The sequence below is a fragment of the Amycolatopsis sp. ATCC 39116 genome, from assembly GCF_000231075.2.
Lineage (GTDB): Bacteria > Actinomycetota > Actinomycetes > Mycobacteriales > Pseudonocardiaceae > Amycolatopsis_E > Amycolatopsis_E tucumanensis.
In genome coordinates this window covers 1-111,579 of sequence record NZ_AFWY03000013.1, presented here as the reverse complement: position 1 = coordinate 111,579, position 111,579 = coordinate 1, and the positions used below count along the sequence as shown (strand labels likewise).

The window sequence follows — 111,579 nt, the reverse complement described above, 5'->3', positions numbered from 1 at the left end:
CGACAGCGGAGGACCTCTTCAGAGTGAAGCGGGTCTGCGCCACCCGGACGGGTTAATCCGCTGATCGGGCGAAAGGCGGGCGGGATTCCGCCGAAGCACGTAACCGGCTGTGAAGTGGCGCGGGGTGCCGTCCCTGGAAGGGGTGAGGGGCGTCAAGACGCGCAACACCGCGGCGGTGGTGGGAAAACGCTGGCCAACGGCGGTGACCGGGCAGAAATCCACATCACAGCGAAAGCCACAAGATCGGGCGGTATTAGGCCGCGCCGCCACAGCGCGTTCGCACGGTCGGTGCGGATTTTCCGATTCATCCCAGTAAACTCTGGGCTAAGTGGGTGACAGGTCCACGGTGTGGGGGTGCCCTGCCGTAACCACGCACCCCGCTTGTGCTGCCCTGACAAGGCATTTCGCGTAAACCCCTTGTCACCAGCGGTATTTCCGCAGGTCAGCACCCCCGGATTCGGCGGGCTTCGGCTGAGCCCGTTTGGTGTACGCTTCCGGGGCCACGCTGACTCGCTGTGACCGAGCGTAAACCGGTGTTGTGCGCGGCATCGTGCACACCGCATGATGCACCGGCAACGGCGCCGGGCCGGTCCGGCGGGACGGCGGGCGGCCGGGACAGCGCCGTCGGCTGGGGCTGCAGGAGAAGCGACGAAGTTCCACCCGTGATGAGGAGAGCCATGCGGTTGAGGCCACGCGGTGCCGTCGCCGTGCGCTCCGGCACGGGTCCGGCCCACCACGCACAGCAGACGCCGGACAGGGAGTCACCTTCGTGACCGTTGCAGGACAGGGCCAAGTGCCTGTGGGACAGCTCCTCGGCCAGCAACCGAAGGAGCCGTCGAAGTGGGCCACGCTCACGCGCTGGCGGGACTGGCGGCTCTCCGCCAAGCTCGCCGCCGTGTCGCTGGTGCCCATCGTGGTCGCCCTGGTGCTGGGCGGGATCACGATCGGCAACCAGGTCGAACGCTCCGGCAACTACGAGCGGATGAACCGGCTGGTCGAGCTCAACGGCACGGTCCGCACGCTCGTTGACGCGCTGCAGCAGGAGCGCACCGAGACCGCGGCGCTGCTGACGCAGGGCACGGTCGGCAGCTCCCCGCAGCTGGACGCCGCCCGCAGGCTGGTGGACGAGGCGACCGGGCCGGTCAGCAGCGCCACCGGGCACGCCGCCGACGCCGACGACGGTGTCCGCGCGCCCGGCGAAGCCGCGCAGGCCGCCGTGGGACGGCTCCCCGAGGTCCGCCGCCAGGTCGCGGAGGGCCGCCTCGACGCGGTGCAGGCGCTGGCCGCCTACAGCGAGATGACCGAGTCGCTGATCGGGCTGGACACCGCGCTGGTCGCCGGCATCGGCGACGACGCCATCGGCGGCACGCCGAGCGCGTTGCACGACGTGCTGGTGGTGAAGGAGGAGGCGTCCACCGCGCAGTCGCTGCTCGGCTACGGCATCGCGCGCGGCAACCTCACCCCGAGCCAGCTCAACGACCTGCGCACGGCGGAGCTGCGGCTGACCGACCGGCTCGCCGACTTCCGGGCCGCGGCCAGCTCCGCCCAGGAGGCCCAGTTCGACCGCTCCGTGATGGGGCAGGACTTCAACACCCGCAGCCGCCTGGTGAACGGCGTGCTCGCGGCGGAGGGCGCGTCGGTGCCCAGCGCGCTGCGCGGCATCTCGGCCCAGCAGTGGACCGCTGTGTCGGCGTCGGTGATCGCCGCGTTGAACACCGTGAGCGACAGCCTGGGCGACGAGCTCACGACCACCTCCGCGGACCTCGCGGACAGCGCGGGCACGGACGCGGGTCTGCTCGCGGTGCTGCTGTTCCTCGCGCTCGTGGTCACCGCCGCGGTCGTCATCCTCATCACCCGCCAGCTGCTGCAGTCGCTGCGGATGCTGCGCGCGGGCGCACTGGACGTCGCCGACCGGCAGCTGCCCGCCGCGGTGCAGAACATCCAGGAGGGCCGGGAGCAGAGCACCGACGTGCAGCCGTTGTCGGTCGGCACCACCGACGAGATCGGCGAGGTGGCCAAGGCCTTCGACGCGGTGCACAGCCAGGCGCTGCGCCTCGCGGTCGAGCAGGCCAACATGCGCACCGGCTACAGCAGCGTGTTCGTCAACCTCTCGCGCCGCAGCCAGAGCCTCGTGCAGCGGCAGCTGCAGCTGATCGAGCGGCTGGAGCGGGACGAGGAGGACGCCGACCAGCTGGCGACCCTGTTCCAGCTCGACCACCTCGCGACCCGCATGCGGCGCAACAACGAGAACCTGATGGTGCTCTCCGGCGCCGAGCCGGGCCGCCGCTCCGGCCAGCCGGTCACCACCTCCGACGTGCTGCGCGCCGCGGTGTCGGAGATCGAGCAGTACCAGCGCGTCGTCGTGCAGACGCCGCCGGAGGCCCGCATCGTGGGCTTCGCGGCGAGCGACCTGATGCGCCTGGTCGCGGAGCTGCTGGACAACGCGACCGCGTTCTCCGCGCCGGAGACCCAGGTGACGGTGACGACCCGCGCCGCCGACCACGGCGGCCTGGTCATCGACATCATCGACCAGGGCATCGGCATGAACGAGGCCGAGGTCGCCGAGGCCAACGCCCGGCTGACCGAGGCCGGCACGGTCGACCTTGCGACCTCGCGCCGCATGGGCCTGTTCGTGGTCGGCCGCCTCGCCGGGCGTCACGACATCGGCGTGGTCCTGCACGGCGGCAAGGACATCGTGGGTGTGCGGGCCACCGTCACGGTGCCCGCGGACCTGGTGATGGACCTGCCCGCGCCTGCCCCGGCCCGGCCGGACCCGTCGACCGCGCTGCCGCGGCGGCGCACGGTCAACGGCGCCGGGCGGCCGGAGGCGCTGGCGAACTTCGGCCAGACGCCGGGTGACGGGGCCAGCAGCCCGTCCTGGACGCAGAACGGGCACTCCGGTGTGCTGCCGCCGCGGCCGCCGTCGGACCTGGAGATCTCGGGTACCGCGTTGTTCACGCCGATTCCGGCGGAGGGGGAGGAGCCTGCGGCGCCGCCCGCACCCGCGCCCGCCCCGGCCGCCGAGGCGCCCGCCGAGCCGGAGCCGGAGCCCGCGCCGGGTGAGCTGCCCAGCGGCAAGGCGTTGTTCACGGCGAACAGCAGCCCGCTGTCGGAGTGGTGGAGCTCGGCGGCGAACGAGCCGAAGCCCGCGACGCCGCCGCCGTCGCGCCGCGAGACGACGCCGATCTTCGACGAGACCCTGTCGGCCTGGTTCCGCAGCGACGACCCGCCCGCCGCCTCCTCGAAGACGGCCGAGTCCACTTCGGACAAGGCGGGCGCTTCGGGCGACAAGGCGGCCAGCGGCTGGGACTTCGCGGTCGACGAGAACTGGCGCGCGGTCCAGGCGGCGTCCCAGGTGGAGCCGAAGACCTTCACCGATGCGGGCCTGCCGAAGCGCCGCCGTGGCGAGCAGCTGCTGCCCGGCAGCGCCGCGGCGGAGACCCCGGCGCCGAACCCGCAGCGCGAGATCCCGGTCCGCGACCCGGCGGACGTGCGGGGCAGGCTGAGCAGCTTCCAGCGCGGCGTGAACAGGGCCCGCCACGCGAAGCGCGACCAGCCCGAAGGCGCTGGGGTGCCGGAAAGCGCTGCCAGCGCGCAGAGCACCGCACCGACTACCGGGAGCGAGGCCTCGTCGGTGGCCGAGGCGTCGCCGGGTGGGCTGCCGCGCCGGCAGCCGCGCCCGGGGGCGGCTGCCCCGGATTCAGCGAAGGACCCGCGCCCCGGCGCTGCTGCCCCGGATGCGGCGGCGGAGCGGAAGCCGCGCCCGTCGGCGGAGGCTCCCCAGCTGGACAGCGGCCTGCCCCAGCGCCGCCCGAAGCCCGGCGCCGCGGACAGCGCCCAGCCCGCGGCCGCCACGCCGGAGACCGGCCTGCCCCGCCGCGAGCCGAAGGCTGCGAAGCCCACGGACGCCGGCCTGCCCCAGCGCGAGTCGAAGGCGGCGGGTTCGACGGAGGCCGGCTTGCCGCGCCGCGAGTCGAAGGCGGCCGGGCCGACGGACGCCGGCCTGCCCCAGCGGGAGCCGAAGGCCGCCGGCGGCTCGGCCACGGAAGGCGCGAAGCCCAGCCAGCCCGAAACAGCGGACAACGGCCTGCCGCGCCGCCAGCCGAAGGCCGCGGAGCCGCAGTCGGCCGGCGACTCGCCCCAGCGCGAGCCGAAGCCCGCGGTTTCGACGGAGGCTGGCCTGCCCCAGCGCGAGCCGAAGGCGGCGGGAGCGACCGACAGCGGCTTGCCGCGGCGCCAGCCGAAGGAAGCCTCGCAGGCCTCGGAGACCGAGCGCGCTCAGTCGAAGGAGCCCGCAGCCCAGGCCGAGTCCCAGCCGAAGACTGCGGAAGGGACCGAGCCGGGCCTGCCCCAGCGGCAGCCCAAGGACGCCGCCTCACGCAGCGAGGCGCAGCCGGCAAGCGGCCTGCCGCAGCGGCAGCCCAAGCCGTCCGACAGTGGCCTTCCGCAGCGGCAGCCCAAGGACGAGGCCCCCTCGCGGGGCGAGGCGCAGCCGGGAAGCGGCCTGCCGCAGCGGCAGCCCAAGCCCACCGACAGTGGCCTGTCCCAGCAGCAGCCGGTCTCGGCCCAGGGTGATGCCGCTCTGCCTCAGCGGCAGTCCGCCGAAACCGGCAGCGGTCTGCCCCAGCGGCAGCCCAAGCCCCCCGAAACCGGCCTCCCGCAGCGGCAGCCGGCTTCGGCTCAAGCGGAAACCGGCACTGGTCTGCCGCAGCGGCAGCCCAAGTCCGCCGACACTGGCCTGCCCCAGCGGCAGCTCCGCACGGACAGTGGCACCGGGCTCTTCCAGAGCGAGGGCACGGGCCTCTTCCAGCGGCCCGGCGGCACCGGCGAGAGCACCGGCCTCTTCCAGCGGCCGGGATCCGCGCCGGACACCCCGGCCGAGCCGCAGCAGCCGCACAGCCGGCAGCCACAGGGCCAGCAGGCGCAGGGCCAGCAGCCGCAAAGCGGCGACGCCGTGGCGGGCGGGGACGGCGCCTGGTCGTTCGCGTCGGACGAGAGCTGGGCCGCGGTGCAGACCGTCTCCTCGTCGCCGCCCTCGAACTTCACCGCGGCCGGGCTGCCCAAGCGGCGCCGCGGTGAGCAGTTGCTGCCCGGCAGCGCACTGGCCCCGGGGGCCCCCGCCCCGGCGCCGCGGACACGTCGTGACCCGCAGGATGTGCGTGGCAGGCTGAGCAGTTTCCAGCAAGGTGTTCAGCGTGGAAGGCACCGGACCGCTCAGTCCGCCGACCCCGATCAAGGAACCATGGAGGGTGAATGACCACGCCGCAGCCACAGAACCAGTTCGGATGGCTGGTCAATGATTTCGCCGAGCGTGTGCCTGGCGTGGCGCACGCGGTGGTCGTTTCGGCCGACGGCCTGCTGCTGACCGCTTCGAACCGGTTGCCGCTCGACCGCGCCGACCAGCTCGCCGCGGTGGCCTCCGGGCTCGTCAGCCTGACCCAGGGCGCGGCGCGGTGCTTCGAAGCCGGTGCGGTCAACGAGACCGTCGTGGAGATGGAGCTCGGGATCATGATCCTGATGTCCATCAGCGACGGCTCCTGCCTGGCGGTCCTGGCCGCCCCGAACTGCGACATCGGCCAGGTCGCCTACGAGATGACCATGCTGGTCGACCGGGTGGGCCAGATCCTCACCCCCGAACTGCGGGCTCAGCTGCAGGGGGCCGCGGGTCCCCTGATCGGTGAACCGGTGGGATGATGCCGACATGACAACGGGATCCGAGAGTGGCTCCCCGACGTCCGGCGGTGAACCGGAGCCGACGTTCGCCGACGTGATGAACAGCTTCAGCCTGGACTCCGGGCGCGGCCGCCGGAAGCGCAAGAAGCAGCGCGACCAGCAGCCCGGGAACGACACGGCCGAAGCCCCCGAAACACCACAGGCCGAGCAGGCGCCCCCCGCGCCACCGCCGACGCCACAGCCGCAGCCGGCACCCGCTCCGCCGCCCCAGCCGGAGCCCCCGGCCCGGCCGGCGAGCCTGTTCGACTCCTCGCCGGGCAGCGGGTTCTTCGAACCCGTGCAGCCCGCCCAGCCGTCGCGGCCCGTGCCGTTCCGGCGCGAGGAGCCCGAGATCCACCCCGCCGAGGAGACCGCCGTGGTGCGCCCGTACGCGCTCACCGGCGGCCGCACCAAGGCCCGGGTCGCCCTGGAACTGGAGACGCTGATCTCCGTCCAGGACGCCGTCCTCGCCCGGCTCGACGCCGGAGCGCTGACGGTGCAGTTCGAGCACCGCTCGATCATGGAAGAATGTCGGACACCGCGGTCGGTTGCGGAGATCGCAGCGCTGCTGCGGGTCCCGATCGGCGTGGCCAGAGTCCTCATCAGCGATGCCGCCGATGCCGGGCTGGTCACCGTGCACCGCACTATGTCGACCAACGACGACGCCGAGGCGCATCTCATGTTGATGGAAAGGGTGTTGAGTGGACTCCGTCGGCTTTAAGGCACCGCGGCAGACCGCGCCGCAGACCATGACCTCGGCCAAGATCGTGGTGGCCGGTGGCTTCGGTGCCGGCAAGACCACCTTCGTCGGCTCGGTCTCGGAGATCGTGCCGCTCACCACCGAGGCCATGATGACCGACGCGAGCCGCGGCATCGACAACCTCGACCAGACACCCAACAAGGCCACCACCACCGTGGCCATGGACTTCGGCCGCGTGTCCCTGGACAGCGACCTGATCCTGTACCTGTTCGGGACGCCGGGTCAGCAGCGGTTCTGGTTCATGTGGGACGACCTGGTGAAGGGCGCGATCGGCGCCGTGGTGCTCGCGGACACGCGGCGGCTGGCGGACTCGTTCGCGCCCGTCGACTTCTTCGAGGACCGCAGGCTGCCCTACATCATCGGCGTCAACACCTTCGACGGTCAGCTCCACCACGAGCTGAGCGACGTGCGCGAGGCCCTGGCGATCGACGAGAGCATCCCGATCGTGCGTTGCGACGCCCGCGACCGCGAGTCGACCAAGCAGACGCTGATCACGCTGGTCGAGTACGCGATGCGGCAGTGGATCGCGATGCGCGCCGCCGGCACGCGCTGACGCCGGCGCGGTAGCCAGGGGAAGTGCCGGGGCGGGGCCCGGCACCCGTCCGGTCGACGCAGGCTTCGTGCTGCCCGCCTACTGAATCGTTACGGTTCTGCGGTGGATGTCGCCGCGGTCACGCTTGGGTTTGCGATAGTAGGAAGTCCAAGTATTTTTGAGGCATGAACGCCTCCCTTCACCGGCCCGTGCACCCGGTGCGGTTCGTCACCGCCTCGAGTCTGTTCGACGGGCACGACGCTTCGATCAACATCATGCGGCGCATCCTGCAGTCGCAGGGTGCGGAGGTCATCCACCTCGGCCACAACCGGTCGGTGGACGAGGTCGTCACGGCCGCGATCAGCGAGGACGCCCACGGCATCGCGATCAGCGCCTACCAGGGCGGCCACGTGGAGTACTTCAGCTACCTCGTCGAGCTGCTGAACGAGCGCGGCGCCGGGCACATCAAGGTGTACGGCGGCGGTGGCGGCGTCATCGTGCGCGAGGAGATCGAGCTGCTGCACTCCCGCGGGGTCGCGCGCATCTTCTCCCCGGACGACGGCCTCCAGCTGGGCCTGCCGGGCATGGTCAACCTGATGATCAAGGAGTGCGACTACGACCTGGCGGAGGTGTCCGCCGGGTCGGACGACGACCTGCTGGCCGGTGACGTGCCGTCGCTCGCGCGGTTCATCACGCAGCTGCAGGCCGGCAGCGTCGCCGAGGACCGGCTGGCCCGCGTCACGGAGGCGGCGCGCGCCCGGGCGGTCCCGGTCTTGGGCATCACCGGCACCGGCGGCTCGGGCAAGTCGTCGCTGACCGACGAGCTGCTCCGGCGCTTCCGGCTGGACCAGGAGGACAAGCTGCGCATCGCGGTGCTGGCGGTCGACCCGACCCGGCGCCGCGGCGGCGGTGCGCTGCTGGGCGACCGGATCCGGATGAACGGCCTGGACGGCTCGCAGGTCTACTTCCGCTCGCTGGCGACCCGTCAGGCAGGCGGGGAGGTGCCGGAGGGCCTGGACGAGGCCGTGCTGGCGTGCAAGGCCGCGGGCTACGACCTGGTGATCGTCGAGACGCCCGGCATCGGGCAGGGTGACGCCGGCATCGTGGACCACGTCGACTACTCGCTGTACGTGATGACGCCGGAGTTCGGCGCCGCGTCGCAGCTGGAGAAGATCGACATGCTCGACTTCGCCGACGTGGTGGCGATCAACAAGTTCGAGCGCCGGGGCGCCGAGGACGCGCGCCGCGACGTGGCGCGTCAGATGGTGCGCAACCGGGAGGCGTTCGGCGTCGCTCCCGAGGACATGCCGGTGTTCGGCACCAGCGCCGCGCGCTTCAACGACGACGGCGTGACCGCGCTGTACCAGTACCTGCGCGACGCGCTGGCCGAGCGCGGCCTGTCGGTGTCGGCCGGTCAGCTGCCGAAGGTGGAGACCAAGGTGTCCACCGGGGCGACGGTGATCATCCCGGCGGCGAAGGAGCGCTACCTCGCCGACATCGCCGCCACCGTGCGCGGCTACCACGAGAAGACCCGGGACCAGGTCGCCGCCGTGCGCAAGGTCGACCAGCTGCGGGCCGCGAAGGACGCGCTGGCCGCCGACGGCGCGGACACCGGCCCGATCGAGGCGCTGCTGGCCAAGGCGGAGTCCGAGGTGGACCCCTCGGTGGCCGGGCTGCTGGAGCGGTGGGACGAGCTGTCCGAGTCCTACCGGCAGGAGGAGCTGGTCGTCCGCATCCGGGACAAGGAGCTGCGCACCCAGCTGTGGCGGGAAACCCTGTCCGGCAACCGGATCCCGCGGGTGGCGCTGCCGCGCTACACCGACCGCGGCGAGCTGCTGTCGTTCCTGCGCCGCGAGCACCTGCCCGGGTACTTCCCGTACACCGCGGGTGTCTTCCCGTTCAAGCGGGAGGGCGAGGACCCGGCGCGCATGTTTGCCGGCGAGGGCGACGCGTTCCGCACCAACCGCCGCTTCAAGTACCTCTCGGCCGACTCCGAGGCCAAGCGCCTGTCCACGGCGTTCGACTCGGTGACGCTGTACGGGCACGACCCGGACACGCGACCGGACATCTACGGCAAGATCGGCACCTCCGGCGTGTCCATCGCGACGCTGGACGACATGAAGGCGCTCTACGACGGCTTCGACCTGACCGCGCCGAACACGTCGGTGTCGATGACCATCAACGGTCCCGCGCCGACGATCCTGGCGTTCTTCCTGAACACCGCGATCGACCAGCGGATGGACGCCTTCCGTGCCGAGCACGGGCGCGAGCCGACGCCGTCGGAGGCCGAGGACCTGCGCGAGTGGACGCTGCGCCAGGTGCGCGGGACGGTGCAGGCCGACATCCTCAAGGAGGACCAGGGCCAGAACACCTGCATCTTCTCCACCGAGTTCAGCCTGCGCATGATGGCCGACATCCAGGAGTGGTTCATCGAGCACGGGGTGCGCAACTTCTACTCGGTGTCGATCTCCGGCTACCACATCGCCGAGGCCGGGGCGAACCCGATCTCGCAGCTGGCGTTCACGCTGGCCAACGGGTTCACCTACGTCGAGTCCTACCTCGCCCGCGGCATGCACATCGACGACTTCGCGCCGAACCTGTCGTTCTTCTTCTCCAACGGCATGGACGCCGAGTACTCGGTGCTCGGCCGGGTCGCGCGCCGCATCTGGGCGGTCGCGATGAAGGAGCGCTACGGCGCCAACGAGCGCTCGCAGAAGCTCAAGTACCACGTGCAGACCTCCGGCCGGTCGCTGCACGCGCAGGAGATGAGCTTCAACGACATCCGCACCACGCTGCAGGCGCTGTGCGCGCTGTACGACAACGCGAACTCGTTGCACACCAACGCCTACGACGAGGCGATCACCACGCCGACGGAGAACTCGGTGCGCCGCGCGATGGCCATCCAGATGATCGTCAACAAGGAGTGGGGCCTGTCGAAGAACGAGAACCCGCTGCAGGGCTCGTTCATCATCGACGAGCTGACCGACCTGGTCGAGGAGGCCGTGCTCACCGAGTTCGACCGGATCGCCGAGCGTGGCGGCGTGCTGGGCGCGATGGAGACCGGCTACCAGCGCGGCCGCATCCAGGACGAGTCGATGCTGTACGAGCGGCTCAAGCACGAGGGCACGCTGCCGATCGTCGGGGTGAACACGTTCCGCAACCCGCACCCGGAGGAGGACGAGGTCGAGGTCGAGCTGGCGCGCGCGACGGAGGAGGAGAAGCAGTCGCAGCTGACGCGGCTGGCCGACTTCCAGCAGCGGCACAGCCACGACGCCGAGCAGGCCCTCAAGGCGCTCCGCGAAGCCGCCACCCGCGGCGAGAACCTGTTCGGGGTGCTGATGGACGCCGCGCGGGTGTGCTCGCTGGGCCAGATCACGGAGGCGTTCTTCGAGGTCGGCGGCCAGTACCGGCGCAACATCTAGTCAGCTGGGCAGAACTCCCCGCCGCGGTGCCCCCGCGGCGGGGAGTTTTTTCATGCCTTGACAACCCCACTCGAAACCACATATAACCAAACAAAGCAACACGGCGACGGCAAGGAAGCCACATGTACGCAGAGGAGCGTCAGCAGCAGATCGTCGAGCGGGCCCGCAGCCTGGGCCGCGTCGACGTGTCGTGGCTCGCCGCGAACTTCGCGGTCACCACGGAGACCGTGCGGCGTGATCTGACGGTGCTGGAGCGCCAGGGGGTGCTGCGCCGGGTGCACGGCGGGGCCATCCCGGTCGAGCGGCTCGGCTTCGAGCCCGGCCTGGCCGACCGCGACGCCGTGATGACGGCCGAGAAGGAGCGCATCGCCAAGGCCGCTCTCGCCGAGGTTCCCGAGGAGGGCGCGATCCTGCTCGACGCGGGCACCACCACGGCCCGGCTCGCCGAGATCCTGCCTGCCGACCGGGAGCTGACGGTGGTGACCAACGCCGTGTCGGTCGTCCCGCAGCTGGCCCTCCGCCCGCAGCTCACCGTGCTGCTGCTGGGCGGCCGGGTCCGCGGCCGCACGCTCGCCGCGGTGGAGGACTGGACGCTGCGCGCGCTCGCCGACACCTTCGTCGACGTCGCGTTCGTCGGCACCAACGGCATCTCCGCCGAGCGCGGGCTCACCACGCCCGACATCGGGGAGGCGGCGGTCAAGCGCGCGATCATCCGCGCCGCCCGCCGCACGGTCGTGCTCGCCGACCACACCAAGGTCGGCAACGACTGCCTCGCCCGCTTCGGCGAGCTGTCCGAAGTGGACAAGTTCGTGACCGACACCGGGCTGGACGACGGCCTTGCGGAGGAGCTGCGCGCGGCGGGGCCGGAGGTGGTGCTGGCGTGATCGTCACCGTGATTCCCAGCCCCGACCTCGAGCACGCAGTCGACGCGGATGCCCTGCGGCACGGGGAAGTCCTGCGCGCCGCTCCGGCCGGCCTCGGGATGGTGGCGGCGTGATCGTCACCGTCACCCCCAATCCCAGCCTCGACCACACCGTCGAGGTGGATGCCCTGCGGCGCGGGGAAGTTCTGCGCGCCGGACCGTCCAGGCTGGACCCCGGCGGCAAGGGCGTGAACGTCGCGCGGGCGCTGGCCGCGCACGGTCGCAAGCACGCCGTCGGGATGGATTCCCCCTGGCGGGCTGAAGTCCTGCGCGCCGCTCCGTCCCACCGTCTCGCCGGGTCAGTGGAGAAGCGGCGCCCGGCCGGACTCGGGGTGGTGCCGGCGTGATCGTCACCGTCACCCCCAATCCCAGCCTCGACCACACCGTCGAGGTGGATGCCCTGCGGCGCGGGGAAGTCCTGCGCGCCGGACCGTCCAGGTTGGACCCCGGCGGCAAGGGCGTCAACGTCGCGCGGGCGCTGGCCGCGCACGGCCGCAAGACCGCGGCCGTGCTGTTCGCCGGCGGCGCCGACGGTCGGCGGCTCACCGAACTGCTCGACGAGCAGGGGGTCGCGGTCCGGCAGGTGCCCATCGGCGGCGACACCCGCACCAACATCACCCTCGCCGAGCCGGACGGCGTGGTCACCAAGCTCAACCTGCCCGGCCCGCTGTGCTCCGACGGTGACGCGGAAGCGTTGCTGCACGCGGCCCTCAGCGCGTGCGAGGACGGCACGGTCTGGCTCGCCGGTTGCGGCAGCCTCCCGCCGGGCGCGCCGCGGGACACCTACGCCCGGTTGGTCCGGCGCGGTCACGAGGCCGGGTTGCGCGTCGCGGTCGACTCGTCCGGCTCGGCGCTCGACCGGTCCCTCGCCGAGGGGCCGGACCTGGTCAAACCCAACCGGGAGGAGCTGGCCGCGTGCGCCGGGATGCCGGTGCGCACGCTCGGCGACGCCGTCGTGGCGGCCGGGGTGCTGCGGTCGCGCGGCGCCCGGACCGTCCTGGCCAGCCTCGGGCCCGACGGCGCGGTGCTCGTCGACGACGGTGCCGCCCTGCACGGGGAGGCGCCCGTGCCGGTCGCGCGCAGCACCGTCGGCGCCGGTGACGCGCTGCTCGCGGGGTTCCTCGCCGCGGGCGGCGCCGGCCGGGACGCCCTCGCCAGGGCACTGGCCTGGGGCGCCGCCGCCGCGGCGCTGCCCGGCAGCCGGATGCCCGCACCCGCCGATGTCGCCCGCATCGGCGTCACGATCCACCCTTCGGTCGACGCCGACCGAGAACTCAAGGAGTGATACCGATGGCCGAACTCATCACCGCCGATCTGGTCGACCTCGACGTCCCCGGCGCCGACCGCGCCGAGGTCACCGCCGGGCTCGCGCGACGGCTCGTCGCCGCGGGCCGGGTCACCGACCTGGACGGCTTCCTCGCCGACATCCGCAAGCGCGAGGAGCAGATGCCGACCGGCATCGAAGGCGGCATCGGCATCCCGCACGCCCGCTCGGCGTTCGTCACCGAACCGACGCTGGCCTTCGGCCGGTCCGCCGCCGGCGTCGACTTCGGCGCCTCCGACGGCCCGGCCCGCCTGATCTTCCTCATCGCCGCGCCGGAAGGCGGCGGCGAGGAGCACATGACCATCCTCGCCCAGCTCGCCCGGCGCCTCGTGCACCAGTCGTTCCGCCAGTCGCTGCTCGACGCGCCCGACGCGGACGCCGTCGTCCAGCTCGTCCGCCAGGAGGTGCTCGGACGATGAAGTTCGTGGCAGTCACGTCGTGCCCGACCGGGATCGCGCACACCTACATGGCCGCCGAGGCCCTGGAGCAGGCCGCGAAGGCCGCCGGGCACGAGATGCTCGTCGAAACCCAGGGCGCGGCCGGGTCCGCGCCGCTCGACCCCGCCCGGATCGCCGAGGCCGACGCCGTGGTCTTCGCCGCCGACGTCGACGTCCGGGACCGGGAACGGTTCGCCGGCAAGCCCACGGTCACGGCCGGGGTCAAGGCCGCCATCAACGACGGGGCCGGCTTGATCGCGCAGGCCGTCAAGGCCGCCGAGGAGGGCACGGCCCCAGCCGCGCCGTCCGCGCCCGAGCTGGCGTCCAAGGTGGACGCTTCCGCGGGGTTCGGCACCCGGTTGCGCCAGTGGCTGATGACCGGCGTGTCCTACATGATCCCCTTCGTCGCCGCGGGCGGGATCCTCATCGCACTGTCGTTCCTGATCGGCGGCCCGGAGGTGGCGGCCAAGGTCGGCGGCGGCGACTTCCAGGGCGTCACCTACCCGGGCATCGAGAACGTGTCCGACCTGATGAGCCAGGCCGGGATCGCCGGTGTGCTGTTCAAGATCGGGTCGCTGGCGTTCGAGATGCTCGTGCCGATCCTGTCCGGGTTCATCGCGTTCGGCATGGCCGACCGGCCGGGCATCGCGCCCGGCATCGTGGGCGGTCTGCTCGCCACCGCGACCGGCGCCGGGTTCCTCGGCGGTCTCGTGTCCGGTCTGCTGGCCGGCGCGGTCACGCTGGGCCTGAAGAAGCTGAAGGTGCCGCGCGGGGTGGCCGGGGTGATGCCCGTCGTGGTGATCCCGCTGGTGTCCACGCTGGTCGTCGGGTTCCTCATGGTCGTCGTGGTGGGCGAGCCGATCGCGGCCGCGCAGACCGGCCTGAGCGACTGGCTGTCCGGCCTGTCCGGCGGCAGCGCGTGGGTGCTCGGCGCCCTGCTCGGGCTGATGATGGCCTTCGACATGGGCGGCCCGGTGAACAAGGTGGCCTACACCTTCGGCCTGGCCGCGCTCGCCAGCGGCAACTACGTGATCATGGCCGCGGTGATGGCGGCAGGCATGACGCCGCCGCTGGGGCTGGCGCTGGCCACGCTGGTGCGCCGCAACCGGTTCACCCCGGCGGAGCGGCAGGCGGGCCAGGCAGGCTGGCTGCTCGGGCTGTCGTTCATCACCGAGGGCGCGATCCCGTTCGCCGCGGGCGACCCGTTCCGGATCATCCCGTCGCTGATGGTCGGCAGCGCCACCACCGGCGCGCTGGTCGCGGCCTTCGGCGCCACCTCGCCTGCCCCGCACGGCGGCATCTGGGTGGTCGGGCTCATCGGCAACCCGCTGCTGTTCCTGCTCGCCGTCGCGATCGGCACGCTCGTCACCTGCGGCTGCGTGCTGCTCGCCAAGAGCATCGGCCGCGACCGCGCGCCGGCCGCGGCCACCCCCGAAACGTCCACCCAGGCCGTCGCGGCCTGACGCCCGAGGAGAACTGCCATGCCGGAACGCCGTGTCGTCGTCGGGTCCACCGTTGGCCTGCACGCCCGTCCCGCCGCCCTGTTCGTCAAGGCCGCCGCCGCGCAGCCGGTGCCGGTGAGCATCGGCAAGGACGGCGCCGACCCCGTCGACGCCCGCAGCATCCTGTCCGTGCTCGGCCTCGGCGCCCGGGGCGGGGACGAGGTCGTGCTCAGCGCCGACGGTCCGCAGGCCGAGCAGGCGCTCGACGAGCTGGCCGCGATCGTGGCGGCGAACCACGATGGGTGAGGTCGTCCTCCGCCCGGTGACCGGGATCGGCGTCAGCCCGGGCGTCGCGCACGGCCCGGTCGCCCGGCTCGCCGAACCACCGCGGCTGCCGGAGGCGGACGCGCCGGAAGCCGACGTGCCCGCCGCCGTGGAGCGGGCGCGTGCGGCGCTGGCCGAGGTGGCCGCGTTCCTCGACGAACGCTCGGCCCAGGCCGGTGGTGCGGCCGCGGACGTCCTGCTGGCGCAGTCGATGATGGTCGCCGATCCCGCGCTGGTGGACCGGATCCGGGCGCGTCTGGAGGACGGACGCGGCTTGGCGCACGCGGTCGCCGACGCGTTCGCCGGGTTCCGCGACGCGCTCACCGCGGCCGGCGGTTACCTCGCCGAGCGGGCCGCCGACGTCGACGACCTGCGGGACCGCACCGTGGCGCGGATCCTCGGCGTCCCGATGCCCGGCGTGCCCGACCCCGGTCATCCGTTCGTCCTGGTCGCACGGGACCTCGCGCCGGCCGACACCGCGGTGCTCGACGCGGCCCAGGTGCGCGCGATCGTCACCGAGCTGGGCGGGCCCACCAGCCACACGGCGATCCTGGCGAAATCGCTGGGCATCCCCGCGGTCGTGGCTTGTGCCGGTGCGGCATCGCTGACCGACGGGACGCCGGTGCTCGTCCGCGGCGCGACGGGGGAGGTGGTCGTCGACCCGCCGGACTCGCTCGTCGAGGCGGCGGAGGCCGAGGCGGCCGAGCACGCTGCCGCGCTGGCGGCCTCCAGCGGCCCGGGCCGGACCGCGGACGGCGTTCCGGTGGCGTTGCTGGTGAACGTCGGGGCGGCCCGTGACCTCGCGGCCGCGGCAGCCGTCGACTCGGAGGGCGTGGGCCTGCTGCGCACCGAGTTCCTGTACCTGGACCGGGCCGACGAGCCGTCGGTCGAGGAGCAGCAACGGAGCTATGCCGAGGTGTTCCAGGCGTTCGGCGGCCGCAAGGTCGTGGTGCGCACGCTCGACGCGGGGGCGGACAAGCCGCTCGCGTTCGTCGACCACGGCGACGAGCCCAACCCGGCGCTCGGTGTGCGCGGCCTGCGCCTGGCCCGGCGCCACCCGCGGATGCTGGCGGACCAGCTGACCGCGATCGCCGCCGCCCGCGACGCCAGCAGGGCCGACGTGTGGGTGATGGCGCCGATGGTGTCCACACCGGCGGAGGCCGCGGAGTTCGCCGCCGCCGCCCGAGCGCACGGGCTCCCGGTCGCCGGGACGATGGTCGAGGTGCCCGCGGCCGCGCTGCGGGCAGACGCGATCCTGGGCGCCTGCGACTTCGTCAGCATCGGCACCAACGACCTCGGCCAGTACACGTTCGCCGCCGACCGGATGGCCGGTGACCTGGCCGGCCTGCTCGACCCGTGGCAGCCCGCGCTGCTGGAGCTGGTCCGGCTGACGGGTGCGGCGGGCACCGCGGCGGGCAAACCGGTCGGTGTCTGCGGTGAGGCGGCGAGCGATCCGTTGCTGGCGCTGGTGCTGGTGGGTCTCGGGGTGACGAGCCTGTCGATGGCGCCGTCCGCGCTGCCCGCCGTCCGCCTCGCCCTCGCGGCCCACACCGCCGCCGAATGCGCGGAGCTCGCGCAGCTCGCCCTGTCCGCCCCGGACGCGGCGAGCGCCCGGGAGCGGGTCGCCGCCGCGGCCGGGGCCGGGTGAGGCCCGCGGCACACGTCGCGAGCGGGAATAGCGCGCCCCGGTCCGGGAGTTACGTCGGAGCATGAAGTTCGGGATCTCGACGTTCGTCACCGACGAAGGCATCCGGCCGGGCGCGCTCGGCCGCGCGCTGGAGGAGCGCGGGTTCGATTCACTGCTGCTCGCCGAGCATTCGCACATCCCGGTCAGCCGGGAAAGCCCCTATCCGGGCGGCGGTGAGCTGCCCCGCGTCTACTACCGCACGCTGGACCCGTTCGTGGCGCTGACCGCGGCCGCGGCGGAGACCCGCGACCTGCTGCTCTTCACCGGTGTCGCCCTGCTGGTGCAGCGCGACGTCATCCACACCGCCAAGGAGGTCGCGAGCCTCGACCTGCTCTCCGGCGGCCGCGTCGCCTTCGGTGTCGGCGTGGGCTGGAACCGCGAGGAGATGCGCAACCACGGCACCGAGCCGCGCACCCGCGGCGCCCTGATCGACGAGCAGATCCAGGCGCTCAAGGCGATCTGGACGCAGGACGAGGCCGAGTTCCACGGCAAGCACGTCGACTTCGACCCGATCTGGCAGTGGCCCAAGCCGGTGCAGCGCCCGCACCCGCCGATCTACGTGGGCGGTGAGAGCGAGGCCGCGCTCACCCGGCTCCTCAACCACGCCGACGGCTGGATGCCGCGGTCGCACACCCCGCCGGAGGAGATCAAGCGCGTCCGCGCGTGGCTGGCCGAGCAGGGCCGCCCCGACGTCCCGTTCACCGTCTTCGGCGCCGGCCGCAGCGAGGAGGCGCTGGCCGGGTACGCCGAGGCCGGGGTGGAGCGCGTGACGTTCATGCTCGGCACCCGCCCCGAATCGGAGACGCTCACCAAGCTGGACGAGCTCGCCGCCCTCGCGGAGGGCTACCGGTGAAACTGGGGATTTCGACGTTCGTCACCGACGAGACCGCCCGGCCGGACGTCCTGGCGAAGGCGGTCGAGGACCGCGGGTTCGACGCCTTGTTCGTCGCGGAGCACTCGCACATCCCGGTCAGCCGGGAGACCGCGTACCCGGCCGGCGGCGAGATGGCGCGGGCCTACTACCGCGCGCTCGACCCGTTCGTCGCGCTGACCGCGGCGGCCGCCGCGACCACGACGCTCAAGCTGGGCACCGGCATCACGCTGCTGATCCAGCGGGACGTCCTGCACACCGCGAAGTCCGTGGCGAGCCTCGACCTGTTGTCCGGCGGGCGTTTCCTGTTCGGGGTGGGCGTCGGCTGGAACCGCGAGGAGATGCGCAACCACGGCACGGACCCGCGCACCCGCGGCGCGCTGCTGGACGAGCAGATCCAGGCACTCCGGACATTGTGGACGAACGACGAGGCCGAGTTCCACGGCGTGCACGTGGATTTCGACCCGGTGTTCCAGTGGCCCAAGCCCGCGCGTGCGGTGCCGGTCTACATCGGCGGCAACAGCACCGCGGCGCTGGACCGCGCGAAGCGGCTGGAAGCGGGCTGGCTGCCCAACGCCCTGCGCGATCCGGAAGCGGCCGCGGCGCAGGTGGCGCAGGCCGGATCGGTTCCGGTGACCGCGACGTCCGCGCCGCCGGACCCGGCGCTGCTCGACGCCTACGCCGAGGCCGGAGCCGAGCGCGTCACGCTGGGCCTGCCCGCCGCGTCGGAGGGCGACACCCTGCGCAGGCTGGACGCGCTGGCCGCGCTCGTGCCGCGCGTCAGCTGACCAGCGGCAGCAGGGCTGCGGTGCCGGCGGTGAGCGCCATCGGCAGGGTGCGGTAGTAGCGGGACGGCGCCGCGATCAGGACGACCACGACGTACCTGGCGTCGGCGCCGAGCAGGCCCGTCGTGTTGTACACCGCCTCCGAACCGCTGGTGCCCCAGCCCTGCTTGATCGCCCACGTCGTGCCGGGAAGCCCGTCCGGGATCCCGAAGTACTGGTCCGTGCCGTCCGAGCCGTGTTCGGAGGCGTGGTACATCGCGTCGTAGAGCAGGTCGCGGCTGGCCTGCGGCAGCTCGTCCTCGATGTAGTTGTAGACCTTGACCACGTCCGCGGCGGTGATCTTCGTCGATCCCCACTGGCCTGCCGACGACGGCGGCTCGGTGCCGGTCAGCCCGATCAGCTTGGCCATGCGGGTCACGATGCCGGTGCCGCCGTGGGCGACCCACAGGCTGCTGGCGATGCCGTCGTCGCTGGCGGTGATCATCCTGGTCAGCTGGGTCTGCGTGCTGCCCGCCGGCAGGGCCCACCCGCTCGCCCGCAGCACGTCCAGCGCGATCAGCAGCTTGACCACGGACATCGAGTAGAACTGCCGGTCGGCGTTGAGCTGCGTCAGGACGACGCCGGTCTGCCGGTCGTACACCTCGACCCCGACCTCTGCGCTCGCCACCCTCGCCTGCGCGAGGTCCTGGACCCGCCTGGCGACGGTGTCGTCCTCCGCCGGCTCCGACTCCGGCGGGATGTCCCCGGCGGGTGCCGGGTCGGCCTGGGTGGCCGGCGGCGTCGACGGCTCCGGGGTGGTCGTCGACGTCACCGGGGCGCTCACCTGCACGACCGGGCTCGCCGAGGACGCCCGCGGCTGGTGCTGGACCGTGAAGATCAGCATGGTCACGGCGCCGAACACCGCGGCCGGGAGCACGACCTTGCCGGCCGTCCTGCTTCTCATGACCACACAAACGCGGCCATGATCGCGGCTTGTTGCAGCCGGATCCCGGATTTCGGTGATCTACAGGGAATTCACAGCGGGTTGCCAGGGAGTTCCCAACTACCGCGACGGATCGCGACCGATCGGTGTCAGCGCGTGTTGTTGTCCAGCAGCAGGTGCACCGACAGCTCCAGCCGGTTGGCGACGTCGGCGGCGGACGCGCGGCGGGTGACCCACGCGACCAGGTTCGCCATCCACACGTCGGCGATGAGGTGGAAGACCGCGCGGTCGTGCTCGGTCGGCTCCTCGATGCCCATGGCGCGCGCGAACATGCTCTCCAGCAGCCTGCCGACCTGCTCGACCTCGGCGGCGGCCGTGGTGTCGGCGAACATGAACGCCCGGACCATCGCCTCGGTCAGGTGCGGGTCGCGCTGCATCAGCCGGGTGTTGCGGCTGAGCACGAAGATGAGCCGCTCGCTCGGCGTGTCGCCCGGGATGCTCGTCCGCTGCAGCTTCTCGTGCGCGCGCTCGAACTCCCTGGCCAGGCCGGAGACCAGCAGGTGGATCTTCGACGGGAAGTAGCGGTAGAGGGTGCCCAGCGCGACGTCGGCCTTCTCGGCCACGGCCCGCATCTGGACGGCGTCGTACCCGCCCTTGGACGCCAGCGCCAGGGTCGCGTCGATGATGCGCCGTCGCCGGTCCCGCTGCGCGGCGGAACCGAGCTCGTCGCTGGACAACGCGCTCATCCCGTTCTTCGGTTGGGTGGACGTCTTCGCTTTGGCGGCCATCGGCACCTGCTCCGGAACTTGTTTCAGTTTCACTCCACAGCTTACCGGCCCGCCTCCTGATCTCGCGCATCGAGTGGATCTGGCCACAAAACTGAAACACGTTCTATAGTGAGCCGCATGTCAGTCCTCACCGCGGAGCAGCGCGAGCTCGCCGGGACGATCCGCTCCGGCGCCAGGAGCCGGGACGACCTGACCGCCATCGGCGTGTTCGGCATCGGGGTGCCGGAGGACCTGGGCGGCGCGGGCGGGACGGTCGCCGACGCCGCCGTGGCCGTCGAGGAGGCCGCGGCCGCGCTCGTGCCGGGGCCGGTGCTCGGGACCGTGCTGGCGGCGCTGGTGCTGGGGCGACGCGGCGGGTCTCCGGCGGCGAAGGAGCTGCTCTCGGCGTTCGCGGACGGCTCCGCGAGCGCGGGCGTGGCGTTGTCGCCGGACGGGCCGGTGCTCGACGCGGACGCCACCCACCTGCTGGTGGCCGACGGCGACACGTGGAGCGTGCGGGAGCGGGGTGCGGAAGCCGTCGAGTCGTTCGACCTGTCCCGCTCGTTCGGGCGGGTGCCAGACGGTGACGGCACCGTGTTCGAGGGTGCCGAGCTGCGGGTTTTCGCGGCGACGCTGGCCGCGGCGGAGGCGGCCGGGATCGCGCGCTGGTGCGTGGCGACGGCGTCGGAGCACGCGAAGGTGCGCGAGCAGTTCGGCCGGCCGATCGGGTCGTTCCAGGCGGTCAAGCACCTGTGCGCGGAGATGCTGTGCCGGGCCGAGCTGGCCGGGGCGCTGGCGTGGGACGCGGCCCGGGCTGCCGGCGAGTCGCCGGAGCAGCACGAGTTCGCGGCGGCGGTGGCGGCCGCCGGGACGCTCGACGCGGCGGTGGACACCGCCAAGGACTGCATCCAGGTCCTCGGCGGGATCGGGTTCACCTGGGAGCACGACGCGCACCGGTACCTGCGGCGCGCCGTGGCGTTGCGGCAGTGGCTGGGCGGTTCGGCCGGGTGGCGCCGTTCGGCGGCTTCGCTCGCCCTGGCCGGGGTGCGGCGGGAGCTGGGGGTCGACCTGTCGGAGCACTTCGACCCGGCCGTGCGGGCGACGGTGGCGGAGATCGCCGCGCTGCCCGAGGGGGAACGTCGCGAGCGGCTGGCGACGAGTGGCTACCTGATGCCGCACTGGCCCGCGCCCTACGGGCTGGACGCGACGCCGGCGCGGCAACTGGTCATCGATGCCGAACTGGCGCGCGCGGGGGTGACGCGGCCCGATCTGGTGATCGGCGCCTGGGCGGTGCCGACCATCCTGGAGCACGGCACGGACGAGCAGCGGCAGCGGTTCGTGATGCCGACACTGCGTGGTGAGCTGACCTGGTGCCAGTTGTTCAGCGAGCCAGGGGCAGGCTCCGACCTGGCTTCGCTGCGGACGCGGGCGACCGAAGTGGACGGTGGGTTCGTGTTGTCCGGGCAGAAGGTCTGGACGTCGCTCGCGCGGGAGGCGGACTGGGCGATCTGCCTCGCGCGCACCGATCCGGACGCGCCCAAGCACAAGGGCATCACCTACTTCCTGGTCGACATGTCGTCACCCGGGATCGACGTCCGCCCGCTGCGCGAGATCACCGGGGTGGAGCGGTTCAACGAGGTCTTCCTCGACGACGTGTTCGTGCCGTCGGCGAACGTGGTCGGCGAGGTGAACGGCGGCTGGCGCCTGGCACGGACGACGCTGGCGAACGAACGCGTGGCGATGAGCGGCGGCTCGTCGGTGGGGGAGGCGGTGGAGTCGCTGCTGGCGGCGGTGCGTGAGCCGGATCCGGCGGTGCTGGAACGGCTCGGTGCGCTGGTGGCCGAGGGTTCGGCGTGCGCTCTGCTCGACCTGCGGTCGACGCTGCGGCGCCTGGCCGGGCAGGACCCGGGGGCGGAGTCGAGCGTGCGGAAGCTGATCGGCGTGCGGCACCGGCAGGCCGCGACGGAGGCGGCGCTGGAGCTGCTGGGGCCGCCGGGTGTCCTGGTGACCGACGAGACGTCGGCGGCGCAACACGAGTTCCTGCTGACGCGCTGCCTGAGCATCGCCGGCGGCACGACGCAGATCCTGCTGTCGGTGGCGGCGGAACGCCTGCTGGGGCTGCCGCGCTCCTGAAACTGTCGGTGGTCCCGCCTAGGGTGATCACCGTGGAATGGACCGAGACGACCAGGGCGATCTTCGTGCCCTCGGACCCGCCCCGGGACGGCGTGCTCGCCGTCTGGGGCGACGAGCCGGGGCCGACGCCGGTCGAGCTCGTGCTGCCCGCGGGCGCCGGGAAGTCCTTCCGCCGCGCCAAGGTGGACGCGCACGTCCTCCCGCTGGCCGACGCCATCCCGCGCCTGCTCGCCGTGACCGATGCCGGCCCATCGCTGGCTGCCTGGTCCGCCGCCGTCTCCGCGGGGGTGGACCTCGTCGAGCGCGGCCGGTTCCGATCCGCCGGGTCATCGTCCGAAGTGGACTCCTGGCGCGCCGGGCCGCTCGACGCCGCCGACGAGGACCTCCTGCGCGACCTGGCCGCCGCGTTGCCGCCCGAGGCGCACGCCCTCCCGCTGTCCGGCCTCAAACGCATCCGGCTGCACTCGCCGGAGACGCTGGTGCGCGCGCTGTGGGACGCCACCGCCGACGTGCTCGTCCGCGGTCCCGCCGACGGGCTCGGCGCGCAGCTCCAGCTCCGCGTCGAGGTGCGCGAGACCGACGACGGCTTCGCGTTCGCCGGAGTCGTCGCCCTGCGCAGTTCCGCCGACCCCAGCCTGGTCGTCGACGCGGCGTCGTTGTGGAACGCGCCAAGCGCTGTCCGGTCCCGTTTCGGCGAGCAGGTCGAGGCCCAGCTGCTCGCCGGTCTCCGGCGCGGCGCCCGCGCGTGGGCCCCGCTCGGCCGCGTGCTCGGGGCCTCCGGCGAGCTGCTCTTGGACGATGACGAAGTCGTCGAACTGCTCGACGGCGGGTCCGCGGCGCTCGCCGCCGCCGGGGTCGAGGTGCTGTGGCCGCGCGGCATGGCAGGCGAACCGGTGCGGGCCAAGGCGAGCGTCACGCCGTCCCCGGGGAGCGAGGGCGGCGGCGTGTTCCGGCTGACCGACCTGCTGCGGTTCCGCTGGCAGCTCAGCCTGGGCGGCGAAACCCTCACCGAGGCCGAGGTCGCCGCGCTGGCCGAGGCCAAGCGGCCGCTGGTGCGGCTGCGCGGGCAGTGGGTGCGCGCCGACCCGTTCCTCTCCGCCCGCCTGCGCCGGGCGAGCCGCAGCGTGACGGGCGCGCAGGCACTGGCCGCGGCCCTCACCGGCGAGCTGGAGGTCGACGACGAGCAGCTGGCCTTCGCCGCCCCGCCCGCGCTCGACGGTCTCGTGGAGCGGTTGCGTGCCCCCGCCGGTCCGGTCGAGCCGGCCACCGACCTGCAGGCCACGCTGCGGCCCTACCAGCGCGCCGGGTTGTCCTGGCTGTCCCGGATGACCGAGCTGGGGCTCGGCGGGATCCTCGCCGACGACATGGGCCTCGGCAAGACGATCCAGCTCATCGCGTTGCACCTGCACCGCCGGACGCAGCAGGCCGGGCCGACACTGGTGCTGTGCCCCACCTCGCTGCTGGGCAACTGGGAGCGCGAGTTCGCCCGGTTCGCGCCGAAGGTGCCGGTGCGGCGCTTCCACGGCGGGCGGCGGCACCTGGACGACCTGGAGCCGGACGAGGTCGTGCTCGCCACGTACGGGGTGCTGCGCCGCGACCGGGCCACGCTGTCCGAAGTGGACTGGGGGCTGGTCGCGGCGGACGAGGCGCAGCACGTCAAGAACCCCCTGTCGGCGACGGCCAGGGAACTGCGCCGGATCCCGGCCGCGGCGCGGGTCGCGCTGACCGGGACGCCGGTGGAGAACCGGCTCACCGAGCTGTGGTCCATCCTGGACTGGACGACGCCCGGCCTGCTCGGCACGCTCGACCACTTCCGCCGCACGATCGCGCGCCCGGTCGAACGTGATCGCGATCCCGACAGCGTCGAGCGCCTCGCGGCGACGGTGCGGCCGTTCCTGTTGCGGCGGCGCAAGACCGATCCGGACATCGCGCCGGAACTGCCGAGCAAGACCGAGACCGACCGGTACGTGCCGCTGACCGCCGAGCAGGCCACCCTGTACGAGGCGGTGGTGCGGGAGAACCTGGCGAAGATCCGCGAGTCGCGGGGCGTGCAGCGGCGCGGCCAGGTGCTCAAGCTGCTCACCGAGCTGAAGCAGATCTGCAACCACCCCGCGCAGTACCTCAAGGAGAGCGGGCCGGTCGCCGGGCGGTCGGGCAAGCTCGCCGCGTTCGAGGAGCTGCTGGACGTGATCCTGGATGAGGGCGAGAGCGTGCTGGTGTTCAGCCAGTACGTGCAGCTGTGCCGGCTGCTGGAAACGCGGCTGACCGAGCGGGGGCTGCCGGTGCAGCTGCTGTCCGGCGCCGACCCGGCGCGGCAGCGGGACGAGATGGTGGCGCGGTTCCAGCGCGGTGACGCGCCGGTGTTCCTGCTGTCGCTCAAGGCCGGGGGCGTGGGGCTGAACCTCACCCGCGCCACCCACGTCATCCACTACGACCGGTGGTGGAACCCGGCGGTCGAGGACCAGGCGACCGACCGCGCGCACCGGATCGGGCAGGACCGGCCGGTGCAGGTCCACCGGCTCATCGCGGAGGGCACGCTGGAGGAACGGATCGCCACGGTGCTCGCCGAGAAGCGCGGCCTGGCCGAAGCCGTGGTCGGCGCGGGGGAGGACTGGATCACCGACCTGACCGACGACGAGCTCACGGCGCTCGTGCAACTGGGACGGCCAGGATGACGGGCGAACACGGGGGAGGGGGCGCACACCAGAGGGAGCCGGAGAGCAGGTGAGCGAGGGCATGGGCTCGTCACCTGGGGCCCGCGCGAGGCGGTGGGCCGTCCACTCGCGCCGATTCGCCGTTGGCCGACGCCGGGCGAGATTTCCGCAGGCCGGGGCCTCACCCGCGCTGGTCGCGCAACCAGCGGAGGTACGTCCAGTCCAGGAAGCGCTCCACGCCGCGCACCACGTGCGCCGACCGGATCGACGGGAACACGTCGAACGCGTGCTGCGCGCCCGGCAGTTCGGCGTACGCCACCGGCTGCTCGGACGTCTCCCGCAGGCGGCGGACGAACTCCCGCGCCTCGCGGACCGGCACCAGCGAGTCGTGCGCCCCGTGGATCACGAAGAACGGCGGCGCCTTCTCGGTGATCCGGTCCAGCGGCGACGCGGCGATGTAGTCGTCCAGGAACCGCACCGGGTCCTTGCCCACCACGTACCTGGCCAGCAGCCCGTGCAGCCGCTGCTTGCTCGCCGTCGAACCGCTCGTCGCGGCGAAGTCGTACACGCCGTAGTGCGGGGCGCACGCCTGCACGGACGTGTCGGCGTCGGCGAAACCCGGCTGCAGGCCGGCGTCGTTCGGGGTCAGCGCCAGCAGCGCGGCCAGGTGACCGCCCGCCGAACCACCCGTCGCGGCCAGGAACGACGGGTCACCCCCGTAGTCATGGATGTGCTCCCGGATCCACGCCACCGCCCGCTTCACGCCGACGATGTGGTCCGGCCAGTGCGCCTTGGGCGACAGCGGGTAGTTCACCGCAACGCACACCCACCCGCGCTGCGCCATGTGCAGCATCAACGGGATGCCCTGGTGGTCCTTGCTGTCGATCATCCACGCGCCACCGTGGATCTGCAGCAGCACCGGCCGCCCCTCGACCGGCTCCCGCGGCCGGTAGATGTCCATCAGGAACCGCTTGCCGCCCGGCGCGTACGCCAGGTTGCGGTCCCGTCGCACGTCCGGGTTGCGCATCCGGAACGGCAGCACCAGCTGACCCCACGGCGTCGCCAGGTCCTTCGCGTCCGGCGGCCGCGACAGGTCCGCCACGTACTTCGGCCCGAGCGCCTCGGCCAGCGCGTCCTCGACCGCGCCCCGCGCCCGCTGCGACGTGACGATCAGCGACCCCAGCCCGGCGGCCGACGCCGCGGCCAGGCCGAGGCCGACCCGGTCTTGCACGGACCGCGCCCCGTGCCGCGCCAGGTGCGCCGCCGTGTCGGCCGCGGTCAGCGCGAGCAGGTGCGGCGCCAGCTCACTGGTCAGCCACCCCGCGAAGAACGCGGGCACCGAGGCGCGCACCCCCGGCACCGGGCGAAGGGCGTTCGCGGTCAGGGCGAGCTGGACCGCCCGGCGGGTGAGGAATCGGGGTCGCATACCCCGTGATCGTAGTCAGTTTCGCCTACCCTGGGAGGGTGCGACCGCTGTCTGGACTCGACGCCAGTTTCCTGTACCTGGAAACGTCTTCGCAGGTGCTGCACGTGTGCGGGCTGCTCACCCTGGACGGATCGACCATACCGGGCGGATATCGCTTCCCCGAGTTCAAGCGGCGGCTCGCCGAGCGCATCGCCGCGATCCCGGAGTTCCGCCGGAAACTGCACAATTCGCCGCTGAACTTCCTGCACCCGGTGTGGGTGGAGGACGAGGCGTTCGACATCGACCACCACCTGCACCGCGTCGCCGTGCCCGCGCCGGGCGACCGCGAGACGCTGGCCGAGCTGTGCGCCCACTTCGCCGGCCAGCCGCTCAACCGCGGCCGCCCGCTGTGGGAGCTGTACGTGATCGAGGGGCTGCCCGGCGACGGTGTCGCGGTGATGTTCAAGATGCACCACGCGACCGTCGACGGCGTCGGCGGCGCGAACCTGATCGCCTACCTGGCAGGCACCGAACCGGGTGAACTTCCGCCGCTGCCCGAGCCCGAACCCAACCTCGCGCCGCCCTCGCACCTCGAACTGCTCAAGACCAGCGTCGGCGAGCTGGCGCGGCGGCCGGTGGAGCTGGCGAAGCTGCTGCCCGGCCTGGCGAGCATGGCGCCCCGCTGGGTCGGCCGCGCCCTGCGCCGCCAGGGCATGCCGGTGCCGTTCACCGCGCCGCGCACCTCGTTCAACTCCACCATCTCCAGCGTCCGCGCCATCGCCTACAGCACGGTCGAGCTGGACGACGTCAAGACCGTGAAGAACGCCTTCGGGGTGAAGGTGAACGACGTCGTCCTGGCGTTGTGCGCGGGCGCGCTGCGCCGCTACCTGGACGCGCGCGGCGAGCTGCCGAAGGACCCGCTGGTGGCGACCGTCCCGGTGTCGACGCTGGACCGCACCAGCCAGGAGGGCGACAGCAACAACAAGGTGTCCGCGTTCTTCGCGACCCTGCCCACCCACCTGCCGGAGGCCGCCGCCCGGGTCTACGCGGTCGCGGAGAGCAACCGGCAGGCCAAGGAGCACCACCACGAGATCGACGCGGACATGCTGCAGGACTGGGCCCAGTTCGCCGCGCCCGGCCTGTTCGGGCTCGCGGTGCGGGCCTACGCGGCGCTGCGGCTGGCCGACAAACACCCGGTGGTGCACAACCTGGTCGTCTCCAACGTGCCCGGCCCGCCGGTGCCGCTGTACTTCGTCGGCGCGCGGGTGACGGCCTTCTACCCGCTCGGCCCGGTGTTCCACGGCGCCGGGCTGAACGTGACCGTGCTGTCCTACGCCGGCAAGGTCGACATCGGGCTCCTCGCGGCGCGAGAACTCGTTCCAGATCTTTGGGCGCTGGCCGACGCGATGCGGGACGAGATGAAGGAACTGCTGGACGCGGCCTCGGCCCTTGCCTGAACGCGGCTCCTCGGCTAAGACTAGAACAGGTTTCAGTCTTGTAGCCGAGGAGCCGGTGTGGACTTCACCCTGGACGCGACCCGGGCCGAGATCGCCGCGCTGACCGCGGACGTCCTCGCCAGGGACCCCGAGCACGCCTGGCAGGCGCTGGCGAAGGCCGGGCTGCTCGCGCTCGCCCTGCCCGAGGACCTGGGCGGGGACGGGCTCGGCCCGGCCGAGGTCGCGGTGGTGCTGACCGAGGTCGGCCGGGCGGGCGTCCAGGTGCCCGCGCTCGCCGCACTCGCGCTGGGGGTGCTGCCGCTGAACCGGATGGGCAGCCCGGAGCAGCGCGCGCGGTGGCTGCCGGAGATCGCGTCGGGCGAGGTCGTCGTCACCGCCGCGCCGCACGAGCCGTCCAGGCCGTTCGCCGCGGAGCCCTCGACCGAGGCCGTCGCCGTGGACGGCGGCTGGGCGCTGACCGGCACGAAGACCCTGGTGCCGTCGCTGGCGCAGGCCGGGTGTGTGCTCGTGCCCGCGACGCTGCCGTGGGGACCGGGCGTGTTCCTCGTCGATCCGCGGACCGAGGGCGCGGAGGTGCACGGCACGTCGTTGCGGCTGTCCGGCGTCCGGGTGGGTGAGGCGGACCTGCTGCGCGACGGCTCGCTCGCGGACCTGCGCCGGTTCGCGCTCGCCGGCGCGGTGGCGCTCGGCGACGGCGCGGTGGCCGGAGCGCTGGCGCTGACCACCGGGCACGTGCGGCAGCGCGAGCAGTTCGGCCGTCCACTTGCGACGTTCCAGGCGGTGGCGCAGCAGATCGCGGACGTCTACATCGCCTCCCGCACGCTGCACCTGGCCGCGTTGTCCGCGGTGTGGCGGCTCGCCGAGGGGCTCGACGCGGACGAGGACCTGGCGGTCGCCGCGTACTGGCTCGCCGAGGAGGCGCCCAAGGCGCTCGCGGTGTGCCACCACCTGCACGGCGGTCTCGGCGTCGACATCACCTACCCGCTGCACCGCCACTACGGGCTGGTCAAGGAGCTCGCCGCGCTGACCGGCGGCGCGAGCGAGCGGCTGGACCGGCTCGGCGACCTGGTGGAGGCCTGATGCACATCGAACTGACCGCGCCGCAACGGAAACTGCGGGATGAGCTGCGCGAGTACTTCGCCGGGCTGATCACGCCGGAGGAGCGGCAGGCGCTGCTGCGCGAGCGGCACGGCGAGGTCTACCGCCGCATCGTGCGCCGCATGGGCAGCGACGGGCGGCTCGGAGTCGGTTGGCCCGAGGAGTACGGCGGCGGCGGGTTCGGCGACCTGGAGCAGCACATCTTCGCCGACGAGGCCGCGCGCGCCGACGTGCAGCTGCCGTCGGTGACGCTGCAGACCGTCGGGCCCACCCTGCAGGAGTACGGCACGCCCGAGCAGAAGGCGTTCTTCCTGCCGAAGATCCTCGCCGGGGAGGTGCACTTCGCGATCGGCTACACCGAGCCCGACGCGGGCACCGACCTCGCGTCCCTGCGCACCACCGCGGTCCGCGACGGCGATTCCTACCTGGTCAACGGGCAGAAGATCTTCACGACCGGCGGGCACGACGCCGACTACGTCTGGCTCGCGGTGCGCACCGACCCGGACGCGCCCAAGCACAAGGGCATCTCGATCCTGATCGTCGACACCGGCGACCCCGGCTACTCGTGGACGCCGATCATCACCTGCGACGGCGCGCACCACGTCAACGCCACGTACTACTCCGATGTCCGGGTCCCGGTGTCGATGCGGGTGGGCGAGGAGAACCAGGGCTGGAAGCTGATCACCACGCAGCTCAACCACGAGCGCGTCATGCTCGGCCCGGCCGGGCGGATCGGCGGGCTCTACGACCGGGTGCGGGCCTGGGCCGCGGAGCGCGATCTGCTCGGCGAGCCCGACGTGCGGCGGGCGCTGGGCGAGACGCTCGCCGTGGTGCGGATCAACGAGCTGCTCAACTGGCAGGTCGCGGCCGCGGAGCTGGACGTCGCGGACGCCTCGGCGACCAAGGTGTTCGGCTCGGACCGCATCCAGCGGGTGGCGCGGCTGGTCGAGGAGATCGTGGCCCGGCACGGGGATCTGTCCGATCCGGGCACCGCCGCGCTCGCCGAGTGGCTGGACGTGCTGGCGCGGCGCAACATCGTGCTCACTTTCGGGGGTGGCGTGAACGAGATCCAGCGCGAGCTGATCGCGACGGCCGGACTGGGATTGCCGAGGGTGCCGCGATGAGCGTCGAGGAGGCGGCCGCCCGGATCCGCGCGCAGGGCGAGTCGGCGCGCCGCCCGGCCCGTGATCCGGTGAACCAGGCGATGATCAACAACTGGGTCGAGGCGATCGGCGACGCCAACCCGCGGTACGCCGAGGGCGTCGCGCCGCCGGCCATGGTGCAGGTGTGGACGATGAACGGCCTGCACGGGCAGCGCGCGGCGGACGACCCGCTGGGCGCGATGATGGCCGTGCTCGACGAGGCCGGCTACACGTCGGTGGTCGCGACGAACTCCGAGCAGACCTACCACCGCTACCTGCGCGTCGGCGAGCACGTGTCGGCGTCGACGGCGCTGGAGTCGGTCGTGGGGCCGAAGCGGACCGCGCTGGGCGAGGGCTGGTTCGTCACCACCCGCACGTCCTGGTACGTCGGCGACGAACTGGTCGCCGAGATGCTGTTCCGGGTGCTGAAGTTCGCCCCGCCGCCCTCCGCGCGGGGCGCGCTGCGGCCGGTGATCAGCCGGGACACCGAGTTCTTCTGGGAGGGCGCGAAGGCCGGCGAGTTGCGGATCCAGCGCTGGGGCGACGTGCTGCGGCACCCGCCGGGGCCGATGCCGCCGGACGGCGACCTGGACGCGAAGCCGGACTGGGTGGTGGCGAGCGGGCGCGGCACGGTCTACAGCTACGTGGTGCACCACCGGCCCGCGGTGCCGGGCAAGCAGCTGCCGTTCGTGATCGCGCTGGTCGAGCTGGAGGAGGGGGTGCGGATGCTGGGCGAACTGGTCGGGGCCGATCCCGCGGAGGTCCACATCGGACTGCCGGTGACCGCGGCGTTCCTGAAGGTGGACGACGATCTGACGTTGCCGGCCTGGCGGGTGGCGCGATGACCGCCGCCGGAACCGAGCTGCCCGAGCTGGTCTTCGACGTCACGCCGACGTTCGTGATCAGCACCGCGCTGGCGACGCGGGACTTTCAGGACGTGCACCACGACCGGGACGCCGCGGTCGCGCGCGGGTCGAAGGACATCTTCCTCAACATCCTCACCGACACCGGGCTGGTGCAGCGGTTCGTGACGGACTGGGCGGGGCCGGACGCGCTGGTGAAGTCGATCAAGATCAAGCTGGGCGTGCCGTGCTATGCGGGGGACCGGTTGGTGTTCACCGGGCGGGTCGCGTCGGTTGAGGGGCGGGTCGCGGTCGTCGAGGTGACCGGGACCGGGCAGCTGGGGGCGCACGTGAGCGGGACGGTGACCGTGGAGCTGGCGGCATGACACTGTCGGGCAAGGCGGCGATCGCCGGGATCGGCGCGACGGAGTTCTCGAAGGACTCGGGACGCAGCGAGCTGCGGCTGGCGGCCGAGGCGGTGCGCGCGGCACTGGACGACGCCGGGTTGCGGCCGTCCGATGTGGACGGCCTGGTGTCGTTCACGATGGACGGCAACGCCGAGATCGCGGTGGCGCGGGAGCTGGGCATCCCGGAGCTGACGTTCTTCAGCCGGGTGCACTACGGCGGCGGCGCGGCGGCGGCGACGGTCCAGCAGGCGGCGATGGCGGTCGCGACCGGGGTGGCCGAGGTGGTGGTGGCGTACCGGGCGTTCAACGAGCGGTCCGGGCACCGGTTCGGGCAGGTGTCGTCCGCGGCGGCGGGGCAGGTGAACTCCTCCGGGGTGGACAACGCGTTCCACTATCCGATGGGGCTGGCCACGCCGGCGGCCACGGTGGCGATGGTGGCGCAGCGTTACTTGCACGAGTACGGCGCGTCGACCGAGGACTTCGGCCGGGTGGCGGTGCTGGACCGCAAGCACGCGGCGACGAACCCGGCGGCGTGGTTCCACGGCAAGCCGATCACGCTGGCGGAGCACCAGGCGTCGCGGTGGATCGCCGAACCGCTGCGGTTGCTGGACTGCTGCCAGGAGTCCGACGGCGGGGTCGCGCTGGTGATCACGAGTGCCGCGCGGGCCCGCGACCTGCGCCACCCGCCCGCGCTGATCGCCGCGGCGGCGCAGGGGAGCGGGCCGGACCAGTACATCATGACCAGCTACTACCGGGACGAGCTCGCGGGCCTGCCGGAGATGGGCGTGGTCGCGCGGCAGCTGTGGGCGCAGGCCGGGGCGGGCCCGTCCGACATGGACGTCGCGGTGCTCTACGACCACTTCACGCCGTACGTGCTGATGCAGCTGGAGGAGCTGGGGTTCTGCGGCCGCGGCGAGGCGCCCGGTTTCGTGGCGTCCGGAGCGCTCGAACTGGACGGCTCGCTGCCGCTGAACCCGCACGGCGGGCAGCTCGGCGAGGCGTACATCCACGGGATGAACGGCATCGCCGAGGGGGTCCGCCAGATCCGCGGCACGTCGTGCAACCAGGTGCCGTCGGTGTCGCACGTGCTGGTGACGGCCGGTACCGGCGTGCCGACCAGCGGGCTGGTGCTGGCTCAGTCGTAGCCGCGGATGAGGTGGCTCTCGTCGTCCACCAGGTCGGTGGTGTCGAACGTGGTGTCCTCGATGACGGATTGGTCGGTGATCGGTTCGGTGGCCGGCATCGTCCTTCGTCCTTTCCTGACGTCGCCTACTCTGTGTGGTTCCCGTCACAGAGGGGCCGAAACACCGGCGATTTTCAGTACCCGGGGACCGGAATCCAGGCGGGCCACCCGTCCGGGTAGCACGTGGGCTCCAGGCCGGGTGGGAAGACGAACAGTGGGATGTTCGCGACCCAATAGAGCCAGGTGACCAGCAGGACCACCACCAGCAGCACCACCGGCGTCCACCAGCCCAGGCGCGGCCGCAGCCGGTGGTGCAGCTCGCGCAGCCCCCACACGGCGAGCACCATGACGATCCAGTCGACCAGCAACGCGGGCCCAAGAACGAGTATCACGCCGGGCATGGGATTCGAGTGGCACGCCCGCGCGTACCACCACACGGCGTTCTGCGCCGCGAAGAACCACGCGAACCCGATGAGGGCATAGAGCACCGCGCGAAGGCACCCTCCCGCGCTTCCGCGGGCCGTGTCGGCAGGCTCCACCCGGTCTCCCCCTTGCGCGACGCCCACGGGTTGCGCCGTCTCGCGGTGTGGAATTCACCTCGATGACCTCTAGCGCACCCGGCGTTCATGGGCGAACTTGAGGACGTGCAGATACCGGTCCTGGTTGCGTGGAGCCTGACGGTGGCGTTCGCGCTGCTCGCCGTGCCCAGCGTGGTCCGGCTGGTGCGCCTGGACGCCCTCACGACCACCCCGGACACCCGCCAGCAGGACGTCGCCGAGTTGCTGATGGTCCTGGCGATGCTCGCGATGGTCTCACCGCTCGGAGGGCCCATCCCGGCGGCCGGGTGGCAGGCCATCCTGGTCCTGACGGCCGGGTGGTTCCTCGTCGCCGCGTTGCGGGGGCGGCGGTGCTGCGCCGTGCACCACCTGGTGTCCGCCGCGGCGATGCTGTACATGATCACCGCGATGCCAGGCCACGGCGACGGCCCCTGGATGGCGATGACACCCGGCCAGCTCGCCTGGCCCGTGCTGGCGCTGGCCGCCATCGGCTACTTCGCCGTCGACAGCGTCCGCTCCGGCATCCTCGGCGCGCGCTGGGCCCGCACCGAAAGCCTGCGCGACCACCGCGCGGTCCGCCAGGTCTGCCGCGCCCTGATGGGCGTCGGCATGGCCTACATGCTGGTCAGCGGCTTGTGAGCAGCGCGTCCGCCAGTACCGGCGCGCCCCGCTCCACGGCCGTCGTCGTCAGCGCCAGGCCCTCGTCCGTACGCCACACCCGCGTCCGCAGCGTCTCCCCGGGCAGCACGATCCCCGCGAACCGCGCGGAGAACGAACCCACCCGCGTGACGTCGGCGTCCAGCAGGGCGTCCGTGACGGCCTTGGCGACCATCCCGTACGTGCACAACCCGTGCAGGATCGGCGCCTCGAACCCCGCCGACCGGGCGAACTCCGGGTCGATGTGCAGCGGGTTCCGGTCGCCGCACAGCCGGTAGATCAGCGCCTGCTGCGGCAAGGTCGGCGTGTCGATCACCGCGTCCGGCTCGCGCTCCGGCGGTTCCACCCGCGAAGAAGAACCCCGCGAACCGCCGAACCCGCCCTCGCCGCGGGCGAAGATGCTCGACCGCGCCGTCCACAACGGCGCCCCGTCCGTCGACACCACCGACGTCTCGTTGACGATCACCGCCGCCGTGCCCTTGTCCAGCACGTCCACGATCCGCGTCCGCGCGACCGCCTTGCCCTCGACCGGGATCGGCCGGTGCACGGCCACCGCCTGCGTCCCGTGCACCACCTTCGCCAGGTCGACCTCGATGCCCGGGAACGACACGGCGGGCGGCTCGTAGATGCGCAGGTTCGCCGCCACCGTCGCGAACGTCGGCAGCACCCGCAGGTCCCGTTCGTAGGTGTAGCGCAGCTCCCGCGGGTCGGCCGGCCGGGCGCCCGCGCCCAGGGCCAGGTGGTAGAGCAGCACGTCGGACGGCGTCCAGGCGAACGTCAGCTCGTCGAGCTCGGCACCGATGGCGACGTCGGGATCGATGGGCAACGCGGCAACTCCTACTCGTAGGTGACCGACACCTCGTCGGTCAACGGTACCGACTGGCACGCCAGCACGATGCCGTCGGCGATGTCCTCGGAATCCAGGACCTCGTTGTTCAGCATCTTCACCTCGCCGGCGACGATCCGGCACGCGCACGCGCTGCACTGGCCCTCGCGGCACGAGTACGGCGCGTCCAGCCCGCGGGCCAGCAGGAAGTCCAGCAGCTTCTCCTGCCGCGGCCAGGTGAACGAGTGCTGCGAGCCGTCCAGATCCACCGACAAGGCCGTCGTCCCGGCCTCCTGAGAAGGCACTGCGGCTGCCTCGTCTTCGGCGTCCTCGAACGGGTTCCCGCCCAGCGACACGAACCGCTCCAGGTGGATCCGCTTGCGCGGCGCCCCGAGGTCCTTCAACGCCTGCTTCCCGGCCGCCATGAACGCCTCGGGCCCGCACAGGAACGCCTCGAACTCCGCGTACGGCCGGACCAGCTCACGCAGCTGCGTCACCGACGGCAAACCCTGCACGCTTTCCAGCCAGTGCACCAGCACCAGCCGCTCCGGGTGCTCCCGTGCCAGCGCGGCCAGCTCGGACGCGAAGATCACCGACGACTCGTCGCGGTTGGCGTAGACCAGGACGATCCGACCGCCGCCGGAGGCCAGCGCGGACTTCAGGATGGACATCACCGGCGTGATGCCGCTGCCGCCGGCCATCAACAGCAGGTCGGCGTCCAGCGATTCGGGCGTGAACACCCCCGCCGGGGCCAGGACGTCCACAGTGGAACCAGCAGAGACGTTGTCACACAACCAGTTCGACCCGTACCCGCCCTCGGTGCGCTTCACCGTCACCTTGAGCCGCGAGCCCTCGTGCGGTGCGCTGGACAACGAGTAGCACCGCGCCGCCTCGCCCGCGCGCAACGTCAGGAACTGCCCCGGCCGGTACGCGAACGTCGAAGCGTGCTCGGCGGGCACGTCGAACACGATCGACGACGCCTCGGCCGTTTCCGCGATCACCTCGGCGACGGTCAGGGTGTAGCTATCCGGCATCGAGAACCCCGAACTCCCCGTCCCGCACCGCCGCGTCGATGCTGTCCACCAGCTTCGGGCAGGTGTCCAGCAGCGCGGTGTTGCGCCCCTCGGCCACCTCCTGCGCGAACACCGGGCAGCTGCCCGCGTCGGTCGTCCACTGGATGCTGGTGTGCTTGACGCTGTTCTTCTTCACCAGCACCCGCGTGCCGCACGACGCGCACGCGTGCGGCCGCAGGCCGCCGGCCAGGAACTCGGTGCGCTCGGCGGTGGTCATCCCGCGACCCCCGCCTCCTGCTGCCGGGCCAGGTTCTCGGCCACCTCCCGCGCCCACACCTCGTTGGCCTTGGTGGTGTCCACCTCGAACTCGAAGCGCCGCGTCATGTCCTCGGTGACGTCCTCGACGTCCACGTAGAACTGCTCGTACCAGCGGCGCAGCTGGTAGACCGGGCCGTCCTCCTCGCACAGCAGCGGGTTGTCGATGCGGGTCTTGTTCTTCCAGATCTCCACGTCCTGCAGGAAACCCACGCCGATGCTCTTGGCGAACTTGCCGGCGATCTTGTCCGCCTGCTCGTCCGACACGCCCGGCAGCTTCTTCACGCTGACCCCCCACTGCAGCACGAACGAGGTCGGCGTCACCGGGTAGTGGCAGTTGATCAGCACGTTCTCGATCTCGAAGCCCTTGTACGTGTTCAGCAGCGTGTTGATCATGTACGACGGCCCGAAGTACGAGGCTTCCGAGCGCAGCAGGTTGTCCTCGCCGCCGTAGTTGGACGCCATCCCGACGTCCGGCCGCCCCTTGGTGTTGAGGTACTGCGTGGCGATGTGGCCCTCGAACACGTTCTTGAAGTACGTCGGGAACGCGTAGTGGATGTAGAAGAAGTGGGCCATGTCGACCATGTTGTCGATGATCTCGCGGCAGTTGGACCCCTCGATCAGCACCGAGTCCCACGTCCAGTTGCTCCACTCGCCGCTGAAGATGCCGTCGATGCGCGGAATCACGACGTCCGGCGGCGGCGGGTTGCCCTGCGGGTCGTGCCACACGAACAGCTGCTTGTTCTCCTCCAGCGTGATCCACGACCGGGTGCGGGCACGCAGCGGAACCCGTTTGGCGTAGGGGATCGACACGCACTTGCCGTTGCCGCCCCAGCGCCAGTCGTGGAACGGGCAGGCCACCTCGTTGCCCTTGACGCTGCCCTGGCTCAGGTCCCCGCCCATGTGGCGGCAGTAGGCGTCGAGGACGTTGAGCTTGCCGTCCTCGCCCGCGAACACCACGAGCTTGGTGCCGAACGCGTTGACGGCGTGCGGTTTCCCGTCGCGGAACGTCTCGGCCAGCCCCAGGCAGTGCCAGCCGCGCGCGAACCGCGCCGGCGGCGCACCCGCGTCGATCGTGCGGACTTCAGTCATCATCGACCTCCAGTGCGATTCTGGGTGGCCAGGTGGCGTGAGGCAAGGAACCCGAAAACCATCGCCGGCCCGATCGTGGCGCCCGGCCCGGCGTAGGTGTGTCCCATGACCGCGGCGCTGGTGTTCCCGGCCGCGTACAACCCGGGGATCACCGACCCGTCCTCGCGCAGCACGCGGGCGTGGGTGTCGGTGCGCAGCCCGCCCTTCGTGCCCAGGTCACCGGGCACGATCTTGACCGCGTAGAACGGGGCCTTGTCGAGCGGGCCGAGGCTCGGGTTCGGCTTGTGGCGGGGGTCGCCGTAGTAGTGGTCGTAGGCGCTGCGCCCGCGCTGGAAGTCCTCGTCGACGCCGCGCCGGGCGAAGCCGTTGAACCGCTCGACGGTGGCTTCCAGCGCCGCGGTCGGCACCTCGATGCGGGCGGCCAGTTCCCCCAGCGTGGCCGCCTTGGCCACGATCCCGGCCTTGAACCAGCGGCCGGGCAGCTTCTGCCGCGGCCCGACGCCGGTGAACATGTACCGGTCGCGGTAGCGCTGGTCGAACACCAGCCAGGTGGGGATGTTCTCGCCGGGCCCGTCGCCCGGCCCGTACATCGCGTGCACGGCCTCGACGTAGGGCGCGGACTCGTTGACGAACCGCTCGCCGCGCGCGTTGACCAGGATGCAGCCCGGCCGGGACCGCTCGGCTAGCGCGAACCACGGCCCGCCGGTCAGCGGGATCGTCGGGCCCCACCAGGCGTCGTCCATCAGGGCCACCGACGCGCCGAGCTTGAGCCCGGCCAGGATCGCGTCGCCGGTGTTGGCCTTCGCGCCCACGGTCCACTCGGTGCCGATGGGACTGCGCTGGTACTTCGCGCGCATCTCCTCGTTGTGCTCGAACCCGCCCGCGGCGAGCACGACCCCCAGGCGCGCCCGCACGGTCTCCTCCCGCCCGTCCCGCCGGATCACCACCCCGGTGACCCGCTCGTCCTCGGTGACCAGGTCGGCCAGCGGCGTGTCCAGCCACACCGGCACGCCCGCGCGGAGCAGCCCGGCGCGCAGCCCGGCGGCCAGGGCCTGGCCCATCGACAGCAGCCGCCTGCCGCGCGCCAGCCCGGTGAGCCACCGCCCGCCGATGCGCAGGACCCGCAGCGCGCCCTTGGGGTGGCGGGCGAGCAGGCTCAGCCAGCGGTAGTCCGCCTGGGTGATCGGCACACCGAGCGGCGCGCCGCTGTAGGGCGGTTCCAGGTTGTGGAGTTCGTCGCCGAGCCGCTTGCCGTCGAACGGCTTCGGCTCGACCGACCGGCCGCCGGCCCGCCCGCCGGGGGCTTCGGGGTGGTAGTCGGAGTAGCCGGGCACCCACTGCAGCCGCAGCGGCGTGACCCGGTGCACGAACGACACCACCTCGGGGCCGTGGTCGAGGAAGGCCTGGCGCAGCTCGGCCGGCACGACGTCGCCGACGATGGCGTCGAGGTAGGCCCGCGCCGCCTCCGGCGTGTCCTCGACACCGGCCGCGCGCAACGCCTCGTTGCCCGGGATCCACACCCCGCCACCCGATCGGGCCGTGGACCCGCCGAACCTGGCGGCCTTCTCGATCACCACGACGGAGAGGCCGGCGTCGGCGGCCGCGAGGGCGGCGGTCATGCCGGCGGCGCCGCTGCCCACCACCACGACGTCGAACTCGTCGGTCATGCCACCTCCGCTGGAACGTGTTCCACTTCGCTGAGCGCCTGTTCGCCGCCTCGTCCGTCACGATAGACGAGAACGTGTTTCAGTTCTAGGGTAGCGGGTGTGAACCAGACGGCGGATGTGATCGTGATCGGGTTCGGGGCGGCGGGCGCCTGCGCGGCGATCGAGGCCGCCGACGCGGGCGCGGACGTGCTCGTGCTGGACCGCTTCGGCGGTGGCGGGGCGACCGCGCTGAGCGGCGGCATCGTCTACGCGGGCGGGGGCACCGCCCAGCAGCGGGAGGCCGGGGTCGACGACTCGGCCGACGCGATGTACGACTACCTGCGGCTCGAGGTCGGCGAGGCGGTGTCGGAGGAGACGCTGCGGCGCTTCTGCGACTCCAGCCCGGCGATGATCGAGTGGCTGGAGCGCAACGGCGTGCCGTTCGAGGGCAGCCTGTGCCCGTACAAGACGTCCTACCCCAACGACGACTACTACCTGTACTACTCGGGCAGCGAGTCCGCCGGCGGGTTCCGCGAGCTGGCCAAACCGGCCGCGCGCGGCCACCGCACGAAGGGGCCGGGCACGTCGGGCAAGCTGCTGTTCGCCCGGCTGGCGCAGGCGGCGCGTCAGCGTGGCGTGCGGGTCCTGCCCGGCACCCGTGCCGAGTCGCTGATCGTCGAGAACGGCGTCGTGACCGGCGTCCGGGTCCGCACGCTGCGCGACGCGCCCGCCCGGGTCCGCGCCGCGCACGCCCGCATGGCGCGGTACGCCGCGAAGCCCGGGATCTACGTGCCGAGCGTGCGCAAAGCGCTGCAGCACCGGATCGAGCGGCTGGAGCGGCGGTACGCGCGCGATGTGGAACTCACCGCTCGGCGCGGGGTCGTGATCGCGGCGGGCGGGTTCATCTTCAACCGCGCGCTGGTGCGTGAGCACGCCCCGGCCTACCGCGGCGGGCTGGCGCTGGGCACGATCGCCGACGACGGGTCCGGCATAGGGCTCGGCACCGCGGTGGGCGCGGTGACCGGCGAGATGCACCGGATCTCGGCGTGGCGGTTCGTCACGCCGCCCAGCGCGATGCTCAAGGGTGTCCTGGTCGACCAGGCCGGGCGGCGGATCATCGACGAGTCCCGCTACGGCGCCGCGATCGGCGAGGTGATGATCGGCAAGCACGACGGCAAGGGCTGGCTGCTCGCCGACGCCGAGACGATCGCCGAGGCACGCCGCACCGCGCGGCGGGAGAGCCAGTGGTTCCAGTGGCTGCAGGCCCGCTACCTGCTGCAACGCGGCCGGGTGTCCGCGGCGACCCTGGAGGAGGTGGCGTGCAAGGCCGGGGTCGACCCGGCCGGGCTGGCCGCCACCGTCGAGGCCTACAACGCGGCCGCGGACGCAGGCGCCGCGGACCCGGCGGGCAAGCCGGCCGAGTACGTGCGGCCGGTGCGGACGGCGCCGTTCTCGCTGATCGACGTCTCCATCAAGCCCAGCCTGGGTTTCCCGTGCCCGATGCTCACGCTCGGCGGGCTCGTGGTGGACGAGTCGACCGGCCAGGTGCGGGGCGCCGACGGCGCCGGCATCGCCGGGCTGTACGCGGCGGGCCGGTCCGCGGTGGGAATCTGTTCCAGGTCCTATGTGAGCGGGCTCTCGCTCGCCGACTGCGTGTTTTCCGGCCGCAGAGCGGGAATTTCCGCAGCTCGACGGCCCGACTGATGACAAAAACGAGAACGTGTTCTAGTCTTGCTGATGACCGAGAAAAGACATGACGGACGGGGCGTGCAGATGACCGATCAGGATGGTCGCGGGGTGCTGGCCGGGGTCCGGGAACTGCTTCCCGTCCTGCGGGAGCGGGCCCAGGAGACCGAGGACGCGCGGCGCATTCCGGACGAGTCGATCAAATCGCTGCAGGAGACCGGGTTCTTCAAGCTGCTGCAGCCGAAGACCTTCGGCGGCTACGAGGCCGACCCGGTGACCTTCTACACCGCGGTGAAGCTGCTGGCGAGCGCGTGCGGGTCCACCGGCTGGGTCGCCTCGATCCTCGGGGTGCACCCGTGGCACCTCGGGCTGTTCGAGCCGCAGGCGCAGCAGGACGTGTGGGGCGAGGACGTCGACGTGCGCATCTCGTCGTCCTACGCGCCGATGGGCAAGGCCACCGTCGTCGACGGCGGGTACCGGCTGACCGGCCGGTGGAGCTTCTCCTCCGGCTGCGACCACGCGACCTGGGTGTTCCTCGGCGCGCCCGCCTTCGACGCCGAGGGCAAGCCGGTCGACTTCTGCACCTACCTGCTGCCGATCAGCGACTACCGGATCGAGGACGTCTGGGACACCGTCGGCCTGAGCGGCACCGGCAGCAACGACATCATCGTCGAGGACGCGTTCGTCCCGGCGCACCGCGCGCTGAGCTTCCAGGCCACCTCGAAGTGCCGCACCCCGGGGCAGCAGATCAACCCGGGGCCGTTGTTCAAGCTGCCGTACGGATCCGTGCACCCGTCGACGATCACCGCGCCGATCATCGGCATGGCGCAGGGCGCGTACGAGGCGCACGTGGAGCACCAGCGCAACCGGGTGCGCGCCGCCTACATGGGCGAGCAGTCCAAAGAGGACCCCTTCGCGAAGGTGCGGGTCGCCGAGGCGGCCAGCGAGATCGACGCCGCGTGGCTGCAGCTGACCCGCAACATCGACGAGCTGTACCAGCTGGCGTGCCGCGGCGAGAAGCTGCCGTTCGCCACGCGGCTGCGGGTGCGGCGCGACCAGGTGCGCGGCACCGAACGCGCGATCGCCGCCATCGACCGGCTCTTCGAGAACTCCGGCGGCCGGGCGCTCAAGCGGGGCACGCCGATCCAGCGGTTCTGGCGCGACGCGCACGCCGGCCGCGTGCACGCGGCGAACGACCCGGAACGCGCCTACATCATGTACGGCAACGGCGAATTCGGCGTGCCCGTCGAGAATGCGATGGTGTGACGTGACCGAGGGCAAGTACGCCGAGGTCGGCGGGGGCCTGCGGCTGCACTACCACGAAGCCGGCGCCGAGCACGCGGAAACCGTGGTGATGCTGCACGGCGGCGGGCCGGGCGCCTCGGCGTGGAGCAACTTCTCCCGCAACATCGAGGTGTTCGCCAAGTCCTACCGGGTCCTCGCGGTCGACCAGCCCGGGTTCGGCAAGTCGGACAAACCGACCGAGCACCCGCAGTACTTCACCCACAGCTCGACCGCGGTCGTCGGCCTGCTCGACGCGCTGGGGGTCGGCAAGGCGCACCTGGTCGGCAACTCGCTCGGCGGCGGCACCGCGGTCCGGCTCGCGCTGGACCACCCGGACCGCGCCGGGCGGCTCGTGCTGATGGGGCCGGGCGGGCTGAGCACCAACCTGTTCGCGCCGGACCCCACCGAGGGGGTCAAGGCGCTCGGCCGGTTCGCCGCGCCACCGGGGCCCAGCAAGGAGAAGCTCGCGGCGTTCCTGCGGCTCATGGTGTTCGACCCGGCGCTGATCACCGACGAGCTGGTCGAGGAACGCTACGCCAACGCGAGCACGCCCGAGTCGCTCGCGGCGATGCGCGCGATGGGCGCGTCCTTCGCCGGCGCGGACTACGAGCAGGGCATGCTCTGGCGGGACGCCTACAAGCTGCGGCAACGCGTGCTGCTGATCTGGGGCCGCGAGGACCGCGTCAACCCCCTCGACGGCGCGCTGGTCGCGCTCAAGACGATCCCGCGCGCGCAGCTGCACGTGTTCGGCCGGTGTGGACACTGGGCCCAGGTCGAGAAGTTCGACGAGTTCAACCGCCTGGCCCTCGACTTCCTGCGAGGTGAATGAGATGGGCATCCGCTCACTGGCGTACCTGCGCATCGAGGCGACCGACATGGCCGCCTGGCGCGAGTACGGGCTCAAGGTCCTCGGCATGGTCGAGGGCAAGGGCTCGCACCCGGACGCGCTCTACCTGCGGATGGACGACTTCCCGGCGCGGCTGGTGATCGTGCCGGGGGAGAGCGACCGGCTCGCGGTGGCCGGCTGGGAGGCCGCCAACGCCGCCGAGCTGGACGAGGTGCGGGCGCGGCTGGACGCCAACGGCGTGCCGTACAAGGAGGGCAGCGCCGAGGTGCTGGCCGAGCGGCGCGTCACCGAGCTGATCAGCTTCGACGACCCGTCCGGCAACACCCTGGAGGTGTTCCACGGCGTCGCGCTGGAGCACCGGCGCGTGGTGAGCCCGTACGGGCACCGGTTCGTCGCCGGCGAGCAGGGCCTCGGGCACGTGGTGCTGTCCACCCACGACGACGACGCGGCGCTGCGGTTCTACCGCGATGTGCTCGGCTTCCGGCTGCGCGACTCGATGCGCCTGCCGCCGCAGATGGTCGGCCGCCCGGCCGACGGGCCGCCGGCGTGGCTGCGGTTCTTCGGCTGCAACCCGCGCCACCACAGCCTGGCGTTCCTGCCGATGCCGACGCCGAGCGGGATCGTGCACCTGATGGTCGAGGTGGAGAACACCGACGACGTCGGGCTGGCGCTGGACCGCGCGAAGCGGCGCAACGTGCCGATGTCGGCGACCCTGGGGCGGCACGTGAACGACCTGATGCTGTCGTTCTACATGAAGACGCCGGGCGGGTTCGACGTCGAGTTCGGGTGCGAGGGCCGCCAGGTCGACGACGAGTCGTGGATCGCGCGCGAGAGCACGGCGGTGAGCCTGTGGGGCCACGACTTCAGCGTCGGGATGCAGAAGTGATCTCGTCCGCGATCGAGCCGGCGCGCTTCCGCCAGGTGCTCGGGCACTTCGCCACCGGGGTCACCGTGGTGACCACGATGGACGACGGCGAGCCCGCCGGGTTCGCGTGCCAGTCGTTCGCGGCGCTGTCGCTGGACCCGCCACTGGTGCTGTTCTGCCCCGCCCGCAAATCGCGGACGTGGCCGGCGATCGAGCGCAGCGGGCGGTTCGCGGTCAACGTCCTGGCGGAGGGGCAGCACCGGGTCAGCGCGGTGTTCGGGGCGCGCGGCGCGGACAAGTTCGCGGCCGTCGAGTGGGAGCCCGCGCCGTCCGGCTGCCCGGTGCTGGAGGACGCGCTGACCTGGGTGGACTGCGCGGTGGAGACCGTGTTCGAGGCGGGCGACCACTTCGTCGTGGTCGGGCGCGTGACGGCGCTGGGGGAGGCGTCGAACGGGCGGCCGCTGCTGTTCTACCGCGGCCAGTACACCGGCGCCGCGCCGGTCAAGGCGGACGTGCTCAGCTGGGCCGGCCCGGACGACTGGCTGTGACCGCCTCGCCGGCGATCTCGTCGACCGACCGGCCGGTGGTGCGCGGGCCGAACACCGCGGTGATCAGGATGAGCAGCACCATCGCCAGCGCGACCACCACGAACACCGCGGTCGCGCCCTTGGCTTCCAGCAGCGGCAGCAGCAGGTACGGCATCGCGGCGGTCGCCAGGCGGGACAGCGAGTAGGCCGAGCCGGCGGCGGACGCGCGCAGGCTCGTCGGGAAGATCTCCGCCTGGTAGGCGTGGTAGGCGTTGGAGAACACGTTGCTGACCGCGGTGTAGCAGAAGCCGAGGATCGCGATGGCCGCGCCGCCGGTGGAGTAGCCGAACGCGAGCCCGAAGACCGCCATGCCCGCCGCGGCGGCGACGATGAGCCACTTGCGCTGGCAGCGGTCCATCAGTGGGATCGACAGCGCGGAGCCGATCGGGTAGCCCAGGAACGACAGCGCGCTGAACGTCAGCGAGTGGGCGACGTCGAACCCCTTGGCGGTGAGGATGATCGGCACCAGCGAGCCGAAGCCGTAGTAGCCGAAGACCTGCAGGACCTGGAACGCGGACAGCATCGCGGTCCGCGTGCGCCACGGCTTGCGGAACAGCGCGCGGAACCGTTGCGGCTGGGCTTCTTCGTGGCTCGCCGGTGGCACGTCGAGCGTGGTGCGCGCGGATTTTTCCAGGCGCTGCACGACTTCCTCGGCCTCGGCGTGCCGTCCCTGCGCGATCAGCCACCGGGGCGATTCGGGCAGACCGGTGCGAAGCACCCACACGATCGCCGCGCCGAGCGCGCCGATCACGAAGAGCCAGCGCCAGCCGTCGACGCCGAACGGCGCCTCGCCGACCAGGCCGCGCGCGAGGAACCCGGCGGCGGGGACGCCGCAGAAGCCGATGGTGTAGGCCCAGGCGGTGGCCTTGCCGCGGGCGTGCGCGGGCAGCAGGTCGGCGAGGTAGGCGTCGGCGAGGGGCAGTTCCGCGCCGATGCCGATGCCCGCGACGAACCGGCAGACCGCCAGCATCCACACGTCCGTGGAGAACGCGCCGAGCAGCGTGAACAGCGAGTAGACGCTGAGGGTGAGCAGGAAGGCGCGGCGCCTGCCGATGCGGTCGGCGAGCCTGCCGAGCGTCACGGCGCCGATGAAGGCGCCGAGGAAGGCCGACGCCAGCAGCGGCTTGGTTTCCGCGCCGGAGACGCCGAACTCCTTGGACAGCACGGTGCTCACGGTGCTGGCGAGGAAGAGGTCGTAGAGGTCGAAGAAGGTCGCCACCCCGACGACGGCGATGAGCAGGCGGTGGAAGCGCGTGACGGGCAACCGGTCGAGCCGGGCGGTCATCGACGACGGGGCGGTCATGGTCGGAAAGTTATCCCCCGTGTGCCAATGTTGACAACGGTTGCCGGATTCGTCCCCTGTGTCAGGATGACCGCGTGGCGGAGTACCTTCTCGCACCGTCTCCGTGTGGCCGGTGGTCGACACCGGCGAAATCACCACGCGCTTCGGCGCACCTGGCTACCGCGATGCGCTGTGCGGTTTCATCGGCCACCGGCTGACCGGCACCGTCGAATCCCGGGAATCGGGTCTGGTGGTGCGTTTCGCCCCAGGCGCGCTCGCGATCGGCCCGGCGCCGGCCGACCTGACCGGTCCCGAGATCGCGACGCGGCAGGTGCGCGGGGGTGGACGGGTGTATCGCCCGGGCGAGGCCGTGTTCGCGTGGCTGGGGCAGACCCCGCGTTCCGGTTACGCTTCCGGAATGGATCTCAGGCAAGACGCGCACGCGATGTCCGACGACCTCGTGGCACTGCGGCGCGCGCTCCACCAGGTGCCCGAACTCGGCCTCGACCTGCCCCGCACCCAGGAGACGGTTCTCCAGGCCCTCGACGGGCTGCCCCTGGAGATCAGCACCGGCACCGGGCTCTCGTCGGTCACCGCGGTGCTGCGCGGACAGGGCGGCGACGGCGATGTCGTGCTGCTGCGCGGCGACATGGACGCGCTGCCGGTCACCGAGAACACCGGCGCCGCCTTCAGTTCGCGGCACGAGGGGCGCATGCACGCGTGCGGGCACGACCTGCACACCGCCGGCCTCGTCGGCGCCGCGCGGCTGCTGTCCGCGCACCGCGACCGCCTGGCCGGGGACGTGGTGTTCATGTTCCAGCCCGGCGAGGAGGGCCACGACGGCGCCGGGCACATGATCGCCGAGGGCGTCCTGGACGCCGCGGGCCGCCCGGTCGCCGAGGCCTACGGGCTGCACGTGGTGTCGGCGATGATCCCGCGCGGCCGGTTCGTGTCCCGCCCCGGCCCGATCATGGCCGCCGCCGACGGGTTGTTCGTCCGCGTCCTCGGCGCAGGCGGGCATGGGTCCCGGCCGCACGTGGCGCTCGACCCGGTGCCCGCCGCGTGCGAGATGGTGACGGCGCTGCAGACGATGGTCACCCGCCGGTTCAGCGTGTTCGACCCGGTCGTGGTCACCGTCGGCACGTTCCACGCGGGCACCCAGCGCAACATCATCCCGCCGGAAGCCCGCTTCGAGGCCACCATCCGCAGCTTCTCGAAGGAGGCGCGGGAGCGGGTCGCGGAGCTGGCCGTCCCGCTGTGCCGGGACATCGCGGCCGCCCACGGCCTGGAAGCCGAGGTCACCTACTCGCCCGAGTACCCGGTCACCGTCAACGACCCGGCCGGCCACGAGTTCGTCGCCGAGACGGTGCGCGAGGTGTTCGGCGAGGAGCGGTTCACGGAGGCGCCGGATCCGGTCACCGGTTCGGAGGACTTCTCCCGCGTGCTCGACCGGGTCCCCGGCGCGTTCGTGTTCCTCGGGGCGACCTTCGCCGACGACCCGGACTCCGCGCCGTACAACCATTCCCCGGAGGCATCGTTCGACGACAGCGTGGTCGCCGACGGCGCGGCGCTGCTCGCGTCGCTGGCCGCGCGGCGGTTGAGCGGAGCGCGCGCATGACCCGGATCCTGTTCGCAGGCGGCCGCGTCTTCGACGGCACCGGCAGCGACCCGTTCGACGCGGACGTGGTGGTCGAGGACGGCCGCATCGCCGCGATCGGCACCGGCCTGGACGGCGACGAGGTCGTCGACTGCGCGGGCACCACGCTGCTGCCCGGGCTGTTCGACTGCCACGTGCACGTCACGGTGTCCGACATCAGCCTGATCAAGCTGTTCCAGAAACCGTTTTCCTACCAGTTCTACGAGGCGGCGCGGAACCTGCGCAGCACTCTCGAACTGGGCATCACCACCGTGCGCGACGCGGGCGGCGCCGACCTCGGCATCAAGAAGGCACAGGCGGACGGGCTGATCAGCGGCCCGCGGCTGGAGATCTCGATCGGCATCATCAGCCAGACCGGCGGGCACGGCGACGACTGGATGCCCTCGGGGCACTGCGTTCCGCTGACGCTGCCGCACCCCGGCCGCCCGCACACGGTCGTCGACGGGCCGGACGAGATGCGCAAGGCGGCGCGGGAGCTGCTGCGCGCGGGCGCCGACGTGCTCAAGGTGTGCACGACCGGCGGGGTGCTCTCGCCCGGCGACGACCCGCGGCACACTCAGTTCACCCCGGCCGAGCTGGACGTCCTGGTCGCCGAGGCCGCCATGCAGGGCAAGGCGGTGATGGCGCACGCGCAGGGCACCGAGGGCATCAAGAACGCGGTGCGGGCCGGGATCCGGTCCATCGAGCACGGCATCTACCTCGACGACGAGGCCATCGAACTGATGCTCGCGCACGGCACGTGGCTGGTGCCGACGCTGATCGCGCCGATCGCGGTCATCCGCGCGGCCAGGGCGGGCGCGGCGCTGACCGACGAGATGATCCGCAAGGCCGAGGACGTGGCGGAGGTGCACGCGTCGTCGATGCGCCGCGCGGTCGAAGCCGGGGTGAAGATCGCGATGGGCACCGACAGCGGCGTCGGCCCGCACGGCACGAACCTCGAAGAGCTGCCGCTGATGCAGGCGGCCGGCATGAGCCCCGGCGAGGTGCTCGCCGCGTCCACGTCGTCGGCCGCGGAGCTGCTCGGGTTCGGCGACTCGCTGGGCAGGCTGGAGCCGGGTTTCCGCGCGGACCTGGTGGTCGTGTCCGGCGACGCCTACGACCTGGCCGCGTTGCCGGGGCGGATCCGCGAGGTGTGGCAGGACGGCGTGCGCGTGGTCGCGCCCGGCTCGCAGAAGTGAGAAGACCCCCGGGCCGCGCCGAAACTGGGGGAGGAAGGCGCGGCCCGGGGGCCTCGCTCCAGCGCCCGAGGGGGAGGTAAGCGCCGGAGCACCGGCCGGTGTGAAACTGGGGAGGATGACACCGGCCGTGTGCAGTCAGGATAGCGCGCGTTTCGGCGCGCGGACCGCTTTCACAGGAACTCGACAGGTTTCGGCGTGGTGGTCAGAGGACCAGGTCGGCGAGAACGGTGTTCAGAGCCTCGGCGAACGCTTTCGCGTTGCGCTGGGGGGCGAGGTGCGCCCCGGGCAGTTCGACGAACGGCAGGCCCAGTTCGAGGGCGAGCGCGCGGGCCGGGCGGTAGTGGTAGTAGCCGCGGCTGCCTTCGCCCGCGGTGAGAACGATCGGCACCGGGCCGCGGCGGAGAGCGTCGATGTCCGGCAGGTAGCGGTAGAAGCCGACGAGTTCGCGGTCGAACAGCAGGCGCCACTCGTGTTCGTGCGGCAGGCGCACGGTTTTCAGCGGGGGCAGCCCGGCGCCCGCGATGGAACCGAGGAACCCCTGGAACGCCGCGAAGACGTCGCCGTCCGCGCTGAGGGCGGCCTGCTCCTCGGCGAACTCCAGCCACTCGTCGGCGTCCGGCAGGAGGTTCACGGCAGGCGGCTCGTGGACGACCAGCCCGCTGACGACGTCCGGGTGCCGGACGGCGAGCTCCAGCCCGATCTGGCCGCCTGCGCTGCTGCCGAACACGAGAGCCTTGCTGTAGCCGAAGTGCTCGACGACGGCGCGCGCGTCGTCAGCGTGCCGCGCGACGGTCAGCGGCCCGTCCGTGGAGTCCGTGCTGCCGAAGTGCCCACGCCGGTCGTACCCGAGAACGGTGTAGTGGCTCGCGAGCTGCTCGGCGAGGGCCCGGTAGGAGGCGGCCGCCCCGGTTCCCCCGGGCACCAGGAGCAGCGCCGGGCCGGCCCCGCTCCGCTCGACGTGCAATTCCCCGTCCGGCACCGGGCACGCACCGCTCTCCGAGATCATGGGCGCAGTCAAGCACAACGGGCGCGATGGACGGACAACGGTCGGTGGTCGCCGTCCGTGGAGAGGAACCGAGATGACTTCCCTTCCCGGCTACCGGCGGGCCTTTCTCCGGATCATGGTCCGGGCCGCGTCGCCGACCGGCGAGGTCGGACAGCAGCTCGGCCGAGCGCTGGCCGTGTTCGGCGCCGTGGATGTTTCCAGCCTGGGCCGGTACTACAAGGACGAGACACTGCTGGAGTTCCGCGCGACGCTCGAGCCGGCCGGCCGGGTCGGCGACTGCATCGCGGCGCTCCGAGCGCTCGCGCCCGAGGGATGGCGTGACAGCCCGGTCGGGCCGGCCTGGGTGCGGCCGGGCCACGGCCGGGTTTCCCTCCTGCATCCGGAACTCGAGTGGGTGACCGTCAGCCCCGCCGAAGCGGCCGTGCCGCCCCGCTTCGTACCCGGCGATCTGGTGCGGATCCTCGACTGCCCCGCGGCACGGGATGACGGTCTGGTGGGAGAGAAGGCGGAGGTCCGTGGCAGCAGCACACCGGCGACCGACGCCGCCCCGTGGGGGTACGCCGTCCGCCCGAGCGGCTGGGACACACTCATCTGCTTCGACGAGCCCGACCTGGAGCCCACCGGGCGCCGAGTTTCGGAGGCAGAACCCGTCGAACGCAGGGTGATCAGCGTCCAGCCGGACGGCACCGTGACCGGTTCACACGTCACGCCTCCCCAGGCCTAGATGCCTCCGACGGGCTCCGCCATCCCGGAGCCTCCACAGTGGACGTTCCTCAGGCTTCCTTCAGCGCGGCGGCAAGACCGTCACCCAGCGGGGTCGTCGGGCGTCCGATCAGCGCCGACAGCTCGCCGGTCACCTCCGCGAGCGTGCCCTCGGCGATGTTCTGGTCCAGCGCCACCACGAACCCGGCCGTCTCCGCGGGCAGCCCGGCCTCGATCAGCGCCGCGCGGTGCTCGTCGGCGGTCAGGTCGCGGTAGCGGATCTCCTTGCCCGCGATGGCGGAGATCTCGGCGGCGAGGTCGTCGAACGTCCACGCGACGTCGCCGCCCAGTTCGTACACCTTTCCCTCGTGCCCCTCGCCGGTGAGGACCGCAACGGCGCCCGCGGCGAAGTCGGCCCGCGTGGCGCTCGCGACGCGGCCCGCCCCGGCGCTGCCGATCAGCACGCCGGTCGCGATGGCCTGCTGGGCGTTCTGCACGTAGTTCTCGGTGTACCAGTTGTTGCGCAGGATCGTGAACGGCACGCCGGACGCGCGGATGATCTCCTCGGTCGCCTTGTGCTCGGGCGCCAGCACCAGCGGCGTGTCGTCCGCGTGCGGCGCGCTCGTGTAGACCAGGTGCGTGACACCGGCGGCCTTCGCGGCGTCCACCACGGCCTGGTGCTGCGGAACCCGGTGGCCCACAGCGTTGCCCGAGATCAGCAGCACCTTGCTGGCGCCGGCGAACGCCGCCGCGAGCGTCTCCGGCCGGTCGTAGTCGGCCTCCCGAACTTCGACGCCCAGGTCCGCGGCCTTCTCCGGGCTGCGCACCGCGGCGACGATCTGGCCGGCGGGCAGCTGCTCCCGCAACCCGGCGACGACGTGGCGGCCCAGCTGGCCGGTGGCACCGGTGACGACGATGGTCATGTTTTCGCTCCTCCTCGGACGACTGCTCCCCGCTGAAGTTAGTACTAACTTCTGGAAAGTGCCAACCATGGGTGAGTACCGTCACCAGGCATCGTGGGGGCCACCAGGTATCCTCGGTGTCATGAGTTGCGACGCCGAGCACGACCAGTTGGTCGCCGACGTCTTCGCGCGCGCGTGCACCTCGCGCGGGGTGCTGGAGCACGTGACGGGGCGCTGGGGCACGCTCGCGCTGGCCGCGCTCGCCGAGGGGCCGTTCCGGTTCAACGCGTTGCGCCGCAAGGTGGACGGCGTCAGCGAGAAGATGCTGGCCCAGACGCTGCAGGCGCTCGAACGCGACGGCTTCGTGCACCGCGAGGCCGAGCCGACGATCCCGCCGCGCGTCGAGTACAGCCTGACGCCGCTGGGCGCCGAGGTGGCCGGCCGCCTGCGGGAGCTGATCGAGCTGGTCGAGGGCCGGGTGCCGGAGGTCGAGGCCGCGCGCCGGGCCTACGACGAGGCGAAGTCGGCGGTCGCGCGCTAGACGTCCTGGGATCAGGCGGCCGTGGCGTCGCCGAAGGCCGTCACGTGGGCCGCCGCGCAGGAGCACGGGAGGTCGTCCGGCACGACGACGCTGCCCGTGATCGTCGTTCGCGGCTCGAGCGGGATCGCGCGCACCCGGGTGGAGCGGATCTCGGTCACCTGGTCGGCGGGCAACACGGTCCAGCTGCGTGGATCGGAGCCGACCTCGACGATCGTGTCCTGCACCGTCCCCGCGCGGTGCGCCGGTGGTCCCTGGAGTCCGACGTCCGGCAGCGCGCCGAGCACCGACAGATCGTGGTCCTCGGAGGTCTTCAGGGGACCGGCGGCCAGTTCCGCAACGCCGACGGCCCCGCGCCCGGCGGCGGGGTGCCGGGTGGACACGACCGCGAACAGGGACTCGGTCCAGCTCGGCAACACCCGCAGCCCGGGCGCCGAACGCACTTCCCTCGCCAGGGCCAGGTCGATCTCCCCCTGCCGCAGAGCGTTCAAGCGTGCGGTCAGGGGCAGGTCGACGAGCACGACGTCGAATCCCGGGGCCTTCTCCCGCAACGCGTCGATCCCGCGTTCCAGCCGCGCGGTGAACTGCCCCGCGCCGGTCCCGATGCGCATGACACCCGCCCGCTCGCGCGCCGCGACCCGAACCCGATCGGCGGCCGCGAGCGCCTCCCGCGCGACGGCGAGCACCCGGTGTCCCGCTTCGGTCAGCCGGACCAGGCGCGGTGAGCGGTCGAAGAGGCGGACCCCCAGCTCGCGCTCCAGTGCCGCGATCTGCCTGCTGACCGCCGGCTGGGCGATGTGCAGCCGCTCGGCGGCCCGGCCGAAGTGCAGCTCGTCGGCGACTGTGACGAAGTACCGCAACGCCCGTAGTTCCACCCGGTCTCCTCTGCGACGATGCTTCGAGGTTATCGCTGTGCGGCAGCCTTGGTTCTGGTTCCCGGCGAGCCCTGGTGGTGGAGTCGGGACATGGACATCGATCTCGGTCTGCTCGGCGCGCACCTGCGCGAGCACGAAGTGAACCCGGACCGCGCCATCGAGGTGGAGCGCGCCGGCTACGGCACGCTCTGGCTGGACGCCTCGCCTCCGGCGGACCTCACCCTCGCGGAGGAGCTGCTCGACGCGACCACCCGGCTGACCGTCGGCACGAGCGTGGTGAACGTCTGGACCGCCGACGCGGACACCGTCGCGGCCTCCTACCACCGGATCGAAGCCAGGCACCCCGGGCGCTTCCTGCTCGGCGTCGGAATCGGCCACCGCGAAGTGCACGCCGAATACGCCTCCCCGTACGACACACTGGTGTCCTACCTGGACCGGCTCGCCAGTGCGGGCGTGCCGCCCGGCCGCATCGTGGTGGCCGCGCTCGGGCCGCGGATGCTGCGCATGGCAGGGGAGCGCACCGCCGGAGCCATTCCCGGCATGGTCACCCCGGAGCACACCCGGCGAGCCCGCTCGATCCTCGGCCCCGGGAAGCTGCTGTTGCCCGGGCATTTCGCCCTCGTCGAGCCGGACGTGAACCGGGCCCGCGCCGTCGCCCGGGCCGCGCCGCCCGGAACCGCGCTGGGGGTGCACAACTACGCGAGCAACCTCCGGCGTCTCGGCTTCACCGAGGACGATCTATCCGGCGCGGGCAGCGACCGGCTCATCGACGCACTCGTCGCACACGGCGACCCGGCCACCACGGCGACCCGGCTGCTGGCCCATCGAGCGGCCGGCGCGGACCACGTCGGCGTCTACCCCCTCGGCGACGACCCGATCGCCACGCTCGTCGAAATCGCGGAGGCGGTGCAGCTCAGTGGTGAACCGGGGCCGCGGCGCCAGAGCTAGTCCCGCTGGGCGAGGAACACGAACTCCATGCCGGGCCGGTCCGGGGCGTCCCGCACGTCGGCCACGCGGAACCCGTGTGCGGCGAGGCTTTCCTCGACCTCGTCGCGCTCGCGGAACCGCAGCGTCGAGTCCGATGTGACCACTTCGCCATCGGCCAGGAACCGGTACGTGAAGCGGAACGACACCAGCGGCAGGCTGACGTCCGTGACCTCCATGTGGCGCTCCACGCGGCCGGTGCCGGGCACGTCGAGCACCAGCGGGGCGGTCGCCGCGGCCCAGTCCTCCCAGGCGCGCCGCTCCGGGCGGCGCGTCTCGAACACGAAGTGGCCGCCGGGGCGCAGCGCGGTCCGGATACCCGCGAGGGTCCGGCCCCAGTCTTCGTCGGTGAGGAACACCTGCGCGACGTTCCCCGTCATGGCAGCGAGATCACCGGCCGCCGGGGGCAGATCCGTGGCGTCGCCGTGGATCCAGGTGATGTTCCCGTCCGGGTCCTTCGTCCGGGCGACCGCCAGCGACGCCTCCGCCGGGTCGACGCCGACGACGGTGCGTCCCTTCGCGGCGAGGAGCACGGCCAGGCTGCCCGTGCCGCAACCGACGTCCAGCACGCGTTCGGCCTCGAGCTCGTCGGCGATCGACAGGTACAGGTCGAGGTCGTCGCGCTCGCCGTCGAAGGTGTCGTAGACCTGGACGAGGCGCGGGTGGGCGAAGATCGCGTCGGGCACGGCACGCACCTTAGCCGGGCGGCGGTCCCCGCGCGTCCCGTTTTTGTCGGTGCCCCCTGTCACACTGCGGACGTGGCGAACTGGCGGGAATTCGAAGAGCAGGCACCGGCGCTGGCGGCGGCGGTGCGTGAGCGGTTGACGGCTGCGGAGACGCACGTGCTGGCGACGCTGCGGCGGGACGGGTCGCCCCGGGTGAGCGGCACCGAGGTCGACCTCCGGGAGCCCGAGTTGTACATCGGGTCGATGTGGGGTGCGCGCAAGGCGCGCGACCTGCAGCGCGACGGCCGGTTCGCGCTGCACGCTTTCCCGTCCGGCGAGGGCGACGCGAAGCTGTCCGGGGTCGCGATCGAGGTCACCGAGAAGGCCGTCCTGGACGCCATCCAGGGCGACATGCAACCGAGCCACCTCTTCCGGCTGGAGCTCCAGCAGGCGGTGCTGACAACGGTCGAGGGCGACAAGCTGGTGGCGACCACCTGGTGGCCGGGCCGGGAGGTGGTGCGTTTCGAGCGCACGTGAGATCAGGTACGAGGACACCCCGCGCGCGGCCGACGTGAGGGTTGGCGTGGTGCCCGTCTGCGGGCCGTGGGCGGCCGGGCCGGGAGGTGGTGCGTTTCGAGCGCACGTGAGACCAGGTACGAGGACACCCCGCACGCGGCCGACGTGAGGGTTGGCGTGGTGCCCGTCGGCGGGCCGTGGGCGGCCGTGCCGGTGGTGCACCGTCAGCCTTTCCCGCGCCGGGGACATGCGACTGCTGCGGGATGCGGGTCAGGGCGAGCGTTGCCTCTGGAGCCCGTGCCCGCGCTACAGCGGCCCCGGGTTAGTTGTGATGGCGACCACCCCGTCGGTTCGGCTCGAGGCGCCCTACAGCCGTTCCAGGATGGTCGCCGTCGACAGCGCTCCGCCCGCGCACATCGTCACCAGCGCGGTCGCGCCGTCGCGGCGTTCCAGCTCGTGCAGGGCCGTCGTCAACAGGCGCGCGCCGGTGCTGCCCACCGGGTGCCCCAGCGCGATGGCGCCGCCGTTGACGTTCACCCGCTCGGGATCCGGCTCGTGCACCTGCTGCCAGGACAGCACCACCGAGGCGAACGCTTCGTTGACCTCGAACACATCGAGATCACCGACCGCCATCCCGGCGCGCGACAGCACCCGCGACGTCGCCTGCACCGGGCCGTCCAGGTGGTAGTACGGCTCGGCGCCGACCAGTGCCTGCGCGCGGATCCGCGCCCGGGCGCGCAGGCCCAGCGCCGCCGCCCGCGCGGAGTCCATGATCAGCACGGCCGCCGCGCCGTCGGAGATCTGGGACGACGTGCCGGCGGTGTGCACGCCACCGTCGAGCACCGGCTTCAACCGGGCCAGCCCCTCCAGCGTGGTGTCGCGCAGACCCTGGTCGCGGGTGACCAGCCGGGTCTCCCCGGTGGGCCTGCCCTCCGCGTCGAGCACCGGCGCCTTCACCGGCGCCACCTCGCGGTCGAACCGGCCCTGCGCCCACGCCGTCGCCGCCTTGGTCTGCGACGCCACCCCGAACCGGTCGACGTCCTCCCGGGTGATGCCGCGCCGCTCGGCGATCCGCTCCGCCGCGCCGTACTGGTTGGGCATGTCGATCGCCCACGAGGCGGGCTTCGGCGCGCCCGCGTCCACGCCGCGGTTCGCGCCCAGCGGGATGCGGCTCATCGCCTCCACCCCGCACGCGATGCCGACGTCGATCGCGTCTGCCGCGATCAACCCGGCCACCAGGTGCGCGGCCTGCTGGGCCGACCCGCACTGCGCGTCGATCGTCGTCGCGCCGGTCGTCTCCGGCAGGCCGGCGTGCAGCCACGCCGTGCGCGTCACGTTGCCCGACTGCTCACCTGCCTGCGTCACGCAACCGCCGATAACCTGTTCCACGATCGCGGCGTCCAGCCCGGCCCGCTCGACCAGCGCCCGCTGCGCCACGCCCAGCAGCTCGGCCGCGTGCAACCCGGCCAGCCAGCCACGCCGCTTCCCGATCGGGGTCCGCACGGCCTCGACGATGACGGGTTCACCCACGGCAGCTCTCCTCCACTCGGCTCCCACTCAAAGTAGAACTTGTTTCAATATTGAGCAAGTGTGACCCAGGTCAACCGCCATTTGGTGACCAATCGGACCACCAGGGCTTTCAAGATCGAGTAAACGGGTTTCACTCAACCTCTCGACTTAGTTAACACCGTATGCTCTAATCGGGTTTAGAACGTGTTCCACGACGACGTGAGGCACCTCGGGAGGTAGCCGTGGCCACGCCCCTGATCCCCGCCGGCTTCGATTTCACCGACCCCGACCTGATCGCGGCAAGGCTTCCGCTGGAGGAGTTCGCCGAGCTCCGCAAGACCGCGCCGGTCTGGTGGAACGCGCAGCCGCACAACCGCGCGGGCTTCCGCGACGACGGGTTCTGGGTCGTCACCCGGCACGAGGACGTCAAGACCGTGTCGAAGGACAGCGAGCTGTACTCCTCGCAGGAGAAGCTCGCGATCATCCGGTTCGACGAGAACATGACCGACGAGGGGCTCGACGCGAACCGCCTCGTCCTGCTCAACATGGACGCGCCCCAGCACACCAAGCTGCGCCGCATCGTGTCGAAGGGCTTCACGCCCCGGGCCATCGCGCGCCTGGAGGACACCCTCCGCGACCGCGCCGCGCGCATCGTGCACGAGGCGAAGAAGAAGGGCTCCGGCGACTTCGTCGAGGACGTCGCGTGCGAGCTGCCGCTGCAGGCCATCGCCGAGCTGATCGGCATCCCGCAGGAGGACCGCCGCAAGATCTTCGACCGGTCCAACCAGATGATCGGCTACGACGACCCGGAGTACGACGTCGAGCCGATCGCCGCCTCCGCCGAACTCGTCGGCTACGCGTGGAACATGGCCGAGGAACGCCGGAAGTGCCCGATGGACGACATCGTCACCAAGCTCGTCCAGGCCGATGTGGACGGTGAGTCGCTCAGCTCGGAGGAGTTCGGGTTCTTCGTCATCCTGCTGTCCGTGGCGGGCAACGAGACCACCCGAAACGCCATCACCCACGGCATGAAGGCCATGCTCGACCACCCCGACCAGTGGGAGCTCTACCGCGAGCAGCGACCGAAGACCGCGCCGGACGAGATCGTCCGCTGGGCCACCCCGGTGATCGCCTTCCAGCGCACCGCGACCGCCGACACCGAGCTGGGCGGCCAGCACATCCGCAAGGGCGACCGGGTCGGCATGTTCTACAGCTCGGCCAACTTCGACCCCGAGGTGTTCGACGAGCCCGAGAAGTTCGACGTGCTGCGGGATCCGAACCCGCACGTCGGCTTCGGCGGCACCGGCTCGCACTACTGCATCGGGGCGAATCTCGCGCGCCTGGAGATCGACCTGATCTTCAACGCCATCGCCGACGAAATGCCTGGTATCCGCGAAATCGCGGCGCCGGAGCGGCTGCGGTCGGGCTGGCTCAACGGCATCAAGCACTACCGGGTCGCCTACGAATAGGGGTTACGCTGCACCTCTGGTCCTCGTCGCCAGGAGGTGCCCGGTGCCCGTCGTCCCGCCCACCCTGGAAGAACTCGCCGAGCTCGCCGCCCGTCACGGCTTCCGCCTCGGCGAAGCCGACCGCAAGTCCTTCGCCGGTCTCGTGGAGGCCAACCTCGCCGCCCACGAGGCCGTCGAGCGCCTGTACACCCGCTCGGCGCCCAGCGCCCCGCACCGCGATTACGAGTGGCCGGAGGACAACCCGCTGGGCGCGTGGTACGTGCGCACCCGGATCGCGCCGACCGGCGACGGTCCGCTGAGCGGCCGCGAGGTCGTGATCAAGGACAACATCGCGGTCGCCGGGGTGCCGATGATGAACGGATCCCGCGCGGTGGAGGGGTTCGTGCCGCGGCGGGACGCGACCGTCGTGAGCCGCGTGCTCGCGGCGGGCGGCACGATCGTCGGCAAGGCGGTGTGCGAGGACCTGTGCTACTCCGGGTCCAGCTTCACCTCCGCCTCCGGTCCGGTGCGCAACCCGTGGGACCCCGCCCGGCACGCCGGCGGCTCGTCGTCCGGCAATGCGGCCCTGCTCGCCGCCGGCGAGGCCGATTTCGCGATCGGCGGCGACCAGGGCGGTTCGGTGCGGATGCCGGCGGCGTTCTGCGGCGTGGTCGGGCACAAGCCGACGCACGGCCTCGTGCCCTACACCGGCGCGTTCCCCATCGAAACCACGATCGACCACCTCGGCCCGATGACCCGCACGGTCCGGGACGCCGCGCTGCTGCTGAGCGTCCTCGCCGGTGACGACGGCTTCGACCCGCGCCAGTTCCGCACACCTGAGCCGCCGGACTACCTGGCCGCGGTCGAGCAGGACATCCGCGGCGTGCGGGTCGGCGTGCTCACCGAGGGGTTCGGCCTGCCGATGTCCGAACCGGGCGTCGACGACGCGGTCCGCGCCGCGGCCGACCGGCTCGCGGCGGCGGGCGCCGTGGTGTCCGAGGTCAGCGTGCCGTGGCACCGCGACGGGCTGGACGTGTGGACCGTGATCGGCACGGACGGCACGGCGCGCCAGATGATCGACGGCAACGGCTACGGCATGAACGTGCCCGGCCGGTACGACCCGGAGCTGATGGTGCACTTCGCGCAGGGGCGGCGCGTGCACGCCGACGACATGTCGGACACGCTCAAGACCATGATCCTCACCGGCGCGTACGCCGCGGAACGCTACGACATGCGCCACTACGCGATGGCGCGCGAGCTGGCGTGGGAGCTGCGCGCCGGCTACGACGCGGCGCTGACCGAGGTGGACGTGCTGGTGCTGCCGACGGTCCCGTACGTGGCGAAGCCGCTGCCCGGCCCGGACGCGACGCGCGAGGAGCGGATGATCAACGCGCTGGGGATGGTCGGCAACACGGCACCCTTCGACGCGAGCGGCCACCCGGCGATCTCGGTGCCCGCCGCGCCGGTGGACGGCTTGCCGACGGGCTTGATGATCGCGGGCCGCCGCTTCGACGACGCGATGTGCCTCCGGGTGGCGGCTGCTTATGAGCGGGAGGTGGGCGGTTTCCCGGTCGCCGCCCGGTAGGTCAGGAGCGCGGCGGCGCCCTGCTGCCGGACCGCGTGCAGCCGCAGATCCGCGGGCGCGGTGAACAGCCGCCGCCCGGTGCCGAGCGCCGTCGGGAACACCAGGAGCCGGTACTCGTCGACGAGGTTCTCGGCGGCGAGGGCGTGCACGACGCCGATGCTGCCGGTGACGATGAGGTCCCGGTCCGTCCCGCGCACCGCCGAGGCCAGGTCCCCGTCGAGCACGGACGAGTTCTGCCACGCGTCCGCGCTGGTCAGCGAGCGGGACACGACGAGCTTCGGGATGGCGTTCATCTTCGCCGAGAACTCGTCGGTCCGGCCCGGCCAGAGCTTCGCGAACAGCTCCCACGTGATGCGGCCCAGCAGCAGCACGCCGGTGTCGAGCAGCGCGCCGAGCCCGAACTTGTCGCCGGCCACCGCCTCCGGGCCGTGCCGGAACGCCCAGCAGCCGCCCGGTGTGCCGCCGGATCCGTCCGGGTCCTCGACGACGCCGTCCAGCGTGACGAACTCGATGACGATCAACGTGCCCATGCGCACTCCTCGGTTGTCCTCTGCTGGCCCCGGTGTGGCCCGGCGGAGGTACATACCGGTGGGTGCCGCCATACTCATCGCGATGGCCAGGGTGGATTTCGCAGCGCTGACCGAACCGCACCGGGCGGAGCTGCTGGCGTACTGCTACCGGATGCTCGGGTCGGTCCACGAGGCCGAGGACCTGGTGCAGGAGACCATGTTGCGGGCGTGGCAGGCCCGCGAGCGCTACGACGAGCGGCGGGCGTCGATCCGCACCTGGCTGTACCGCATCGCGACCAACGCGTGCCTGACCGCGCTGGCGGGCAAGGCGCGCCGGCCGCTCCCGTCCGGGCTGGGCGCGCCCAGCACCGACCCGGGGGAGCCGCTGCGGCCGGCCTTCGACGTGCCCTGGTTGCAGCCCTTCCCCGACGCCCGGCTCGGCGATCCGGCGGACCAGGCCGTGCGGCGGGACAGCATGCGGCTGGCGCTGGTCGCGGCCATGCAGACGCTGCCGCCGCGGCAGCGGGCCGTCTGGGTGCTGCGCGAGGTCCTGGCTTTCAGCGCCGCCGAGGTGGCCGGACTGCTGGACACGTCGGTCGCTTCGGTGAACAGCGCCCTGCAGCGGGCGCGGGCGGGGTTGTCCGTCGCGGCCCTCGAAGACGTCGCCCCGTCCGGCGACCCCGCTGCGCGCCGCACCGTGGAGGCCTACGTCCGAGCGTTCGAGGCGGCCGACGTGGACGCGCTGGTCGAGCTGCTCACCCACGATGCCGTGCTGGAGATGCCGCCGGTGCCGCTGTGGTACCGCGGCCGCGACGACTACGCGGCGTTCATCCGGCGGGTGTTCGCGATGCGCGGCGTGGGCTGGCGGATGGTCCCGACCGGGGCGAACGGCCAGCCGGCCGCGGCCGCCTACGCCCCGGATCCCGCGGGCGGGCACCGCCTGCACACACTGCAGGTGTTCACCGTCGCCGGCGAGCGGATCACCCGCACGGTCGTCTTCCAGGACCCGGCGGTGTTCGCGGCCTTCGATCTGCCCACCGCCGTCTAGGTGTGCTGTTCGGGGACGTTGGTGATGGGCTGACACGCTGAGGATGATCTTGATATGGGTGAGGACCTCCGGGTTCGGTGTGGATTGCGAGATCAACGCCGATTACCAGGAGGTCCTCGATGGTCCACCGTAACGCGCCATTGACGCCCACGGGCCGGCTGCGGTTGGCCCGGTGTGTCGTGGAGCAGGGGTGGTCGCTGCGTCGGGCGGCGGAACGGTTCCAGGTCTCCCACACCACCGTCGCCCGCTGGGTGGGCCGCTACCGGGAGCACGGCGCGGCGGGCATGGTCGATCGGTCCAGCCGCCCGCACCACAGCCCGGGCCGCACCTCGCCGGAAGTGGAAGCGCAGGTGGTGGCGCTGCGCACCGAGCACCGGATCGGGCCGCTGCGGATCGCCACCCGCGTCCCGGTGGCCGCTTCCACGGTGTACCAGATCCTGCGCCGTCACGGCCTGCCGCCGCTGGCCGCGTGTGATCGGGCCACCGGCGAGCCGATCCGCCGTTACGAACGCGACCGCCCGGGCGAGCTGGTCCACGTCGATGTCAAGAAGCTGGGCCGCATCCCCGACGGCGGTGGCCACAAGATGCTGGGCCGCCCCGCCAGTCGCGCGCATCAGGTACGCGCCCGCGGCGGCACCTACCTGTTCCTGCACACCGCGCTCGACGACCACTCCCGCCTGGCCTACACCGAAACCCTGCCCGACGAGAAAGCCGTCACCTGCGCCGGCTTCCTGCGCCGCGCGCACGCCTGGTTCGCCGAGCGCGGCATCAGCATCGAACGCGTCCTGACCGACAACGCCATGGCCTACCGCAAAACCACCTGGCAGCAGGTCTGCGCCGAACTCGGGATCCAACGCCGCTTCACCCGCCCCTGGCGCCCGCAAACCAACGGCAAGGTCGAACGCTTCCACCGCACCCTGCTCGAGGAATGGGCCTACCACCAGCCCTACACCTCAGAAACCCACCGCCAAACAGCGTTCCCCGACTGGCTGCACTGGTACAACTACCACCGACCCCACACCGGCATCGACGGCCACACCCCAGCCAGCCGCGGAACCAACCTCACCAAACAACACATCTAGGGCTTCTCCGAGCCCACCACCCACATCGCGAAGTACTGGGAGCCCCCGCCGTACGCGTGGCCCAGCGCGCGGCGCGCGCCGTCGACCTGGTAGTCGCCCGCCCGGCCCATCACCTGCTTCGCCGCCTCGGAGAACCGCAGCATCCCGGACGCCCCGATCGGGTTCGACGACAGCACGCCGCCCGACGGGTTCACCGGCAACCGCCCGGTCAGCGCGGTCTCCCCGGCCTCGGTCAGCTTCCACCCCTCGCCCTCGGGCATGAAACCGAGGTTCTCCAGCCACATCGGCTCGAACCAGGAGAACGGCACGTAGATCTCCGCCGCGTCTATTTCGGACAGAGGATCACTGATCCCGGCCTCGCGCCACAGCGCCGCGGCGGCCTCCCGGCCCGCCTGCGGGTTCACCTGGTCCCGGCCGGCGAACGTGGTCGGCTCGGTGCGCATCGCAGTCGCGTGCACCCACGCCGCGCCCTGCACCGCGTCGCCGGCGGCCTCGTCGCCGATCACCATCGCGCACGCGCCGTCCGACGACGGGCAGGTCTCGTCGTAGCGGATCGGGTCCCACAGCACCTGCGAGGCCCGCACCTTCTCCACCGTGATGTCCGGCTGCTTGAGGTGCGCGTACGGGTTCAGCGCCCCGTTCTGCCGGTCCTTCGCCGCGACGATCGCCCCGACGTGCTCGGGTGCGCCGGACCGCCGGATGTAGGAGCGCACGTGCGGCGCGAAGTACCCGCCCGCGCCCGCGCCGACCGGCATCGTGAACGGCGGCGCGATCGACAGCGCCCACATCGCGTTCGACTCGGACTGCTTCTCGAACGCCACCGTCAGCACCCGCCGGTGGATGCCGGACTGAACCAGGCTCGTCGCCACCAGCGCCGTCGACCCGCCCACCGAACCGGCGGTGTGCACGCGCAGCAACGGTTTCCCGGTCGCGCCGAGCGCGTCGGCCAGGAACAGCTCGGGCATCATCACGCCCTCGAACAGGTCCGGCGCCTTGCCGATGACCACCGCGTCGATGTCCGGCCACTCCACCTGCGCGTCGGCCATCGCGCGGTCGATCGCCTCCCGCAGCAGGCCGGGCATGGACACGTCGGTCCGCTTGGCCCGGTGGTGGGTCTGCCCGGTGCCGAGCACCGCGGCGAGCTGCTTCGCCATTCTCACGCCTCCAGGACCGCGACGAGGTTCTGCTGCAGGGCCGGGCCGCTGGTCGCGTGCGCGAGCACCTTCGAGGCCTGGCCGGTGAGGATCCGGGTGGCGGCCTCGCCGATGCGCGCCAGCCCGGCCGCGAACATCGGGTTGCCGGTGAGCACACCGCCCGAGGGGTTGACGCGGACGTCGTCGCCGAGCCCGAGCGCGGTCCGCAGGATCAGTTCCTGGTGGGTGAACGGCGCGTGCAGTTCGGCGACCTCCACGTCACCGGTGCCGACCGCCTGCCCGGCCGCTTCGGTGGACGGCGACCGCGTCAGGTCACGCGCGCCGAGCACGGGCGTGTCCACCCGGTGCTCGATGCCGGTGATGACCGCGGGCCGCTCGGCGAACTCGTGCGCCCGCTCGGCCGCGGCGAGGACGATCACCGCGGCGCCATCGGTCACCGGCGCGATGTCGTGCGCCCGCAACGGATCCGCGACGTAGGGCGCGTCCAGCAGGTCGGCGATCTCGCTGGCGCCGGAGAACTGGGCGTGCGGGTTGCGGGTGGCGTCGGCGCGGCTGCGCGCGGCCACCTCGGCCAGGTCCTTCTCGCTCCACAGGCCGGCGTCCAGCCCGAGCCGCGCCTGCAGGCCCGCGATGCTCACCGAGTCCGGCCACAGCGGCGCGACGGTGTACGGGTCGAGCTGCAGGGCCAGCACCCGGCGCAGCTGCCCGGCGGAGGACTTGCCGAAGCCGTAGACCAGCGCGGTGTCGACCTCGCCGGTGCGGATCTTCAGCCACGCCTCGTACAGCGCCCAGGCCGCGTCCATCTCCACGTGCGACTCGTGGATCGGCGGGAACGCGCCGATCGCGTCGATCGCGGAGATGAACGAGAACGCCCGGCCCGCCAGGTAGTCCGACGAGCCGGAGCACCAGAACCCGATGTCCGACTTGGACAGTCCGGTCTGCTCGTAGACCTGGGCGAAGATGGGCACGAGCATCTCCACGCCGTTCGTGGTGCCCGGTGTGGAGCGCACGTTCGGGGCCTGGGCGAACCCGACCACCGCGACGTCTCGCATGGCAGTTCCCCTCTACAGGTGGTGGGCGAAGGACTCGTAGGGCGCGTCCGGCTCGCCGGTCGGCTCGAAGTGGCTGATGTTCTCCAGGCTCGTCCACCACTCGTCACGTGGCTTCCAGTTCGCCTTGACCCGCATGCCCATCCGGACCTCGGACGCGTCGCAGCCGAGGACGAGGTGCAGGAACGCGATGTCGGCGCCGTCGAGCAGGATGTACGCCGCGACGTAGGGCGGCTTGATGCGCTGGCCGAGGAACGGCACGTTGACGATGCAGAACGTGGTGACGATCCCGGTGTCCGGCAGCTCCACTTCGTCCACTGTGGGCACCCCGTCGGTCGGGCAGGCGCCGCGTGGCGGGATGTAGACCTTCTCGCACTTCGGGCAGCGCTGGCCGATGAGCTTGCCCTCGGCGAGGCCGCGCAGGTAACGGCTCTCCTCCGGCGACGCCGAGTGCTGGTAGTGCAGCTCGATCGGCGTGACCATCACACCGTCCTGTTCGGACTTCGGCGGTGGCGCGGGGGAGGGGCCGTCGCCGGCGCCGACGGGCAGGAAGTAGGCGATGTCGCGGATGTGGCCGGCGGGTTCGTCGGCCCAGCGCACGCGCACCCGCATGCCGGTGCGCATGTCGGCGGGGCTGTTCACGTGCACGGCGTGCAGCATCGCGGTGTCGGCGCCGTCCAGCCGGACCAGCGCCCAGGCGAACGGCGTGGTCAGCGGCTGTCCCGCCAGTGGTTCGGGGATCCAGGACCAGCTCAGCACGGTGCCCTCGTCGGACACCGGCACGAACTCGGTGAGCGCCGCGGCGGTGACCGGGTCGTACTCCACCGGCGGCACGTGCACGCGGCCGTCCGAGCCGCGCACGCCCTCGATGCGGCGCTCGCGCAGTCCGGCGGCGAACCGGCCGAGCACGGGCCCGAGGGAGCGGGTGTAGTCGAAGGCGAGATCCAGCGGCGCGGACAGCGGTGTACTCACGAATCGAAGTGAAACACGTTCTCGATCTGACGGCAAGACGCTCTGCCGGAAGGTTGCGCGGTAAGTGGAACAAGTTCTAGATTCGGGTGCATGACCACTGCACTGGAGACGATCGGCCTGTGGAACATCGCGGCCGGGCAGCCGGACCGGACGGCGATCGTGAACCCCGACGGCAGCGAGGTCGGTTACGGCGCGCTCGCCGACAAGGCCAACGCCTACGCGCGCGGCCTGCGCGAGCTGGGCCTGGAGACCGGCGACGTCGTGGTGGTGCTGCAGCCCAACAGCGACGAGCTGCTGGCCGCGTACTTCGCCGCGCTGCAGACCGGGCTGTACGTGGTGATGGTCAACTGGCACTTGGTCGGACCCGAGGTGGCCTACATCCTGTCCGATTCGGGGGCGAAGGCGTTCCTCGCGCACGAGCGGTTCGCCGACGTGGCGATCGCCGCGGCGGACGAAGCCGGGGTGCCCGCTTCCGGCCGGTTCGCCGTGGGGCGCATCGAGGGGTTCCGCGACGTGGCCGAGCTGGGCGCCGGGGGGAGCGGGCGCCCGGAGGGGCGGACGGCGGGGTCGCCGATGCTCTACACCTCCGGCACGACGGGACGGCCCAAGGGTGTGCGGCGGCCGCTGAGCGGGGCTGATCCGGACAGCGTGCCGGCGGCGTCCACGTGGTTCTTCGGGATCTTCGGGCTGAAGCCGTTCGACGACCACGTCCACCTGTGCGGTTCGCCGCTCTACCACACGGCGGTGCTGAACTTCGCGTCGATCTCGATCCAGCTGGGGCACACGGTCGTGCTGATGGACCGGTGGGACCCGGAGGAGATGCTGCGGCTGATCGAGCGGTACCGCGTCACGCACAGCCACATGGTGCCCACGCAGTTCCGGCGCCTGCTCGCGCTGCCGGAGGAGGTGCGGTCGCGGTACGACCTGTCGTCGCTGCGGAACATGATCCACGGCGCGGCGCCGTGCCCGCCCGAGGTGAAGCGGCGGATGCTGGAGTGGTGGGGCCCGGTGGTGACCGACTACTACGCCGCGACCGAGGGCGGCGGGACGATGATCACCGGCGAGGAGTGGCTGCGCAAACCCGGCTCGGTGGGGCTGCCGTGGCCGGGTTCGGTGATCAAGATCCTGGACGACGACGGCAACGAGCTGCCCGCGGGCCAGCCCGGCACGGTGTACATGCGGATGGGCTCGTCGACGTTCGAGTACCACAAGGACGCCGAGAAGACACGCAAGGCGCGGGTCGGGAACCTGTTCACCCTCGGCGACGTGGGTTACCTGGACGAGGACGGCTACCTGTTCCTGCACGACCGCAAGAACGACATGATCATCTCGGGCGGGGTGAACATCTACCCGGCCGAGATCGAGAACGAACTGGTGATGCACCCGAAGGTCGCGGACGTGGCGGTGTTCGGCATCCCGCACGAGGACTGGGGTGAGGAGATCAAGGCAGTGGTCCAGCCGGCGCCGGGAGTTCAGCCGGGGCCCGAGCTGGCGGAGGAGCTGCTGGACTGGGTGCGCGGCCGGCTGGCGAAGTTCAAGTGGCCGCGGAGTGTGGACTTCGCCGAGGAGCTGCCGCGGGATCCCAACGGGAAGCTGTACAAGCGCAAGCTGCGGGATCCTTATTGGACGGACCGGAAGATCTGACCCTCCTGCGGCCCGCGCGGGTGGGCGGGCCGTAGCGGGCGGGCGGGCCGTAGCGGGCGGGCCGTAGCGGGCGGGCCGTAGCGGGCGGCTGGCCGGGCACGGCTCGGCTCGGTGTTCCGGAAATGGGCGCGCCCCGTGGGCTGCCCGCACCCTGCGGGCAGCCGCGCGCTGCGTGCTGTCAGCGCCCTGGGGGCTCCCCGCGCCCTGCGGACTGCCAGCGCCCCGCGGACTGCCAGTGCCCCGCGGGGCGCGGTTCCGTGCGCGTGGCTCCCCGCCGACCTACCCCCAGCGTGGGGTTGATCGGGTGCTCAGGCTGGGCACGATGCGGTTGCCCGCTGAGGCTGGGCGTGATGCGGGCGCCCGCTGAGGCTGGGCGTGATGCTGGCACCCGCTGAGGCTGGGCGTGATGCGGGCGCCCGCTGAGGCTGGGCGTGATGCTGGCACCCGCTGAGGCTGGGCGTGATGCGAGCGCCCGCTCAGGCTGGGCACGATGCGGCGCCCGTTCAGGCTGGGCGTGATGCTGGCACCCGCTGAGGCTGGGCGTGATGCGAGCGCCCGCTCACGCTGGGCGTGATGGGCACCCGCTCAGGCTGGGCGTGGCCGCAGGTCCCGCTGGCTGCGTTCGTCCGTCACCACCTCGCCGGAGCGTGCGAAGCGCACCGACGCCCACCACGAACCGTCGGCGCGCGGGTGCTTCTCCCAGGTCAGCGTTCCCGGCACCCACTGCCCGGAGTCCCGCACGAGACAGGGCTTCCCGGGCGGATTCGCCTTTCCGCGCACCCGTAGCCACCGTTCGGTGCAGCAGTGCCGGCAGGGCTGGAGCTTCTCCGGGCCCAGGTCCGCCAGCGGACCGGCACCACGTCACCGGTCTCGCCGCCTCTGCGGCGCACGTGCTCCTGCCCCTTGCGCATCCACTCGCACCGGTCGTCGTTGTGGTACGCCGACCCGCCCGTGGTGCGCCAGCCGCGTGGTAGCACCCCCGTTGGCGGCGGCTTGCGGTACGCGCACTGCCCCGCCGGCGGGATCGCCGTCCATCGCGCCAAGTTAGCGGCCACCACCGACAGTTTCAGCGGCCCTCGAACCGGGGCGTGCGCTTCTCCGTGAACGCGCGCGGCCCCTCCTTCGCGTCGGCGGACTGGAAGACCTTCAGCCCGTACTGCGCCTCGATCTTGAAGGCCTCCTCCTCGGGCATCCCCTCGGTGTCGCGGATCGTGCGCAGGATCGCCTGCACCGCGAGCGGCCCGTTGGCGGCGATCATGTCCGCCAGTTCCAGCGCCCGCTCCAGCGCGGTCCCGTCCGGCACCACGCTGCCGATCAGCCCGATCTCCTTCGCCTCCGCGGCGGTCAGGTGCCGCCCGGTCAGCAGGATCTCCGCCGCCAGCGTGTACGGGATCTGCCGCGGCAGCCGCACCGCCGAGCCGCCCATCGGGAACAGTCCCCACCGCGCCTCGGACACGCCGAACCGTGCGCTCTCCCCGGCCACGCGGATGTCCGTGGCCTGCAGGATCTCCGTGCCGCCCGCGATCGCCGGGCCCTCCACGGCCGCGATCAGCGGTTTCGTCAGCCGTCGCCCCTTCAACAGGCCCTCGATGCGGCCCGGGTCGAACGTGCCCTTCTCGTAGGAGTCGGCGGGGGAGTTGCGGTTCATCGACTTCAGATCCGCGCCGGCGCAGAACGCGCCGCCCGCGCCGGTGAGCACACAGCACCGGATCTCCGGATCGTTGTCCACCCGGTCCCAGGCCTCGACCAGGATCGCCATCATCTCGCCGCTGATCGCGTTGCGGACCTCCGGCCGGTTCATCGTCACCACGAGCGTGTGCGCGCGTTGTTCAACCAGAGCGTGCGGCTGCGTCATGAGTACCTCTCCATCCGGCGCCATTGCCCAAAACGATAACATGTTCTACTTTGGCTGGGTGGCATACAACATCGCGGATCTGCTCGAGCACGCCGTCGACGCCGTGCCGGATCGCCCCGCGGTCATCTGCGGACAGCGGCACGTCACCTACGCACAGCTGGAGGACAGGGCCAACCGGCTGGCGCACCACCTCGCCGCGCAGGGGGTCGGTCCCGGCTCCCACATCGGCGTCTATTCCCGCAACTCCGTGGAGACGATCGAGGCGATGTTCGCCGCGTACAAGTTGCGCGCCATCGCGGTCAACGTCAACTACCGCTACGTCGAAGCCGAGCTCGAATACCTCTTCGACAACGCCGACCTGGTCGCGCTCGTGCACGAGCGCAAGTACGCGGACAAGGTCGCCGCGGTCCTCCCGAAGACCCCGAAACTGAAACACGTACTAGTGGTCGAGGACGGCAGCGACGCGGACTTCTCCGGCTACGGGGGCGCCGAGTACGAGCCGGCCCTCGCCGCGCAGTCGCCGGACCGCGACTTCGGCGAGCGCAGCCCGGACGACATCTACATCGTCTACACCGGCGGCACCACCGGGTACCCGAAGGGCGTCATGTGGCGCCACGAAGACGTGTGGCGGGCGCTCGGCGGCGGCATCGACTTCGTCACCGGCGAGTACGTCCCGGACGAGTGGACGATGGCCGAGCGGGGCAAGCAGGGCGCGATGGTCCGGCTGCCCGCCGCGCCGCTCATCCACGGCGCCGCCCAGTGGGCCGCCTTCGGTGCGATGTTCGGCGGCGGCACCGTCGTGTTCGTGCCGCAGTTCGACCCGCACGAGATCTGGCGCGAGATCGAGAAGCACAAGGTGCACGTCCTGACGATCGTCGGCGACGCGATGGCCCGCCCGCTGCTCGACGCCTACCGCGAGGGCGGTTACGACGCCTCGTCGCTCGTCGCCGTGTCCAGCCACGCCGCGCTGTTCTCCCAGCCGGTCAAGCAGGAGTACCTCGACGCCTTCCCGAACCTGGTGCTCACCGACGCGATCGGCTCGTCGGAGAGCGGCTTCACCGGCATCGGCATGGTCGCCAAGGGCGCCGACCACTCAGCGGGCCCGCGGGTGAACTTCGGCAAGGACGCCATCCTCATCGACGACGACAACCGCCTGGTCCCGCGCGCGGCCGGCGCGACCGGGCGGATCGCCCGACGCGGGCACGTGCCGCTGGGCTACTACAAGGACCCGGCCAAGTCCGAGACGATCTTCGTCGAGGTCGAGGGCAACCGCTACGTCGTGCCCGGCGACTGGGCCCGCTACGAGGAGGACGGCACCGTCACCCTCCTCGGCCGCGGTTCGCAGTGCGTCAACACCGGCGGGGAGAAGGTGTTCCCGGAAGAGGTCGAAAGCGCGCTGAAGTCCCACCCGGACGTGTTCGACGCGATCGTCGTCGGTGTGCCGGACGAGCGGCTCGGCCAGCGGGTCGGGGCGATCCTCCAGGCCCGGCCCGGTGTCACGCCCGACCTCGGCGCGATCGAGGCGCACGTCCGGACGCAGGTCGCCGGCTACAAGGTGCCGCGCAGCGTGTGGCTGGTCGAGAAGATCGGGCGGCTCCCGACCGGCAAACCGGACTACCAGTGGGCCGCCCGGCACGCGGCGGACCACCAGCCGACCGAGATCCAGAAGGCCTGAGGAGACACTTGATGCGCACCGCGCTGTGCGAGACGTTCGGCATCCGGTACCCGATCATCGGGTTCACCCCGTCGGAGCACGTGGCCGCCGCGATCAGCAAGGCGGGCGGCCTCGGCGTGCTCGGCTGCGTGCGGTTCAACGACGCCGGTGAACTCGACCGGGTGCTGGACTGGATGGACGCCAACACCGACGGCAAGCCCTACGGGGTCGACATCGTCATGCCCGCGAAGGTGCCCGCCGAGGGCGCGGCGGTGGACCTCGAAAAGCTCATCCCCGAGGAGCACCGCGCGTTCGTCGAGCGGACGCTGCGCGAGCTGGGCGTGCCGGAGCTGCCGGAGGACACCGAGGAACGCGCCGGCGTGCTCGGCTGGCTGCACTCGGTGGCCCGCTCGCACGTCGAGGTCGCGCTGAAACACCCGATCAAGCTGATCGCCAACGCGCTCGGCTCACCCCCGGTCGACGTCATCAACCAGGCGCACGAGCACGGCGTGCCGGTCGCGGCGCTCGCCGGCAAGGCCGAGCACGCGGTGCGGCACGTCGACAACGGCGTGGACTTCGTGGTGGCGCAGGGGTACGAAGCGGGCGGGCACACCGGCGAGATCGCGTCGATGGTGCTGCTGCCGGAGATCGTCGACGCGGTGGGCGACCGCGCGCCGGTGCTCGCGGCGGGCGGGATCGGGTCGGGCAGGCAGGTCGCGGCGGCGCTGGCGCTGGGCGCGTCCGGCGCGTGGACCGGCTCGATCTGGCTCGCGACGGAGGAGTACCTGCAGACGATGCCCGAGTCGACCGCGATGCAGAGCGCGCTGGTCGGGGCGACGTCGTCGGACACCGTGCGGACGCGCATCTACACCGGCAAACCGGCGCGGTTGCTGAAGACGCGCTGGACGGAGGCCTGGTCGTCCGCGGACGCGCCCGATCCGCTGCCGATGCCGCTGCAGAACCTGCTGGTGAGCAAGGCGCACAACCGCATCCACGCGGCGAACGACCCGACGGTCGTGTCGATGCCGGCAGGCCAGATCATCGGCCGGATCGACCGGGTGCGCCCGGTGGCCGAGATCGTGGCCGACCTGGTCAGCGGTTACGAGGAGGCCCTGTCCCGCCTGGACAAGACGAGGTAGGCGAGCGCGCCGAGGGCAAGCACCACGACACCGCTGATCACCGACGACAGCGGCAGGCTGAACGCGAGCACCACGCAGCCGGCGAGCCCCACCACGGGCACCACGCGGCGGGTGCCGAGCGTCCACGCGCTCGCGTTCGCGATGGCGTAGTAGGTCAGCACCGCGAACGACGAGAACCCGATCGCGCCACGCAGGTCGGTCACCAGCACCAGGGCGGCGACCACGACGCCGACCGCCACCTCCGCGCGGTGCGGCACGGCGAACCGCGGGTGCACGGCGGCCAGCGGAGCGGGCAGGTGGCCGTCGCGGGCCATCGCGAACGTCGTCCGGGACACGCCCAGCACCAGTGCGAGCAGCGAGCCCAGCGCGGCCAGCGCGGCGCCGGCCCGGACCACCGGAGTGAGCGCCGACCACGACGTGCCCGCGACCGCGGCGGCGATCGGGTCCGAAGTGGACGCCAGACCGTCCGGACCCAGTTGCAGCAGCAGGAAAACGGCGACGACCGCGTACACGACGAGCGTGATCCCCAGTGCGATCGGGATCGCTCGGGGGATGGTGCGCTCCGGGTCGCGGACCTCCTCGCCGAGGGTGGCGATTCGCGCGTACCCGGCGAAGGCGAAGAACAGCAGCCCGGCCGACTGCAGGACGCCGCCGGCACCCGAGCCGGGGAACGGCGTCAGGTGCGCGGCCGCCGGGTTCCCCGCGACGACGATGGCGGCCACCGACCCGGCGAGGACCACGAGCGTGATCGTGACGATGACCTTGGTGAGCGTCACCGACCGCTGGACGCCGCGGTAGTTGAGGGCGGTCAACGCGAGCACGGCGGCCGCCGCGACGAACGACTGCGCGAGGCGGCTCGCGCCGGGCGCGGTGTAGGAGGCGACGGTCAGCGCCATCGCCGCGCAGCTCGCGGTCTTGCCGACGACGAACCCCCACCCGGCGAGGTAGCCCCAGAACTCGCCGAGCCGTTCCCGGCCGTAGACGTAGGTGCCGCCGGATTCGGGGTACCGGGCGGCGAGGCGGGCGGAGCAGGTGGCGTTGCAGTAGGCGACCACGGCGGCCAGCGCGAGGCCGATCAGCAGCCCGGCGCCCGCGGCACGGGCGGCAGGCGCGAAGGCCGCGAAGACCCCCGCCCCGATCATCGACCCCAGGCCGATCACGACCGCGTCCCCGGTACCGAGCCGCCGCACGAGTCCTGTCACGGGGAGACCGTATCCGGTCGCTTCGCCACGGTGATGATCCGTTACGGGATGTTCGGCGCCCGTTCGCCCGCGGACCGGCGGCTCGCCGAGGGCATGCAGGTGGTTGGTTCGGGCTGGGGGGCGCATCGGCTGGGGATTCTGGGCGGCCCTCGCTGCCCGGGCCGGCCGAGGTGTCCAGTGGTGCGCGCTCATCCGCGGGCGGCCGGCGTGCACGTTCCCGGCTCACGCCGGCTCAGGCCGCCGCCGAGGCAAGCGCGTGTCCACGATCCGCGGGCCGTCCCAAGCCAACCCCCTCAGCCAAGAGCGTCCAGTTTCCGCTCCAGCACCGCGCGCTCCCGCTCGTTCCCGCACAGCTCGACAGCCCGCCTCAGCTCCGTCCGCGCCTCCGCCACGCGGCCGAGCCGCACGAGCAACTCGCCCCGCACGGTCGGCAGCAGGTGCGACTTGTCGAGCGCCCCGGCGGCCGCCAGGGAGTCCACGATCGGCAGCGCCGCCTCCGGGCCCTGCGCCATCGACACCGCCACCGCCCGGTTCAGCTCGACCACGGGCGACGGCGCGAGCCCGCCGAGCGCCTCGTACAGCAGCACCACCCGGTCCCAGTTCGTCTCCGCCACCGACGGCGCGACGGCGTGGCACTCGGCGATCGCGGCCTGCAGGCCGTACGCGCCCAGCCCCCGCCCGGCCGCCTCCGCCCGCGCCAGCGCCGCCCGTCCCCGCCGGATCGCCGACCGGTCCCACCGCCGCCGGTCCTGGTCCTCCAGCAGCACCGGCTCCCCGTCCGGCCCGGTGCGCGCCGGGAACCGCGCGGCGGTCAGCTCCAGCAACGCCAGCAGCCCGTGCACCTCCGGCTCGTCCGGCATCAGGCGCGACAGCACGCGGGCGAGGCGCTGGGCCTCGCCCGCGAGGTCGAACCTGATCAGGTCGCCACCGGAGCTGGCCGACGACCCCTCGGTGAAGATCACGTAGATCACGTTCAGCACCGACCCGAGCCGCGCGGCCCGCTCCTCCGGCGAGGGCACCTCGAACGGCACCCCCGCCGCGCCGAGCGTCTTCTTCGCCCGCGTGATCCGCGCCTGCACGGTCGCGGTCGGCACGAGGAACGCCCGCGCGATCTCGTCGCTGGTCAGACCGCCGACCACCCGCAGCGTCAGCGCCACCCGCGCCTCCCGCGACAGCACCGGGTGGCACGAGATGAACATCAGCGCGAGCACGTCGTCGTCGATCTGGTCCGGGTCCCACTCGATCTCCCCGCCGTCCTCGCGCATCTCGTTGGCGAGGACGGCGTACCGGTCGTCGAGCGCGGAGCGCCGGCGGAACGCGTCCACGGCCCGGCGCCTGCCCACCGTGAGCAGCCACCCCGCCGGGTTGCGGGGCACCCCCTCACGCGGCCAGGTCACCAGCGCCTCCGCCAGCGCCTCCTGGGCGAGGTCCTCGGCCAGCGCGAAATCGCCGGTGTAGCGCGCGAGCGCACCGACGATCCGCGCCGACTCGATGCGCCAGACGGCGGCGATCGCTTCCCGTTCGGTCATCTCAGAGCTGGCCGGTCGCCTCGCGCCACGCCCGCTCCTTCTGGATCCACTCGTTGTCCTGCGGGAACTCGTCGATCGTGGTGACCCGCCGGATTTCGGTCTTGAAGCCCTTGCCCTTGATCGGGGACCGCTTGGCCCACTCGACCGCCTCCTCCTTGGAGGCCACGTTGAGGATGTAGAAGCCGCCGAACAGCTCCTTCGTCTCGCCGTACGGGCCGTCGGTGACCACGGGCGGCTCCGAGGAGTAGTCCACCACCACGCCGTCGTTCGCGTCGTCCAGCCCTTCGGCGGCGACCAGCACACCGGCCCGGATCAGCTCCTGGTTGTACCGCCCGGTCATCTCGATCATCTGGTCGAAGTCGAAGTCGGCCAGGTTCGCGAACGCCTCGTCGGTGGCCCGCCAGATCAGCATGAACTTCATGGTGTTTCTCCCTCGGTGTCCGGGTCCTTCTGGACCCTCTCACCCCATGGGTCGAACGGGGGGCGTTTCGATCGACACGGCCCCGGAATTTTTTTGTGCAACCCGCCGGCGGGCCCGTTCCGTCCTGGAGGCATGAGGTGGAAAGCAACGATGTGCGGGCTGGGCCTCGTCCTGCTGGCGGCCACGGCCTGCGGCGAGCAGACCCCTACCGTCGGAAGCGGTTCCGGTGACGCGACCAGCAGCGAAGCCGCTCCCACCGCCCCGACCATCCCGGCCACCGACCTGCCCCCGGTGATGCCGGGCGGGCCGCGTCAGATGCAGCCACCGGCGGACACCGCCCAGGTGCCTGCCACCCGCGTCGACTCCTCGGCGCTGCCCTCGGACTTCCCGCGCGAGGTGTTCGTCAGCGCCGACGGCAAGCAGTTGTTCATCCGCGCCGAGGAAGGCGGGTGCGGGCGCGCCGCGGCCGAGGTGACCGCCCAGGACGCCCGGCAGGTCGTGGTCAACCTGGTCGAGAACAAGAGCAACCTGGCCGGCCAGATGTGCACCATGGACATCCGCTACCCGGTGGTGTCGGCGACCCTGTCCGAACCCCTGAACGAGCGGACTGTCGTGCTGACGAGCGCCAAACGAGGTTACTGACCGGTAGTATCCCGGGTCATGAGGAAACGCCAGGTCTCCGCCACGCGGATCGTCGCGGCTCCGCCGGAGAAGATCTTCGAGCTGCTCGCGGACCCGTCGAAGCACCCGCTGATCGACGGCTCCGGCACGGTCCTCGCGGCCCAGAGCGGCGGGCCGGAGCGCCTGACGCTCGGCTCCCGCTTCGGCATGGACATGAAGATGGGCGCGAACTACAAGATCCTCAACACGGTCGTCGAGTTCGACGAGAACCGGCTGATCGCCTGGCGGCACTTCAACGGGCACCGCTGGCGGTGGCAGCTCAAGCCGCTCGAGGACGGCTCGACCGAGGTCACCGAGACCTTCGACTGGTCAACCGCGCGGATCCCGCTCCTGATCGACCTGAGCTTCTTCCCGCGCAAGAACAAGCAGGCCATCGACAAGACCCTCGACCGGCTGGTCAAGCTGTTCCAGGCGTGAAAAAACGGGCGCCACCCGCGTGGGTGGCGCCCGTTCGAGTCAGTCGCTCAGGAGCGGAAGCTGATCTGCAGCACCGGCTCCGACGTCTCGGCGAAGAAGTCGTTGCCCTTGTCGTCGATGACGATGAACGCCGGGAAGTCCTCGACCTCGATCTTCCACACGGCTTCCATGCCCAGCTCCGGGTACTCCAGAACCTCGACCTTCTTGATGCAGTCCTGCGCCAGCCGCGCCGCGGGGCCGCCGATCGAGCCGAGGTAGAACCCGCCGTGCTCCTTGCAGGACGCGGTCACCTGCTTGGACCGGTTCCCCTTGGCGAGCATGACCATCGAGCCGCCCGCGGCCTGGAACTGGGCGACGTAGGAGTCCATCCGGCCCGCGGTGGTCGGCCCGAAGGATCCGGAGGCGTAGCCGTCCGGGGTCTTCGCCGGGCCCGCGTAGTAGACCGGGTGGTCCCGCAGGTACTGCGGCATCTCCTCGCCGGCCTCCAGCCGCTCCGCGATCTTCGCGTGCGCGATGTCGCGGGCCACCACCAGCGGGCCGGTCAGCGACAGCCGGGTCTTCACCGGCAGCGACGACAGCTGCGCGCGGATCTCATCCATCGGGCGGTTCAGGTCGACCTGCACCACCTCGTCGGACAGGTCGTCGGTGGTGACGTCCGGCAGGAAGCGGGCCGGGTCGCGCTCGAGCTGCTCGATGAAGATGCCGTCCGCGGTGATCTTCGCCTTCGCCTGGCGGTCGGCCGAGCAGGACACCGCGATGCCGACCGGGCAGGACGCGCCGTGCCGCGGCAGCCGGATGACGCGCACGTCGTGGCAGAAGTACTTGCCGCCGAACTGGGCGCCGATGCCGAACTGGCGGGTCATCTCCAGGACCTGCTGCTCCAGGTCGGTGTCCCGGAACCCGTGGCCGAGCGGGGAACCCTCGCGCGGCAGGTTGTCCAGGTAGCGGGCCGAGGCGAGCTTGGCGACCTTGAGGTTGTACTCGGCTGACATGCCGCCCACCACGATCGCCAGGTGGTAGGGCGGGCAGGCCGCGGTGCCGAGGCTGCGCAGCTTCTCGTCCAGGAACTTCGCCAGCCGCTTCGGGTTCAGGACGGCCTTGGTCTCCTGGTAGAGGAACGTCTTGTTGGCCGAGCCGCCGCCCTTGGCCATGAACAGGAACTCGTAGCTGGGGTCGCCGGTTCCGTCTTTGTGGTAGAGCTCGATCTGCGCGGGCAGGTTGGTCCCGGTGTTCTTCTCGTCCCAGAACGTCACCGGCGCCATCTGCGAGTAGCGCAGGTTGAGCTCCTGGTAGGCGTCGAAGATCCCGCGGGCCAGCGCCTGCTCGTCGTTGCCGCCGGTGAGCACGCCCTGGCTGCGCTTGCCGATGACGATCGCGGTGCCGGTGTCCTGGCACATCGGCAGCACCCCGCCGGCCGAGATGGCCGCGTTCCGCAGCAGGTCCATCGCCACGAAGCGGTCGTTGCCGCTGGCCTCGGGGTCGTCGACGATCGCGCGCAGCTGCGCCAGGTGCGACGAGCGCAGCAGGTGCTGGATGTCGGTGATCGCGGTCCGGGCGAGCTTGGTCAGCGCTTCGGGGTCGACTTCCAGGAACTTCCGTCCGGCGGCCTCGACTACCCGGACGCCCTCGGCCGTCACGAGCCGGTACTCGGTCTCGTGGTCCGGACCCAGCGGCAGCACGTCGGTGTACTGGAAGGTGGTGGTGGTCACTCGGGCTCCCTCGCAGGCAATTCGGGCCCTTGACGTTACCGCTTGCGCGTGCTTGCCCACGTAGAGGTGTGGCGCGCACCTCGCCGGAGATCGCGTGGCGCGAACCACCCCGGAAAAGTCGGAAGGCCGGGCCCACCCCGACGGACCCGACCTTCCGGGGAAAGCGGCCGGGAGCACAGGGCACCCGCCGCGAAGTCCACCGTCCGTAGGACGTGAAGAACTCACCAAACGTTGCTTCCACGGTGACGTGACCTACGTCATACGTCAACACTGCCGATCGGGTTGTCGTGGAACGCGAACAGGGCCACCCCGCGTAGGCGGAGTGGCCCTGCCGGTTGCCCTGGACGGGTCAGCTGGCGTAGGCGCGCAGGCGCTCGGCCCGCTCGCCCTGGCGCAGCTTCGACATGACCTCGCGCTCGATCTGGCGGACCCGCTCGCGGGACAGCCCGAAGTGCTTGCCGATCTGGTCGAGGGTGCGCGGCTGGCCGTCGTCGAGGCCGTAGCGCATCCGGATGACCTGCTGCTCCCGCTCGTCGAGGGTGGCCAGGACCCGGCGCAGGTCGTCCTGCAGCAGGCCCGAGATGACCGCGCTCTCGGCGTCGGTGGCCTCGGAGTCCTCGATGAAGTCGCCCAGCGGGGCGTCCTCGTCGGTGCCGACCGGCATGTCGAGGCTCACCGGGTCGCGGGCGTGGTCGAGCAGGTCGGCGACCTTCTCGACGGCGATGCCGGACTCGGCGGCCAGCTCCTCGTTGGTGGCCTCACGGCCGAGCTGCTGGTGCAGGTCGCGCTTGATGCGGGCCAGCTTGTTGACCTGCTCGACGAGGTGCACGGGCAGCCGGATGGTGCGGCCCTGGTCGGCCATGCCGCGGGTGATGGCCTGGCGGATCCACCACGTCGCGTAGGTCGAGAACTTGAACCCCTTGGAGTAGTCGAACTTCTCCACCGCGCGGATCAGACCCAGGTTCCCCTCCTGGATCAGGTCGAGCAGCGGCATCCCCCGCCCCGTGTAGCGCTTGGCCAGCGACACGACCAGCCGGAGGTTGGCCTCCAGCAGGTGGTTCTTGGCCTTGTGGCCGTCACGCACGAGCGCCTCGAGCTCCTTGCGGCGCTGCGGGCTCAGCTTCGGCGCGGTGTCGAGCATGTGCTGCGCGAACACCCCCGCCTCGATGCGCTTGGCGAGCTCGACCTCGTCGGCGGCGGACAGCAGCGCGGTCTTGCCGATCCCGTTGAGGTAGACCCGCACGAGGTCCGCGGCCGGGCCCTGTGCGTCGAGATCCGCGTCGAGGTTCGGCGAAGGGCGTACGCTGGACTCGACGGGCTCGGTTTCGGGCTCGGGGACCTCACGAGTCGGGCGCTCGAGAGTCTGTACTGACATGTTCTGCCTCCCCGGTCACGGGCGGACACGTTCGGTGCGTCACACCGGCTGTTGCGCCGCGTGGGTGGATCCTGTGGAGTGCTCCACCCCCGCGGTGTCCAGCTCGTCGGCTGGACAATGGTTCCAACGCCGGCCGTTGCCAAAACGTTCCCGCCTTCTCGACTTCAAGACGAGGCGGTACCGGACCGGGTTGCTCCACCAAAGCTGAGGTTTTGCTGAGAGACCGCTCGGGTGGAGCAGTGGTTCAGACCTCTACGAGCACCGTGAAGGGGCCGTCGTTCACGCTGCGCACCGCCATCATGGCGCCGAACTTCCCTGTGGCGACACGGGCTCCGCGCCCGCGCAGCTCCGCCACGACGCGGTCGAACAGCTTCAGCGCGTCGTCCGGGCGGGCCGCCTGCGTCCACGATGGACGGCGCCCCTTGCGGGTGTCGCCGTACAGCGTGAATTGGCTCACCACCAGCAAAGGGGCGCCGGAAGTGGCGCAGGACTCCTCGTCGCGGAGGATGCGGAGCTCGTGCAGCTTCCGCGCCATGGTGACCGCTTTGTCCTCGCTGTCCGAAACGTGGACGCCGAGCAGGACCAGCAGCCCCGGCTCCTCGATCGCGCCGACGACCTCGCCCTCGACTGTGACGCTCGCCTCGGTCACCCGCGCCGCGACGGCCCTCACACCGCCTCCAGGAAGCCGTGGCGGACCAGTTCCCGCACCAGCGGCAGCGCGGCCTCGGTGAGCGCGTCCTCGTCCAGCCCGTGCCCGGCGGCGAGCAGCGACAGCAGGTCCGACAGCGGCAGCGCGCCCCGGCAGCCGGCCAGCAGCGCGGCGACCGTCTCGTCGACCTCGTGCTGCCAGCCCGGCCCGTCGGAGCGGTGCAGCCGCAGCACCGTGGTGTCCCAGCCCTCGTCGCCGGGCGCGGACACCCGCTCCAGCAGCACCGTCGGCGGCACCCGGAAGCGCGCGTCCAGCAGGTCGTGCCCGTGCTCCCGCAGCCAGGTCACGCGGTCCAGCCACCGGCCGGCCTCCGGGCCCAGCGGGTCGTCGTAGGCCTGCCGCAGGTCCTCGCAGACCACCGTCGGGTGGGCCGCGTCCGTGCGGCGCAGGGTGACGAACCCGAACCCGACGCCCTGGACCTTGTTCTCCGCGAACCAGTCCAGCCAGTCGGCGGCCTTGGCCCGGCCGCGGTCGGAGCGTGGATCGATGCCCGCGTCACGCAACCAGGTGCCCACGTACAGCCCGGGGTCGGCTACGTCGCGTTGCACGAACCACGCGTCCGTGCCGCCGGGGAGCCATCGGCTCACCCGGTCGGCCCAGTCCTCGCCGTCGACGTGCAACCAGGAGGCGAGCAGCTGCCCGGTGCCGCCCTCGGTCAGGAACCCGGGCAGCTGGCGGATCACCAGGGCGCTCGCGTCGTCGCCGCCGAGGCCGGAGTCGCGGTAGGTGTAGTCGACGCGCGGCGGGCCCACCACGAACGGGGGATTGCACACGATCTGGTCGAACCGGCGGCGCGCGACCGGCGCGAACCACTCGCCCCGCACCAGTTCGACGTCCAGCTCGTTCAGCCGGAACGTCGCGTCCGCGAGCGCCAGCGCCCGCTCCGACACGTCGGTGGCGGTGACGCGCTGGGCGTGCCGGGTGGCGTGCAGCGCCTGCACGCCGTTGCCGGTGCCCAGGTCCAGCAGGCTGCCCACCGGGCGGCGGGTGGTGGCGCGGATCAGGCTCAGCGACGCGTGCCCGACGCCGAGCACGTGGTCCGGCGGGACCTCCGCGCCGAGCACGTCGGAGTCCAGGTCCGAGACGACCCACCACGAGCCCTGCTCGTCCCCGTGCGGCCGCACGTCCAGGCCCGCGCGCAGCTGCTCCCGTCCGCGCACGAGACCGGCCGCGAGGGCGTCGTCCAGCGCCAGCGGCGCCAGCGCGGCCCGCACGGCCGCTTCGGGCTCGGTGGAACCCAGCAGGAAGAGGCGGATGAGCGTGCCGAGCTCGCCGGCGTCCGCGCTGGCGCGGAAGGCGAGTTCGGGCTCGCCGCGGCCCAGCGCCGCGTGGGCCGCCCCGCCCAGCGCGTCGACCACGCCGTCGGCGTCGTAGCCGGTGCGCTGGAACGCCTCGCGCAGCCGGGCCAGGAAATCGTCGGAGAACCGCGGAATGCTCACGGTGGGTGATCCTCCCACGCGGGCGCCGCGGCTGTGCTGAGATGGCCGCATGACCACCACGGACCGGGCGACGGTGCTCGCGGGCCTCGGCGAACTCCTGCCGGGGCTGGAGGAGCTCTACCTCGACCTGCACCGCAACCCCGAGCTGTCGTTCGCCGAGCACCGCACCGCCGGCAAGCTCGCGGACCGGTTGCGCGAGGCCGGTTACGAGGTGCACACCGGCATCGGCGGGACCGGGGTGGCGGGCGTGCTGCGCAACGGGGACGGCCCGGTCGTGATGCTGCGCGCGGACATCGACGCGCTGCCGGTGGCGGAGAAGACCGGCCTGGACTACGCCAGCGAGGTGCGCGCGCCGAACCAGGACGGCGACGAGGTCCCGGTGATGCACGCGTGCGGCCACGACATGCACGCCACCTGGCTGGACGGCGCGGCGCGGCTGCTCGCCCGCGGCCGGGACGGCTGGCGGGGCACGGTCGTCGTGGTCTACCAGCCGGGGGAGGAGGTCGGCGAGGGCGCGGAGACGATGGTGCGCGACGGCCTGTTCGACCTCGTCGGCACGCCCGCGGTGGTGCTGGGCCAGCACGTCGTGCCCGGGCCGGCGGGCTGGGTGCTGACGCGGCCGGGTGTGCTGATGGCGGCCACCGACTCGCTGCGGATCGTGCTGCACGGCCGCGGCGGGCACGGCTCCCGCCCGGAGACGACGGTCGACCCGGCGGTGCTGGCCGCGTCGGTGGTGATGCGGCTGCAGACGATCGTGTCCCGCGAGATCGCGGCGACCGAGCAGGCCGTGGTGACCGTCGGGTCGATGCACGTCGGCACCGCGGCCAACGTCATCGCCGAGGAAGCGGTGCTCGAGGTCAACGTCCGCACCTTCGACGAGCAGGTCCGGCAGCGGGTGCTGGCCGCGATCGAGCGCATCGTCCAGGGCGAGGCGGCCGCGGCGGGCGCGCCACGGCCGCCGGAGATCACGCCGATCGCGACCTTCCCGGTGACCAGCAACGACGAGGGCGCGAACCGCACGCTCACCGAGGCGTTCACCGCGCACTTCGGCGCCGACCGGACGATGGAGGCCCCGCTGGTCACCGGCAGCGAGGACTTCGGCGAGTTCGGCAGGGCGGCCGGGGCGCCGTCGGTGTTCTGGCTGGTCGGCGGCCTGGACCCGGACTTCGTGCTCACCGCGATGGCGGAGGGCCGGTTCGAGCGCGACGTCCCGTCGAACCACTCGCCGCGGTTCGCGCCGGTGCTGCACCCGACGCTGCGGACCGGGGTGGAGACGCTGGTCGTGGCGGCGCTCACATTTTTGTCGGTGGGTGGTGGCAAGCTCGGGGCATGACCGGAAGCGCCCCGATCCCCGCCGCCAACTTCGCCCAGCCGTGGGCGGACGACACCCGCCCGCCCCTGCCCAAGACCGGTGACGAGCGCGCGATCCTCACCGCCTACCTCGACTGGCACCGGCAGACCTTCGAGCTCAAGTGCACGGGGGTCGCGCCGGACCGCCTCTCCGAGAAGCTGATCCCGCCCTCGGGGCTCACCCTGCACGGCCTGCTGCGGCACCTCGCCGGCGTCGAGCGGTGGTGGTTCCGCATCCAGTTCCGCGGCGAGGACGTGCCGGTCCTGTACTACTCCGACGACGACCCGGAGCAGGACTTCGAGCGGCTGGACGGCGATCCGGCGGAGGCGCTGGCGGTGTGGCGCGCCGAGTGCGAGGCCTCCCGGCGGATCGTCGCCGAAGCGCCGTCGCTCGACGAGACGGGCGTGCACCAGGCCTCCGGTGAGCCGATCTCGTTGCGGCGGATCATGGTGCACATGCTCGCCGAGTACGCCCGGCACAACGGGCACGCCGACCTGCTGCGCGAACGGATCGACGGCCGGACCGGGCACTGAAGGAGGGGAACGTGACGGACGCACTCGCGCTGACCCGCGCGCTGACCGCGGTCGACACGGTGGGTCACGGGGAAACCGCGGCGCTGGAGGTCGTGGCGCCGCTGCTGCGGGACGCGGGGTTCCGCCTCGAGGTGTTCGAGCACGAACCCGGCCGCGGCACGCTGGTGGCCGAGTGGGAGACCGGGCACGACGTGCCCCCGCTGTGCCTGTCCGGGCACGTCGACACGGTGCCGCTGGGCGGCGCGCCGTGGCAGCACGACCCGTTCGCCGGGGAGACCGACGGCGACCGCGTGTACGGGCGCGGCGTGAGCGACATGAAGGCCGGGGTGGCGGCGATCGTGACGGCGGCGGTCACGGTCGCGCGCTCCCGGCCGCGCCGCGCCGGGCTGCGGCTCGTGCTGACGGCGGCCGAGGAGACGGGGTCGCAGGGCGCGTGGTTCGTGGCGGACCGGCTGGGGCCGAGTGGTCCGCTGGTCATCACCGAGCCGACCGCGAACGCGGCGTTCCACGGGCACAAGGGCGCGCTGTGGCTGGAGGCGCTCGCCACCGGCGTGACAGCGCACGGGTCGATGCCGCACCTGGGGGACAACGCGGTGGTCAAGCTGGCCGCGGCGGTGTCGCGGCTGGCGGAGTACCGGTTCGGGGTGGAGCCGCACCCGGTGATGGGGCCGCCGACGCTGAACGTGGGCACCTTCACCGGCGGGCTGAACACGAACTCGGTGCCCGACCGCGCGGTGGCGACGGTGGACGTGCGGACGGTGGCGGGGCAGGACCACGCGGCGTTGCTGGAGACGCTGGCCGCGGTGGCCGGGGTCGAGGTGCGCCCGCTGATCGACCTGCCGCCGGTGTGGACCGATCCGGGCGACGAGTGGGCGGCCTCGGCGGCCGCGATCGTCCGGGAGGTCACCGGCGCGGGCGATGAGGTGGCGACGGCGACGTACTTCACCGACGCGTCCGTGCTGACCCCCGCGCTGGGCGGAGTGCCGACGCTGATCTGCGGGCCGGGCGAGCCGGAGCAGGCGCACGTCACCGACGAGTGGTGCTCGATCACCCGGCTGGCCGAGTCGGTGGAGATTCTCACGCGCGTGTGCGCAGGGTGGTGCGGGATTTAACGCCACCCGAGTATCGCCGGGGAGGGCGAAGTGGCAGCATGGAGGCACAGGAGGTGGTCGCGGTGAACAGGTCCCCCCGGGGCACCGGCGACGAGGACGCCCCCGTTCTCATCACCGAGGCCGCACCGTCCTACGAAGACGAGCACGCGGCCCGCAAGCGCAAGTACATGCTGATGATGGGCATGCGGTTCCCGTGCCTGGTGCTGGCCGGGATCTTCTACCACACGTGGTGGCTGGCGCTGCTGTTCATCGTCATCTCGATCCCGCTGCCCTGGGTCGCGGTGCTGATCGCCAACGACCGCCCCCCGCGCAAGCCGGAGAAGGTCAACCGCTACCAGCGCAACGCGAAGGCCATCGAACACCGCGAACACCGCATCATCGACGGCTGACCCCGCCGCTCGGCGTACCCGTCGCGGGGGCTGGGCTGCCGCCGCGGGTGGTGGGGCGTGCCGTCGGGGTTGAGTGAGCCGCCGCGGGTGGCTGGGCTGCCGCCGCGGGTGGTGGGGCCTGCCGTCGGGATTGAGTGAGCCGCCGCGGGTGGCTGGGCTGCCGCCGCGGGGGGTGGGGCGTGCCGCCGGGATTGACTGAGCCGCCGCAGGCGGCAAGGCGGCGCCCCGAGAGCGGCCGAGCTTGCGCGAGGCTGAGCTGCCGCTTCGATCGGCAACACTGTGCCGGTGCCGCGGGTGGGCAACTCGCCACCGCCTGGGCGCCCCTGCGCCGTCTGCCTGCCGCGCGACGGCTTCACCGAAGTCGGCGCTCTACGCAGTGCCGCGGCCGGCGCCCGCCGCGCATTCACCGCACCGGATCAGCGCACCTGCGCGAAGCCTCCACGGGCGCGGCATCGACCTCTGCCGCGCCCGTGGAGCCGCTCACAGCAAGCACTCGCCCTCCCGCCGGCGAGACCAGTGAGTCAGCCGGAGTCAGGGCTGAGCGCCGACCTTGGTGACCGCCCGCGCGCCCAGCCGCACGCCCGCCCGCAGGGCGTCCACAGTGGACTCCCCGCGGAGCCAGGCCGCCAGCACGCCCGCGTCGAACGCGTCGCCCGCGCCGGTGGAGTCCACGCATTTCGCCTCCTCCGCGGGCACGCTCACCTCACCGTCGGCGGACACCCACGTCGCGCCGTCCAGACCCGCCGTCACCACCACCGCGCCGACGTCGTCCAGCAGCGCCTTCGCCGCCGACGGCGCCGCCGAGCCGGTCAGCGCCAGCAGCTCCTCCGTGTTGGGCAGCAACAGGTCCGTGCCACGCACGTCCGCCAGGAACGCCCGCGGATCGGTGATCAACGCGGCCGCCTGCGGGTCCACCGACGTGGTCAGCCCGGCCTCCTTCGCCGCCGCCAGCGCGGCCAGCCCCGCGGGCCGCGACGACGGGTCGAGCAGCACGTACCCGGACAGGTGCACGTGGTCCGCGCCGGCCAGCACCGCCGGGTCGATGTCCGCGGGCGCGAACCGGGCCATCGCGCCCCGGTCCGGCAGCATGCTCCGCTGACCCGAACCGTCCACCAGCACCACGACCACGCAGGTCGGCGCGTCACCGTCGACCGCGAACGCGCACGACACGCCCGCCGCCTCCAGTTCGGCCCGCACCGTGCGCCCGCCGGCGTCGTCGCCGACGCGTGCGATCAGCGTCGTCTCCACGCCCGCCTCGGCCAGCCACACCGCCGTGTTCGCGCCCGCGCCGCCGCCGGCCAGCCGCACCCGCGACCGCGAGTCGCCGCCGTGGACGATCGGTCCCTCGTGCCGGGCCACCACGTCCAGCCCGGCGTCCCCGACCACGACGACCTTCACGCGAGCTCCACCGCGACCTCGGCCGCGACCCGCGCGTTGGACACCACCAGTTCCTCGTTCGCGTCCAGGCTCACCCCGCCGCTGGCGGTGTGGAAGTGCTCCAGCAGCACCGGCGTGACCTCCTTGCCGTGCACGCCGCGCGAGGACAGCAGCGCCAGCCCCTCGGCCAGCAACCGGTCGTGCAGTTCGGCGTCCATCTCCGCCTCGGCCGGGATCGGGTTGGCCAGCAGCACCCCCGACGACGCGTACCGCCGGTGCGCGGCGACCACGGCCGCGGCCGCGACCGGGTCGTCGACCCGCCACGGCACCTCGAAACCGGAGGTCCGCCGGTAGAACGCGGGGAACTCGCCGGTCCGGTACCCCAGCACCGGCACCGAGTTCGTCTCCAGCACCTCCAGGGTCGCGGCGATGTCCAGCACCGACTTCACCCCCGAGCACACCACCAGCACCGGCACCGTGGCGAGCACGCCGAGGTCCGCGGAGACGTCCCAGGACTCGGCCGCCCCGAGGTGCACGCCGCCCAGGCCGCCGGTGGCGAACACGCCGATCCCGGCCGCGTGTGCGAGCGCCGAGGTGCTCGCCACCGTCGTCGCGCCCGAGCGGCCGAGCCCGATCGCGGGCCCCAGGTCACGCAGGGACAGCTTGTCCAACCCGGCGTCGGGCGCGCACACGCGTTCCAGCTGCGCGCGCGACAGGCCGGCGTACGCGACGCCGTCGAGCACCGCGATGGTGGCCGGCACCGCGCCGGCCTTCCGGACGGTCTCCTCCAGTCGGTTCGCGACCGCGAGGTTGCGGCCGGGCGGCAGGCCGTGGGACAGGATCGTGCTTTCGAGCGCGACGACCGCGCGGCCGCTGTGAACGGCGTCGGCGACCTCGTCGGCCAGCGATATCGGGGGTGTCACGAGGGACCATCTTCACCGACGGTCCGCCGTGAAGTCCCAGCGGGTGGGCGAGCCGCCGAAGTCGCGTTCGTCCAGCCCGAACACCCACCGCGGCCGCACCCGCACGGTCGCGTTGACGTCGGGGTCCAGGAAGTCCGTGCCGTAGTCGGTGCGGTACTTGGCGTTCACCGCCTCCACGAACGCCCGCACGGACACCGTGTCCCGCACGACCTTGGCGACACCCTCCAGCACCACGGGGTTGAGCGCGTCGTCCGTCGAGATCGTGACGGCCGGGTTGGCGAGCAGGTTGCGCACCTTCCGGGCGCCGCGCGACGAGGAGAACCACAGCGCCTCGTCGTGCCACACCGCCCACACCGGCATCAGGTGCGGGCGGCCGTCCGGCCACACGGTCGCGACCCAGTAGTCGTGCGAGTCCCGCAGCCGGTTCTCGGCCCAGGACCAGGGCAGCAGTCCCGTTCCCTGGTCGGCGGGCAGGGTGCCGTAGCCGGGCATGTGCGGGCGGGTGGCGCGGGGAACGGTCATCGGCGGAGCCCTCCCTTCACCCCAGATACTGCGCCACGCCCTCCCCGAAGGACCAGTCCACCGGGTGGTTCTCGGTCACGCTGACGAACACGTTCCGCGGCTCGATCCCGGCCCGTTCGGACGCCAGCTCCGCGATCCGCGCGTAGAGCGCCTTCTTCTGCGCGTAGGTGCGGCCCACCCGCATCGTGATGCTGACGAAGACCACACCGTCGTCCCGGCGGATGCCGAGGTAGCCGGGGTCGTAGCGGAGGTGGCCGTCGGTGCGGGTGACGATCTGGAAGAAGTCGTCCCGCGGCACGTCGATCGTCTCGGTCATGGCCTGGTGGACCGCGTCCCCGAGCGCGGTCAGGGTGGCGTCGTCGTGCACGGGCAGGGCGTCGATGCGTACGAGTGGCATTCCCTCACCGTACATACCAGTAGGTACAGAAGGCCAGAGTGTCGGCCGCGACGGGTGCTGCGGCAAAATGGGCACATGAGCACCCAGACGCTGCCCGAGGTCGACACACGCCCGGAGACCACCGACGAGACCGACAGCGATCAGCCGAAGGTCTTCCACTACGTGCGCAAGGACAAGATCGCCGAGAGCGCGGTCATGGGCACGTACGTGGTGGCGTTGTGCGGCGAGGTCTTCCCGGTCACCCGCTCGCCCAAGCCCGGCTCGCCGGTGTGCCCGGCCTGCAAGGAGATCTACGAGGGCTTGCGCCCCGGCCCCGACGGCGAGGACTGATCCGCCAGGTCGTCCTCCCCGGTCGCGGGAGCCTCCTCCTGCTTGCGCGGCTTCCGCAACGGCTGCGTCGTGCGCTCCCACAGTGAGGGCGAGTCCTCGCGCAGGCGTTCCCTGGCGCGCTCCATCTCCAGCCGCCGCCACTTGCGGCGCTGGCGGCGCGTCATCTTCGCGGGCCAGAGCTCCTGGATCGCGGCGTTGAAGTAGGCGCCGCCGACGATGGCCATCCCGATGAAGAACGTGAACAGCAGGAACGCGATCGGCGTGGCCAGCGCGCCGTAGGTGTAGCCGGTGCTGGTGATCCAGGACAGGTAGACCCGCAGGCCGACACTCGCGAGCAGGAAGATCACCATCGCCAGCACCGCGCCGGGCAGCCCGCGGTGCCACGGCAGCCGGCGCGGCAGGGCCAGCTTGTACAGGGTCGCCACGGCCAGGACCAGCAGCACCCCGATCACCGGGTAGTACAGCCAGCTGATCCAGGTGGTGATCGTCGGCGCCCAGCCGTCCGGCAGGAAGTCGATCAGGACGTCCGGTCCGATGGCGATGATCGGCAGGCCGACCACCAGCAGCACCAGGCTCGCCAGGTACAGCAGCAGCGCGTAGATCCGCTGCCAGACCTCGTTGCGCACGCCGTACTGGTCGTGCGCCACGGTGATCGCGTCGACGAACGACGACATCGCCGACGAGCCGGCCCACAGCGAGATCAGGAAGCCGACCGAGACGATCTCGCCCTTGCCGATGGTCAGGATGTCGTCGACCGTGGGCTCGATGATCTGGCTCACCACGTTGCCGCTGAAGATCTTGTCCGCGAACGTGATGATCCGGTCGTGCACCGCGGTGACGAAGCCCTGTCCGAACCAGTCGCCCATGAAGCCGAGGCTGCCCAGCAGCCCGAGCAGCAGCGGTGGCAGCGACAGCGTCTGCCAGAACGCCGCCTCCGCAGACTCGGAGAAGATGTTGCCGTCCCACGCCTTGTTCAGCGTGCGCCCGAGCAGGCGCGCCGGACCCTTGCGGCGGGCGGCGCCATCGGGCGTCTCGTCGGACGGTGAACTCATGTCAGCCCCAAGCATGGCGGAATCGGCGCGATTTGGCTTGTCAAGACCTGTGGCGTGTTCAACTCCGCCGTGCCGTTCGCGGCCCTTGTCGGAGGGGACGGGTAATCTCCGATGAGCCGCCCTCACCCCCGTCCGGCATCGCGGCCGGGCAGTTCCGTGGGGGCATTCGCATGTCGCGTTCCATCGTCGGCGAGAGGAGGGGGAGGAATCCCTTGTCGGACACGGCCCAGGGTAATCGGACCGGTCAGGGCTTCGCCGCACCCGAGCCCCAGCACGACTCCACCGCCCGCCCGCTGCGGGCCTGGCAGCGCCGCGCGCTGACGAAGTACCTGAGCACGCAGCCGCAGGACTTCCTCGCCGTCGCGACGCCGGGCGCGGGCAAGACGGTCTTCGGCCTGCGCATCGCCGCCGAGCTGCTGTCCGACCGCACGGTCGAGGCGGTCACCATCGTGACCCCGACCGAGCACCTCAAGCACCAGTGGGCGGCGTCCGCGGCGATGGCGGGCATCCCGATCGACTCGAACTACCGCAACGGCCAGGGCGCCGTCGCGGCCGACTACCGCGGCGTCGCGCTGACGTACGCGCAGGTGGCCGCGCACCCGACGCTGCACCGCGTGCGCACCGAGGGTCGCAAGACGCTGGTCATCCTGGACGAGATCCACCACGGCGGCGACGCGAAGAGCTGGGGCGACGCGATCCGCGAGGCGTTCACCCCGGCCGTGCGGCGCCTGTCGCTGACGGGTACCCCGTTCCGCAGCGACGACTCGCCGATCCCGTTCGTCACCTACGAGCCCGACGGCGACGGCTCGCTGCGCAGCAAGGCCGACCACGCCTACGGCTATGCCGACGCGCTCGCCGACGGCGTCGTCCGGCCCGTCGTGTTCCTCGCCTACAGCGGTGAGGCGTCCTGGCGCACCAGCGCGGGGGAGGAGTTCACCGCGCGGCTGGGCGAGCCGCTGACGGCCGAGCAGACGGCCCGCGCGTGGCGCACCGCGCTGGACCCCGGCGGCGAGTGGATCCCCGCCGTCCTGCAGGCCGCCGACACCCGGCTGCAGCAGCTGCGCAGCGGTGGCATCCCGGACGCGGGCGGCCTGGTCATCGCCACCGACCAGGAGTCGGCGCGCGCCTACGCGAAGATCCTGGCGCGGATCACCGGCGAGGCGCCCACGGTGGTGCTCTCCGACGATCCGAAGGCGACCGCGCGGATCAGCGAGTTCTCCGAGTCGACTGACCGGTGGCTGGTCGCGGTGCGGATGGTGTCCGAGGGCGTCGACGTCCCGCGGCTGGCGGTCGGGGTGTACGCCACGAGCGCGTCGACGCCGCTGTTCTTCGCCCAGGCCATCGGCCGGTTCGTGCGGGCCAGGCGCAAGGGCGAGACGGCGAGCGTGTTCCTGCCCAGCGTGCCGGTGCTGCTGGAGCTGGCCAGCGAGCTGGAGGCCCAGCGCGACCACGTGCTCGGCAAGCCGCACCGGGAGAAGGACGGCTGGGACGACGAGCTGCTCGCCCAGGCCAACCGGACCGAGGACGAGCCCGGCGAGGAGGAGAAGGCGTTCACCTCGCTGGGGGCCTCGGCCGAGCTGGACCAGGTGATCTACGACGGCAACTCCTTCGGCACCGCGGTGTTCTCCGGCAGCGAGGAGGAGCAGGAGTACCTCGGGCTGCCCGGGCTGCTGGAGCCGGACCAGGTGCGGGCGCTGCTGCGCAAGCGGCAGGAGGAGCAGCTCGCCGACGCCAGCCGCCGCAAGCCGGAGAAGGAGCAGGTCCCGGCGCCCGCGCCGCGGCCGCAGTCGGTGAACGAGCGGATCGCGGCGCTGCGCAAGGAGCTGAACACCCTGGTGGGCATGTACCACCACCGCACGCGCAAACCGCACGGCGCGATCCACAACGAGCTGCGCCGAGCGTGCGGCGGCCCGCCGACGGCGATGGCGACGATGGAACAGCTGGAGGAGCGGATCGCGACGCTGCGTTCCTGGTGAGGCCGACCTCGCTTGGCGCGGGGCCGGCGCAGCGTGTGGGTGGCGTAGCTAGGTGCGCGCCACCTCGGAGCGGCGGTGCGCCCGCCACCCGAGGAAGGCGTCGAGCAGCAGGAACGCCAGCAGCGACAGCCCGAAGACCGGCATGAACCAGCCGACCACGATCCCGGCGGCGGCCAGCGGCACCAGCACCTTCATCGGCAGCCGCCGGAGCGAGCCGCGCGCGAAGGGGCGGCCGACGGGCCGTCCGGCCGGGCGGCGCTGCCACCACATGCGGTACCCCCAGACGATCATCGCGATCAGGCCGGCCATCACCACAGCCAGCACGATCTGGTTCGCCAGCCCGAACAGCAGGCCCATGTGCGCGTCGATGCCCCAGCGGGCCAGCTTCGCGGCCAGCGGCCAGTCCTCGAAGCGCAGCACGTTCAACACCTCGCCGGTGGCCGGGTCGATCGCGGCCGCGTCCTGCTTCTCCGGCCAGCTGCGCTGGATCTGCTTGACCACGTAGGCCTTGCCCACCGCGGGCGGGGTGATTTCGACCGGATCGTCCAAGCCCACCGTGCGCGCCGCGGCCAGGGCCCCGTCGAAGTCCACCGCGGGGGCGGCCGTCGCGCCCGGCAGCTTCGACGGCACCGACGGGGTCTGCCAGCTCAGCGCGGCCCGTACCTCGGAGATGTTCTGCCCGGCGAACTGCGACCACGTCAGACCCGTCGCGGACAGGAAGAACAGCACCAGCGCCACCCACGTGCCGGTGGTGGCGTGCCAGGACAGCGTGCGTGCCCGCCGGTCGTCGCCTTGCGCTTGCGACGCCGCCCGCCCCACCACAGCACCAGCCCGCCGGCCACCACGACCGCCAGCCAGCTCGCCGCCAGCTCGCTGTAGATCCGGCCCGCGTCACCCAGGTGGAGGTTGCGGTGCAGGTTGTCCAGCCAGCCCCGGATCGGCATCGCGCCACCGGAGCCGTAGGTGTCCAGCACGCCGCGGATCTCGCCGTCGTAGGGGTTCACGAAGGCGGTGCGGTAGTAGCTCTCCGGCAGGCCGTCGACCTTGAAGACGACCTGGGTGGTGTCGGTCGCCGTCGGCCCGGGGCGCACGCTGTACAACGTTCCTTCGGGAACGGCGTTCTCGGCGGTGGCGACCTGCGCGGACAGCGGCTGCGTCGTGGTCCCGGCCGGCACGTGCAGCTCGTGGTCGTAGACGACCTGCTCCAGCTGCGGCGCGAACACGTACAGCAGCCCGGTGATCGCGGCCACCAGCAGGAACGGGCCGACGAGGATCCCGGCGTAGAAGTGCAGGCGCAGCAGGACCGGTCGCAGCGTCCCGCGGGGCGCGGACGGGGCGGCGGGCGGTGCGGTTGGCTCCAGGAGGTCGTCCGTCGTCATGCTGCTCCTCGGCGGGGAGGGACCGGCTTTCCCTCCAGGTCGCCGGAATCACCGCGACGGTTCCCGGTGTGACGTCGGGCACATGACAAAGCGGGCGCCCGGGTGAACCCCGGGCGCCCGCCTGCTGTCTGTGGTCTGGCTCAGCCGCGCTGGATCTCCGCAGCGATCTCCTTGAGCTTCGACTCGTACTCGCGGGCGTGGTGGCCGCAGAAGAGCAGCTCGCCACCGCTGGAGAGGATGGCTCGTACCTGTGCTGCGGCACCGCACCGGTCACAACGGTCGGCTGCGGTCAACTCGGGGCGGGTGAGCGTCGGTGATGTCATTGGAGTCTCCCTCCGTCCCGGCATCGGCTGCCCGATGCCATCGATCCAGCGGCGACCACTTCGGCCCTGCGGTTGCCCGTCGGCTCCGCGGTGTTCGCTGGCCTCCACTCTTGCAGACGCTGAGCGCCTGGCAAGTGTTCCCGGCTGCTTGGGATGTGTGTCACGCAGAATTACCCCGGATGCCGTAGATCAATCCCGCCATTCAGGACGGAGAAACCTGCCAGAAACCCGTTTACCGTGGTCAGGACCAGTGCAGGCGGGTGGAAATCGGCTCGTGCGAACCCGTGTCAAGCGGCCGCGCGGAGCAGCTTGTTCGTTCTCAGCGGAATTCGGTGGACCGGTCCGAGGCAAGATCGTGATCAGTCCGTGTGCGAAACCATCCCCCGCGCGGGGCACGTGAGACACTCCCTGTCATGACGAAGCAGGCGTCGGCGGCCGCGAAGGACCTGGCGGCGGCCGGGGTCGGCGGGGCGCAGATCGCCTGGGCCGACAACAACGGCATCCCGCGCTCGCGGATCGTGCCGATCGGCGGTCTCGCCGCGGCCGCGACGCGCGGGGTCGGGATCACGTCGTTGTTCGCTGTTTTCGACACCCACGACGTCATCACGTTCGGCCACCCCGGACTGAGCACGCCCTCGGGTGACGTGCGTCTCGTGCCGGTGATCGACCGGCTGCGGCGGCTCGCCGGGCAGCCCGCGCTCGCTTGGGCGCCCGGGCGGCAGGTCGCCGCCGACGGATCGCCGTGGCCCTACTGCCAGCGGACGGCGCTGGAAACCGTCGTGTCCGCGACGGCCAACCTGGGTTACGAGATCCGCGCCGGCTTCGAGATGGAGTTCGCCGTGGCTCCCGCCGGCGCGCCGGACATCGCCTCCGCCCCCGGCCACCGCGGTCCCGCCTACAGTCCGCATGCCCTGATCCCGCTGGACGACTTCGTCGCGACAGTGCTGCACGACTTCGACGCCAACGGCCTGCGGCTGAACCAGTTCCACGCCGAGTACGGACTGGCGCAGCTGGAGCTCTCGCTCGCGGCGACCGATCCGGTGTCCGCGGCCGACGACCAGCTGCTGGCCCGCCAGACCCTGCACGCCGCCGCGCACAAGCACGGGCTGCGGCTGAGCTTCGCGCCGATCGTCAGCCCGGAGGCGGCGGGCAACGGCTGGCACCTGCACACCTCGGTGTGGCGCAAGGGGCGCAACCTGCTCGCCGGCGTGCCGGACGGCGAGGGCGCGGGTTACCTCGCCGGGCTGCTGCGGGACCTGCCCGCCATCACGGCGGTGACCGCACCGAGCGTGCCGTCCACGTTGCGGTTGCGCCCGGGCTACTTCGCGAGCGCATACGCGTTCTGGGGCGTGGAGAACCGCGAAGCGCCGTTGCGGTTCGTGCCGGGGTCCGACCTGCTAGGCGACGATCACGCCAACGTGGAGCTGAAGCCGTGTGACGCCTCGGCGAACCCGTACCTGGCGCTCGCCGCGGTGATCACCGCGGGCATCGCGGGACTGGAGGAGAGGCTCGCCCTGCCCGATCCGGTCGGCGAGGATCCCGGCGCCTGGACCGAGGACCGCCGGGCGGCCGCGGGAATCCGCCGCCTTCCGGTCACATCGGACGAACAGGACGGCGCGCTGGCGTCCAGTGGCCGGATGCGCGCGGCGCTGGGGGAGGAGCTGCTCGGCGCGTTCCGCGCGGTGCGTGCCTCGGACCGGCGCTGGGCCGCGGACCGGACGGTCGAGGAGATCGTCGCCGCCCACCTGTGGCGGTACTAGTGGGGCTGCTCGACGAGGTGCGCTGGTTCCCCGGCGCCACGCGCCTCATCGACCTCGCGCGGGCCGAGATGCCGCAGCAGAAGGGCGAGTCGGCCGCGTTCGTCACGCTGGTTTCCCTGCGGGCGCACGGGATCGCGGTGGCGAGCCAGGACGACACCGCGTCCGCGGGATCGTCGCCGGGCTCCGCCGCGGCGGCCATCGCGGAGCTGTCCGGGGGCGAGCTGACCGCGGTCGCCGCCGAGGGCGGGTGGACCGCCGCCGGGTTGCGCGCGATCCTGGCCGGGGTGCCCGAGCTGGACGCCACGCTGGTGGCCTTTGTGGACACCGCGGACCTCGGCGCGCCGGACACCCCCGACACCGCGTTGCGCGACTACCTCGACGGCGGGTTGCCGCCGTTCTGGAGTTCCCGTTGGCGCACCAGGAATCCGGTGTTCCTCGCGGGCGTGCTCAGCGGCCCGGGCGGCACGCTGGTGGCCATTGTGGACGGTTACCCCACCGCTGGCCGCGACGGGGTGCACCTGCAGCTGCTCGACCGGGTGGTCGCCGCCCTGCGGGGGCTGCTGCTCGTGGTGCCCGCCGCCGACATGGCCGCGGCGCGGGCGCTGATCGCGCGGGCGGGCTTCACTCCTTAGCCGCGAGGCGGGAATGCCTGCGGCCGTAGGCGAAGTAGATGACGAGGCCGATCGCGAGCCAGACGGCGAACCGGATCCAGGTCAGCACGTCCAGATTCAGCATCAGGTACAGGCAGGCCAGCGCGGCGATGATCGGCAGAGCCGGGGACAGCGGCACCATGAAGGGCCGCTTGAGGTCCGGGCGCTTGTGGCGCAGCACCGGCACCGCGATCGCGACGATCACCATGGCCGACAGCGCGCCGATGCTGACCATGTCGGACAACTCGGTGATGGGCACGAACGCCGCGAGCAGGGCGATCAGCACCGCGCCGCCGATGGTCATCCGGTGCGGCGTGCCCCAGCGCGGGTGGGTCGTGCCGATCGGCTTGGGCAGCAGACCGTCCCGCCCCATCGCGAAGCCGATGCGGCCGATGGTGACCAGTTCGACCATCATCACCGAGGTCAGTCCGGTGACCGCGCCGAGCGAGATGAGGGCGCTCACCCAGTGCTGGCCGACCGAGTCGAACGCGGCGGCGAGCGGCGCGCCGGCGTCGATGTCGGTGAACGGCACCATGCCGGTCAGCACCAGCGACACGGCGATGTAGAGCAGGGCGCACACGCCGAGGGCGCCGAGGATGCCGATGCGCAGGTCCTTGCGCGGGTTGCGGGTCTCCTCGCCGAGGTTGGCCAGGGCCTCGAACCCGGTGTAGGCGAAGAACACGATCGCCGCGGCGGACAGCACCCCGCCGATGCCGTACACGGACTGTTCGAGCCCCAGCCCGGCCTGCACGACCGGCTGGTGCAGCACGCTCGCCCCGCTCTCGCCCGGCTGTGCGGGCGGGATGAACGGGGTCAGGTTGGCGCCCTTGATGAAGAACACGCCCACGGCGATGATCAGGACGCACACCGCGACCTTGACGAGCACCAGCACGTTCGTCACCCGGGCCGACTCGCGGATCCCGAGCACGGCGACGACGGTGAGGACCGCGATGATGGCGACGGCGCCGACGTTGACGGTCGCCTCCTCGCCGAACCACTCCTGCGGCAGCCCGAGCAGGTTCGCGAGGTACCCGGACCACCCGCGCGACACCACGGCCGCGCCGAGGGCGAACTCGAGGAGCAGGTCCCAGCCGATGATCCAGGCGAACACCTCCCCGAGCGTGGCGAACGCGTAGGTGTAGGCGCTGCCCGCCGTCGGCACGCTGGAGGCCAGTTCGGCGTAACAGAGCGCCGCCAGCCCCGCCACGACGGCCCCGATCACGAACGACAACGTCACAGCCGGCCCGGCGTGCGTCTTGGCCTCCACGCCCGCGAGCGTGAAGATGCCGGTGCCGATGATGATGCCGACCCCGAAGCCCACCAGATCCCTGGCCCGCAGGCGGCGCTTCAACTCGCCGGACTCCTGCCGGGCGAGGACTTCGTTGACGTCAAGCGTTCGGGTGATGCCCATGGTGGAACGTTAGAAGATCACCTGGATCCCCGCAGCGCGGTGGCCCTTTGCTGTGACGAAGGCGGAAGCCTTTGGCCTTAACGCAAGAGAAGCTGGGTGGTCATCCCGTCGCCTGACACCGGCGCGATCACCTTGAGCCAGGGCCGCAACCCAGGCCGCCAACCGGCGGCCGAACATGCCAACCTTGCGGCCCTGGCTCAAGGTGATATGCACAAACCGGAAGGCGACGGGATGACCACACAGCGACCACCTCGCCGTGGTAAGACGAGGCACCCAACCCCTGGTCATCCCGGAGCCTGCCCGTCCGGCGAGGACTCTTTTGATCTTTAAACCCGCGCCTTCGCGCGAAAAGCGCCTCACGGCGCTGAAAGGTCACCTTCCGACCACCCCCGCCCCCTCTCCTTGAGTGTGTTTCAGTCGCCGAGCAGCCGTGTCAAGGCGGGAAAGCGTGCCTTGACACGGCTGGTCGGCGACTAAAGATCGGCTGTGGATCGGGGGCGGGGGAGGTCTGGTTGGGGTGGTCGGCTGCTTTGCGTTGCCGGCTTGCGTTGCGTTGGCTTGTAAAAGAAGGAGCCCGGGTCGCCGTTGGCGGTCCGGGCTCCTTCTTCTTGTGCTCTTAGTCCAGGTAGTCCCGCAGGACCTGCGAGCGGCTGGGGTGCCGCAGCTTGGACATCGTCTTCGATTCGATCTGCCGGATGCGCTCGCGCGTGACCCCGTAGACCTGGCCGATTTCGTCTAAAGTCCTCGGCTGGCCGTCGGTCAGGCCGAAGCGCAGCCGGACCACGCCGGCCTCGCGCTCGGACAGCGTCTGCAGCACCGACTGGAGCTGGTCCTGCAGCAACGTGAACGACACGGCGTCGACCGCGACGACCGCTTCCGAGTCCTCGATGAAGTCGCCCAGCTGCGAGTCGCCCTCGTCGCCGATCGTCTGGTCCAGCGAGATCGGCTCGCGGGCGTACTGCTGGATCTCCAGGACCTTCTCCGGGGAGATGTCCATCTCCTTCGCGAGCTCCTCGGGGGTGGGCTCGCGGCCGAGGTCCTGCAGCAGCTCACGCTGGATGCGGCCGAGCTTGTTGATCACCTCGACCATGTGGACCGGTATGCGGATGGTCCGGGCCTGGTCGGCCATCGCGCGGGTGATCGCCTGCCGGATCCACCACGTCGCGTACGTGGAGAACTTGTAGCCCTTCGTGTAGTCGAACTTCTCGACCGCACGGATGAGGCCCAGGTTGCCCTCCTGGATCAGGTCCAGGAACGCCATGCCGCGGCCGGTGTAGCGCTTGGCCAGCGACACGACCAGACGGAGGTTCGCCTCCAGTAGGTGGTTCTTGGCGCGCTCCCCGTCCCGGATGATCCAGCGCAGGTCGCGGCGCATCTGGGTGGCGAGCTTCTCGCCCTCCTCCTCCGCGATGCGCAGCCGCTCGGCCGCGTACAGGCCGGCCTCGATCCGCTTGGCGAGCTCGACCTCCTCCTCGGCGTTGAGCAGCGCGACCTTGCCGATCTGCTTCAGGTACGCGCGGACCGAGTCCGCGGACGCGGTGAGCTCGGCGTCCTTGCGGGCCTGCCGCAGGGCCTCCGACTCCTCCTCGTCCCAGACGAAGTCGCGGTCGGTCGACTTGGCGCCCGACTTCGCGGCCGGCGTCTTCTCGTCCGGCTCGTCCTCGTCGAGGTCCTCGGCTTCGTCGGTGACGGTCGCGTCGACGACGTCGACCTCCACCTCGCTTTCGAGGTCGGCGAGGTCGGCCTCGAGGTCGACGTCCTCGATGTCCTCGCCGCCGGGGCCGTCCGGCTCCCCGTCGTCGGTCTTGCCGGCCTTGCGGGTGGTGCGGCCCTTGGCCGGAGCCTTCTTCGGGCCCTTGGCCGCGGCCGGCTTGCGGGTGGTCGCCTTCTTCGTGGCGCCGGAGCCCTGAGCCTCGGCCTCGGTCACGTTCTCACGGCCCGCGTCGGGTTCCGCGCTCACGTCGGCGGCGCTCGTTGTCTTCGTGCCGCTTCGGGTAGCGGTTTTTGCGGCTGCCACGTACGCCCTTTCGCAGCGGTCGATCACGGCGAGCCGGGATGGTGGGTCCCGGCTGCCTCAGATTCGGGGAACGTCCCGCGGCCTGCGGTTTTGTCCTCCGCGACCGTGGGCCGTGTTCCATTGTAACGACGATACGCCGGTGCGTTGCGGCCGATCATCGTTCAAACCCGGGGCGGCCTGTTCGCAGGTCAGTGCTCCAGGCCCTCGGCCGCCGCCAGCGCCGCGCCCACGATCCCCGCGTTGTTCTGCAGCGATGCGACCAGGACCGGTGTCCTGATCTCCAGCAGCGGCACCCACTTCTCGGCCTTCTTGCTGACCCCGCCGCCCACGATGAACAGATCCGGCCAGATGAGGTTCTCCAGCACGGAAAGGTAACGGTTCACGCGCTTGGCCCAGTGCGGGTAGGACAGACCCTCGTTGTCCTTGACCGAGGCGGCCGCCTTCTTCTCCGCGTCGTGCCCGTCGACCTCGAGGTGGCCGAACTCCGTGTTCGGCATCAGGGTGCCGTGCTGGAACAGCGCGCTGCCGATGCCGGTGCCGAACGTCAGCAGGGTGGTGACGCCCTTGCGGGCCCGCGGGTCGCCGTAGCGGATCTCGGCCATGCCCGCCGCGTCGGCGTCGTTGAGCATCGCGATGTCGTCCTCGTGGCGGTCCAGCCGCTTGGCGAACAACGCGTCCGCGTCGGTGCCGATCCAGCTGGGGTCGATGTTCGCCGCGGTGTGCGCGACGCCCTTCTTGACCACCGCGGGCAGCGTGATGCCTACCGGGCCCTCCCAGCCGAAGTGGGCCACGATCTGGGCCACCACGTCGGCCACCGCGTCCGGGGTCGCCGGGCGCGGGGTGTCGATCCGGAAGCGGTCGCCGATCAGTGCGCCCTTTTCCAGGTCGACAAGGGCGCCCTTGATACCGCTGCCGCCGATGTCGATTCCGAAACCACGGGTCGCCGTCATTGGCGCCGTCCCTTCTCGCTCGATTCAGAAACCTGTGCCGGAGACTTTAACCGGGTGTGGTCCCATGGTGGACGTGGGAGCTGCCGAAACAGAGTTGAAGGACGTCGCCGTCCAGGTCGCGGCCGAGGCCGCGGACCTGGTCCGCCGTGCCCGTGACGCCATGGTCGCAGGTGAGCCGGTGTCGGTCGAGACCAAGACGACGGACACCGACGTCGTCACCGCGGTCGACCGCGCCGCCGAGCAGCTGGTGCGCGACCGGCTGGCGGAGCTGCGTCCGGGGGACCACGTCCTGGGGGAGGAGGCGGGCGGCGCGGCGGGCGACGGCGTCACCTGGGTGGTGGACCCGATCGACGGCACCGTCAACTTCCTCTACGGCGCGCCCCTGTTCGCCGTGTCGCTCGCGGCGCAGGTGGACGGGGTGTCGGTGGCCGGGGCGGTCGTGGAACCCGTCAGCGGGCGCTGCTGGACGGCCGTGCGGGGCCAGGGCGCGTGGCTCGACGGGCGGCGGCTCGCGGTGTCCTCGCCCGAGCGGCTGGAGCTGAGCCTGATCGGCACGGGGTTCGCCTACCAGGCCGAGCGGCGCGCCCGGCAGGCCCGGTTGGTGTCCGGGCTGCTGACCCGCGTGCGGGACGTCCGCCGGGCCGGGGTGGCCTCGCTCGACCTGTGCGCCGTGGCGGCCGGGTGGCTGGACGGGTACGTGGAGCACGGCCTGCACCGCTGGGACTGGGCGGCCGGTGCGCTGGTGGCGGAGGAAGCCGGCGCGGTGGTGCACCTGCCCGGCGCGGACCCGGCCCTGGGGGAGGACGCGACGTTCGCGGCCGCGCCGTCGATCGCCGGAGCGCTCTACGACGCGGCCGTGGAGTGCGGCGTCAAGGACGTGTAGCGGCCGCCCGCGGACTCTCGGCCGGGTGCCGGACCCTCGCCCGCGAGTGACGAACTCGCGGGCACGGGTGCGGGATTCGCGCCCGCCGGCGGCCTCTTCGGCCGCTTTCCGGCGGGTCCTGACTCGCCCCCTGAGGGCAGAATCCGGGCGCGAGCGCCCGCGACGCGCGTCAGCAGGTGCCGGGGCGGGCGGCGGCCAGCAGCGCTTCGTCGATCACCGGCGGGTTCACCGCGGACTGCTCGCCGCCGTCGCCGTGCTGGCCGGACCACGCCTGCAGCTGCGCGAGGATGTCGCGCGCCGCCTGGGTCGGCACCACGTCGCCGAAGGCGCTGCCGATCGCCAGGTCCACGCTCGCGTCCTCGCGGTTGTCCCGCACCAGTTCGACGCACGGCACGACCAGGCTGAGCGTGCGCGCCGCGGAGCTGCCGTTGTCGCCGAAGCGCAACTGGCCGCGGCAGGCCGCCTCGTCGGTCGCGTACGCGGGGTCGTTCTCCGGCGGCGCGATCTGCGTGAATCCCAGCTGCCGCAGGCTTTCCGTGGTGATCGCGGCCTGCCCGCGCTTCTCGCTCGCGTTGAGCACCTTCACCGCGATCCGGTCGGCGGGCACGGGCGTCGTCTCGTCGAGCGCGTTGTAACCCAAGTTGGTGTACGTCACGCCGGGTGGCGGCGTGGGCGGCGGATCGCACCGCAGCGCCTCGTCGATGTCCTGCTTGCTGGTGATCGCGCGCACCCAGATGACCATCGCGACGAGCCCGAGCACCCCGATCACGATCAAGGCGGGCAGCGGGCGGCGCTTGCGGTAGGGCCGCGATCTCCGGTTGCCGTAACCGATCCCCGACGACACCTGCCCCACCCCTTCGATCGAAGACCCGAACACCCGCTCGCCCGAACCGTCGTTCCTGATCAGCGTAGGCGTTACAGTGCACCAGCGTCGTCACCCGTCCGAAGCCGGGGTACTTCTCGCACGGTCCCACGGGCGTCCCCGGAATGTGTTCCCCCTGTTGGGTGACGTATGTCCTGCTTCGAATGACACTCTGCGCGTCCGGGTAAAGCGTGAGCTACCCTCTGCGGGCTCCGCCCGTAGATCAGGTACCGAAACACGTTGCTGAAGAGAGACCTGGCTCACTACGGCGGCGGGCACAAACCGGGGCGCTGGGACGTTGACCAGCGGCACGATGGCATGCGAACAGCGTGCTTGAACAGTGATTACGAAGCTGATCGCAGGGGTGAGGGACAATGGCGACCGACTACGACGCTCCGCGCCGCAGCGAAGCCGACGAGCTCGCCGAGGACTCGTTGGAGGAGCTGAAGGCTCGCCGGAACGAGACGCAGTCCGGCGTGGTGGACGTGGACGAGGACGCGAGCGCGGAGAACTTCGAGCTTCCGGGCGCGGACCTCTCCGGGCTGTCGGGTGAGGACCTGACGGTGAAGGTGGTGCCGAAGCAGGCTGACGAGTTCACCTGCTCCGTGTGCTTCCTGGTGCACCACCGGAGCAGGCTGGCGGAGGAGCACAACGGGCAGATGATCTGCCGCGACTGCGCGTGACACCGCGGACGGCCGGGCTACTTCCCTGAACGGAGCAGCTCGGCCAGGGCCTCCGGCCTGCGGGTACTGAACACCCAGTATGGGGTCGGATCCGCGGGATCGGTCAGGTGCACGCGCAGCAGCGAACCGACCCAGCCGCGATGCGTCACGTAAGCGGCGGGGTCGAGTTCCGGCCCCATCGCCTTCCGCTTCCGGTCCTTCCCGATGACCTCGACCTCACCCACGAACCGCAACGGCAGATGAGCGTCACCGACTTCGAGCTCGTCGCCGGTCACCCGGATCCGGGCCCGGCCCATGGCCACCAGCCACGCCACCATCAACGGCATCAGCACCGCGAACGGCAGCCACAGCGGCACCGCCGGGTAGCCGAGGTGGATCTCGTAGGCCAGCAGCGCCGCGCCCGCCAGCGGCAGCGGCCAGCCCCACCACGACAGGTACAGCCGTTCGGAATACCGCGTGCTGCCGTCTCCCGCAGTCGTCTCGCCCACCGCACCGGCCGCGCTCGCGTGCTCACCCATGCCTCCAGGGTAGTCTCGCCGCCCGTGTCCCCCGTGCAGGTCCTGCTCACCCGGCTCGATCCGGGTGTCCCGATCCCGTCCTACGCAAGGCCCGGCGACGCCGGAGCCGACCTGGTGACCACCACCGACGTCGTGCTGGCGCCCGGCGAGCGGGTGCTCGTCGGCACCGGCGTGGCGATCGCGCTGCCGCCGGGCTACGCCGGGTTCGTGCACCCGCGCTCCGGGCTGGCCGCGCGCACCGGGCTGTCCGTGGTGAACACACCGGGCACCATCGACTCGGGCTACCGCGGGGAGATCAAGGTGTGCCTGGTCAACCACGACCGCAGCGAGCCGATCCGGCTCGCGCGGGGCGACCGGATCGCGCAGCTGGTGGTCCAGCGCGTGGAGACGGCCGAGTTCGTGGAGGTCGCGGAGCTGGCGGCGACGGAACGCGGGGCCGGCGGGTACGGCTCGACCGGCGGGCATGCGACGCTGACCGGGAATCCCGGGGAAGGAACGAGGGAGTAGTGGGCATCTTCGGACGCAAGAAGCGGGGCCGCCACGCGATGGCCGACCCCGGCGAGTCCTGGGACTCGGACATCGCCGAGGAGCCGGAAGAGGACCCGGAGCCGGAGCCGGAGGCCACCGACGGGCCGTTCGACATCGCCGACGCGCCGGAGGACGGGAAGCCGCGGATCGACCTCGGCTCGGTGCGGGTCCCGGTGCCCGACGGCACCCAGGTGCAGGTCGAGATGGACCCGCAGGCCGGTGGCGTGCGCGCGGTGCACGTGGTGACCGCGCACGGCCAGGTCACGGTGAGCGCTTACGCGGCGCCGCGGTCCGGTGGGCTGTGGCGCGAGGTGGTCGGCGAGCTGACCGAGCAGCTGCGCAACGACGGCGCCAAGGTCGCGCCGGGCCAGGGCGAGTGGGGGCCGGAGCTGTCCGCGCTGATCGGCGACGTGGCGCTGCGATTCGTCGGGGTCGACGGGCCGCGCTGGATGCTGCGCGGCGTGATCGCGGGCCCGCAGTCGATGGCGGCCGAGGCGCCCGCCGTGCTGCGCGAGATCGTCCGCGGCACGATCGTCGACCGCGGTGACGCGCCGATGCCGGTGCGCACGCCGCTGCCGATCACGCTGCCGGAGGCGGTCGCGGAGCACATCGCGCAGCAGCAGGGCCAGCAGTAGGCGCGCCGTCCGGGGATCGTGCGCGCTGCGGTGCGTGTGCCCGTCTTGCCTGATCCGGTCGAGGGCTCTGGTGGTCCTGATGGCGGGGCGCGGTCGTGGGCCGCTTGGCCGACGCTGCGCTCATCGTCGGCGCGCCAACGGTGAGCCGCATTGGGGCGCACAGAGACCTGTACCGCCGGGGTGCTCGTCCGGTGCTGCGGTGGTGCCTGCGCTTCGATTTTCCGCCGCCGAGGCCGGCCGATTCGTTCGGGACCAGACGCCACCGCGGTCTACTGCCGCGGGGTGCGGCCCTGGCTGTCGCGCTGCGGTCGTGGCAGCGCCTGCCCGACGCCGCGCCGGCGTCGGGCGTCGGCACCCCAACGGCGAGCGCGCCGCAGTCGGGTCGCACGGGGTGCTGTACCGCCGGGGTGCTCGTCCAGTAGCGCGGTGGTGCCTGGTCGCCGTGGCCGCGCTGGTGGTCACCGCCGTGGCGGCCGCCGCGGCAGCGGTGCGGACCTCAGCCGCGCGCCTGGAGCCAGGCCAGCAGCGCGGCCCGGCCCAGCGACTCGCGATCGGCGCCGAGCGCGGTCAGCGTGGTCTCCCGCACCACGGCGCGCGGAAGCGCTTCCGCCCAGGCGTGCGCCACCGCGGCCGGGTGGACCGGATCGTCGGTGCACGCGGCGATGCCGACCGGGACGTCCAGCTCCGCCAGCGCGTCCAGCGTCGGCGCGGGGTGGGCCGCCGCGACGCGCAGGCTCGCCGCCAGGCCGTCCCCGTGCCGCCGCCAGGCCCTCGTCAGCTCGGCGGCGAGCCAGGGCGCCACTCCGGCCGTCGCGAGCCGCAGCGCCTCCTCCAGGCCGTGCGAGTCGACCAGGTCCGCGGAGGCGCGCGCGGCGAGCGAGGCCGGCGCGTCGTCCGGGCGGCCGCACCAGGCCGGCATCGCGAGCATCAGGCCCGCGCATTTGCCGGGGTTGCGGATCGCCCATTCGGCGGCCAGGTGCGCGCCCAGGGAGATGCCTCCGGCGAGCACCGGGCCGCCGGCCGCCGCCTCGTCGAGTGACGCCAGCAGACCTGCTGTCACAGCGGCGCCGCCCGGCGGTTCGGGGGTTCGTGTGCGCATCCCGCACGCAGCCAGCGGACCTGCGAAAACAGACCGGACGAACACCTCGTCCGAGCCCGTCCCAGGTAGCAGGACAGCGGCCGGTTTCGGCATAGCGGACGTCACGTTGCGATCTTGCCGCAAAGCGGTTGTGCTGGCCCCCACGAGGTTAGGCTGGATGACGAACGGGCCGTTCGAGTCGGGGGCCCTGGAACAGGAGCAGACGCCTATGTCCGCCAAAGACGGCGGCTATTTCAGCCGGCTGGTGCGCAAGCTGACCAGCGACGTCGAGGAACTCGACGCTGATGATCTGTCCGAAAAATCCGAGGCGGGCGGCGCGCGGCGGGCCTGTGACTGCCGGTCGGGCGAAGAGGTGACCGTCCTCGGGCGGTTGCGCAGCGTGGAGCTGTGTCCCACGAAAGAGGCGGCGACACTGCGTGCCGAGTTGTTCGACGGCACGGAGGGCGTGACGCTAGTCTGGCTGGGACGGCGCCGCATCCCGGGCATCGAACCGGGCCGGACCATCAAGGTCCGGGGACGCATGGCCGAGCGAGACGGCCAGAAGGTGCTGTACAACCCGTTCTACGAGCTGCAGACGACCTCCTGAATTGGTAACCGCGTGACTGAACCCGCCCGTCCAGGCGACAAGACCGATCCGAACCCCGCCACAGACGGGGCCGAGCCTGGGCGGGCGGGTGAGCGGCCCGAGCCCACGATGCTGGAACAGATGGGCGGGGTGTCCGGCCTCGTCTACTCCTCCGTGCCGATCGTGGTGTTCGTGCTCGCGAACTCGTTCTTCGGGCTCACCGTGGGCATCTGGAGCGCCGTCGGCAGCGCCGCGCTGATCACGATCGTGCGCCTGGTGCGCCGCGAGTCGCTGCAGCCGGCCATCTCCGGCCTGTTCGGCGTCGGCATCGGCGCGTTCATCGCCTACCGCACCGGGTCCGCGAAGGGCTTCTTCCTGTTCGGGATCTGGGCGAGCCTCGTCTACTGCGGCGTGTTCGTGCTGTCCGTGGTGGTGCGCTGGCCGCTGGCGGGCGTGATCTGGAACTTTCTCAACGGCACCGGCACCGCGTGGCGCCGGGACAAGCCGTCCCGCCTCGGCTACGACGTCGCCACCCTCGCGCTGGCCGCCGTGTTCGGGGCGCGGTTCGTGGTGCAGCGGTGGCTGTACGAGGCCGACTACACCGGCTGGCTGGCGTTCGCGAAGATCGCGATGGGCTGGCCGCTGTACGGGCTGGCGCTGCTGGTCGTCGTGTGGGCCGTGCGCCGCTCCGACAAGCGCCTCAAGGAGATCGAAGAGGCCCGCGTCGCCGAGGAGGCGGACGTCGAGGCCCGGCTCCGCCTCAAGTACGGCCAGCCGCCGCAGGAGGCCTAGCGCGCCCGGTCCGTGGTCCCGTCCGGGACAATTGCGCCGCGCTGCACGGCGCCGGTGGGGTGTTCGCGTTCCACCTCTACCTGCTCGCCCAGCCGTCCGACCTGCCGGAACGGATGATCGCAGCCGACCCGGACGTGTTCGTCGGGCATTTCCTGGACACCTGGACCGGCGTGCCCGGCGCGATCCCGGCCGACGTCCGGGCCGCCTACCTGGCCGCGGCGGGTACTCCGCGGGCGATTCACGCGATCTGTCAGGACTACCGCGCCGGCGCGTTCGTCGACGCCGGGCACGACCAGGCCGACCGCGACGCCGGCCGCACCCTGTCGATGCCCGTCCTGGCGATGTGGCAGGACCCCGGCGACCTCGTCCTGCCGTTCGACCCGCGGCAGGTGTGGGCGAGCTGGGCGCCCGACCTGCGCACCCGGGTCCTGCCCTGCGGCCACTTCCTGCCGGAGGAACGGCCCGTCGAGGTCACCGCCGCGATCCGGGACCTCCTCGCGGCACGCTAGTAGCCCAGCGCCTTGCGGATGTCGTTCTCGACCTCGGCGTTGGCCACGAACAGCAGTTCGTCGCCCGGCTCCAGCGGGTCCTCCGGCTGCGGCACGATCACCCGGTCGCCGCGCAGGATCGTCACCAGCGCGGCGTCCCGCGGCAGCGCCAGGTCGCTCACCGGGCGGCCGGCCAGCGGGGTCTGGTCGGGCAGAGTCAGCTCGACCAGGTTCGCCTGCCCCTGCCGGAAGGTCAGCAGCCGCACCAGGTCGCCGACGCTGACCGCCTCCTCGACCATCGCGGCCAGGATCCGCGGCGTCGACACGGCGACGTCCACGCCCCACGCGTCGGTGTAGAGCCACTCGTTGGCCGGGTTGTTCACCCGCGCCACGACCCGCCGCACCGCGAACTCGGTCTTCGCCAGCAGCGACACGACCAGGTTCACCTTGTCGTCACCGGTCGCGGCGATCACCACGTCGCAGCGCTCGATGCCGGAGTCCTCCAGCGTCGAGACCTCGCACGCGTCGCCGAGCACCCAGTCGGCCTGCTCGACGGCGTCCGGCTCGAACTGCCCGGCCTGCCGCTCGATCAGCATGACCTGGTGGCCGCCGTCGATGAGCTCCTTGGCGATGGACCGGCCCACCGCGCCGGCTCCCGCGATCGCGACCCGCATCAGGCTTCCTCCTCCGGCGCGCGCGCCGCGGTGCTCGTCACGTCGCCGACGGTCCCGGACCTCGCGGCCACGTAGACCAGGTCGTCCGCCTGCAACACCGTCTTGGAATCGGGCAGAACGGGCGTGCCGAACCGCATGATGAAGGCGACCCGCGCGCCGGTCGACTCCTGCAGCTCGTTGACGCTGCGGCCGATCCAGCCCTCGTGCAGCGGCAGCTGCAGCACCGCGACGTTGCCGCTGGGGTCCCGCCATGCCGAGGCCACCCCGTCGGGCAGCAGCGTGCGCAGGAACCGGTCGGTCGTCCACGGCACGGTCGCCACGGTGGGGATGCCCAGCCGCTCGTAGACCGCCGCGCGCTTCGGGTCGTAGATGCGGGCCACGACGTGCTCGACGCCGAAGTTCTCCCGCGCCACCCGCGCCGAGATGATGTTCGAGTTGTCGCCGCTGGACACCGCGGCGAAGGCGCCCGCCTTCTCGATGCCCGCGTCGATCAGCACCTGCCGGTCGAAGCCCATGCCGAGCACCTGCTGGCCGTGGAAGTCGCTGCCGAGCCTGCGGAACGCCTCCTGCGCCTTGTCGATCACCGCGACCTCGTGACCGAGGCGCTCGAGGGCCGCGGCCAGGGACGCGCCGACCCGGCCGCACCCCATGATCACCACGTGCACGTCACTGCCTCCTGTGTGTCACCCGAACGGCGGTTACCCGGTAGATGCCGACGCAGAACCTACCTTGTCCGGCCCCCTCGCGGACCCGCCCGTACCCTTCTGACGTGTCGAAGATTGCGACCGCCACCAAACGGCTGCTCGTCGGCCGTCCGTTCCGGAGCGACCGGCTCTCCCACACCCTGCTCCCGAAGCGGATCGCGCTGCCGATCTTCGCGTCGGACGCGCTCTCGAGCGTCGCGTACGCGCCCGAAGAGATCTTCCTGACGCTGAGCGTCGCGGGGCTGTCGGCCTACGCCTACTCGCCGTGGATCGGCATCGCCGTCGCCGTGGTCATGCTGGTCGTGGTGGCTTCCTACCGCCAGAACGTGCACGCCTACCCCAGCGGCGGCGGCGACTACGAGGTCGCCAGCACCAACCTCGGCGGCAGATTCGGCCTGACCGTCGCGAGCGCGCTGCTGGTCGACTACGTCCTCACCGTGGCCGTGTCGACCTCGTCCGGCGTGGCCAACATCGGGTCGGCGATCCCGTTCGTGGCCGAGCACAAGGTGCTCAGCGCGGTGATCATCGTGGTGGTCCTGACCTCGATCAACCTGCGTGGCGTGCGCGAGTCCGGCAAGGCCTTCGCAATTCCGACATACGGGTTCATCATCGGCATTCTGGGCATGGTCGCGTGGGGCCTGTTCGAGGCCGTCCGCGGCACGCCGATGCGCGCCGAGAGCGCGGACTTCGACCTGCACGCCGAGGCGTCTTTCACCGGTTTCGCGTTCGTCTTCCTCATCGCCCGCGCGTTCTCCTCCGGCGCGGCGGCGCTGACCGGTGTCGAGGCGATCAGCAACGGCGTGCCCGCCTTCCGCAAGCCGAAGTCGAAGAACGCGGCCACCACGCTGCTGATGATGGGCCTGCTCGCGGTGACGATGCTGCTGGGCATCATCACGCTGGCGATCCTCACCGACGTCAAGTTCGCCGAAGACCCGGCGACCCAGCTGAGCGGCACCCCCGAGGGCTACCAGCAGAAGACGATCGTGGCCCAGATCGCGCAGGCGGTGTTCCCGCACTTCGAGCCCGCCTTCTACTACATCTCCTTCAGCACCGGCATCATCCTGCTGCTGGCCGCGAACACCGCCTTCAACGGCTTCCCGGTGCTGGCCTCGATCCTCGCGCAGGACCGGTTCCTGCCGCGCCAGCTGCACACCCGCGGCGACCGGCTGACCTTCTCCAACGGCATCCTGTTCCTCGCCGCGTTCGCGCTGGTCCTGATCATCGCGTTCGACGCCGAGGTCACCAAGCTGATCCAGCTCTACATCGTGGGCGTGTTCGTGTCGTTCACGGTGAGCCAGGCCGGCATGCTGCGGCACTGGAACCGGCTGCTGTCCAGGGAGACCGACCCGGCGGCGCGGCGGCGGATGCGCCGCTCGCAGACGGTCAACGCGATCGGCCTCACCATGACCGGCACCGTGCTGATCATCGTGCTGATCACGAAGTTCCTGCTCGGCGCGTGGATCGCGATCGCCGCGATGGTGGCGATCTACCTGCTGATGACCGCGATCCGCAAGCACTACGACCGGGTCGCCGAGGAGCTGGCCGCGCTGGACGGCAACCCGACCGTGCTGCCCTCGCGCAACCACGCGATCGTGCTGGTGTCCAAACTGCACCTGCCGACCATGCGCGCCCTCGCCTACGCGAAGGCCATGCGGCCGGACGTCCTGGAGGCCGTGACGGTCAACGTGGACGACGCCGAGACGCGGCAGCTGACCGCCGACTGGGAGGCCAAGGGCTTCAAGGTTCCGCTGAAGGTCGTCGAATCGCCCTACCGCGAGATCACGCGCCCGGTGCTGGACTACGTCAAGCGCGTGCGCGGCGACAACCCGCGGGACGTGGTGACCGTGTTCATCCCGGAGTACGTCGTCGGGCACTGGTGGGAGCAGCTGCTGCACAACCAGAGTGCGCTGCGCCTGAAGGGCCGGCTGCTGTTCCAGCCGGGTGTGATGGTCACCAGCGTGCCGTGGCAGCTGGCGTCCTCGGCGAAGGCGGTGCGGCGCGCGGCACGGTCCCGCCCGGCGGCCGGCGACGTGCGGCGCGGCTTCTTCGGGGACGGGACCCGCAACGGGGCGGGCAAGGACGGCGGGAAGTGACCGGGCAGGACTGGACCGGCCGGATCCTGGAGCTCGAGGTGGGACCCGTCGCCCACGGCGGGCATTGTGTGTCCAGGGTGGACGGTCGTGTCGTGTTCGTCCGGCACGCGCTGCCCGGCGAGCTGGTGCGTGCCGAGGTGACCGAGGACAAGGGCGGCTCGTTCTGCCGCGCGGACGCGGTGGAGGTGCTCCGCGCGGCGCCGGAACGGGTCGATCCGCCGTGCCCGCTGGCCGTGCCGGGGCAGTGCGGCGGCTGCGACTGGCAGCACGCGACGCCGGAGTTCCAGCGGGAGCTCAAGGGCCGCGTGGTCGCCGAGCAGCTGCAGCGGCTGGCCGGGCTGGACTGGCCGGTCGAGGTCGAGGCGCTGCCCGGGGGTGCGCTGGGCTGGCGGTCGCGGGTCCGGCTGGTCGCCGGGCCGGACGGGCGCGCCGGGTTACGCGCGCACCGCAGCCACCGGGTCGTGGCGCTGGAGAAGTGCCCGATCTCGGTGCCGGGCGCGCTGGACCGCGCGTTGTCGCGGCGCTGGCGGCCGGGCACGGAGATCGAGGTGACCAGCGACGGGGACGGCCATGTGCACGCCCGCGAGCTGGCGACCGTGCGGGGCAAGCGCCGGGCGAGGCAACTGGCCGGCGGGGAGGCGGTGCAGCACGCGGCGGGCCGGGACTGGCGGCTGCAGGCGCACGGGTTCTGGCAGGTGCACCCCGCGGCGGCGGAGACGTTCGCGTCGGTGGTGCGGGAGTGGGCGCGGGCCTCGCCCGGCGAGCTGGCCTGGGACCTCTACGCGGGGGTCGGGTTGTTCGCGTCGGTGCTGGCCGCGCAGGTCGGCGTGACGGGGCACGTGGTCGCGGTCGAGTCGGGGCAGCGCGCGGTGAGCGACGGCGAGCGGAACCTGGCGGATCTGCCGCAGGTGAGCTGGCGGGCCGGCCGGACGGAGCACGTGCTGCGGTCGCTGTCCGGGCAGCCGGAGGTCGTGGTGCTGGACCCGCCGCGGTCCGGGGCCGGGCGCGAGGTGGTCCAGGCGGTGGCGGCGGCTTCGCCGGAGCGAGTGGTGTACGTGGCGTGTGATCCGGCGGCGCTGGCCCGGGACGTCGCGACGTTCGGCGAGTCGGGGTACCGGCTGGAGCGGTTGCGGGCGTTCGACGCGTTCCCGATGACCCACCACGTGGAGTGCGTGGCGCTGCTGGTGCGTTGAGGCGCCCGGAATTGTCGGTGCCCTCCGGCATGATGCGGGCATGGCCGAGTCCACCGTGGAAACGTTCGCCGTCCTGCTGTGCGATGCCGCCCAGCGGCGACTGGGTGAGCTCGCCGCGCGGGAGCTGGCGGGCCCGCGCTACGACGCGCGGCTGATCGACCGGGCGGCGGAGCTGGCGCTGCGCGAGGTGCTGTCCCGGTTGTGGCGGACAGGGTGGCAGCCGGGGGACGTGCACCAGATCGCGCTGCGGCGGCTGGACCGGCGCGGGGTCGCGCTGACGTCGGACGCGCTCGCCGGGTGCGACGGCGCCGAGCGGCCGTTGCTGGAGCGGTGGTCGGAGCGGCACGGCGTGGAGCGCGTGGCGGCGTTGCTCGTGGTGCTGTCGGTGCTGGAGGTGCTGCTGCCCCTGCCGCGGTTGCCGGAGGTGCCGGTGCCGGCGGAGCGGGCGGGCGTGGACGAGAAGGTGCTGGCGCGGATACGGGCGCTGCTGGCGAAGGCGGAGTCGACGTCGTTCCCCGAGGAGGCGGAGGCGCTGTCGGCGAAGGCGCAGCAGTTGATGAGCCGGTACTCGTTCGAGCAGGCGCTGGTAGACGCGCCGGGGCCGAGGGCGGGTTCGGCGCGGCGGTTCTGGCTGGAGCAGCCGTACCTCGGGCCGAAGTCGTCGCTGGTGTCGGCGGTCGCGACGGCCAACCGGTGCCGGGCCGCGTTCTACGCCAAGCTGGGGTTCGTGGCGCTGGTCGGCCACGAGGTCGATCTGGACCTGGTGGAGTTGCTGTCGACGTCGCTGCTGGTGCAGGCGAACGAGGCGATGCTGTCCGCCGGCCGTGGCGCGCGGACCCGCTCGTTCCGGCACGCCTTCCTGCTCGCCTACGCGACGCGAATAGGCGAACGCCTGACCGACGCCGACCGCGCGGTGGAGGCGGAGTTCGCGGAGGCGCAGCTGGTCCCGATCCTCGCCCGGCGGCGCCAGGAGGTGGACACGCTGTTCACGGAGTTGTTCCCGCACACGACGACCCGCAGGACGACCATGAGCAACGGCGAGGGCTGGACAGCAGGCCGAGAAGCCGCCAACCACGCACGGCTGACGGTGGAGCGCGCCGAGGTGGAGGCGGGTTAGGACTTTGGGGCGCGGCCGCCCCGAAGCGGCGCGGCCTGGGGCGGCGCGCTCCGGCTTGGGCGCGGGTGAGGGGCGGCGGTGATGCATTGCCCAGGATGCGGCTGCTCGGCAGCCCCGAAGCCGCCCCACGCTGCGGCGCGCGCGGTGGCCGCTGCGGCCGCGCCACCGCGCCGCCGCCGCTTAGGCCGGCTGCCAATGAGGCCGCGCTGCCGCTCCGGCCACGTCGCGCGCTGCCGCCGCTGAGTCCGGCTGCCC

Annotated in this window: 104 protein-coding genes and 1 pseudogene; 61 read left to right on the top strand and 44 right to left on the bottom strand. The window is 72.1% G+C overall.

Annotated elements, in window-relative coordinates:
- Positions 1-793: 793 nt before the first annotated feature.
- The 14 genes from AMY39116_RS0316895 (at position 794) to AMY39116_RS0316825 (ending at position 18,221) form a co-directional block, all read left to right on the top strand.
- Positions 794-5,257, top strand: coding sequence for a nitrate- and nitrite sensing domain-containing protein (locus AMY39116_RS0316895; RefSeq protein ID WP_027935989.1), 4,464 nt, complete (start codon positions 794-796; stop codon positions 5,255-5,257).
- On the top strand, positions 5,254-5,694 hold the full coding sequence (locus AMY39116_RS0316890) for a roadblock/LC7 domain-containing protein (RefSeq protein ID WP_017983799.1): 441 nt from the start codon (positions 5,254-5,256) through the stop codon (positions 5,692-5,694). Before AMY39116_RS0316895 ends, AMY39116_RS0316890 begins: the two co-directional genes overlap by 4 nt.
- A gap of 7 nt (positions 5,695-5,701) precedes the next feature.
- The gene (locus AMY39116_RS46970; RefSeq protein ID WP_020418809.1) at positions 5,702-6,433 is read left to right on the top strand and encodes a DUF742 domain-containing protein; all 732 of its coding nucleotides are present in this window, start codon (positions 5,702-5,704) and stop codon (positions 6,431-6,433) included.
- A complete protein-coding gene (locus tag AMY39116_RS0316880) occupies positions 6,414-7,025 on the top strand; it encodes an ATP/GTP-binding protein (protein ID WP_017983797.1) in 612 nt (203 codons plus the stop codon). Before AMY39116_RS46970 ends, AMY39116_RS0316880 begins: the two co-directional genes overlap by 20 nt.
- 164 nt (positions 7,026-7,189) lie before the next feature.
- Positions 7,190-10,426, top strand: coding sequence for a fused isobutyryl-CoA mutase/GTPase IcmF (icmF, locus tag AMY39116_RS0316875; protein WP_020418808.1), 3,237 nt, complete (start codon positions 7,190-7,192; stop codon positions 10,424-10,426).
- Between the two features lie 122 nt (positions 10,427-10,548).
- On the top strand, positions 10,549-11,310 hold the full coding sequence (locus tag AMY39116_RS0316870; protein ID WP_020418807.1) for a DeoR/GlpR family DNA-binding transcription regulator: 762 nt from the start codon (positions 10,549-10,551) through the stop codon (positions 11,308-11,310).
- Between the two features lie 109 nt (positions 11,311-11,419).
- Entirely contained in the window at positions 11,420-11,695 is a 276-nt protein-coding gene (locus tag AMY39116_RS48130; protein WP_020418805.1) for a hypothetical protein, read from the top strand.
- Entirely contained in the window at positions 11,692-12,633 is a 942-nt protein-coding gene (gene pfkB, locus AMY39116_RS0316855) for a 1-phosphofructokinase (RefSeq protein ID WP_020418804.1), read from the top strand. The genes AMY39116_RS48130 and pfkB overlap by 4 nt, the downstream gene beginning before the upstream one ends.
- Before the next feature lie 5 nt (positions 12,634-12,638).
- Complete coding sequence (locus AMY39116_RS0316850) at positions 12,639-13,091, top strand: PTS sugar transporter subunit IIA (protein ID WP_020418803.1); 453 nt, start codon at positions 12,639-12,641, stop codon at positions 13,089-13,091.
- On the top strand, positions 13,088-14,572 hold the full coding sequence (locus AMY39116_RS0316845; protein WP_020418802.1) for a PTS fructose transporter subunit IIC: 1,485 nt from the start codon (positions 13,088-13,090) through the stop codon (positions 14,570-14,572). Before AMY39116_RS0316850 ends, AMY39116_RS0316845 begins: the two co-directional genes overlap by 4 nt.
- A gap of 18 nt (positions 14,573-14,590) precedes the next feature.
- Positions 14,591-14,857 (top strand): HPr family phosphocarrier protein, encoded by a 267-nt coding sequence (locus tag AMY39116_RS0316840; protein WP_017983790.1) that lies wholly within the window; start codon positions 14,591-14,593, stop codon positions 14,855-14,857.
- On the top strand, positions 14,850-16,523 hold the full coding sequence (gene ptsP, locus AMY39116_RS0316835; protein WP_020418801.1) for a phosphoenolpyruvate--protein phosphotransferase: 1,674 nt from the start codon (positions 14,850-14,852) through the stop codon (positions 16,521-16,523). The genes AMY39116_RS0316840 and ptsP overlap by 8 nt, the downstream gene beginning before the upstream one ends.
- A gap of 61 nt (positions 16,524-16,584) precedes the next feature.
- Entirely contained in the window at positions 16,585-17,415 is an 831-nt protein-coding gene (locus AMY39116_RS0316830) for an LLM class F420-dependent oxidoreductase (protein ID WP_020418800.1), read from the top strand.
- The gene (locus tag AMY39116_RS0316825) at positions 17,412-18,221 is read left to right on the top strand and encodes an LLM class F420-dependent oxidoreductase (RefSeq protein WP_020418799.1); all 810 of its coding nucleotides are present in this window, start codon (positions 17,412-17,414) and stop codon (positions 18,219-18,221) included. Before AMY39116_RS0316830 ends, AMY39116_RS0316825 begins: the two co-directional genes overlap by 4 nt.
- Here the strand turns inward: AMY39116_RS0316825 and AMY39116_RS0316820 are convergent.
- Together AMY39116_RS0316820 and kstR are read right to left on the bottom strand one after the other, a co-directional pair.
- Positions 18,214-19,161 (bottom strand): hypothetical protein, encoded by a 948-nt coding sequence (locus AMY39116_RS0316820; protein ID WP_235716150.1) that lies wholly within the window; start codon positions 19,159-19,161, stop codon positions 18,214-18,216. The genes AMY39116_RS0316825 and AMY39116_RS0316820 overlap by 8 nt on opposite strands.
- A 128-nt stretch (positions 19,162-19,289) precedes the next feature.
- Positions 19,290-19,928, bottom strand: coding sequence for a cholesterol catabolism transcriptional regulator KstR (gene kstR / locus AMY39116_RS0316815; RefSeq protein WP_020418797.1), 639 nt, complete (start codon positions 19,926-19,928; stop codon positions 19,290-19,292).
- A 117-nt stretch (positions 19,929-20,045) separates the two neighbouring features.
- Between kstR and AMY39116_RS0316810 the strand changes: the two genes are divergently transcribed.
- Together AMY39116_RS0316810 and AMY39116_RS0316805 are read left to right on the top strand one after the other, a co-directional pair.
- Positions 20,046-22,040, top strand: a complete 1,995-nt coding sequence (locus tag AMY39116_RS0316810; protein WP_020418796.1) for an acyl-CoA dehydrogenase — start codon at positions 20,046-20,048, stop codon at positions 22,038-22,040.
- A gap of 23 nt (positions 22,041-22,063) precedes the next feature.
- Positions 22,064-24,715 carry a DEAD/DEAH box helicase gene (locus AMY39116_RS0316805; RefSeq protein ID WP_020418795.1) on the top strand — a complete coding sequence of 884 codons (2,652 nt, stop codon included), beginning with the start codon at positions 22,064-22,066 and terminating at the stop codon, positions 24,713-24,715.
- Positions 24,716-24,875: 160 nt separating this feature from the next.
- Here the strand turns inward: AMY39116_RS0316805 and AMY39116_RS0316800 are convergent, their stop codons facing one another.
- Complete coding sequence (locus AMY39116_RS0316800) at positions 24,876-26,120, bottom strand: alpha/beta hydrolase (protein WP_020418794.1); 1,245 nt, start codon at positions 26,118-26,120, stop codon at positions 24,876-24,878.
- A gap of 38 nt (positions 26,121-26,158) precedes the next feature.
- On the opposite strand from AMY39116_RS0316800, the gene AMY39116_RS0316795 reads away from it, so the two are divergent.
- Genes AMY39116_RS0316795 through AMY39116_RS0316770 form a run of 6 tightly spaced genes read left to right on the top strand, consistent with a single transcriptional unit; the run spans position 26,159 to position 32,190 of the window.
- Positions 26,159-27,556 (top strand): wax ester/triacylglycerol synthase family O-acyltransferase, encoded by a 1,398-nt coding sequence (locus AMY39116_RS0316795; RefSeq protein WP_027935986.1) that lies wholly within the window; start codon positions 26,159-26,161, stop codon positions 27,554-27,556.
- 57 nt (positions 27,557-27,613) lie between these two features.
- Positions 27,614-28,636, top strand: a complete 1,023-nt coding sequence (locus AMY39116_RS0316790) for an acyl-CoA dehydrogenase family protein (RefSeq protein ID WP_020418792.1) — start codon at positions 27,614-27,616, stop codon at positions 28,634-28,636.
- Positions 28,636-29,778: an acyl-CoA dehydrogenase family protein gene (locus AMY39116_RS0316785; protein WP_020418791.1), complete on the top strand. Its 1,143-nt coding sequence runs from the start codon at positions 28,636-28,638 to the stop codon at positions 29,776-29,778. The genes AMY39116_RS0316790 and AMY39116_RS0316785 overlap by 1 nt, the downstream gene beginning before the upstream one ends.
- The gene (locus AMY39116_RS0316780) at positions 29,775-30,641 is read left to right on the top strand and encodes a bifunctional MaoC family dehydratase N-terminal/OB-fold nucleic acid binding domain-containing protein (RefSeq protein ID WP_020418790.1); all 867 of its coding nucleotides are present in this window, start codon (positions 29,775-29,777) and stop codon (positions 30,639-30,641) included. Before AMY39116_RS0316785 ends, AMY39116_RS0316780 begins: the two co-directional genes overlap by 4 nt.
- Positions 30,638-31,024, top strand: a complete 387-nt coding sequence (locus AMY39116_RS0316775) for a MaoC family dehydratase (protein ID WP_020418789.1) — start codon at positions 30,638-30,640, stop codon at positions 31,022-31,024. The genes AMY39116_RS0316780 and AMY39116_RS0316775 overlap by 4 nt, the downstream gene beginning before the upstream one ends.
- A complete protein-coding gene (locus AMY39116_RS0316770) occupies positions 31,021-32,190 on the top strand; it encodes a lipid-transfer protein (RefSeq protein ID WP_020418788.1) in 1,170 nt (389 codons plus the stop codon). The genes AMY39116_RS0316775 and AMY39116_RS0316770 overlap by 4 nt, the downstream gene beginning before the upstream one ends.
- A gap of 172 nt (positions 32,191-32,362) precedes the next feature.
- On the opposite strand, the gene AMY39116_RS0316760 is transcribed toward AMY39116_RS0316770, so the two are convergent.
- A complete protein-coding gene (locus AMY39116_RS0316760) occupies positions 32,363-32,716 on the bottom strand; it encodes a hypothetical protein (RefSeq protein ID WP_020418786.1) in 354 nt (117 codons plus the stop codon).
- A gap of 138 nt (positions 32,717-32,854) precedes the next feature.
- On the opposite strand from AMY39116_RS0316760, the gene AMY39116_RS0316755 reads away from it, so the two are divergent.
- The gene (locus tag AMY39116_RS0316755; RefSeq protein WP_020418785.1) at positions 32,855-33,424 is read left to right on the top strand and encodes a DUF5134 domain-containing protein; all 570 of its coding nucleotides are present in this window, start codon (positions 32,855-32,857) and stop codon (positions 33,422-33,424) included.
- Here the strand turns inward: AMY39116_RS0316755 and AMY39116_RS0316750 are convergent.
- Genes AMY39116_RS0316750 through kstD form a run of 5 tightly spaced genes read right to left on the bottom strand, consistent with a single transcriptional unit; the run spans position 33,411 to position 38,355 of the window.
- Positions 33,411-34,268 carry a MaoC/PaaZ C-terminal domain-containing protein gene (locus AMY39116_RS0316750; RefSeq protein WP_020418784.1) on the bottom strand — a complete coding sequence of 286 codons (858 nt, stop codon included), beginning with the start codon at positions 34,266-34,268 and terminating at the stop codon, positions 33,411-33,413. The two genes, AMY39116_RS0316755 and AMY39116_RS0316750, sit on opposite strands and share 14 nt — an antisense overlap.
- Positions 34,269-34,279: 11 nt before the next feature.
- Positions 34,280-35,302, bottom strand: a complete 1,023-nt coding sequence (locus AMY39116_RS0316745) for a ferredoxin--NADP reductase (RefSeq protein WP_020418783.1) — start codon at positions 35,300-35,302, stop codon at positions 34,280-34,282.
- A complete protein-coding gene (locus AMY39116_RS0316740; RefSeq protein ID WP_020418782.1) occupies positions 35,292-35,558 on the bottom strand; it encodes a hypothetical protein in 267 nt (88 codons plus the stop codon). Before AMY39116_RS0316740 ends, AMY39116_RS0316745 begins: the two co-directional genes overlap by 11 nt.
- Positions 35,555-36,691, bottom strand: coding sequence for a Rieske 2Fe-2S domain-containing protein (locus tag AMY39116_RS0316735; RefSeq protein WP_369794319.1), 1,137 nt, complete (start codon positions 36,689-36,691; stop codon positions 35,555-35,557). The genes AMY39116_RS0316740 and AMY39116_RS0316735 overlap by 4 nt, the downstream gene beginning before the upstream one ends.
- Positions 36,688-38,355 (bottom strand): 3-oxosteroid 1-dehydrogenase, encoded by a 1,668-nt coding sequence (gene kstD, locus AMY39116_RS0316730; RefSeq protein ID WP_020418780.1) that lies wholly within the window; start codon positions 38,353-38,355, stop codon positions 36,688-36,690. The genes AMY39116_RS0316735 and kstD overlap by 4 nt, the downstream gene beginning before the upstream one ends.
- Positions 38,356-38,454: 99 nt before the next feature.
- Here kstD and AMY39116_RS0316725 point away from each other — a divergent pair.
- From AMY39116_RS0316725 to hsaB, 5 genes and pseudogenes are all read left to right on the top strand, one after another.
- Positions 38,455-40,063, top strand: a pseudogene (locus tag AMY39116_RS0316725) (FAD-binding protein).
- 44 nt (positions 40,064-40,107) lie between these two features.
- The gene (gene hsaA, locus AMY39116_RS0316720) at positions 40,108-41,286 is read left to right on the top strand and encodes a 3-hydroxy-9,10-secoandrosta-1,3,5(10)-triene-9,17-dione monooxygenase oxygenase subunit (protein WP_027935985.1); all 1,179 of its coding nucleotides are present in this window, start codon (positions 40,108-40,110) and stop codon (positions 41,284-41,286) included.
- Between the two features lies 1 nt (position 41,287).
- Positions 41,288-42,133: a 4,5:9,10-diseco-3-hydroxy-5,9,17-trioxoandrosta-1(10),2-diene-4-oate hydrolase gene (hsaD, locus tag AMY39116_RS0316715; RefSeq protein WP_020418777.1), complete on the top strand. Its 846-nt coding sequence runs from the start codon at positions 41,288-41,290 to the stop codon at positions 42,131-42,133.
- A 1-nt stretch (position 42,134) separates the two neighbouring features.
- The gene (gene hsaC, locus AMY39116_RS0316710) at positions 42,135-43,037 is read left to right on the top strand and encodes an iron-dependent extradiol dioxygenase HsaC (RefSeq protein WP_020418776.1); all 903 of its coding nucleotides are present in this window, start codon (positions 42,135-42,137) and stop codon (positions 43,035-43,037) included.
- A complete protein-coding gene (gene hsaB / locus AMY39116_RS0316705; RefSeq protein ID WP_020418775.1) occupies positions 43,034-43,564 on the top strand; it encodes a 3-hydroxy-9,10-secoandrosta-1,3,5(10)-triene-9,17-dione monooxygenase reductase subunit in 531 nt (176 codons plus the stop codon). Before hsaC ends, hsaB begins: the two co-directional genes overlap by 4 nt.
- On the opposite strand, the gene AMY39116_RS0316700 is transcribed toward hsaB, so the two are convergent.
- Positions 43,533-44,906, bottom strand: a complete 1,374-nt coding sequence (locus AMY39116_RS0316700) for an MFS transporter (RefSeq protein ID WP_020418774.1) — start codon at positions 44,904-44,906, stop codon at positions 43,533-43,535. The two genes, hsaB and AMY39116_RS0316700, sit on opposite strands and share 32 nt — an antisense overlap.
- A gap of 397 nt (positions 44,907-45,303) precedes the next feature.
- Here AMY39116_RS0316700 and AMY39116_RS0316695 point away from each other — a divergent pair, with 397 nt between their 5' ends.
- A complete protein-coding gene (locus tag AMY39116_RS0316695; RefSeq protein WP_027935984.1) occupies positions 45,304-46,503 on the top strand; it encodes a M20 family metallopeptidase in 1,200 nt (399 codons plus the stop codon).
- A complete protein-coding gene (locus AMY39116_RS0316690) occupies positions 46,500-47,720 on the top strand; it encodes an amidohydrolase family protein (protein WP_020418772.1) in 1,221 nt (406 codons plus the stop codon). The genes AMY39116_RS0316695 and AMY39116_RS0316690 overlap by 4 nt, the downstream gene beginning before the upstream one ends.
- A 202-nt stretch (positions 47,721-47,922) precedes the next feature.
- Here AMY39116_RS0316690 and AMY39116_RS0316685 read toward each other — a convergent pair whose 3' ends face one another.
- Entirely contained in the window at positions 47,923-48,726 is an 804-nt protein-coding gene (locus AMY39116_RS0316685) for an alpha/beta fold hydrolase (RefSeq protein WP_020418771.1), read from the bottom strand.
- Between the two features lie 73 nt (positions 48,727-48,799).
- On the opposite strand from AMY39116_RS0316685, the gene AMY39116_RS0316680 reads away from it, so the two are divergent.
- A complete protein-coding gene (locus tag AMY39116_RS0316680; protein WP_020418770.1) occupies positions 48,800-49,450 on the top strand; it encodes a hypothetical protein in 651 nt (216 codons plus the stop codon).
- 49 nt (positions 49,451-49,499) lie between these two features.
- Here AMY39116_RS0316680 and AMY39116_RS0316675 read toward each other — a convergent pair whose 3' ends face one another.
- A complete protein-coding gene (locus tag AMY39116_RS0316675) occupies positions 49,500-50,351 on the bottom strand; it encodes an SDR family oxidoreductase (RefSeq protein WP_020418769.1) in 852 nt (283 codons plus the stop codon).
- Positions 50,352-50,472: 121 nt separating this feature from the next.
- Here AMY39116_RS0316675 and AMY39116_RS0316670 point away from each other — a divergent pair, with 121 nt between their 5' ends.
- Positions 50,473-50,871, top strand: a complete 399-nt coding sequence (locus AMY39116_RS0316670; RefSeq protein WP_020418768.1) for a helix-turn-helix domain-containing protein — start codon at positions 50,473-50,475, stop codon at positions 50,869-50,871.
- Positions 50,872-50,882: 11 nt separating this feature from the next.
- Here AMY39116_RS0316670 and AMY39116_RS0316665 read toward each other — a convergent pair whose 3' ends face one another.
- The gene (locus AMY39116_RS0316665) at positions 50,883-51,743 is read right to left on the bottom strand and encodes a LysR family transcriptional regulator (protein ID WP_020418767.1); all 861 of its coding nucleotides are present in this window, start codon (positions 51,741-51,743) and stop codon (positions 50,883-50,885) included.
- Between the two features lie 90 nt (positions 51,744-51,833).
- Between AMY39116_RS0316665 and AMY39116_RS0316660 the strand changes: the two genes are divergently transcribed.
- On the top strand, positions 51,834-52,691 hold the full coding sequence (locus tag AMY39116_RS0316660; RefSeq protein ID WP_020418766.1) for a TIGR03620 family F420-dependent LLM class oxidoreductase: 858 nt from the start codon (positions 51,834-51,836) through the stop codon (positions 52,689-52,691).
- Here the strand turns inward: AMY39116_RS0316660 and AMY39116_RS0316655 are convergent.
- Positions 52,688-53,413: a class I SAM-dependent methyltransferase gene (locus AMY39116_RS0316655; protein ID WP_020418765.1), complete on the bottom strand. Its 726-nt coding sequence runs from the start codon at positions 53,411-53,413 to the stop codon at positions 52,688-52,690. The two genes, AMY39116_RS0316660 and AMY39116_RS0316655, sit on opposite strands and share 4 nt — an antisense overlap.
- Before the next feature lie 72 nt (positions 53,414-53,485).
- Here AMY39116_RS0316655 and AMY39116_RS0316650 point away from each other — a divergent pair, with 72 nt between their 5' ends.
- The gene (locus tag AMY39116_RS0316650; protein ID WP_020418764.1) at positions 53,486-53,929 is read left to right on the top strand and encodes a pyridoxamine 5'-phosphate oxidase family protein; all 444 of its coding nucleotides are present in this window, start codon (positions 53,486-53,488) and stop codon (positions 53,927-53,929) included.
- 345 nt (positions 53,930-54,274) lie between these two features.
- Here the strand turns inward: AMY39116_RS0316650 and AMY39116_RS0316645 are convergent, their stop codons facing one another.
- A complete protein-coding gene (locus AMY39116_RS0316645; protein ID WP_020418763.1) occupies positions 54,275-55,438 on the bottom strand; it encodes a steroid 3-ketoacyl-CoA thiolase in 1,164 nt (387 codons plus the stop codon).
- A 221-nt stretch (positions 55,439-55,659) separates the two neighbouring features.
- Here AMY39116_RS0316645 and AMY39116_RS0316640 point away from each other — a divergent pair, with 221 nt between their 5' ends.
- A complete protein-coding gene (locus AMY39116_RS0316640) occupies positions 55,660-56,886 on the top strand; it encodes a cytochrome P450 (protein WP_020418762.1) in 1,227 nt (408 codons plus the stop codon).
- A gap of 43 nt (positions 56,887-56,929) precedes the next feature.
- The gene (locus tag AMY39116_RS0316635; RefSeq protein WP_020418761.1) at positions 56,930-58,450 is read left to right on the top strand and encodes an amidase; all 1,521 of its coding nucleotides are present in this window, start codon (positions 56,930-56,932) and stop codon (positions 58,448-58,450) included.
- Here AMY39116_RS0316635 and AMY39116_RS0316630 read toward each other — a convergent pair.
- Positions 58,408-58,980, bottom strand: a complete 573-nt coding sequence (locus AMY39116_RS0316630; RefSeq protein WP_020418760.1) for a dihydrofolate reductase family protein — start codon at positions 58,978-58,980, stop codon at positions 58,408-58,410. The genes AMY39116_RS0316635 and AMY39116_RS0316630 overlap by 43 nt on opposite strands.
- A gap of 82 nt (positions 58,981-59,062) precedes the next feature.
- On the opposite strand from AMY39116_RS0316630, the gene AMY39116_RS0316625 reads away from it, so the two are divergent.
- Positions 59,063-60,007 carry a sigma-70 family RNA polymerase sigma factor gene (locus AMY39116_RS0316625; protein ID WP_027935983.1) on the top strand — a complete coding sequence of 315 codons (945 nt, stop codon included), beginning with the start codon at positions 59,063-59,065 and terminating at the stop codon, positions 60,005-60,007.
- Positions 60,008-60,126: 119 nt separating this feature from the next.
- Entirely contained in the window at positions 60,127-61,089 is a 963-nt protein-coding gene (locus AMY39116_RS0316620) for an IS481 family transposase (protein ID WP_027935982.1), read from the top strand.
- Here AMY39116_RS0316620 and AMY39116_RS0316615 read toward each other — a convergent pair.
- From AMY39116_RS0316615 to AMY39116_RS0316605, 3 genes are read right to left on the bottom strand one after another with little or no spacing between them, the layout of a single operon-like run.
- Positions 61,086-62,243, bottom strand: a complete 1,158-nt coding sequence (locus AMY39116_RS0316615; protein WP_020418757.1) for a thiolase domain-containing protein — start codon at positions 62,241-62,243, stop codon at positions 61,086-61,088. The genes AMY39116_RS0316620 and AMY39116_RS0316615 overlap by 4 nt on opposite strands.
- 2 nt (positions 62,244-62,245) lie before the next feature.
- Entirely contained in the window at positions 62,246-63,295 is a 1,050-nt protein-coding gene (locus AMY39116_RS0316610) for a thiolase domain-containing protein (RefSeq protein ID WP_020418756.1), read from the bottom strand.
- Between the two features lie 12 nt (positions 63,296-63,307).
- Positions 63,308-64,264, bottom strand: a complete 957-nt coding sequence (locus tag AMY39116_RS0316605; protein WP_020418755.1) for a Zn-ribbon domain-containing OB-fold protein — start codon at positions 64,262-64,264, stop codon at positions 63,308-63,310.
- Positions 64,265-64,354: 90 nt separating this feature from the next.
- On the opposite strand from AMY39116_RS0316605, the gene AMY39116_RS0316600 reads away from it, so the two are divergent.
- Positions 64,355-65,908 (top strand): acyl-CoA synthetase, encoded by a 1,554-nt coding sequence (locus tag AMY39116_RS0316600; protein ID WP_020418754.1) that lies wholly within the window; start codon positions 64,355-64,357, stop codon positions 65,906-65,908.
- Positions 65,909-66,493: 585 nt separating this feature from the next.
- On the opposite strand, the gene AMY39116_RS46140 is transcribed toward AMY39116_RS0316600, so the two are convergent.
- Entirely contained in the window at positions 66,494-66,688 is a 195-nt protein-coding gene (locus AMY39116_RS46140; protein WP_157358578.1) for a hypothetical protein, read from the bottom strand.
- A gap of 286 nt (positions 66,689-66,974) precedes the next feature.
- A complete protein-coding gene (locus AMY39116_RS0316590; RefSeq protein ID WP_020418752.1) occupies positions 66,975-67,763 on the bottom strand; it encodes a crotonase/enoyl-CoA hydratase family protein in 789 nt (262 codons plus the stop codon).
- Positions 67,764-67,821: 58 nt separating this feature from the next.
- Between AMY39116_RS0316590 and AMY39116_RS0316585 the strand changes: the two genes are divergently transcribed.
- Positions 67,822-69,438, top strand: coding sequence for an acyl-CoA synthetase (locus AMY39116_RS0316585; protein ID WP_193354362.1), 1,617 nt, complete (start codon positions 67,822-67,824; stop codon positions 69,436-69,438).
- Positions 69,439-69,449: 11 nt separating this feature from the next.
- Positions 69,450-70,556: a nitronate monooxygenase family protein gene (locus AMY39116_RS0316580; protein WP_020418750.1), complete on the top strand. Its 1,107-nt coding sequence runs from the start codon at positions 69,450-69,452 to the stop codon at positions 70,554-70,556.
- Here AMY39116_RS0316580 and AMY39116_RS0316575 read toward each other — a convergent pair.
- The 3 genes from AMY39116_RS0316575 to AMY39116_RS0316565 form a co-directional block, all read right to left on the bottom strand.
- Positions 70,517-71,698, bottom strand: coding sequence for an APC family permease (locus tag AMY39116_RS0316575; RefSeq protein ID WP_235716152.1), 1,182 nt, complete (start codon positions 71,696-71,698; stop codon positions 70,517-70,519). The two genes, AMY39116_RS0316580 and AMY39116_RS0316575, sit on opposite strands and share 40 nt — an antisense overlap.
- Before the next feature lie 353 nt (positions 71,699-72,051).
- A complete protein-coding gene (locus tag AMY39116_RS0316570; protein ID WP_020418748.1) occupies positions 72,052-73,287 on the bottom strand; it encodes an RNA polymerase sigma factor in 1,236 nt (411 codons plus the stop codon).
- A 1-nt stretch (position 73,288) separates the two neighbouring features.
- Positions 73,289-73,708 carry a YciI family protein gene (locus tag AMY39116_RS0316565; protein WP_020418747.1) on the bottom strand — a complete coding sequence of 140 codons (420 nt, stop codon included), beginning with the start codon at positions 73,706-73,708 and terminating at the stop codon, positions 73,289-73,291.
- Positions 73,709-73,840: 132 nt separating this feature from the next.
- Between AMY39116_RS0316565 and AMY39116_RS0316560 the strand changes: the two genes are divergently transcribed.
- Both AMY39116_RS0316560 and AMY39116_RS0316555 read left to right on the top strand, forming a co-directional pair.
- Positions 73,841-74,350 carry a hypothetical protein gene (locus tag AMY39116_RS0316560; RefSeq protein ID WP_235716149.1) on the top strand — a complete coding sequence of 170 codons (510 nt, stop codon included), beginning with the start codon at positions 73,841-73,843 and terminating at the stop codon, positions 74,348-74,350.
- Between the two features lie 18 nt (positions 74,351-74,368).
- The gene (locus tag AMY39116_RS0316555) at positions 74,369-74,806 is read left to right on the top strand and encodes an SRPBCC family protein (RefSeq protein ID WP_020418745.1); all 438 of its coding nucleotides are present in this window, start codon (positions 74,369-74,371) and stop codon (positions 74,804-74,806) included.
- A 47-nt stretch (positions 74,807-74,853) separates the two neighbouring features.
- Here the strand turns inward: AMY39116_RS0316555 and AMY39116_RS0316550 are convergent, their stop codons facing one another.
- The 4 genes from AMY39116_RS0316550 to AMY39116_RS0316535 all read right to left on the bottom strand — a co-directional run bounded on the left by AMY39116_RS0316550 (position 74,854) and on the right by AMY39116_RS0316535 (position 80,089).
- Entirely contained in the window at positions 74,854-76,515 is a 1,662-nt protein-coding gene (locus AMY39116_RS0316550; RefSeq protein WP_020418744.1) for a fumarate hydratase, read from the bottom strand.
- A gap of 349 nt (positions 76,516-76,864) precedes the next feature.
- Positions 76,865-77,890: a sigma-70 family RNA polymerase sigma factor gene (locus tag AMY39116_RS0316545; RefSeq protein WP_026153319.1), complete on the bottom strand. Its 1,026-nt coding sequence runs from the start codon at positions 77,888-77,890 to the stop codon at positions 76,865-76,867.
- 244 nt (positions 77,891-78,134) lie between these two features.
- Positions 78,135-78,560: a D-aminoacyl-tRNA deacylase gene (gene dtd / locus AMY39116_RS0316540; RefSeq protein WP_020418743.1), complete on the bottom strand. Its 426-nt coding sequence runs from the start codon at positions 78,558-78,560 to the stop codon at positions 78,135-78,137.
- The gene (locus tag AMY39116_RS0316535; protein ID WP_193354361.1) at positions 78,557-80,089 is read right to left on the bottom strand and encodes a class I SAM-dependent methyltransferase; all 1,533 of its coding nucleotides are present in this window, start codon (positions 80,087-80,089) and stop codon (positions 78,557-78,559) included. Before AMY39116_RS0316535 ends, dtd begins: the two co-directional genes overlap by 4 nt.
- Here AMY39116_RS0316535 and AMY39116_RS0316530 point away from each other — a divergent pair.
- The 4 genes from AMY39116_RS0316530 to AMY39116_RS0316515 are packed head-to-tail and all read left to right on the top strand — an operon-like array spanning position 80,088 to position 83,423.
- Entirely contained in the window at positions 80,088-81,371 is a 1,284-nt protein-coding gene (locus AMY39116_RS0316530; protein ID WP_020418741.1) for an amidohydrolase, read from the top strand. The genes AMY39116_RS0316535 and AMY39116_RS0316530 overlap by 2 nt on opposite strands.
- Entirely contained in the window at positions 81,368-81,922 is a 555-nt protein-coding gene (locus AMY39116_RS0316525) for a DinB family protein (protein ID WP_020418740.1), read from the top strand. Before AMY39116_RS0316530 ends, AMY39116_RS0316525 begins: the two co-directional genes overlap by 4 nt.
- An 11-nt stretch (positions 81,923-81,933) precedes the next feature.
- Positions 81,934-83,034, top strand: a complete 1,101-nt coding sequence (locus AMY39116_RS0316520; RefSeq protein ID WP_020418739.1) for a M20 family metallopeptidase — start codon at positions 81,934-81,936, stop codon at positions 83,032-83,034.
- A 38-nt stretch (positions 83,035-83,072) separates the two neighbouring features.
- Positions 83,073-83,423, top strand: a complete 351-nt coding sequence (locus AMY39116_RS0316515) for a DUF3099 domain-containing protein (RefSeq protein WP_020418738.1) — start codon at positions 83,073-83,075, stop codon at positions 83,421-83,423.
- Between the two features lie 531 nt (positions 83,424-83,954).
- On the opposite strand, the gene AMY39116_RS0316510 is transcribed toward AMY39116_RS0316515, so the two are convergent.
- From AMY39116_RS0316510 to AMY39116_RS0316495, 4 genes are read right to left on the bottom strand one after another with little or no spacing between them, the layout of a single operon-like run.
- A complete protein-coding gene (locus tag AMY39116_RS0316510) occupies positions 83,955-84,821 on the bottom strand; it encodes a carbohydrate kinase family protein (RefSeq protein ID WP_020418737.1) in 867 nt (288 codons plus the stop codon).
- The gene (locus tag AMY39116_RS0316505; protein ID WP_020418736.1) at positions 84,818-85,723 is read right to left on the bottom strand and encodes a pseudouridine-5'-phosphate glycosidase; all 906 of its coding nucleotides are present in this window, start codon (positions 85,721-85,723) and stop codon (positions 84,818-84,820) included. Before AMY39116_RS0316505 ends, AMY39116_RS0316510 begins: the two co-directional genes overlap by 4 nt.
- 12 nt (positions 85,724-85,735) lie before the next feature.
- The gene (locus tag AMY39116_RS0316500; protein WP_020418735.1) at positions 85,736-86,245 is read right to left on the bottom strand and encodes a pyridoxamine 5'-phosphate oxidase family protein; all 510 of its coding nucleotides are present in this window, start codon (positions 86,243-86,245) and stop codon (positions 85,736-85,738) included.
- Between the two features lie 16 nt (positions 86,246-86,261).
- Positions 86,262-86,642, bottom strand: coding sequence for a tautomerase family protein (locus tag AMY39116_RS0316495; RefSeq protein WP_020418734.1), 381 nt, complete (start codon positions 86,640-86,642; stop codon positions 86,262-86,264).
- Between the two features lie 75 nt (positions 86,643-86,717).
- Between AMY39116_RS0316495 and AMY39116_RS0316490 the strand changes: the two genes are divergently transcribed.
- Complete coding sequence (locus AMY39116_RS0316490; RefSeq protein ID WP_017983722.1) at positions 86,718-86,972, top strand: DUF3039 domain-containing protein; 255 nt, start codon at positions 86,718-86,720, stop codon at positions 86,970-86,972.
- Here the strand turns inward: AMY39116_RS0316490 and AMY39116_RS0316485 are convergent.
- The gene (locus AMY39116_RS0316485; protein ID WP_020418733.1) at positions 86,933-88,024 is read right to left on the bottom strand and encodes a YihY/virulence factor BrkB family protein; all 1,092 of its coding nucleotides are present in this window, start codon (positions 88,022-88,024) and stop codon (positions 86,933-86,935) included. The two genes, AMY39116_RS0316490 and AMY39116_RS0316485, sit on opposite strands and share 40 nt — an antisense overlap.
- 212 nt (positions 88,025-88,236) lie before the next feature.
- Between AMY39116_RS0316485 and AMY39116_RS0316480 the strand changes: the two genes are divergently transcribed.
- Positions 88,237-90,000, top strand: a complete 1,764-nt coding sequence (locus tag AMY39116_RS0316480) for a DEAD/DEAH box helicase (protein WP_017983720.1) — start codon at positions 88,237-88,239, stop codon at positions 89,998-90,000.
- 48 nt (positions 90,001-90,048) lie between these two features.
- Here AMY39116_RS0316480 and AMY39116_RS47830 read toward each other — a convergent pair whose 3' ends face one another.
- The 3 genes from AMY39116_RS47830 to AMY39116_RS0316470 form a co-directional block, all read right to left on the bottom strand.
- A complete protein-coding gene (locus tag AMY39116_RS47830) occupies positions 90,049-90,738 on the bottom strand; it encodes a PepSY domain-containing protein (RefSeq protein ID WP_255346852.1) in 690 nt (229 codons plus the stop codon).
- On the bottom strand, positions 90,699-91,379 hold the full coding sequence (locus AMY39116_RS47825; protein ID WP_255346851.1) for a PepSY domain-containing protein: 681 nt from the start codon (positions 91,377-91,379) through the stop codon (positions 90,699-90,701). The genes AMY39116_RS47830 and AMY39116_RS47825 overlap by 40 nt, the downstream gene beginning before the upstream one ends.
- 140 nt (positions 91,380-91,519) lie before the next feature.
- Entirely contained in the window at positions 91,520-91,702 is a 183-nt protein-coding gene (locus tag AMY39116_RS0316470) for a hypothetical protein (RefSeq protein WP_017983718.1), read from the bottom strand.
- Positions 91,703-92,115: 413 nt separating this feature from the next.
- Here AMY39116_RS0316470 and AMY39116_RS0316465 point away from each other — a divergent pair, with 413 nt between their 5' ends.
- Together AMY39116_RS0316465 and AMY39116_RS0316460 are read left to right on the top strand one after the other, a co-directional pair.
- Positions 92,116-93,462, top strand: a complete 1,347-nt coding sequence (locus tag AMY39116_RS0316465; protein ID WP_020418732.1) for a glutamine synthetase — start codon at positions 92,116-92,118, stop codon at positions 93,460-93,462.
- Positions 93,450-94,094 (top strand): hypothetical protein, encoded by a 645-nt coding sequence (locus tag AMY39116_RS0316460; protein ID WP_235716148.1) that lies wholly within the window; start codon positions 93,450-93,452, stop codon positions 94,092-94,094. Before AMY39116_RS0316465 ends, AMY39116_RS0316460 begins: the two co-directional genes overlap by 13 nt.
- Here AMY39116_RS0316460 and AMY39116_RS0316455 read toward each other — a convergent pair.
- The 3 genes from AMY39116_RS0316455 to ppgK all read right to left on the bottom strand — a co-directional run bounded on the left by AMY39116_RS0316455 (position 94,084) and on the right by ppgK (position 98,490).
- Positions 94,084-95,523, bottom strand: a complete 1,440-nt coding sequence (locus AMY39116_RS0316455; protein WP_020418730.1) for an amino acid permease — start codon at positions 95,521-95,523, stop codon at positions 94,084-94,086. The two genes, AMY39116_RS0316460 and AMY39116_RS0316455, sit on opposite strands and share 11 nt — an antisense overlap.
- A gap of 616 nt (positions 95,524-96,139) precedes the next feature.
- Complete coding sequence (locus AMY39116_RS0316450; protein WP_027935077.1) at positions 96,140-97,540, bottom strand: RNA polymerase sigma factor; 1,401 nt, start codon at positions 97,538-97,540, stop codon at positions 96,140-96,142.
- Between the two features lie 188 nt (positions 97,541-97,728).
- A complete protein-coding gene (gene ppgK / locus AMY39116_RS0316445; protein WP_020418728.1) occupies positions 97,729-98,490 on the bottom strand; it encodes a polyphosphate--glucose phosphotransferase in 762 nt (253 codons plus the stop codon).
- Between the two features lie 64 nt (positions 98,491-98,554).
- Between ppgK and AMY39116_RS0316440 the strand changes: the two genes are divergently transcribed.
- Positions 98,555-99,373: an inositol monophosphatase family protein gene (locus AMY39116_RS0316440; RefSeq protein ID WP_027935978.1), complete on the top strand. Its 819-nt coding sequence runs from the start codon at positions 98,555-98,557 to the stop codon at positions 99,371-99,373.
- Positions 99,374-99,542: 169 nt separating this feature from the next.
- On the opposite strand, the gene cei is transcribed toward AMY39116_RS0316440, so the two are convergent.
- Positions 99,543-100,217, bottom strand: coding sequence for an envelope integrity protein Cei (cei, locus tag AMY39116_RS0316435; RefSeq protein WP_027935977.1), 675 nt, complete (start codon positions 100,215-100,217; stop codon positions 99,543-99,545).
- A 392-nt stretch (positions 100,218-100,609) separates the two neighbouring features.
- Between cei and AMY39116_RS0316430 the strand changes: the two genes are divergently transcribed.
- On the top strand, positions 100,610-100,918 hold the full coding sequence (locus tag AMY39116_RS0316430; RefSeq protein WP_017983710.1) for a DUF4193 domain-containing protein: 309 nt from the start codon (positions 100,610-100,612) through the stop codon (positions 100,916-100,918).
- Positions 100,919-100,935: 17 nt separating this feature from the next.
- On the opposite strand, the gene AMY39116_RS0316425 is transcribed toward AMY39116_RS0316430, so the two are convergent.
- Entirely contained in the window at positions 100,936-101,436 is a 501-nt protein-coding gene (locus AMY39116_RS0316425; protein ID WP_020418725.1) for a DUF3093 domain-containing protein, read from the bottom strand.
- A gap of 24 nt (positions 101,437-101,460) precedes the next feature.
- On the opposite strand from AMY39116_RS0316425, the gene dut reads away from it, so the two are divergent.
- Both dut and AMY39116_RS0316415 read left to right on the top strand, forming a co-directional pair.
- Complete coding sequence (gene dut, locus AMY39116_RS0316420) at positions 101,461-101,943, top strand: dUTP diphosphatase (RefSeq protein ID WP_026153312.1); 483 nt, start codon at positions 101,461-101,463, stop codon at positions 101,941-101,943.
- The gene (locus tag AMY39116_RS0316415; RefSeq protein ID WP_020418724.1) at positions 101,943-102,599 is read left to right on the top strand and encodes a DUF3710 domain-containing protein; all 657 of its coding nucleotides are present in this window, start codon (positions 101,943-101,945) and stop codon (positions 102,597-102,599) included. The genes dut and AMY39116_RS0316415 overlap by 1 nt, the downstream gene beginning before the upstream one ends.
- 496 nt (positions 102,600-103,095) lie before the next feature.
- On the opposite strand, the gene AMY39116_RS0316410 is transcribed toward AMY39116_RS0316415, so the two are convergent.
- A complete protein-coding gene (locus tag AMY39116_RS0316410) occupies positions 103,096-103,791 on the bottom strand; it encodes an alpha/beta fold hydrolase (protein WP_039791574.1) in 696 nt (231 codons plus the stop codon).
- A 115-nt stretch (positions 103,792-103,906) separates the two neighbouring features.
- Here AMY39116_RS0316410 and AMY39116_RS0316405 point away from each other — a divergent pair, with 115 nt between their 5' ends.
- The 3 genes from AMY39116_RS0316405 to AMY39116_RS43015 are packed head-to-tail and all read left to right on the top strand — an operon-like array spanning position 103,907 to position 105,564.
- On the top strand, positions 103,907-104,284 hold the full coding sequence (locus AMY39116_RS0316405; RefSeq protein ID WP_026153310.1) for an OB-fold nucleic acid binding domain-containing protein: 378 nt from the start codon (positions 103,907-103,909) through the stop codon (positions 104,282-104,284).
- A gap of 12 nt (positions 104,285-104,296) precedes the next feature.
- Positions 104,297-105,055, top strand: a complete 759-nt coding sequence (locus AMY39116_RS0316400; RefSeq protein WP_369794316.1) for a DUF3159 domain-containing protein — start codon at positions 104,297-104,299, stop codon at positions 105,053-105,055.
- Between the two features lie 59 nt (positions 105,056-105,114).
- Positions 105,115-105,564 carry an alpha/beta fold hydrolase gene (locus AMY39116_RS43015; RefSeq protein ID WP_020418720.1) on the top strand — a complete coding sequence of 150 codons (450 nt, stop codon included), beginning with the start codon at positions 105,115-105,117 and terminating at the stop codon, positions 105,562-105,564.
- On the opposite strand, the gene AMY39116_RS0316390 is transcribed toward AMY39116_RS43015, so the two are convergent.
- Both AMY39116_RS0316390 and AMY39116_RS0316385 read right to left on the bottom strand, forming a co-directional pair.
- Positions 105,561-106,217 (bottom strand): TrkA family potassium uptake protein, encoded by a 657-nt coding sequence (locus AMY39116_RS0316390; protein WP_020418719.1) that lies wholly within the window; start codon positions 106,215-106,217, stop codon positions 105,561-105,563. The genes AMY39116_RS43015 and AMY39116_RS0316390 overlap by 4 nt on opposite strands.
- Positions 106,217-106,882 (bottom strand): TrkA family potassium uptake protein, encoded by a 666-nt coding sequence (locus AMY39116_RS0316385; protein WP_020418718.1) that lies wholly within the window; start codon positions 106,880-106,882, stop codon positions 106,217-106,219. Before AMY39116_RS0316385 ends, AMY39116_RS0316390 begins: the two co-directional genes overlap by 1 nt.
- A gap of 104 nt (positions 106,883-106,986) precedes the next feature.
- Between AMY39116_RS0316385 and AMY39116_RS0316380 the strand changes: the two genes are divergently transcribed.
- Genes AMY39116_RS0316380 through AMY39116_RS47975 form a run of 3 tightly spaced genes read left to right on the top strand, consistent with a single transcriptional unit; the run spans position 106,987 to position 111,324 of the window.
- The gene (locus AMY39116_RS0316380) at positions 106,987-109,014 is read left to right on the top strand and encodes an APC family permease (RefSeq protein WP_020418717.1); all 2,028 of its coding nucleotides are present in this window, start codon (positions 106,987-106,989) and stop codon (positions 109,012-109,014) included.
- Positions 109,011-110,207 carry a class I SAM-dependent RNA methyltransferase gene (locus AMY39116_RS0316375; RefSeq protein ID WP_020418716.1) on the top strand — a complete coding sequence of 399 codons (1,197 nt, stop codon included), beginning with the start codon at positions 109,011-109,013 and terminating at the stop codon, positions 110,205-110,207. Before AMY39116_RS0316380 ends, AMY39116_RS0316375 begins: the two co-directional genes overlap by 4 nt.
- Before the next feature lie 40 nt (positions 110,208-110,247).
- Positions 110,248-111,324 carry a DUF2786 domain-containing protein gene (locus AMY39116_RS47975; RefSeq protein ID WP_020418715.1) on the top strand — a complete coding sequence of 359 codons (1,077 nt, stop codon included), beginning with the start codon at positions 110,248-110,250 and terminating at the stop codon, positions 111,322-111,324.
- Positions 111,325-111,579: the final 255 nt, after the last annotated feature.

Coding starts and splice junctions, on each gene's coding strand:
- AMY39116_RS0316850 (WP_020418803.1), top strand. CDS start 12,639: ATGGCCGAACTCATCACCGCCGATCTGGTCGACCTCGACGTCCCCGGC.
- AMY39116_RS0316440 (WP_027935978.1), top strand. CDS start 98,555: ATGGTGGACGTGGGAGCTGCCGAAACAGAGTTGAAGGACGTCGCCGTC.
- AMY39116_RS0316675 (WP_020418769.1), bottom strand. CDS start 50,351: ATGACCATCGTCGTCACCGGTGCCACCGGCCAGCTGGGCCGCCACGTC.
- AMY39116_RS0316430 (WP_017983710.1), top strand. CDS start 100,610: ATGGCGACCGACTACGACGCTCCGCGCCGCAGCGAAGCCGACGAGCTC.
- AMY39116_RS0316465 (WP_020418732.1), top strand. CDS start 92,116: ATGACGAAGCAGGCGTCGGCGGCCGCGAAGGACCTGGCGGCGGCCGGG.
- AMY39116_RS0316560 (WP_235716149.1), top strand. CDS start 73,841: ATGAGGTGGAAAGCAACGATGTGCGGGCTGGGCCTCGTCCTGCTGGCG.
- AMY39116_RS0316535 (WP_193354361.1), bottom strand. CDS start 80,089: ATGCGGCCATCTCAGCACAGCCGCGGCGCCCGCGTGGGAGGATCACCC.
- AMY39116_RS0316690 (WP_020418772.1), top strand. CDS start 46,500: ATGACCCGGATCCTGTTCGCAGGCGGCCGCGTCTTCGACGGCACCGGC.
- AMY39116_RS0316615 (WP_020418757.1), bottom strand. CDS start 62,243: ATGGCGAAGCAGCTCGCCGCGGTGCTCGGCACCGGGCAGACCCACCAC.
- AMY39116_RS0316820 (WP_235716150.1), bottom strand. CDS start 19,161: ATGAGAAGCAGGACGGCCGGCAAGGTCGTGCTCCCGGCCGCGGTGTTC.
- AMY39116_RS0316390 (WP_020418719.1), bottom strand. CDS start 106,217: ATGCGGGTCGCGATCGCGGGAGCCGGCGCGGTGGGCCGGTCCATCGCC.
- AMY39116_RS0316525 (WP_020418740.1), top strand. CDS start 81,368: ATGACCGGAAGCGCCCCGATCCCCGCCGCCAACTTCGCCCAGCCGTGG.
- ptsP (WP_020418801.1), top strand. CDS start 14,850: ATGGGTGAGGTCGTCCTCCGCCCGGTGACCGGGATCGGCGTCAGCCCG.
- AMY39116_RS0316775 (WP_020418789.1), top strand. CDS start 30,638: ATGACCGCCGCCGGAACCGAGCTGCCCGAGCTGGTCTTCGACGTCACG.
- AMY39116_RS0316565 (WP_020418747.1), bottom strand. CDS start 73,708: ATGAAGTTCATGCTGATCTGGCGGGCCACCGACGAGGCGTTCGCGAAC.
- AMY39116_RS0316625 (WP_027935983.1), top strand. CDS start 59,063: ATGGCCAGGGTGGATTTCGCAGCGCTGACCGAACCGCACCGGGCGGAG.
- AMY39116_RS0316685 (WP_020418771.1), bottom strand. CDS start 48,726: ATGATCTCGGAGAGCGGTGCGTGCCCGGTGCCGGACGGGGAATTGCAC.
- AMY39116_RS0316680 (WP_020418770.1), top strand. CDS start 48,800: ATGACTTCCCTTCCCGGCTACCGGCGGGCCTTTCTCCGGATCATGGTC.
- AMY39116_RS0316515 (WP_020418738.1), top strand. CDS start 83,073: ATGGAGGCACAGGAGGTGGTCGCGGTGAACAGGTCCCCCCGGGGCACC.
- AMY39116_RS0316700 (WP_020418774.1), bottom strand. CDS start 44,906: ATGACCGCCCCGTCGTCGATGACCGCCCGGCTCGACCGGTTGCCCGTC.
- AMY39116_RS0316590 (WP_020418752.1), bottom strand. CDS start 67,763: ATGACGCAGCCGCACGCTCTGGTTGAACAACGCGCGCACACGCTCGTG.
- AMY39116_RS0316735 (WP_369794319.1), bottom strand. CDS start 36,691: ATGATGACTGAAGTCCGCACGATCGACGCGGGTGCGCCGCCGGCGCGG.
- AMY39116_RS47825 (WP_255346851.1), bottom strand. CDS start 91,379: ATGACGACGGACGACCTCCTGGAGCCAACCGCACCGCCCGCCGCCCCG.
- AMY39116_RS0316455 (WP_020418730.1), bottom strand. CDS start 95,523: ATGGGCATCACCCGAACGCTTGACGTCAACGAAGTCCTCGCCCGGCAG.
- AMY39116_RS0316755 (WP_020418785.1), top strand. CDS start 32,855: ATGGGCGAACTTGAGGACGTGCAGATACCGGTCCTGGTTGCGTGGAGC.
- AMY39116_RS0316800 (WP_020418794.1), bottom strand. CDS start 26,120: ATGCGACCCCGATTCCTCACCCGCCGGGCGGTCCAGCTCGCCCTGACC.
- kstD (WP_020418780.1), bottom strand. CDS start 38,355: ATGACCGACGAGTTCGACGTCGTGGTGGTGGGCAGCGGCGCCGCCGGC.
- AMY39116_RS0316580 (WP_020418750.1), top strand. CDS start 69,450: ATGCGCACCGCGCTGTGCGAGACGTTCGGCATCCGGTACCCGATCATC.
- kstR (WP_020418797.1), bottom strand. CDS start 19,928: ATGGCCGCCAAAGCGAAGACGTCCACCCAACCGAAGAACGGGATGAGC.
- AMY39116_RS0316620 (WP_027935982.1), top strand. CDS start 60,127: ATGGTCCACCGTAACGCGCCATTGACGCCCACGGGCCGGCTGCGGTTG.
- icmF (WP_020418808.1), top strand. CDS start 7,190: ATGAACGCCTCCCTTCACCGGCCCGTGCACCCGGTGCGGTTCGTCACC.
- AMY39116_RS0316470 (WP_017983718.1), bottom strand. CDS start 91,702: ATGACATCACCGACGCTCACCCGCCCCGAGTTGACCGCAGCCGACCGT.
- AMY39116_RS0316745 (WP_020418783.1), bottom strand. CDS start 35,302: ATGCCGGATAGCTACACCCTGACCGTCGCCGAGGTGATCGCGGAAACG.
- AMY39116_RS0316610 (WP_020418756.1), bottom strand. CDS start 63,295: ATGCGAGACGTCGCGGTGGTCGGGTTCGCCCAGGCCCCGAACGTGCGC.
- AMY39116_RS0316890 (WP_017983799.1), top strand. CDS start 5,254: ATGACCACGCCGCAGCCACAGAACCAGTTCGGATGGCTGGTCAATGAT.
- ppgK (WP_020418728.1), bottom strand. CDS start 98,490: ATGACGGCGACCCGTGGTTTCGGAATCGACATCGGCGGCAGCGGTATC.
- AMY39116_RS0316495 (WP_020418734.1), bottom strand. CDS start 86,642: ATGCCACTCGTACGCATCGACGCCCTGCCCGTGCACGACGACGCCACC.
- AMY39116_RS0316830 (WP_020418800.1), top strand. CDS start 16,585: ATGAAGTTCGGGATCTCGACGTTCGTCACCGACGAAGGCATCCGGCCG.
- AMY39116_RS0316500 (WP_020418735.1), bottom strand. CDS start 86,245: ATGACCGTTCCCCGCGCCACCCGCCCGCACATGCCCGGCTACGGCACC.
- AMY39116_RS0316545 (WP_026153319.1), bottom strand. CDS start 77,890: ATGTCAGTACAGACTCTCGAGCGCCCGACTCGTGAGGTCCCCGAGCCC.
- AMY39116_RS0316810 (WP_020418796.1), top strand. CDS start 20,046: ATGTCAGTCCTCACCGCGGAGCAGCGCGAGCTCGCCGGGACGATCCGC.
- AMY39116_RS0316840 (WP_017983790.1), top strand. CDS start 14,591: ATGCCGGAACGCCGTGTCGTCGTCGGGTCCACCGTTGGCCTGCACGCC.
- AMY39116_RS47975 (WP_020418715.1), top strand. CDS start 110,248: ATGGCCGAGTCCACCGTGGAAACGTTCGCCGTCCTGCTGTGCGATGCC.
- AMY39116_RS0316770 (WP_020418788.1), top strand. CDS start 31,021: ATGACACTGTCGGGCAAGGCGGCGATCGCCGGGATCGGCGCGACGGAG.
- AMY39116_RS0316660 (WP_020418766.1), top strand. CDS start 51,834: ATGGACATCGATCTCGGTCTGCTCGGCGCGCACCTGCGCGAGCACGAA.
- AMY39116_RS0316630 (WP_020418760.1), bottom strand. CDS start 58,980: ATGGGCACGTTGATCGTCATCGAGTTCGTCACGCTGGACGGCGTCGTC.
- AMY39116_RS0316405 (WP_026153310.1), top strand. CDS start 103,907: ATGTCCGCCAAAGACGGCGGCTATTTCAGCCGGCTGGTGCGCAAGCTG.
- AMY39116_RS0316555 (WP_020418745.1), top strand. CDS start 74,369: ATGAGGAAACGCCAGGTCTCCGCCACGCGGATCGTCGCGGCTCCGCCG.
- AMY39116_RS0316425 (WP_020418725.1), bottom strand. CDS start 101,436: ATGGGTGAGCACGCGAGCGCGGCCGGTGCGGTGGGCGAGACGACTGCG.
- AMY39116_RS0316780 (WP_020418790.1), top strand. CDS start 29,775: ATGAGCGTCGAGGAGGCGGCCGCCCGGATCCGCGCGCAGGGCGAGTCG.
- AMY39116_RS0316410 (WP_039791574.1), bottom strand. CDS start 103,791: ATGCCGAAACCGGCCGCTGTCCTGCTACCTGGGACGGGCTCGGACGAG.
- AMY39116_RS0316845 (WP_020418802.1), top strand. CDS start 13,088: ATGAAGTTCGTGGCAGTCACGTCGTGCCCGACCGGGATCGCGCACACC.
- AMY39116_RS0316870 (WP_020418807.1), top strand. CDS start 10,549: ATGTACGCAGAGGAGCGTCAGCAGCAGATCGTCGAGCGGGCCCGCAGC.
- AMY39116_RS0316490 (WP_017983722.1), top strand. CDS start 86,718: ATGAGCACCCAGACGCTGCCCGAGGTCGACACACGCCCGGAGACCACC.
- AMY39116_RS0316485 (WP_020418733.1), bottom strand. CDS start 88,024: ATGAGTTCACCGTCCGACGAGACGCCCGATGGCGCCGCCCGCCGCAAG.
- AMY39116_RS46970 (WP_020418809.1), top strand. CDS start 5,702: ATGACAACGGGATCCGAGAGTGGCTCCCCGACGTCCGGCGGTGAACCG.
- AMY39116_RS0316530 (WP_020418741.1), top strand. CDS start 80,088: ATGACCACCACGGACCGGGCGACGGTGCTCGCGGGCCTCGGCGAACTC.
- AMY39116_RS0316575 (WP_235716152.1), bottom strand. CDS start 71,698: ATGATCGGGGCGGGGGTCTTCGCGGCCTTCGCGCCTGCCGCCCGTGCC.
- AMY39116_RS0316600 (WP_020418754.1), top strand. CDS start 64,355: ATGACCACTGCACTGGAGACGATCGGCCTGTGGAACATCGCGGCCGGG.
- AMY39116_RS0316785 (WP_020418791.1), top strand. CDS start 28,636: ATGCACATCGAACTGACCGCGCCGCAACGGAAACTGCGGGATGAGCTG.
- hsaA (WP_027935985.1), top strand. CDS start 40,108: ATGACCGATCAGGATGGTCGCGGGGTGCTGGCCGGGGTCCGGGAACTG.
- hsaC (WP_020418776.1), top strand. CDS start 42,135: ATGGGCATCCGCTCACTGGCGTACCTGCGCATCGAGGCGACCGACATG.
- AMY39116_RS0316570 (WP_020418748.1), bottom strand. CDS start 73,287: ATGACCGAACGGGAAGCGATCGCCGCCGTCTGGCGCATCGAGTCGGCG.
- AMY39116_RS0316670 (WP_020418768.1), top strand. CDS start 50,473: ATGAGTTGCGACGCCGAGCACGACCAGTTGGTCGCCGACGTCTTCGCG.
- AMY39116_RS0316740 (WP_020418782.1), bottom strand. CDS start 35,558: ATGACCACCGCCGAGCGCACCGAGTTCCTGGCCGGCGGCCTGCGGCCG.
- AMY39116_RS0316695 (WP_027935984.1), top strand. CDS start 45,304: ATGGATCTCAGGCAAGACGCGCACGCGATGTCCGACGACCTCGTGGCA.